Annotated in this window: 110 protein-coding genes, 17 pseudogenes, 1 riboswitch and 1 other annotated feature (2 of these 129 cut by a window edge); of the genes and pseudogenes, 106 read left to right on the top strand and 21 right to left on the bottom strand. The window is 38.1% G+C overall.

What is annotated here, in order from left to right; translation table 11 throughout:
- The 4 genes and pseudogenes from RGF10_RS06770 to RGF10_RS06785 form a co-directional block, all read left to right on the top strand.
- Nucleotides 1-121, top strand: a pseudogene (locus RGF10_RS06770) (nicotinate-nucleotide adenylyltransferase); it begins 561 nt to the left of the window's first position.
- A complete protein-coding gene (gene yqeK, locus RGF10_RS06775) occupies nt 39-566 on the top strand; it encodes a bis(5'-nucleosyl)-tetraphosphatase (symmetrical) YqeK (protein ID WP_412176716.1) in 528 nt (175 codons plus the stop codon). Before RGF10_RS06770 ends, yqeK begins: the two are co-directional and overlap by 83 nt.
- 4 nt (nt 567-570) lie before the next feature.
- Entirely contained in the window at nt 571-927 is a 357-nt protein-coding gene (rsfS, locus tag RGF10_RS06780) for a ribosome silencing factor (RefSeq protein ID WP_318508313.1), read from the top strand.
- Nucleotides 924-1,670, top strand: coding sequence for a class I SAM-dependent DNA methyltransferase (locus RGF10_RS06785; protein ID WP_318508315.1), 747 nt, complete (start codon nt 924-926; stop codon nt 1,668-1,670). The genes rsfS and RGF10_RS06785 overlap by 4 nt, the downstream gene beginning before the upstream one ends.
- Nucleotides 1,671-1,950: 280 nt before the next feature.
- On the opposite strand, the gene comER is transcribed toward RGF10_RS06785, so the two are convergent.
- A complete protein-coding gene (gene comER, locus RGF10_RS06790) occupies nt 1,951-2,772 on the bottom strand; it encodes a late competence protein ComER (protein WP_318508317.1) in 822 nt (273 codons plus the stop codon).
- A 286-nt stretch (nt 2,773-3,058) separates the two neighbouring features.
- On the opposite strand from comER, the gene RGF10_RS06795 reads away from it, so the two are divergent.
- The 6 genes and pseudogenes from RGF10_RS06795 to RGF10_RS06815 all read left to right on the top strand — a co-directional run bounded on the left by RGF10_RS06795 (nt 3,059) and on the right by RGF10_RS06815 (nt 6,660).
- Complete coding sequence (locus RGF10_RS06795; protein ID WP_318508320.1) at nt 3,059-3,484, top strand: helix-hairpin-helix domain-containing protein; 426 nt, start codon at nt 3,059-3,061, stop codon at nt 3,482-3,484.
- 86 nt (nt 3,485-3,570) lie between these two features.
- A complete protein-coding gene (locus tag RGF10_RS06800) occupies nt 3,571-4,131 on the top strand; it encodes a ComE operon protein 2 (protein WP_318508322.1) in 561 nt (186 codons plus the stop codon).
- Between the two features lie 216 nt (nt 4,132-4,347).
- On the top strand, nt 4,348-4,710 hold the full coding sequence (locus RGF10_RS06805) for a hypothetical protein (protein ID WP_318508324.1): 363 nt from the start codon (nt 4,348-4,350) through the stop codon (nt 4,708-4,710).
- Nucleotides 4,711-4,721: 11 nt separating this feature from the next.
- A pseudogene (locus RGF10_RS23780) lies at nt 4,722-4,841 on the top strand (DUF4131 domain-containing protein); the annotation flags it as partial.
- A gap of 93 nt (nt 4,842-4,934) precedes the next feature.
- Nucleotides 4,935-5,117, top strand: a complete 183-nt coding sequence (locus RGF10_RS06810; RefSeq protein ID WP_318508326.1) for a ComEC/Rec2 family competence protein — start codon at nt 4,935-4,937, stop codon at nt 5,115-5,117.
- A 10-nt stretch (nt 5,118-5,127) separates the two neighbouring features.
- A complete protein-coding gene (locus RGF10_RS06815; RefSeq protein WP_318508328.1) occupies nt 5,128-6,660 on the top strand; it encodes a DNA internalization-related competence protein ComEC/Rec2 in 1,533 nt (510 codons plus the stop codon).
- A gap of 110 nt (nt 6,661-6,770) precedes the next feature.
- On the opposite strand, the pseudogene RGF10_RS06820 reads toward RGF10_RS06815, so the two are convergent.
- A pseudogene (locus tag RGF10_RS06820) lies at nt 6,771-6,901 on the bottom strand (YqzM family protein).
- 315 nt (nt 6,902-7,216) lie between these two features.
- Between RGF10_RS06820 and holA the strand changes: the two are divergent.
- Entirely contained in the window at nt 7,217-8,233 is a 1,017-nt protein-coding gene (gene holA / locus RGF10_RS06825) for a DNA polymerase III subunit delta (protein ID WP_318508330.1), read from the top strand.
- A gap of 51 nt (nt 8,234-8,284) precedes the next feature.
- Here holA and rpsT read toward each other — a convergent pair whose 3' ends face one another.
- Entirely contained in the window at nt 8,285-8,548 is a 264-nt protein-coding gene (gene rpsT / locus RGF10_RS06830; protein ID WP_318508331.1) for a 30S ribosomal protein S20, read from the bottom strand.
- Between the two features lie 572 nt (nt 8,549-9,120).
- On the opposite strand from rpsT, the gene gpr reads away from it, so the two are divergent.
- The 13 genes and pseudogenes from gpr (at nt 9,121) to deoC (ending at nt 24,368) form a co-directional block, all read left to right on the top strand.
- On the top strand, nt 9,121-10,245 hold the full coding sequence (gene gpr, locus RGF10_RS06835; RefSeq protein WP_318508333.1) for a GPR endopeptidase: 1,125 nt from the start codon (nt 9,121-9,123) through the stop codon (nt 10,243-10,245).
- A gap of 96 nt (nt 10,246-10,341) precedes the next feature.
- On the top strand, nt 10,342-11,553 hold the full coding sequence (locus RGF10_RS06840; protein ID WP_318508335.1) for a stage II sporulation protein P: 1,212 nt from the start codon (nt 10,342-10,344) through the stop codon (nt 11,551-11,553).
- A gap of 17 nt (nt 11,554-11,570) precedes the next feature.
- Entirely contained in the window at nt 11,571-11,912 is a 342-nt protein-coding gene (locus RGF10_RS06845) for a YqxA family protein (protein ID WP_318508337.1), read from the top strand.
- Between the two features lie 167 nt (nt 11,913-12,079).
- Nucleotides 12,080-13,916, top strand: a pseudogene (lepA, locus tag RGF10_RS06850) (translation elongation factor 4).
- 85 nt (nt 13,917-14,001) lie between these two features.
- On the top strand, nt 14,002-15,144 hold the full coding sequence (gene hemW / locus RGF10_RS06855) for a radical SAM family heme chaperone HemW (RefSeq protein ID WP_318508339.1): 1,143 nt from the start codon (nt 14,002-14,004) through the stop codon (nt 15,142-15,144).
- An 85-nt stretch (nt 15,145-15,229) separates the two neighbouring features.
- Nucleotides 15,230-16,261: a heat-inducible transcriptional repressor HrcA gene (hrcA, locus tag RGF10_RS06860; RefSeq protein ID WP_318508341.1), complete on the top strand. Its 1,032-nt coding sequence runs from the start codon at nt 15,230-15,232 to the stop codon at nt 16,259-16,261.
- A 92-nt stretch (nt 16,262-16,353) separates the two neighbouring features.
- Nucleotides 16,354-16,956, top strand: a complete 603-nt coding sequence (gene grpE / locus RGF10_RS06865; protein WP_318508342.1) for a nucleotide exchange factor GrpE — start codon at nt 16,354-16,356, stop codon at nt 16,954-16,956.
- Nucleotides 16,957-17,006: 50 nt separating this feature from the next.
- The gene (gene dnaK, locus RGF10_RS06870) at nt 17,007-18,830 is read left to right on the top strand and encodes a molecular chaperone DnaK (protein ID WP_318508344.1); all 1,824 of its coding nucleotides are present in this window, start codon (nt 17,007-17,009) and stop codon (nt 18,828-18,830) included.
- 156 nt (nt 18,831-18,986) lie between these two features.
- Complete coding sequence (dnaJ, locus tag RGF10_RS06875; protein ID WP_318508346.1) at nt 18,987-20,117, top strand: molecular chaperone DnaJ; 1,131 nt, start codon at nt 18,987-18,989, stop codon at nt 20,115-20,117.
- A 25-nt stretch (nt 20,118-20,142) separates the two neighbouring features.
- Nucleotides 20,143-21,081, top strand: a complete 939-nt coding sequence (prmA, locus tag RGF10_RS06880) for a 50S ribosomal protein L11 methyltransferase (RefSeq protein ID WP_318508348.1) — start codon at nt 20,143-20,145, stop codon at nt 21,079-21,081.
- A gap of 100 nt (nt 21,082-21,181) precedes the next feature.
- Nucleotides 21,182-21,931 carry a 16S rRNA (uracil(1498)-N(3))-methyltransferase gene (locus RGF10_RS06885; RefSeq protein ID WP_318508350.1) on the top strand — a complete coding sequence of 250 codons (750 nt, stop codon included), beginning with the start codon at nt 21,182-21,184 and terminating at the stop codon, nt 21,929-21,931.
- Nucleotides 21,932-21,936: 5 nt separating this feature from the next.
- Nucleotides 21,937-23,292: a tRNA (N(6)-L-threonylcarbamoyladenosine(37)-C(2))-methylthiotransferase MtaB gene (gene mtaB / locus RGF10_RS06890; RefSeq protein WP_318508352.1), complete on the top strand. Its 1,356-nt coding sequence runs from the start codon at nt 21,937-21,939 to the stop codon at nt 23,290-23,292.
- 403 nt (nt 23,293-23,695) lie between these two features.
- Nucleotides 23,696-24,368: pseudogene (gene deoC, locus RGF10_RS06895) on the top strand (deoxyribose-phosphate aldolase).
- Between the two features lie 39 nt (nt 24,369-24,407).
- Here the strand turns inward: deoC and RGF10_RS06900 are convergent.
- Nucleotides 24,408-25,334 (bottom strand): Na/Pi symporter, encoded by a 927-nt coding sequence (locus tag RGF10_RS06900; RefSeq protein ID WP_318508354.1) that lies wholly within the window; start codon nt 25,332-25,334, stop codon nt 24,408-24,410.
- Nucleotides 25,335-25,574: 240 nt separating this feature from the next.
- Here RGF10_RS06900 and rpsU point away from each other — a divergent pair, with 240 nt between their 5' ends.
- The 24 genes and pseudogenes from rpsU (at nt 25,575) to RGF10_RS07020 (ending at nt 47,681) form a co-directional block, all read left to right on the top strand.
- Nucleotides 25,575-25,748, top strand: coding sequence for a 30S ribosomal protein S21 (gene rpsU / locus RGF10_RS06905; RefSeq protein ID WP_015595024.1), 174 nt, complete (start codon nt 25,575-25,577; stop codon nt 25,746-25,748).
- 14 nt (nt 25,749-25,762) lie between these two features.
- A complete protein-coding gene (locus RGF10_RS06910; protein ID WP_318508356.1) occupies nt 25,763-26,206 on the top strand; it encodes a GatB/YqeY domain-containing protein in 444 nt (147 codons plus the stop codon).
- 171 nt (nt 26,207-26,377) lie between these two features.
- Nucleotides 26,378-27,682 carry an NfeD family protein gene (locus RGF10_RS06915; RefSeq protein WP_318508358.1) on the top strand — a complete coding sequence of 435 codons (1,305 nt, stop codon included), beginning with the start codon at nt 26,378-26,380 and terminating at the stop codon, nt 27,680-27,682.
- 65 nt (nt 27,683-27,747) lie between these two features.
- A pseudogene (gene floA, locus RGF10_RS06920) lies at nt 27,748-28,744 on the top strand (flotillin-like protein FloA).
- 35 nt (nt 28,745-28,779) lie between these two features.
- Nucleotides 28,780-29,268, top strand: coding sequence for a hypothetical protein (locus tag RGF10_RS06925; RefSeq protein WP_318508360.1), 489 nt, complete (start codon nt 28,780-28,782; stop codon nt 29,266-29,268).
- Nucleotides 29,269-29,335: 67 nt separating this feature from the next.
- Complete coding sequence (yqfC, locus tag RGF10_RS06930; protein WP_318508362.1) at nt 29,336-29,620, top strand: sporulation protein YqfC; 285 nt, start codon at nt 29,336-29,338, stop codon at nt 29,618-29,620.
- A 15-nt stretch (nt 29,621-29,635) separates the two neighbouring features.
- Nucleotides 29,636-30,830, top strand: a pseudogene (gene yqfD, locus RGF10_RS06935) (sporulation protein YqfD).
- On the top strand, nt 30,827-31,798 hold the full coding sequence (locus tag RGF10_RS06940) for a PhoH family protein (RefSeq protein ID WP_318508363.1): 972 nt from the start codon (nt 30,827-30,829) through the stop codon (nt 31,796-31,798). Before yqfD ends, RGF10_RS06940 begins: the two are co-directional and overlap by 4 nt.
- A gap of 132 nt (nt 31,799-31,930) precedes the next feature.
- A pseudogene (locus RGF10_RS06945) lies at nt 31,931-34,086 on the top strand (HD family phosphohydrolase).
- The gene (gene ybeY / locus RGF10_RS06950) at nt 34,083-34,553 is read left to right on the top strand and encodes an rRNA maturation RNase YbeY (RefSeq protein WP_318508365.1); all 471 of its coding nucleotides are present in this window, start codon (nt 34,083-34,085) and stop codon (nt 34,551-34,553) included. The pseudogene RGF10_RS06945 and the gene ybeY overlap by 4 nt, the downstream one beginning before the upstream one ends.
- Nucleotides 34,531-34,914 (top strand): diacylglycerol kinase family protein, encoded by a 384-nt coding sequence (locus RGF10_RS06955; RefSeq protein WP_318508367.1) that lies wholly within the window; start codon nt 34,531-34,533, stop codon nt 34,912-34,914. Before ybeY ends, RGF10_RS06955 begins: the two co-directional genes overlap by 23 nt.
- Nucleotides 34,915-35,139: 225 nt before the next feature.
- Nucleotides 35,140-35,547: a cytidine deaminase gene (locus RGF10_RS06960; RefSeq protein ID WP_412176686.1), complete on the top strand. Its 408-nt coding sequence runs from the start codon at nt 35,140-35,142 to the stop codon at nt 35,545-35,547.
- Nucleotides 35,540-36,457, top strand: coding sequence for a GTPase Era (gene era, locus RGF10_RS06965; protein ID WP_318508370.1), 918 nt, complete (start codon nt 35,540-35,542; stop codon nt 36,455-36,457). Before RGF10_RS06960 ends, era begins: the two co-directional genes overlap by 8 nt.
- A gap of 272 nt (nt 36,458-36,729) precedes the next feature.
- The gene (locus RGF10_RS06970) at nt 36,730-36,873 is read left to right on the top strand and encodes a YqzL family protein (RefSeq protein WP_318508371.1); all 144 of its coding nucleotides are present in this window, start codon (nt 36,730-36,732) and stop codon (nt 36,871-36,873) included.
- Between the two features lie 32 nt (nt 36,874-36,905).
- A complete protein-coding gene (recO, locus tag RGF10_RS06975) occupies nt 36,906-37,664 on the top strand; it encodes a DNA repair protein RecO (protein WP_318508373.1) in 759 nt (252 codons plus the stop codon).
- Nucleotides 37,665-37,751: 87 nt separating this feature from the next.
- Nucleotides 37,752-37,921: a binding site (T-box leader), on the top strand.
- Between the two features lie 69 nt (nt 37,922-37,990).
- Nucleotides 37,991-39,373, top strand: coding sequence for a glycine--tRNA ligase (locus RGF10_RS06980; RefSeq protein ID WP_318509352.1), 1,383 nt, complete (start codon nt 37,991-37,993; stop codon nt 39,371-39,373).
- Nucleotides 39,374-39,613: 240 nt separating this feature from the next.
- Nucleotides 39,614-40,246, top strand: coding sequence for a transcriptional regulator CcpN (locus RGF10_RS06985; protein ID WP_318508375.1), 633 nt, complete (start codon nt 39,614-39,616; stop codon nt 40,244-40,246).
- 28 nt (nt 40,247-40,274) lie between these two features.
- On the top strand, nt 40,275-41,093 hold the full coding sequence (locus RGF10_RS06990; protein ID WP_318508376.1) for a pyruvate, water dikinase regulatory protein: 819 nt from the start codon (nt 40,275-40,277) through the stop codon (nt 41,091-41,093).
- A 353-nt stretch (nt 41,094-41,446) separates the two neighbouring features.
- Nucleotides 41,447-41,899: a YaiI/YqxD family protein gene (locus tag RGF10_RS06995; RefSeq protein ID WP_318509354.1), complete on the top strand. Its 453-nt coding sequence runs from the start codon at nt 41,447-41,449 to the stop codon at nt 41,897-41,899.
- A gap of 47 nt (nt 41,900-41,946) precedes the next feature.
- A pseudogene (gene dnaG, locus RGF10_RS07000) lies at nt 41,947-43,748 on the top strand (DNA primase).
- Between the two features lie 45 nt (nt 43,749-43,793).
- Nucleotides 43,794-44,921 carry an RNA polymerase sigma factor RpoD gene (rpoD, locus tag RGF10_RS07005; RefSeq protein ID WP_318508378.1) on the top strand — a complete coding sequence of 376 codons (1,128 nt, stop codon included), beginning with the start codon at nt 43,794-43,796 and terminating at the stop codon, nt 44,919-44,921.
- 482 nt (nt 44,922-45,403) lie between these two features.
- The gene (gene cccA / locus RGF10_RS07010; RefSeq protein WP_318508379.1) at nt 45,404-45,766 is read left to right on the top strand and encodes a cytochrome c550; all 363 of its coding nucleotides are present in this window, start codon (nt 45,404-45,406) and stop codon (nt 45,764-45,766) included.
- A 90-nt stretch (nt 45,767-45,856) separates the two neighbouring features.
- Nucleotides 45,857-46,579, top strand: a complete 723-nt coding sequence (locus tag RGF10_RS07015) for a tRNA (adenine(22)-N(1))-methyltransferase (protein WP_318508381.1) — start codon at nt 45,857-45,859, stop codon at nt 46,577-46,579.
- A complete protein-coding gene (locus tag RGF10_RS07020) occupies nt 46,566-47,681 on the top strand; it encodes a Nif3-like dinuclear metal center hexameric protein (RefSeq protein ID WP_318508383.1) in 1,116 nt (371 codons plus the stop codon). The genes RGF10_RS07015 and RGF10_RS07020 overlap by 14 nt, the downstream gene beginning before the upstream one ends.
- A 55-nt stretch (nt 47,682-47,736) precedes the next feature.
- On the opposite strand, the gene RGF10_RS07025 is transcribed toward RGF10_RS07020, so the two are convergent.
- From RGF10_RS07025 to RGF10_RS07035, 3 genes are all read right to left on the bottom strand, one after another.
- A complete protein-coding gene (locus RGF10_RS07025; RefSeq protein ID WP_318508385.1) occupies nt 47,737-48,675 on the bottom strand; it encodes a 4-hydroxy-3-methylbut-2-enyl diphosphate reductase in 939 nt (312 codons plus the stop codon).
- A 234-nt stretch (nt 48,676-48,909) separates the two neighbouring features.
- Nucleotides 48,910-49,356, bottom strand: a complete 447-nt coding sequence (vrrA, locus tag RGF10_RS07030; protein WP_318508387.1) for a VrrA/YqfQ family protein — start codon at nt 49,354-49,356, stop codon at nt 48,910-48,912.
- Nucleotides 49,308-49,592 carry a hypothetical protein gene (locus RGF10_RS07035; protein ID WP_318508388.1) on the bottom strand — a complete coding sequence of 95 codons (285 nt, stop codon included), beginning with the start codon at nt 49,590-49,592 and terminating at the stop codon, nt 49,308-49,310. Before RGF10_RS07035 ends, vrrA begins: the two co-directional genes overlap by 49 nt.
- A gap of 198 nt (nt 49,593-49,790) precedes the next feature.
- Between RGF10_RS07035 and RGF10_RS07040 the strand changes: the two genes are divergently transcribed.
- On the top strand, nt 49,791-51,107 hold the full coding sequence (locus tag RGF10_RS07040; protein WP_318508390.1) for a DEAD/DEAH box helicase: 1,317 nt from the start codon (nt 49,791-49,793) through the stop codon (nt 51,105-51,107).
- Nucleotides 51,108-51,135: 28 nt separating this feature from the next.
- Nucleotides 51,136-52,033 (top strand): annotated as a pseudogene (locus RGF10_RS07045) (deoxyribonuclease IV).
- Nucleotides 52,034-52,177: 144 nt separating this feature from the next.
- On the opposite strand, the gene RGF10_RS07050 reads toward RGF10_RS07045, so the two are convergent.
- Nucleotides 52,178-52,441: a DUF2624 domain-containing protein gene (locus tag RGF10_RS07050; RefSeq protein WP_318508391.1), complete on the bottom strand. Its 264-nt coding sequence runs from the start codon at nt 52,439-52,441 to the stop codon at nt 52,178-52,180.
- 164 nt (nt 52,442-52,605) lie between these two features.
- Between RGF10_RS07050 and RGF10_RS07055 the strand changes: the two genes are divergently transcribed.
- From RGF10_RS07055 to RGF10_RS07065, 3 genes and pseudogenes are all read left to right on the top strand, one after another.
- Nucleotides 52,606-53,391, top strand: coding sequence for a metal ABC transporter ATP-binding protein (locus tag RGF10_RS07055; protein ID WP_318508392.1), 786 nt, complete (start codon nt 52,606-52,608; stop codon nt 53,389-53,391).
- Nucleotides 53,388-54,232, top strand: a pseudogene (locus RGF10_RS07060) (metal ABC transporter permease). Before RGF10_RS07055 ends, RGF10_RS07060 begins: the two are co-directional and overlap by 4 nt.
- A 15-nt stretch (nt 54,233-54,247) precedes the next feature.
- Nucleotides 54,248-54,658: a Fur family transcriptional regulator gene (locus RGF10_RS07065; RefSeq protein ID WP_318508393.1), complete on the top strand. Its 411-nt coding sequence runs from the start codon at nt 54,248-54,250 to the stop codon at nt 54,656-54,658.
- Nucleotides 54,659-54,728: 70 nt separating this feature from the next.
- On the opposite strand, the gene RGF10_RS07070 is transcribed toward RGF10_RS07065, so the two are convergent.
- Nucleotides 54,729-55,301, bottom strand: coding sequence for a hypothetical protein (locus RGF10_RS07070; protein WP_318508394.1), 573 nt, complete (start codon nt 55,299-55,301; stop codon nt 54,729-54,731).
- Between the two features lie 208 nt (nt 55,302-55,509).
- Here RGF10_RS07070 and RGF10_RS07075 point away from each other — a divergent pair, with 208 nt between their 5' ends.
- The gene (locus RGF10_RS07075; protein ID WP_318508395.1) at nt 55,510-55,899 is read left to right on the top strand and encodes a DUF4190 domain-containing protein; all 390 of its coding nucleotides are present in this window, start codon (nt 55,510-55,512) and stop codon (nt 55,897-55,899) included.
- A gap of 74 nt (nt 55,900-55,973) precedes the next feature.
- Here RGF10_RS07075 and ispG read toward each other — a convergent pair.
- The 3 genes and pseudogenes from ispG to RGF10_RS07090 all read right to left on the bottom strand — a co-directional run bounded on the left by ispG (nt 55,974) and on the right by RGF10_RS07090 (nt 58,439).
- A pseudogene (gene ispG / locus RGF10_RS07080) lies at nt 55,974-57,084 on the bottom strand (flavodoxin-dependent (E)-4-hydroxy-3-methylbut-2-enyl-diphosphate synthase).
- A gap of 147 nt (nt 57,085-57,231) precedes the next feature.
- Nucleotides 57,232-57,567, bottom strand: a complete 336-nt coding sequence (locus RGF10_RS07085; RefSeq protein WP_318508396.1) for a LysM peptidoglycan-binding domain-containing protein — start codon at nt 57,565-57,567, stop codon at nt 57,232-57,234.
- A 95-nt stretch (nt 57,568-57,662) separates the two neighbouring features.
- Nucleotides 57,663-58,439, bottom strand: coding sequence for a DUF1189 domain-containing protein (locus RGF10_RS07090; RefSeq protein WP_318508397.1), 777 nt, complete (start codon nt 58,437-58,439; stop codon nt 57,663-57,665).
- A 222-nt stretch (nt 58,440-58,661) separates the two neighbouring features.
- Between RGF10_RS07090 and RGF10_RS07095 the strand changes: the two genes are divergently transcribed.
- The gene (locus RGF10_RS07095; RefSeq protein WP_318508398.1) at nt 58,662-59,144 is read left to right on the top strand and encodes a DUF456 domain-containing protein; all 483 of its coding nucleotides are present in this window, start codon (nt 58,662-58,664) and stop codon (nt 59,142-59,144) included.
- An 84-nt stretch (nt 59,145-59,228) separates the two neighbouring features.
- On the opposite strand, the gene RGF10_RS07100 is transcribed toward RGF10_RS07095, so the two are convergent.
- Entirely contained in the window at nt 59,229-59,924 is a 696-nt protein-coding gene (locus RGF10_RS07100) for a Crp/Fnr family transcriptional regulator (RefSeq protein WP_318508399.1), read from the bottom strand.
- A gap of 355 nt (nt 59,925-60,279) precedes the next feature.
- On the opposite strand from RGF10_RS07100, the gene RGF10_RS07105 reads away from it, so the two are divergent.
- The 22 genes and pseudogenes from RGF10_RS07105 (at nt 60,280) to RGF10_RS07210 (ending at nt 82,410) form a co-directional block, all read left to right on the top strand.
- Nucleotides 60,280-60,888 (top strand): superoxide dismutase, encoded by a 609-nt coding sequence (locus tag RGF10_RS07105; protein WP_318508400.1) that lies wholly within the window; start codon nt 60,280-60,282, stop codon nt 60,886-60,888.
- Nucleotides 60,889-61,019: 131 nt separating this feature from the next.
- A complete protein-coding gene (locus RGF10_RS07110) occupies nt 61,020-62,231 on the top strand; it encodes an MFS transporter (protein ID WP_318508401.1) in 1,212 nt (403 codons plus the stop codon).
- A 174-nt stretch (nt 62,232-62,405) separates the two neighbouring features.
- Nucleotides 62,406-64,515 (top strand): annotated as a pseudogene (locus tag RGF10_RS07115) (peptidoglycan D,D-transpeptidase FtsI family protein).
- A 228-nt stretch (nt 64,516-64,743) separates the two neighbouring features.
- On the top strand, nt 64,744-65,715 hold the full coding sequence (locus RGF10_RS07120) for a PstS family phosphate ABC transporter substrate-binding protein (RefSeq protein ID WP_318508402.1): 972 nt from the start codon (nt 64,744-64,746) through the stop codon (nt 65,713-65,715).
- A 165-nt stretch (nt 65,716-65,880) separates the two neighbouring features.
- Nucleotides 65,881-66,795: a phosphate ABC transporter permease subunit PstC gene (gene pstC / locus RGF10_RS07125; protein ID WP_412176717.1), complete on the top strand. Its 915-nt coding sequence runs from the start codon at nt 65,881-65,883 to the stop codon at nt 66,793-66,795.
- 2 nt (nt 66,796-66,797) lie between these two features.
- Nucleotides 66,798-67,682, top strand: a complete 885-nt coding sequence (gene pstA / locus RGF10_RS07130) for a phosphate ABC transporter permease PstA (protein ID WP_318508404.1) — start codon at nt 66,798-66,800, stop codon at nt 67,680-67,682.
- A 19-nt stretch (nt 67,683-67,701) separates the two neighbouring features.
- Nucleotides 67,702-68,535, top strand: coding sequence for a phosphate ABC transporter ATP-binding protein PstB (pstB, locus tag RGF10_RS07135; protein ID WP_318508405.1), 834 nt, complete (start codon nt 67,702-67,704; stop codon nt 68,533-68,535).
- Between the two features lie 57 nt (nt 68,536-68,592).
- The gene (gene phoU, locus RGF10_RS07140; RefSeq protein WP_318508406.1) at nt 68,593-69,252 is read left to right on the top strand and encodes a phosphate signaling complex protein PhoU; all 660 of its coding nucleotides are present in this window, start codon (nt 68,593-68,595) and stop codon (nt 69,250-69,252) included.
- 313 nt (nt 69,253-69,565) lie between these two features.
- Nucleotides 69,566-70,030, top strand: coding sequence for a DUF4912 domain-containing protein (locus RGF10_RS07145; protein WP_318508407.1), 465 nt, complete (start codon nt 69,566-69,568; stop codon nt 70,028-70,030).
- Entirely contained in the window at nt 70,027-71,292 is a 1,266-nt protein-coding gene (locus RGF10_RS07150; RefSeq protein WP_318508408.1) for a glycosyltransferase family 4 protein, read from the top strand. Before RGF10_RS07145 ends, RGF10_RS07150 begins: the two co-directional genes overlap by 4 nt.
- A 19-nt stretch (nt 71,293-71,311) precedes the next feature.
- The gene (locus tag RGF10_RS07155) at nt 71,312-71,959 is read left to right on the top strand and encodes a hypothetical protein (RefSeq protein WP_318508409.1); all 648 of its coding nucleotides are present in this window, start codon (nt 71,312-71,314) and stop codon (nt 71,957-71,959) included.
- A 54-nt stretch (nt 71,960-72,013) separates the two neighbouring features.
- Complete coding sequence (gene rpmG, locus RGF10_RS07160; protein ID WP_015594975.1) at nt 72,014-72,163, top strand: 50S ribosomal protein L33; 150 nt, start codon at nt 72,014-72,016, stop codon at nt 72,161-72,163.
- A 183-nt stretch (nt 72,164-72,346) separates the two neighbouring features.
- Entirely contained in the window at nt 72,347-72,910 is a 564-nt protein-coding gene (locus RGF10_RS07165; protein WP_318508410.1) for a 5-formyltetrahydrofolate cyclo-ligase, read from the top strand.
- A complete protein-coding gene (locus RGF10_RS07170; protein WP_318508411.1) occupies nt 72,903-73,679 on the top strand; it encodes a DUF92 domain-containing protein in 777 nt (258 codons plus the stop codon). Before RGF10_RS07165 ends, RGF10_RS07170 begins: the two co-directional genes overlap by 8 nt.
- Nucleotides 73,680-73,803: 124 nt before the next feature.
- Nucleotides 73,804-74,760 carry an L-lactate dehydrogenase gene (locus RGF10_RS07175; RefSeq protein ID WP_318508412.1) on the top strand — a complete coding sequence of 319 codons (957 nt, stop codon included), beginning with the start codon at nt 73,804-73,806 and terminating at the stop codon, nt 74,758-74,760.
- A 100-nt stretch (nt 74,761-74,860) separates the two neighbouring features.
- Nucleotides 74,861-75,055 carry a hypothetical protein gene (locus tag RGF10_RS07180; RefSeq protein ID WP_318508413.1) on the top strand — a complete coding sequence of 65 codons (195 nt, stop codon included), beginning with the start codon at nt 74,861-74,863 and terminating at the stop codon, nt 75,053-75,055.
- Nucleotides 75,056-75,579: 524 nt separating this feature from the next.
- Complete coding sequence (locus RGF10_RS07185; RefSeq protein WP_318508414.1) at nt 75,580-76,776, top strand: rhomboid family intramembrane serine protease; 1,197 nt, start codon at nt 75,580-75,582, stop codon at nt 76,774-76,776.
- Between the two features lie 167 nt (nt 76,777-76,943).
- On the top strand, nt 76,944-78,395 hold the full coding sequence (locus RGF10_RS07190) for a spore germination protein (RefSeq protein WP_318509355.1): 1,452 nt from the start codon (nt 76,944-76,946) through the stop codon (nt 78,393-78,395).
- Nucleotides 78,396-78,471: 76 nt separating this feature from the next.
- Entirely contained in the window at nt 78,472-78,684 is a 213-nt protein-coding gene (locus tag RGF10_RS07195; protein ID WP_318508415.1) for a YqgQ family protein, read from the top strand.
- 5 nt (nt 78,685-78,689) lie between these two features.
- Entirely contained in the window at nt 78,690-79,661 is a 972-nt protein-coding gene (locus tag RGF10_RS07200; RefSeq protein WP_318508416.1) for an ROK family glucokinase, read from the top strand.
- 204 nt (nt 79,662-79,865) lie between these two features.
- Entirely contained in the window at nt 79,866-81,053 is a 1,188-nt protein-coding gene (locus RGF10_RS07205; protein ID WP_318508417.1) for a M14 family metallopeptidase, read from the top strand.
- 214 nt (nt 81,054-81,267) lie between these two features.
- On the top strand, nt 81,268-82,410 hold the full coding sequence (locus RGF10_RS07210) for a YqgU-like beta propeller domain-containing protein (protein WP_318508418.1): 1,143 nt from the start codon (nt 81,268-81,270) through the stop codon (nt 82,408-82,410).
- Nucleotides 82,411-82,475: 65 nt separating this feature from the next.
- Here RGF10_RS07210 and RGF10_RS07215 read toward each other — a convergent pair whose 3' ends face one another.
- Nucleotides 82,476-82,649, bottom strand: coding sequence for a DUF2759 domain-containing protein (locus RGF10_RS07215; RefSeq protein WP_318508419.1), 174 nt, complete (start codon nt 82,647-82,649; stop codon nt 82,476-82,478).
- 265 nt (nt 82,650-82,914) lie between these two features.
- Here RGF10_RS07215 and RGF10_RS07220 point away from each other — a divergent pair, with 265 nt between their 5' ends.
- Nucleotides 82,915-83,547: an MBL fold metallo-hydrolase gene (locus RGF10_RS07220; protein WP_318508420.1), complete on the top strand. Its 633-nt coding sequence runs from the start codon at nt 82,915-82,917 to the stop codon at nt 83,545-83,547.
- Nucleotides 83,548-83,703: 156 nt separating this feature from the next.
- Complete coding sequence (locus RGF10_RS07225; protein WP_318508421.1) at nt 83,704-84,804, top strand: class I SAM-dependent methyltransferase; 1,101 nt, start codon at nt 83,704-83,706, stop codon at nt 84,802-84,804.
- A 68-nt stretch (nt 84,805-84,872) separates the two neighbouring features.
- Here RGF10_RS07225 and RGF10_RS07230 read toward each other — a convergent pair.
- Nucleotides 84,873-85,103 (bottom strand): annotated as a pseudogene (locus tag RGF10_RS07230) (DUF2626 domain-containing protein); the annotation flags it as partial.
- 215 nt (nt 85,104-85,318) lie between these two features.
- Nucleotides 85,319-86,020, bottom strand: a complete 702-nt coding sequence (locus RGF10_RS07235; RefSeq protein ID WP_318508422.1) for a helix-turn-helix transcriptional regulator — start codon at nt 86,018-86,020, stop codon at nt 85,319-85,321.
- Nucleotides 86,021-86,431: 411 nt separating this feature from the next.
- Between RGF10_RS07235 and comGA the strand changes: the two genes are divergently transcribed.
- The 9 genes from comGA to RGF10_RS07280 are packed head-to-tail and all read left to right on the top strand — an operon-like array spanning nt 86,432 to nt 91,162.
- Nucleotides 86,432-87,502: a competence type IV pilus ATPase ComGA gene (gene comGA / locus RGF10_RS07240; protein WP_318508423.1), complete on the top strand. Its 1,071-nt coding sequence runs from the start codon at nt 86,432-86,434 to the stop codon at nt 87,500-87,502.
- The gene (gene comGB, locus RGF10_RS07245) at nt 87,495-88,523 is read left to right on the top strand and encodes a competence type IV pilus assembly protein ComGB (protein WP_318508424.1); all 1,029 of its coding nucleotides are present in this window, start codon (nt 87,495-87,497) and stop codon (nt 88,521-88,523) included. Before comGA ends, comGB begins: the two co-directional genes overlap by 8 nt.
- 25 nt (nt 88,524-88,548) lie before the next feature.
- Nucleotides 88,549-88,863 carry a competence type IV pilus major pilin ComGC gene (gene comGC, locus RGF10_RS07250; protein WP_318509357.1) on the top strand — a complete coding sequence of 105 codons (315 nt, stop codon included), beginning with the start codon at nt 88,549-88,551 and terminating at the stop codon, nt 88,861-88,863.
- Entirely contained in the window at nt 88,863-89,303 is a 441-nt protein-coding gene (gene comGD, locus RGF10_RS07255; RefSeq protein ID WP_318508425.1) for a competence type IV pilus minor pilin ComGD, read from the top strand. Before comGC ends, comGD begins: the two co-directional genes overlap by 1 nt.
- Nucleotides 89,287-89,619 (top strand): hypothetical protein, encoded by a 333-nt coding sequence (locus tag RGF10_RS07260; RefSeq protein WP_318508426.1) that lies wholly within the window; start codon nt 89,287-89,289, stop codon nt 89,617-89,619. Before comGD ends, RGF10_RS07260 begins: the two co-directional genes overlap by 17 nt.
- Nucleotides 89,567-90,037: a competence type IV pilus minor pilin ComGF gene (gene comGF / locus RGF10_RS07265; protein WP_318508427.1), complete on the top strand. Its 471-nt coding sequence runs from the start codon at nt 89,567-89,569 to the stop codon at nt 90,035-90,037. The genes RGF10_RS07260 and comGF overlap by 53 nt, the downstream gene beginning before the upstream one ends.
- On the top strand, nt 90,038-90,418 hold the full coding sequence (gene comGG / locus RGF10_RS07270; RefSeq protein WP_318508428.1) for a competence type IV pilus minor pilin ComGG: 381 nt from the start codon (nt 90,038-90,040) through the stop codon (nt 90,416-90,418).
- Between the two features lie 15 nt (nt 90,419-90,433).
- Nucleotides 90,434-90,928: a shikimate kinase gene (locus RGF10_RS07275; RefSeq protein ID WP_318508429.1), complete on the top strand. Its 495-nt coding sequence runs from the start codon at nt 90,434-90,436 to the stop codon at nt 90,926-90,928.
- A 54-nt stretch (nt 90,929-90,982) separates the two neighbouring features.
- Entirely contained in the window at nt 90,983-91,162 is a 180-nt protein-coding gene (locus RGF10_RS07280) for a YqzE family protein (RefSeq protein ID WP_318508430.1), read from the top strand.
- Between the two features lie 243 nt (nt 91,163-91,405).
- Here the strand turns inward: RGF10_RS07280 and RGF10_RS07285 are convergent, their stop codons facing one another.
- A complete protein-coding gene (locus RGF10_RS07285) occupies nt 91,406-92,197 on the bottom strand; it encodes a YqhG family protein (RefSeq protein ID WP_318508431.1) in 792 nt (263 codons plus the stop codon).
- Nucleotides 92,175-93,863 carry a DEAD/DEAH box helicase gene (locus RGF10_RS07290; protein ID WP_318508432.1) on the bottom strand — a complete coding sequence of 563 codons (1,689 nt, stop codon included), beginning with the start codon at nt 93,861-93,863 and terminating at the stop codon, nt 92,175-92,177. Before RGF10_RS07290 ends, RGF10_RS07285 begins: the two co-directional genes overlap by 23 nt.
- A gap of 229 nt (nt 93,864-94,092) precedes the next feature.
- A riboswitch (glycine riboswitch) is annotated at nt 94,093-94,181 on the top strand.
- Nucleotides 94,182-94,541: 360 nt separating this feature from the next.
- Between RGF10_RS07290 and gcvT the strand changes: the two genes are divergently transcribed.
- The 3 genes and pseudogenes from gcvT to gcvPB all read left to right on the top strand — a co-directional run.
- Nucleotides 94,542-95,654: a glycine cleavage system aminomethyltransferase GcvT gene (gcvT, locus tag RGF10_RS07295; protein ID WP_318508433.1), complete on the top strand. Its 1,113-nt coding sequence runs from the start codon at nt 94,542-94,544 to the stop codon at nt 95,652-95,654.
- A 19-nt stretch (nt 95,655-95,673) separates the two neighbouring features.
- Entirely contained in the window at nt 95,674-97,020 is a 1,347-nt protein-coding gene (gene gcvPA, locus RGF10_RS07300) for an aminomethyl-transferring glycine dehydrogenase subunit GcvPA (protein ID WP_318508434.1), read from the top strand.
- Nucleotides 97,013-98,449 (top strand): annotated as a pseudogene (gene gcvPB, locus RGF10_RS07305) (aminomethyl-transferring glycine dehydrogenase subunit GcvPB); the annotation flags it as partial. The gene gcvPA and the pseudogene gcvPB, both read left to right, overlap by 8 nt.
- Nucleotides 98,450-98,540: 91 nt before the next feature.
- On the opposite strand, the gene RGF10_RS07310 reads toward gcvPB, so the two are convergent.
- A complete protein-coding gene (locus tag RGF10_RS07310) occupies nt 98,541-98,678 on the bottom strand; it encodes an FbpB family small basic protein (RefSeq protein WP_318508435.1) in 138 nt (45 codons plus the stop codon).
- Between the two features lie 181 nt (nt 98,679-98,859).
- Entirely contained in the window at nt 98,860-99,240 is a 381-nt protein-coding gene (locus RGF10_RS07315) for a rhodanese-like domain-containing protein (protein ID WP_318508436.1), read from the bottom strand.
- A 188-nt stretch (nt 99,241-99,428) separates the two neighbouring features.
- Here RGF10_RS07315 and RGF10_RS07320 point away from each other — a divergent pair, with 188 nt between their 5' ends.
- The 6 genes and pseudogenes from RGF10_RS07320 (at nt 99,429) to RGF10_RS07345 (ending at nt 106,916) form a co-directional block, all read left to right on the top strand.
- Nucleotides 99,429-100,265 carry a lipoate--protein ligase family protein gene (locus tag RGF10_RS07320; protein ID WP_318508437.1) on the top strand — a complete coding sequence of 279 codons (837 nt, stop codon included), beginning with the start codon at nt 99,429-99,431 and terminating at the stop codon, nt 100,263-100,265.
- A 342-nt stretch (nt 100,266-100,607) separates the two neighbouring features.
- Nucleotides 100,608-101,426: pseudogene (locus RGF10_RS07325) on the top strand (ribonucleotide reductase N-terminal alpha domain-containing protein); the annotation flags it as partial.
- A 77-nt stretch (nt 101,427-101,503) separates the two neighbouring features.
- The gene (locus RGF10_RS07330) at nt 101,504-102,286 is read left to right on the top strand and encodes an HNH endonuclease signature motif containing protein (RefSeq protein ID WP_318508438.1); all 783 of its coding nucleotides are present in this window, start codon (nt 101,504-101,506) and stop codon (nt 102,284-102,286) included.
- A 279-nt stretch (nt 102,287-102,565) separates the two neighbouring features.
- Nucleotides 102,566-104,311 (top strand): annotated as a pseudogene (locus tag RGF10_RS07335) (vitamin B12-dependent ribonucleotide reductase); the annotation flags it as partial.
- A 608-nt stretch (nt 104,312-104,919) separates the two neighbouring features.
- A complete protein-coding gene (splB, locus tag RGF10_RS07340) occupies nt 104,920-105,945 on the top strand; it encodes a spore photoproduct lyase (RefSeq protein WP_318508439.1) in 1,026 nt (341 codons plus the stop codon).
- Between the two features lie 74 nt (nt 105,946-106,019).
- Nucleotides 106,020-106,916, top strand: a complete 897-nt coding sequence (locus RGF10_RS07345; protein ID WP_318508440.1) for a patatin-like phospholipase family protein — start codon at nt 106,020-106,022, stop codon at nt 106,914-106,916.
- A gap of 108 nt (nt 106,917-107,024) precedes the next feature.
- On the opposite strand, the gene RGF10_RS07350 is transcribed toward RGF10_RS07345, so the two are convergent.
- Nucleotides 107,025-107,414: an SA1362 family protein gene (locus tag RGF10_RS07350; protein WP_318508441.1), complete on the bottom strand. Its 390-nt coding sequence runs from the start codon at nt 107,412-107,414 to the stop codon at nt 107,025-107,027.
- Nucleotides 107,415-107,900: 486 nt separating this feature from the next.
- Between RGF10_RS07350 and RGF10_RS07355 the strand changes: the two genes are divergently transcribed.
- The 9 genes from RGF10_RS07355 to RGF10_RS07395 all read left to right on the top strand — a co-directional run.
- The gene (locus RGF10_RS07355) at nt 107,901-108,404 is read left to right on the top strand and encodes a YqhR family membrane protein (protein ID WP_318508442.1); all 504 of its coding nucleotides are present in this window, start codon (nt 107,901-107,903) and stop codon (nt 108,402-108,404) included.
- A 195-nt stretch (nt 108,405-108,599) separates the two neighbouring features.
- Nucleotides 108,600-109,661, top strand: coding sequence for a M24 family metallopeptidase (locus RGF10_RS07360; protein WP_318508443.1), 1,062 nt, complete (start codon nt 108,600-108,602; stop codon nt 109,659-109,661).
- Nucleotides 109,662-109,686: 25 nt separating this feature from the next.
- Complete coding sequence (efp, locus tag RGF10_RS07365; protein WP_318508444.1) at nt 109,687-110,244, top strand: elongation factor P; 558 nt, start codon at nt 109,687-109,689, stop codon at nt 110,242-110,244.
- A gap of 189 nt (nt 110,245-110,433) precedes the next feature.
- Nucleotides 110,434-111,087: a c-type cytochrome gene (locus RGF10_RS07370; RefSeq protein WP_318508445.1), complete on the top strand. Its 654-nt coding sequence runs from the start codon at nt 110,434-110,436 to the stop codon at nt 111,085-111,087.
- 394 nt (nt 111,088-111,481) lie between these two features.
- A complete protein-coding gene (locus tag RGF10_RS07375; RefSeq protein WP_318508446.1) occupies nt 111,482-112,543 on the top strand; it encodes a hypothetical protein in 1,062 nt (353 codons plus the stop codon).
- 13 nt (nt 112,544-112,556) lie between these two features.
- A complete protein-coding gene (locus RGF10_RS07380) occupies nt 112,557-113,015 on the top strand; it encodes a cytochrome c maturation protein CcmE (RefSeq protein WP_318508447.1) in 459 nt (152 codons plus the stop codon).
- A gap of 26 nt (nt 113,016-113,041) precedes the next feature.
- Nucleotides 113,042-113,545, top strand: a complete 504-nt coding sequence (locus RGF10_RS07385) for a heme lyase CcmF/NrfE family subunit (RefSeq protein ID WP_318508448.1) — start codon at nt 113,042-113,044, stop codon at nt 113,543-113,545.
- Nucleotides 113,542-115,023, top strand: a complete 1,482-nt coding sequence (locus RGF10_RS07390) for a heme lyase CcmF/NrfE family subunit (protein WP_318508449.1) — start codon at nt 113,542-113,544, stop codon at nt 115,021-115,023. Before RGF10_RS07385 ends, RGF10_RS07390 begins: the two co-directional genes overlap by 4 nt.
- Nucleotide 115,024: 1 nt before the next feature.
- A protein-coding gene (locus RGF10_RS07395) for a cytochrome c-type biogenesis protein (RefSeq protein ID WP_318508450.1) crosses the window boundary here: on the top strand, nt 115,025-115,343 show its 5' portion. The gene runs 191 nt beyond the window's last position; only the first 319 of its 510 coding nucleotides appear in the window; it begins with the start codon at nt 115,025-115,027; its stop codon lies beyond the right edge, outside the window.

The raw sequence follows: 115,343 nt of genomic DNA on the forward strand, positions 1-115,343 counted from the left end.
TGGATCGTGAAAAAGCACTGAAAATCGTCAAGCCCCAGCTGACAGAGCATCGATATCAGCACACACTTGGGGTAATGGAAACGGCGATTATCCTGGCAAAGCAATATGGAGCAGATCCTAAAAAAGCGGAGCTTGCGGCGATTTTTCATGACTATGCAAAATTTCGCCCCAAGAATGAAATGAAGCAAATCATTGTGGAGCAAGGAATGAATCCATTATTATTGCAGTTCAATTCGGAATTATGGCATGCACCTGTTGGGGCATACTTAATTGAAAAGGAAGCAGGAATAACGGATCCAGGAGTATTAGATGCTGTTCGTTTCCACACATCTGGGCGTAAAGGAATGACGATTTTAGAGCAAGTTATTTACCTAGCAGATTATATTGAACCGGGAAGGCATTTTCCGGGTGTTGAAGATGTTAGAGAATTGGCTAAAATAAACTTAATAGATGCCTTAATTGCTTCCATTAAAAATACGATTATTTTTTTACTAAAAAAGAATCAACCTGTGTTTCCTGATACAATCGAAACATATAATCATCTCATCTTAAATAAGGAGAATTGAGTACATGACAGATAGAAGTTTATTACACGCTGTTGTTAAAGCAGCCGATGACAAAAGGGCAGAAGATATTCTCGTACTAAACATGCAAGGCATTTCATTAATTACAGATTACTTTGTCATTTGTCACGGTAATTCTGATAAGCAAGTTCAAGCAATCGTTCGTGAAATTAAAGAGAAAGCAGATGAATTACAGATTTCTGTAAAACGAATTGAAGGTTTTGATGAGGCAAAATGGGTCCTTGTTGATTTAGGTGATATCGTTGTCCATGTATTCCACCGTGACGAGCGGAGCTATTACAAGCTAGAACGTTTATGGGGAGACGCACCAATCGAGAATGTGTTAAGTGAGTTAAATCAATGACCTACAACCGGTTTGCCTATCTTTACGATGAATTAATGAGAGAGACACCATATGAACTATGGGTCGAACATGTTCTTCGACAAACCGAAAAATATCTAGTACAGACTAACAACATATTAGATGTGGCATGTGGAACAGGAGAATTATCAATTTATCTTGCCCAATCTGGCTTACGTGTAACAGGGGTAGACCTTTCTGAGGACATGCTAGCGGTTGCTCATGCTAAGGCGATGGAAAGTGGTCTTGCGATTGAATTCTTTCAACAAAATATGACGGAAATGGAAGGGTTCAATCCGTTTGATGTGATCACTATATTTTGTGATTCATTGAACTATCTACAAACGGAAGAAGAGGTCGAAAAAACCTTTAAGTGCGTTTATAACCTATTACAGCCAGATGGGTTGTTTATGTTCGATGTCCACTCCCTTTTTAAAATGAATCAAATTTTTATGAATGCCACCTTTGCTTTGAATGAAGAACGGATTGCTTATATTTGGCAATGCTATCCTGGTGAATGGCCGAATAGTGTTGAACATGATTTGAATTTTTTCGTTTTAGATGAGCAAACGGGACTGTACGAACGTTTCGATGAACTTCACCTGCAACGGACCTATTCCATTGAGCAATATTCGATGTGGCTTGAAAATGCTGGTTTTGAACTGCTGGAGGTAAGTGCTGATTTTTCAACTGAGGCTCCATCGAACGAATCGGAAAGAATATTTTTTACTGCCAAAAAGAAATAAAAATGAGGCTGACCCATCGGGAGTAATTCCCAAATGAGTCAACCTTATTTTTTTTAAAAAAACTTTGTTAGAGAAGGTTGTAAATGATGTGCAGTCTGTGATTGGAGCGGAAGGTGCTCGACTCCTGCGGGAGCAGCGGGACAGGTGGGACCCCGCAAGCGTAAAACGATGAGGAGGCTCACCGCCCGCCCCGCGGAAAGCGAGCACCTGGAGCGGAAATCAACAGTCAAAATAAAAAATTTAAAATGATCTCGCAGGAAATTTTACAAATATCGAGAATTTATAAAGGGTACTGCTTTTTTACCATCTCCAAATCTTCCTTAAATTTCGAATGAGTTGCCGCAAATACATGCTCAAATACCTCACCTAATTCTTCTTCCAAGACTTTAATACCTTCCCCTGTAATACCACCTTTTACACAAACTTTCTCTTGTAATGTAGGTAATGTATAATAACCATTTTTTAGTAATTCCCCTAAACCAATTAACATTTCACTGGCCAATACAATGGCTGTTTCCTTATCGATTTCTGTTTCTTTTACAGCTGCAGTAATAAATCTCTGTGTTAAATAGCTAAAAAATGCAGGACCGCAGCTTGAAATATCCGATGCAACTCTTGTGACCTTTTCATCAATTTCAATGGGCACAGATATTTTTTGGAATAATCGTTCCAACTTATTTCTCCACATTTTTGTGCACTCGTCCCCAAACGTGAGTAATGACACACCAGCTTTTGCTCGATTTGTAATACTTGGAATGACCCTTGCTACCGAGCATGGAACAACTGATTCTAATTGGGCAACACTGATTGGACTTGTAATGGATACAAGACACTTATCCTCCGATAAGTAGGGGGTAATATCTTGGATGACTCGGATGATATCGTGCGGCTTCAAGCAAATAAAGATTAAATCAGAATCAATAGCAACTTCTTTAGCTGTGGCAACTACTGATACATCTTTATATTTATTTTTAAGCTCAAGGGCTTTTTTCATTGTCCGATTGGCGATGGTTAAGTTGGATGGGGATATTGCCTCTTTTTCTAGCAGGGCCTCAGCTAAAATCCTCCCCATATTTCCAATACCAATGATTCCAGTTTTCATCGTTCTATCCCCCTTCGTGAGCCAGTTTCTCATATACAATATGAAAAAAATTACAAGAATATAACTATTGGAAGGAATGGTACAAGTTGAAAGAATGGTTCAGAATGTATAAGCATTATGTAATTGGCGTGGTTCTCTTGCTTGTAGTTTTAGGGTATTATTTTTTTGCTCCCAGCTCCTCTGAAAATCTCCAGATAGCAAAAACACCCAGTTTGAAACCGAAAATTCTACTGTTACAACGAACCAAACAAAAGAAACCATTAAGGAAGAACCCCCACAAAAGATCATGATCGATATGAAAGGAGCGATTCAAAAGCCAGGGGTTTATGAAGCAAAGAAAGGTGAAAGGGTGATTGATTTAATCGAAAGAGCAGGGGGCTTTTCCGACATGGCAGATCAATCGAAGGTTAATTTAGCCATGTACGTCGAGGATCAAATGGTCATCGCTATCCCTCAATTCGGTGATACTGAGACTGATTTCGTTGTTGGTACAAGTGTAGGTGATCAATCGCAGCCTGATAAAGTGAATATTAATAAAGCAGATGAGACTGAGCTTGAAACTCTCCCAGGTATTGGTCCTTCAAAATCTGCCGCTATTATTGAATATCGAACAACCACCTGTCCTTTTAAATCCATTGAAGAAATTCAATCAATTAGTGGAATTGGAGAAAAAACATTTGAAAAATTAAAGGATAAAATAACCATTGACTAAATGGCAATCCTTTTTTCAAATTGACGCGTTAAGACTCGGGCATTACACTAAAAAAGAGGCAACTGGATCTTGAGGGAGGAATAAGGTTGGAACGGATTTCATGGAATGAATATTTTATGGCCCAAAGCCATCTGCTAGCATTAAGAAGTACATGTACACGCTTGACCGTTGGGGCAACCATCGTAAGAGATAAACGAATTATTGCAGGGGGCTATAATGGTTCCATTACTGGTGGTGATCATTGTATTGATAAAGGCTGCTACGTAATCGATAATCATTGCGTTAGGACCATTCATGCTGAAATGAATGCCATCTTACAATGTGCAAAATTTGGAGTTCCTACAGCGGAAGCTGATATATATGTAACACATTTTCCGTGCTTACAATGCTGCAAAGCAATTATTCAAGCTGGGATTAAGACGGTGTATTACGCAGAGGATTATAAAAATCACCCATATGCATTGGAACTCTTCGATGCTGCGAATGTTCGGGTGGAGCAAGTAAATAGCCAGCTATCTTTTGATTGGAATCAGGCAGAAAAGTCGTTATTTGTATCCGATCTGTTAGCGGAACTTGAGAAAAACGGAGTGAACGAAAGCTCATTATCAAAGCTAACAGAGCAAGCGAAAAAGCTTTTTTCAGTTTAAATGAAAAGCGCCGGTATTGGCAGGCGTTTTTTAAAAGATAAGAAAGTATAAAATTTTGATGGGTGTCTAGCTCCAGGCGCCATCGGCTCGAGGTCACAAGCCAATCCGTCCAAAAGGTCAAAGAACAACCTTTCGGCCGGCTCGTCTTGTGCTTGTCGCCGATAGGCGGGCGCCTTGCGCTTTTCTTATCAATCCACATGGAAGGAGGCCTTTAACATGAAGGGAAAGGGGGTCTATATTGCAATTAGTGCACTTCTTGGCACGTTAACTGCATTGCTCCATTCATACTTAGCCCTTATCATTTTCTTTGGTTATGTTTGGCTCCTTTATCGCTATAAACCCTTTTCAAAGCCCCATTATTTCGTCATCGTGCTCACTTTTCCTCTTTATGTTATTGTTGCAATTACGACTGATATTAATAATAAAACTGATTTAAATGGAACAGAGGAGCGACTTGCTATCACCATTTTCGAATGGGAAACCGATGGCGACCTGCTTCAAATTACTGGGGAGGACCAGCAAACTAAAGAAAAGTTACTAATCCGCTATTATATCACCTCTATGAATGAAAAAATGTAATCGAAAGCCAAATGAGGTATGGGCTTCGTTGCAACCTTTCTGGTCAACTCCAAAAACCTCAAACAGCCAGGAATCCCAACTCCTTTGACTACCAACAATATTTAGCAACAAAAGGTGTCCATTGGATATTTGAGTCCAACCAAAACCCTCTTTCTAGCTGCTCGCAACCCAACCCTTCCTTTTTTTCATACATGGATAATATCCGGTCAAATGGAATTAATAAAGTGAAAGCTTATTTTCCCGAACCGATTCGTTCACTTGCCATAGCATTATTATTTGGTGAGCGTGCGGTGATGGATTCAGATCTTGTTCAAGCATACGAAAGGATTGGTATTGTCCATTTATTAGCGATTTCCAGGTCTTCAGGTCAGCTTTTTGACTGGGGTATTGTACTTTGTTGGAATTAGAATAGGTGTAATGAGAGAGACAATGGTCAATGTGCTGCTCATTTTTCTACCCTGTTATGCTTTGTTGACTGGTGCGACACCATCCGTGGTAAGAGCGGTAGTGATGATGCTTGTCATTCTATCCAGTATGAAACTAGGTCATCAGCGTCTATTGCCATTAGACGCCTTATCAGTAGCTTTTTTACTAGTGTTATTGTGTTCACCTTATCTTGTATTTGATGTTGGATTTCAACTTTCTTTTTGTGCAAGTGGTGCATTATTGCTTTCAACCTTTCTTTTAAAAGACAAATCGATGGTTGGGCAATTATTATTAACTTCTTATATTGCGCAACTGGCTACACTCCCCATTATTCTTTATAATTTTTATGAGTTTTCACTCCTTTCACTCATTGCGAATGTGATCTTTGTTCCTTTCTTTTCTGTTTTCCTCACGCCTTTTTTATTTTTTGTTTTTCTACTATATCCGCTTTTGGGTGTTATTTTTGAGCCACTGGTCTGGATTACGAATCAAGTCATCCTCCTCGTTAATTTCATAATTGAAGCATTTTCAACTCTTCCATTCCACATCCTTACACTTGGACGCCCTGTTTTTTTTATACTCTTATTTTATATAGGATTTATTTGTTTTATTTTTTTAAAACTCGAAGGGACGCCCAAAAAATTAGGTCAGACTTGTCTGTTCATTTTTCTACCTATTACACTGCAGTTAGGGATAAATATGTGGTCCCCCTATGGAGAAGTGACGTTTATTGATGTAGGACAAGGTGACGCTATTTTGATTAAATTACCAAATCACCAAGGAAACATTCTTATCGACACAGGTGGAAAAGTTGCGTTTTCGAAGGATAAATGGCAGGAGCGTCATTCAAGCTTTGAAGTAGGGGAGGATATCGTCTTGCCGTATTTAAAAAGTAAAGGTGTGTCGACGATTGATAAATTGATTTTGACTCACGGCGATTTTGATCATATAGGAGGAGCCCGAGCGATAATGGAGGGGCTATCTGTTAAAGAAATTGTTTTACCGAAGGTACCAAGCCAAGCATCGCTCGAATTGGATTTAATAAAAGAGGCTGAAGCGAACTCAATTCCTGTTACCTTTGTATCTGCAGGTGATTCTTTCGGTAAGAATGGGATTGTATTTCGTGTTTTAACACCACTTGTGGATGTCCAAGTTGCTGATAAGAATGACCATTCAATTGTCATGTATGCACAATTTGGGGGATTGAATTGGCTGTTTACCGGGGACCTTGAAAAAGAAGGGGAAAAGGAGCTTATTAAACGATACAAAAATATGGATGTTAATGTATTAAAGGTTGCCCATCATGGAAGCGATTCGTCGACGACTGAGGAGTTCCTAACAGCCTTTCAGCCAGAAATTGCAGTGATTTCCGTGGGTGAGAATAATCGTTACGGACATCCGCACAAGAAGGTTATTTCAAGGCTTAAGGCACGTCAAATTAAAATATTTAGGACAGACCAAAATGGAGCAATTTCTTATATTTTTAAAGGAAAACGAGGAACTTTTTCAGTAAGGATTCCATAGTATAATGTAAACCACAGCATCCCCTGTTGTATTTAGAAGTTCATTTGTTAGATAAAAAAGAAGACTGCATTAACATGCAGTCTAAAAAATGAAACTATGTAGCGGATTGATTAAGATCCAACAACTTTTATGACTGTTGCGATAATAAACAATGTTGCGAAAAATCCGAATGAAACGAAGAATCCCATCCGGAATCAAGTGCGTCATTGCGCTTATCGACTAATTTTTCAAATTCATTCATAGTTTGATCCCTCCCCCTATTTCAATTTTTAGTATAAGCTAAACATTTAAAAAAATCCACCACTCTCTTTCCTCTTCCTTTTATGACAAGAGTTGTCACAAATAGTTCAATGTGATTTGGCTCAAAATAAAATTACAATCGTGATACCGTTGTGAAGTAAGATCCTAGGCCTTATGTTCACAACGTTTAAATAAAAAGGAATGGGCGAACGAAAGGGTTCGTCCATTCTCTCTTAAGCACTTGTCAAATAGCCTTAGCTTCTTTACGATAAGATTAAGATGCATTAATTTTTCAGTGTGATCGGAGCGAAGGAAATTGGTTTTTGATATATGGAAACAAATTAAGAAAAAACAAATAGCACCAATTTATTTATTATATGGAACTGAAACATATTTCATAAATGAAACAAAGCAGTTACTGGCTCAGTATGTACTCGATTCGGACGAGTCTGATTTTAATTTTTCAAGCTATGATTTGGAGGAAACTCCAATTGAGGTTGTGCTTGAAGACGCTGAGACCTTACCGTTTCTAGGTGATAAACGGTTAATTCTTTTACATAACCCGGTGTTTCTTACTTCTGAAAAAACAAAAGAAAAAGTCGAACATAATCTGGCAAAGCTTGAGGCATACCTTAAGGAACCTGCACCATATTCCGTATTAGTCTTTATTGCACCGTATGAAAAGCTAGATGAGCGAAAAAAAATAACGAAAGAACTAAAACGGACGGCAGTAACGTTTGAATCAAAACGATTATCGCAGGCCGAACTGAAAAGTTGGCTATTGGACCGGACCCAATCACAACAAGTCAAAATGACGGATCAAGCTGCAGAACGAATGATTGAGCTTGTTGGGGCGAATTTATTTATGTTAACAAGTGAAATGGACAAGTTGGTTCTTTATGTAGAGGATTCAGCTTATATAGATGAAAAGATTGTTGAACTATTAGTGTCTAAATCACTTGAACAAAATATTTTTACCTTAATAGACAAAATTGTCAGTCGAAACGTAGAAGAGGCTCTGCGGATTTATTACGACCTTCTAAAGCAAAATGAGGAGCCGTTAAAAATTTTAGCGATCATTTCTGGTCAATTTAGGTTAATTTATCAAGTGAAGGAACTATCGAGAAGAGGCTATGGACAGCAGCAGATGGCAAGCTTTCTTAAGACCCATCCGTACCGTGTAAAGCTTGCAGCGGGGCATGCTAAACATTTTTCTGATGATGAATTGGCAGATTTAATTCGTTTATTAGCAGATGCTGATTATCAAATGAAAACAGGTGGAATGAATAAAAAAATGTTAATTGAAATGTTCTTGCTGAGATTGAAAAAATAAATAGAGCAAAAATAAAAAAACGACCTTTTTGAGGTCGTTTTTTATATAACATTAAGCGTTTAAAGAATTGATCTTCTTAGCTAAACGTGATTTCTTTCTTGCAGCAGCATTTTTGTGGATTAAGCCTTTTCCAGCAGCTTTGTCAAGCTTGCTTGCAGCTTCAGCAAAGTTTTGTGCTACAGCAGCATCATTCGTTACAACTGCTGCTTCAGCTTTTTTAATTGCTGTACGCATCGCAGATTTAACTTGAATGTTTTGAGCTTTTGCAGATTCGCTAGTTTTTACGCGTTTGATTGCAGATTTAATATTTGGCATTCAATTCACCTCCTAAAAAGATCGAGATTATATCAACTCGACTTACACTTTAACATTCATAACAATTATTAAGAACAAGTGATATTTTATCAAACGCCACTTCAGATTGCAATACTCTCCTGTTAATTTGCGTAATTGACGAATGTTTATTCTTCGAAAAGGAAAAGATAGGAATTGGAACCTTCAGTATATTTATTAATTGGTTGGGTTAAATTTGTCTGTTGATTTCCGCTCCAGGTACTCCCTTTCCGCGGGGGAGTCTGGGAGCCTGTCTAGCTGCAGCGGCTAGGGGCTCGGGTCATAAGCCAATCCGTCAAGAAGCTCAAAGAACGACCTTCATGCCGGCTCGCCTTATGCCTGTCGCCCCTGAGCAAGCCGCTTACGCTTTTCGTTCTCCTCGGCGCTTTAGCGCCTGTGGGGTCTCCCATGACACCTTCTCCCGCAGGAGTCTCGCACCTTCCGCTCCAATCAACAGGTTCTCAAAATTAGAACTTTCTTTAACTCAGATTATTAATAAATGATTAGCTGAATTATCACCTTTATCTTCCAAAATGAAAAATGGAGGGAATTTGATGTCTGAATCATTGGATTTAAGTAAATATGCTGTGCGAACGGATCTTGCTGTTGAGGCGAGGGAAATGGTGCTGGCGGAGCGTGCGAAAACGGTGCAAAGCGAAGAGAACCTCTCACAAATTGAGGGTGTGATTATAAAGGAAAAAGAAGAAGATGACATTAAAATTTCATTAGTTGAAATTACCCCACAGGCTGAAGAAGTTATTGGGAAGAAGCCAGGCCGATACTTAACCTTAGAGGTCGCTGGAATTAGGCAACAGGATAGTGAGCTTCAGCAAAAGGTGGAAAAGGTATTTGCGCGTGAATTTTCGCATTTCTTAAAGATGCTTGGGATACCAGATAATGCTTCTTGTCTTGTCGTGGGACTCGGCAACTGGAATGTCACGCCAGATGCACTCGGCCCGTCAGTATGTGAAAATTTACTCGTTACGAGACATCTGTTCCAATTACAGCCTGAAAATGTGGAACAGGGCTTTAGACCTGTCAGTGCCATTTCTCCAGGCGTTATGGGAATAACAGGAATTGAAACAAGCGATATTATTTTTGGAGTCGTCGAAAAATCCAAGCCTGATTTTGTCATTGCCATTGATGCCTTGGCTTCGAGATCCATTGAACGAGTCAATTCAACCATTCAGATTTCCGATACAGGAATTCACCCTGGCTCAGGTGTTGGCAATAAACGCAAGGAAATTAGTAAAGAAACGCTCGGGATTCCGGTCATTGCTCTGGGTGTACCGACTGTGGTAGATGCCGTTTCGATTACAAGTGATACGATCGATTTTATTCTTAAACATTTTGGTCGTGAACTAAAGGAAGGCGGACGACCATCGAGAGCCCTCACACCAGCTGGGATGACCTTTGGTGAGAAAAAGAAGCTAACAGAGGAGGATTTACCAGAAGAACAGCATCGGAAAACCTTCTTGGGGATGATTGGGGTCCTACCGGATGAAGAGAAGCGAAAATTAATTTATGAGGTTCTCTCACCGCTTGGGCACAATTTAATGGTAACACCAAAGGAAGTTGACGTGTTTATTGAAGATATGGCAAATCTTATCGCAAATGGACTAAATTCCGCACTGCACCAAAACATTAATCAAGAGAACACAGGATTCTATACTAGATAATAAATGAAATTTGGATTCCTTGTCATGATAAACAGGTTCTATCTTCTCTAGCAAATTCATAGTATTTACTAGAATCGCTTTATGAGAGGTGGAACCATGAAATTTAATAGGAGACAGGGTCTAATCGTAGCCGTACACGCGTCTAGTATAGTAAGAGCTGTGATCACATTTTTACTATTTTTATTCTTCGTATTCTCACTTAGCGGTTTAATGACTTCGCTAAAACCTGAATATCGGTTAACTTCCTCTTCGCTAAATAATGTGGCGATGAATATGACAGGGGAGTGGCTTTATCATTTAATGGGGTCAGAAAATCATTATTTTCTTGACTCATTACCGGAAAGTAGTCAGACGCCAAAGTTAACGAATATTGTGTTTAAAATGTCGACCAATATAAATTTGGATGACCCAAGAAGCTTATTGGGCCGTGAACTTCCGGGGTTTTCATTATTTGATGGAAAAATCCTTGTTGCTGGTGAGGGGACAAGATATACGAATATGCCAATCGAGTCAGCGCCCCCTGTTGAAGTGTTAAAGGCTGAACAGGAGGCTTCGCTTCAAAATACAGAGGGGATCGATGCTGGAAGTAAAAGTGAAGAAGAGAATGACAAAAAAAGTACTCCACCTTTAACAACCGGTGGTAGACAAGTCGTTTACGTCTATTTTTCACATAATCGTGAGTCCTATCTTCCGTACCTAAAAGGCGTAAATGATCCTGATAGTGCATATCATTCCGAATTAAATGTGATGAAAATTGGAGATAAATTAAAGGAACAGTTAGAAAGTCGTGGAGTTGGGACTTATGTAGAGAAAACGGATATTCAGGGGAATCTAAATAAAAAAGGGTGGACATACGCCCAATCGTATCAAGAATCAAGGCCGGTTGTTCAAGAAGCAATGGCAAGTAATCAAGATTTGCAATACTTTATTGATATTCATCGCGATAGTCATCGGAAGGATATGACGACAAAAGTTATCAATGGTCAATCTTATGCCAAACTGGCATTTATTATTGGTGGAAATCAAGCCAATTATGAGAAAAATTCAAAATTAGCAACGGAACTGCACGAGCTTCTTCAGAAAAAATACCCTGGGCTTAGTCGAGGTGTAATAGTCAAACATGAAGGGAATGGAAAATACAATCAGGATTTATCGGCAAATGCTATTCTAATCGAATTCGGTGGTGTCGATAATACTTTTGAAGAACTGTATCGATCATCTGATGCATTAGCAGACGTATTTAGTGAGCATTATTGGCAGGCAGAAAAAGTTAATCAGGATAACAGCCAGCCTGCAAATCCAAATTAGCGTGATAGGTGAGAACAATGAAATTATTTATGTTAAAAAGCTTTCTATTGGCATCGATCATGTTTATCTGTGTTTTGTTCGGTATGCAACAGGCAAACAATGGTATTCAGCGGATGAAGGGTTATGAAGATACAGATTTTGGTAATGCATTCACCCTGAATGAAAGGGACAATGGAAAAATTGAAGGAACCTTTTTAGGAAATGACGTCAGCAGTCATGATCTTCAAAAAAAGAAAGAAGAAATCGAGGAAATGAATTCTTTTAACTTTTTTTCATCCTTAGGGAAAAATATGTCAAAAGGGTTATCAGAAGCAACAGAAAATGCCATTAATATAATTGTAGAAAAAATAGGAAAGTAACGCAGGGGCTTATTGTCTCCTGTGTTTATTTTTTTCCAAAAAACGAAAATGAGTAGCTCCATTATTTTTCTTTTTTCACCAAATACTTCTTTTCGTTGAATGTTATTTTTTCTATTGGTATAATGAAAAATAGTGTATATGCGCGAGAATTGTAGGAGTGAACAAGAATGAACCGAGAAGAAAAGCTAAAACGACAATCAAAAATACGGAATTTCTCCATCATTGCTCATATCGATCATGGGAAATCAACATTAGCAGACCGCATTTTGGAAAAGACAAATGCGCTAACTTCACGTGAAATGAAGGATCAATTGCTTGATTCCATGGATCTAGAAAGAGAACGAGGAATAACGATTAAATTAAACTCTGTCCAATTGAAATATAAAGCAAAAGATGGCGAAGAATATACGTTTCATCTAATTGATACACCAGGACATGTCGACTTCACCTATGAGGTTTCCCGGAGTTTGGCAGCATGTGAAGGGGCAATTCTTGTTGTCGATGCTGCCCAAGGAATTGAAGCACAAACATTAGCTAACGTTTATCTAGCGTTAGATAATAACCTGGAAATTTTACCTGTTATTAATAAAATTGACTTGCCAAGTGCTGACCCAGAGCGAGTTCGAGGCGAAATTGAAGAGGTCATTGGGCTTGATGCGTCTGAAGCGGTATTAGCATCAGCAAAAGCCGGAAATTGGAATTGAAGATATCCTTGAGCAAATTGTTGAAAAGGTACCTGCACCTGTCGGTGATCCAGATGCTCCATTAAAGGCACTTATATTTGACTCTTTATTTGATGCCTATCGCGGTGTGGTGGCATATATTCGAGTGGTTGAGGGTACGGTTAAAGTTGGCGACAAAATCAAAATGATGGCAACGGGAAAAGAGTTTGAAGTTACAGAAGTGGGCGTATTTACGCCTAAATCGATGCCGCTTGATGAACTTTCTGTCGGAGATGTTGGTTTCTTAACAGCAGCAATTAAAAACGTAGGCGACACCAGAGTAGGTGATACCATTACGAATGCGAAAAATGGGGCGACTGAAGCGTTACCAGGCTATCGGAAAATGAACCCAATGGTATATTGCGGTTTGTATCCAATTGATTCTGCTAAATTTAACGATTTACGTGAGGCTTTAGAGAAGCTTCAATTAAACGATTCAGCTCTTCAATTTGAAGCGGAGACATCACAAGCGCTAGGCTTTGGTTTCCGTTGTGGATTCCTAGGTTTACTCCATATGGAAATAATCCAAGAGCGTATTGAACGCGAATTCAAAATAGACTTAATTACAACTGCACCAAGTGTTATTTATCATGTGGTAAAAACAGATGGTGAAGAGTTAAAAGTAGACAATCCTTCCAAAATGCCGGATCCACAGAAAATTGACCGGATTGAAGAACCATATGTAAAAGCAACGATGATGACACCAAATGATTATGTTGGGGCGATCATGGAGCTTTGCCAGGCAAAACGTGGAATTTTTATCGATATGCAATACTTAGATGAAAACCGTGTGAGCATTGTTTACGAAATTCCATTATCTGAGATTGTTTATGATTTCTTTGATCAATTAAAATCGAGCACAAAAGGCTATGCATCCTTTGATTATGAGCTTATTGGCTATAAGGAATCAAAGTTAGTTAAAATGGATATTCTGTTGAATGCGGAAAAAGTTGACGCTTTGAGCTTTATTGTTCATAAAGATTTTGCTTACGAACGTGGTAAAGTAATTGTTGAAAAGCTGAAGGAACTCATTCCAAGGCAACAATTTGAGGTTCCTGTTCAAGCAGCAATCGGTCAAAAAATTGTTGCCCGTTCAACGATTAAATCGATGGGGAAAAACGTACTTGCCAAATGTTACGGTGGGGACATTTCTCGTAAACGTAAGCTATTGGAGAAACAAAAAGAAGGTAAAAAGCGGATGAAGCAAGTAGGCTCTGTTGAAGTGCCACAGGAAGCGTTTATGGCTGTGCTTCGGATGGATGATAACAATACGAAAAAATAAGAGATGATGAGGGTAGACATGCTTGCTTGACAAGCCATGCTAGCCTCTTTTTCTTACTTATGATTAAGAAGGGGTTGCAACTAGTATGATTAATGCCGCCTATTTTCACATTCCATTTTGTGAGCATATTTGTCATTATTGTGATTTTAATAAAGTTTTTTTAAAAGGACAGCCGGTTCAAGAGTATTTGGATGCCATGGAACGGGAAATTCAGTTAACCTTTGCCGAAGCTGCACCTCCACCTAAATTCAACACAATTTTTGTCGGTGGTGGAACACCGACTGCCTTAACAGAACAGCAGCTCGATAGGCTTTGTGATATCATTCGAACAAACATTCCGAGTCATGAACAAACGGAATTTACGTTTGAAGCGAATCCTGGTGATTTATCGAAGCGGAAATTTCAAATACTAAAGGATGCAGGGGTCAATCGCATCAGCTTTGGCGTTCAAACCTTTAATAATGAATTATTAAAGAAAATTGGCCGTGTCCATCGGGCTGAGGATGTGTACCAATCGATTGAGCTTGCTCAGCAGACAGGATTTCAAAATATTAGTATCGACCTCATATACAGCTTGCCAGGGCAAACACTTGATGATTTTAAACAAACACTAGATCAGGCTCTCAAGCTACAACTTCCTCATTATTCGGGCTACTCCTTAATAATCGAACCGAAAACGGTATTTTATAATTTGTTTCGAAAAGGAAAGCTTCCGACAGTTGGCGAGGATATCGAAGCTGAAATGTATGAAATGCTTATGGAACAAATGGACAAACAGGGATACAAACAGTATGAAATTAGTAATTTTTCACTACCTGGGTATGAGAGTAAGCACAATCTTACCTATTGGAACAATGAAGAGTATTATGGATTTGGGGCTGGGGCTCACAGTTATGTAAATGGCTTTCGGAACTCTAATTTCGGACCACTGAAGAAATATTTAGACTCTATCGCAAGCAACCAGCTTCCCATTCTTGAAAAGCATAAAGTAATAAAAAGTGAAGCAATCGAGGAGGAAATGTTTTTAGGGTTAAGGAAAACAGCTGGCGTCTCTTTGTCGGATTTTCAGACAAAATATCAAAGTAATCTGACGGATTTATTTCATGATGAAATAAGCAAATTGAAAGAGCGGGGACTAATCGAATTGGCGGAGAATCATATTCGATTAACCAAACGTGGGAAACTACTTGGGAATGAAGTTTTCCAATCATTTCTTGGGGTTATCTAAACGTTGACACTCTGCTACTTATTTGATAATTTATTATTAGAATTAGCACTCGTTACTAAGGAGTGCTAACAGAGGTGATGTTCCGTTGTTAACAGATCGTCAATTGTTAATTTTCCAGGTAATTGTTGATGATTTTATTCGATCTGCACAACCAATCGGTTCAAGAAGCTTGTCAAAAAAAGATGAAATATCTTTCAGCTCTGCGACAATTCGTAATGAGATGGCTGACTTAGAAGAAATGGGTTTTATTGAAAAAACACATATTTCTTCAGGTAGAATTCCGTCTGAAAAAGGCTATCGTTATTACGTGGATCACTTGTTATCTCCCCAAAGCCTAGAGACAGGTGATGTGCTACAGGTAAGATCGATTTTTGAAGAGCGTATTTATGAACTTGAAAAAATTGTTCAAAAATCGGCAAAAATTTTATCCGATTTAACGAATTATACTTCGATTGTCTTAGGTCCGGCAGTTAACGAAAATAGGCTTAAAAAGATCCAAATTGTTCCTCTTAACAAAGAAACAGCAATCGCGATCATCGTTACTGATACTGGTCATGTTGAAAATCGAATGTTCCACTTACCTTCGTCGCTTGATGCCAATGATATTGAAAAGCTAGTCAACATTCTGAATGACCGATTAGTGAATGTGCCGATGGTTGATTTGAATGAAAAAATATACAAGGAAGTCGCGACTCTATTGCGACAACATATTCATCATTATGATTCAATGATCAATACGATAGCTGATACACTTAAGCTACCAACAACGAACAAATTGTTTTTTGGTGGAAAAACTAATATGTTACGGCAGCCAGAATTTCATGATCTTGAGAAAATTAGACTCCTGATGAATATGATTGAGCAAGAGGACAGCATCTATGACCTTCTTCAAAAAAATCCTGTTGGAATTCATGTCAAGATTGGCCGGGAAAATAACAATGAAGCAATGGAAAACTGCAGCTTAATAACAGCCACCTATTCTGTTGGAGCAGAAAAACTAGGCTCTATTGCAATACTTGGTCCGACTCGGATGGAATATTCAAGGGTAATAGGTTTATTGCAAGTGATTTCAAGTGATTTGTCTAAGGTTTTGTCTAAACTGTATCAAAATAACTGACAGAGGAAATATTGATTAGGGTGGAGCAACGGTTCCATCCCCTTTCTTTGTCAATCCTATACCGGAATACCTTAAGGGAGGTGAACGAATTAATGACACAGGAACAAAATGTAAAACAAGAAGAGGAAGTTGTTGCTGAACAGCAAACTGAAGAAACAGTGGAAGAAATCTTTGCTGAAACTGAGGAAACTGAATCAACAGAAGCTACTGAAGTACCATCAGAAGCTCCTGAGCTTGCTGAAGCAAAAGCAAAAATTGCTGAATTAGAAGGGCAATTAGAGTCTGCGGAAAACCGCTATCTTCGTCTTCAAGCAGATTTTGATAATTCCCGTCGTCGCGCAAGACTTGATCTTGAAGCGAACGAAAAATATAAAGCACAATCTTTGGTTACCGATCTATTACCAGCTCTTGATAATTTTGAGAGAGCACTTGCCATGACAGCTGACAATGAGCAAACGAAATCATTGCTACAGGGGATGGAAATGGTATATAAAAGTTTAGTTGAAGCTTTGAAAAAAGAAGGTGTTGAACCGATTGAAGCGGTGGGTCAAGAATTTGATCCCCATAAACACCAAGCAGTCATGCAGGTTGAAGATGAAAATTTCGGATCCAACATTGTAGTGGATGAGTTTCAAAAAGGTTACTTATTAAAGGATCGAGTGATTCGTCCATCAATGGTAAAAGTAAATCAATAAAATTAATAGAATGAGCACTTACATAGTAAGTATTTGGGAGGTAAAGAAACATGAGTAAAATCATTGGTATTGACTTAGGAACTACAAACTCTTGTGTTGCCGTACTAGAAGGCGGCGAGCCAAAAGTAATTCCAAATCCAGAAGGAAACCGTACAGCTCCATCTGTAGTAGCTTTCAAAAATGGTGAGCGTCAGGTTGGGGAAGTTGCAAAGCGTCAGGCTATTACAAACCCTAATACAATTATCTCAATCAAACGTCATATGGGAACCAATCATAAAGAAGTTATTGATGGAAAAGAATATACTCCACAAGAGATTTCGGCGATTATCCTTCAATATTTAAAATCTTATGCAGAAGATTATCTAGGCGAGCCTGTAACGAAAGCTGTTATTACAGTTCCAGCTTACTTTAACGACGCTGAGCGTCAAGCGACTAAGGATGCTGGTAAAATTGCAGGTCTTGAAGTAGAACGGATTATCAACGAGCCAACAGCTGCAGCACTTGCTTACGGCTTAGATAAAACGGACGAAGATCAAACGATCCTAGTGTTTGACCTTGGTGGTGGAACATTTGACGTGTCCATCCTTGAACTAGGTGATGGAGTATTTGAAGTAAAATCAACGGCTGGTGATAATCGTCTTGGTGGAGATGATTTTGACCAAGTAATCATCGATTATTTAGTCGATCAATTTAAAAAAGAGAATGGCATTGATTTATCTAAAGATAAAATGGCATTGCAACGCTTAAAGGATGCTGCTGAAAAAGCGAAAAAAGATTTGTCTGGTGTTACTTCTACACAAATCTCTTTACCGTTTATCACAGCTGGAGAAGCAGGTCCATTGCATCTTGAAGTAAACTTAACTAGAGCAAAATTTGATGAAATCTCTGCACATTTAGTTGAAAGAACAATGGGACCAACTCGTCAAGCATTGCGTGATGCTGGTCTTTCTACTTCTGAAATTGATAAGGTTATTCTAGTAGGTGGTTCAACTCGTATTCCTGCGGTTGTGGAAGCAATCAAAAAGGAAATCGGCAAAGACCCATCTAAAGGTGTTAACCCAGATGAAGTAGTAGCAATGGGTGCAGCAATCCAAGGTGGCGTTATTTCTGGGGATGTTAAGGATGTTGTATTACTTGACGTAACTCCACTTTCACTTGGTATTGAAACAATGGGTGGCGTGTTTACGAAATTAATCGACCGTAACACAACGATTCCAACTTCAAAATCACAAGTTTTCTCAACAGCGGCTGATAGCCAAACAGCGGTTGATATCCACGTCCTTCAAGGGGAACGCCCAATGGCATCAGATAACAAAACATTAGGTCGTTTCCAATTAACGGATATTCCACCAGCACCTCGTGGAATTCCACAAATTGAAGTTAGCTTTGACATTGATAAAAACGGTATCGTAAATGTTCGTGCAAAAGACCTTGGCACAAACAAAGAACAAACGATTACGATTAAATCTTCAACTGGATTATCTGATGAGGAAATCCAAAAAATGGTACGTGAAGCAGAAGAAAATGCTGATGCCGATAAGAAACGTAAGGATGAAGTGGAACTTCGTAACGAAGCAGACCAACTTGTATTCCAAACAGAGAAAACGATTAAAGAATTAGAAGATAAAGTTGATGCTGCAGATGTAGCTCAAGCTAACGAAGCAAAAGATGCTTTAAAAGCTGCGATTGAGAAAAATGACTTGGAAGAAATCAAAACGAAAAAGGATGCTCTCCAAGAAATCGTTCAAAATCTTAGCGTGAAACTCTATGAAGAAGCTGCTAAACAAGCACAAGCTGCACAAGGTCAAGAGGGAAAAGCAAAAGATGACAACGTAGTCGATGCAGAGTTCGAAGAAGTAAACGACGACAAATAAATTCATCTTTTAGAAAAAGTCAAAGTCAGGTCGTTCATGACTTTGGCTTTTTCATTATGATGGAATTGTCCATTTAGGGGTAGGTATTTCTAGTTGATTTTCACAAGATTACAATGATACAATAACCTTTATGTGAATGGATTCGGGAGGGTAAGTATGAGTAAACGGGATTACTATGAAGTCCTTGGGGTCGGTAAAAGTGCTACGAAGGATGAAATAAAAAAAGCATATCGGAAGCTTTCTAAACAATATCACCCAGATATTAATAAAGCGGAAGATGCGGCTGAGCAGTTTAAAGAAGTAAAAGAAGCTTATGAAGTATTAAGTGATGATCAAAAACGAGCTCACTATGACCAATTTGGCCACACAGATCCAAACCAGGGCTTTGGTGGTGGAGGAGATTTTGGCGGCGGCTTCGGTGGCTTTGAAGATATCTTTAACACCTTCTTTGGTGGCGGAGGTGGCGGCAGACGTCGTGATCCAAACGCACCAAGACAAGGGGCAGATTTACAATACACGATGACATTAACCTTTGAAGAGGCTGTATTTGGTAAAGAAACCGACATTCAAATTCCACGAGAAGAAGAATGTGAAACGTGCCACGGTTCCGGTGCAAAACCAGGAACAAAACCGGAGACATGTCCACATTGTCATGGTAGCGGTCAACTTAATGTTGAGCAAAATACACCATTTGGTCGAATCGTAAATCGTCGAACCTGCCATCATTGTAATGGGACAGGCAAAGAAATTAAGCATAAGTGCTCAACCTGCGGCGGTCAAGGGAAAGTGAAAAAACGTCGGAAAATTCATGTGAAAATTCCTGCAGGTATAGATGATGGTCAACAGCTACGCGTTACTGGTCAAGGAGAAGCTGGAATAAATGGTGGACCTCCAGGCGATCTATACGTAGTTTTCCATGTCAGAGACCATGAATTCTTTGAACGTGATGGGGAAGATATCTATTGTGAAATGCCAATCACATTTAGTCAGGCAGCCCTAGGTGACGATGTGGAAATTCCAACTTTGCATGGAAAAGTTAAATTAAAGGTTCCTGCAGGTACCCAAACAGGTACGAAGTTTAGACTGAAGGGTAAAGGGGTACCAAACGTAAGAGGGTATGGAATCGGTGATCAGCATGTCATTATCCGTGTCATTACTCCTACAAAGTTATCTGATAAACAAAAGCAATTACTCCGTGAATTTGCTGAAGTGAGCGGCAAGGTTCCAAACGGCGGACATGAAGATAGTTTCTTTTCAAAAGTAAAACGCGCCTTTAAAGGTGAATAATCAATAGAAAATGGAGTTGGTAGAGATGAAATGGTCAGAAATCAGCATTCATACAACAAATGAAGCGATTGAACCAATCTCAAATATTTTACACGAGGCTGGCGCTAGTGGCGTCGTAATTGAGGACCCTTTTGAGTTAAGTAAGGAAAGGGTGGATCGCTTCGGTGAAATATACCAACTCAATCCTGATGATTATCCTGAAGAGGGAGTTATCGTTAAAGCATATATTCCTATCAATAGTTTCCTCGGAGAAACAGTTGAGGAAATTAAAGATGCCATCAATAATTTAATATTATTTAATATAGACATTGGAAAAAACAATGTCACGATCAGTGAAGTAAATGAAGAAGAATGGGCAACTGCCTGGAAAAAATACTATAATCCCGTAAAAATTTCAGAACGGTTTACAATTGTTCCGACTTGGGAAGACTATACTCCTGTCTCAAGTGATGAATTAATTATAGAATTGGATCCAGGAATGGCATTTGGCACAGGCACCCATCCAACTACCGTTATGTGTGTACAGGCACTCGAGCGAACGGTGAAGGCTGGGGACAATTGTATCGATGTTGGTACGGGTACTGGAGTATTGAGTATCGCTGCGGCCATGTTAGGTGCACAAAAAGTAACTGCCCTCGATTTAGATGAAGTAGCTGTTCACTCGGCTATCCTGAATATTAAGCTTAATAAAGTACATGAGAATGTAACGGTGGCCCAAAACAATTTATTAGACGGTATTGAAGGACCTGCTGATATTGTTGTAGCCAATATTTTAGCTGAAGTAATTTTAAGATTTACTGATGATGTTGCAAAAGTGGTAAAACCAGACGGATACTTTATTGCTTCGGGCATAATTGGACAGAAGAAGCAACAGGTAAGAGAAGCAATTGAGAGTGTTGGCTTTACGATTCAAGAGACACTTGTCATGGAAGATTGGGTTGCGTTTATTGCAAAGAAAAATTAACAATTTCCTCTCTCAGCTATCTTAATTAGCGTTCAAAGGCTCGCCACTGGCGAGTTTCTTTTTGCTCTTTAATTACTATGTTAAAAGAAGGTGAATGGGAATGCAGCGATATTTTGTTAATGCCGGATCTGAAAACGATCGTTATTTGATACAAGGTGAGGATTTTCATCATATTACCCGGGTAATGAGAATGAAAGCCAGCGATCAAATTGTTTGCGTCACAAACGACGGAAAAAGTGCGGAATGTATAATTGAAGAAATTACCGATGAAAAAGTAGTCGCGAAAGTTGTAAAATGGGAAGAAGGGTCAACCGAGCTTCCTATTAAAGTTTCCATTGCGAGCGGATTGCCAAAAGGGGATAAGCTGGAATGGATTATTCAAAAAGGCACGGAGTTGGGTGCTACTGAGTTTGTCCCTTTTCTTGCAGCTCGCTCGATTGTCAAATGGGATGACAAAAAAGCTGAAAAAAAGGTAGATCGTTGGCAAAAGATTGCGAAAGAGGCAGCGGAACAATCCTATCGAAATATGGTCCCTAATGTTATCTCTCCGCTTGACTTAAAAACATTGCTTCAGAAGGCCGATGATTATGATGTAAAGTTAATCGCCTATGAAGAGGAAGCAAAACTTGGTGAAGGTGCAGTTTTGGCCAAAACACTACATGAACTCAGATTAGGACAGTCGTTATTGGTCGTATTTGGACCTGAAGGCGGCTTAGATACGAAAGAAATCGCTATTTTGAAAGAGCATGGCTTTATAGCGTGTGGCCTAGGACCACGAATCTTAAGAACAGAAACAGCACCGCTTTATTTATTATCAGCAGTGTCTTATCATTTAGAATTATTGAGGTGATCATTATGCCGACAGTTGCGTTTCATACACTAGGCTGTAAAGTTAACCATTATGAGACAGAAGCAATCTGGCAATTATTTAAAGAGCAAGGTTACGATCGAGTTGAATTTGAATCAACTTCAGATGTATATATAATCAACACATGTACTGTCACGAATACGGGCGATAAAAAAAGCCGTCAGGTGATTAGGCGTGCTGTTCGTAAAAATCCAGATGCGGTTATTTGTGTAACGGGTTGTTATGCCCAAACCTCACCAGCCGAAATTTTAGCCATTCCTGGTGTAGATGTAGTGGTTGGGACACAAGACCGTGTAAAAATGCTTGAATACATCGAGCAATATAAACAAGAACGACAGCCTATCAACGGTGTAAAAAACATCATGAAAAGCCGTGTCTATGAGGAATTAGATGTACCGGCCTTTACTGATCGTACCCGGGCTTCTTTAAAAATTCAAGAAGGTTGTAACAATTTTTGTACCTTCTGTATCATTCCTTGGGCTCGTGGTTTAATGCGTTCCCGTGATCCAAAAGAGGTCATTCGTCAGGCACAACAGCTTGTTGATGCTGGTTATAAAGAAATTGTTCTAACGGGAATTCATACAGGTGGCTATGGTGAAGATATGAAAGATTATAATTTGGCGATGCTACTTCAGGATCTCGAAAAAGAAGTACGTGGACTGAAGCGTCTTCGTATCTCTTCGATTGAGGCAAGCCAAATAACTGACGAAGTGATCGATGCAATCAAGCACTCTAATATTATTGTCCGACATCTTCATATTCCACTTCAATCTGGTTCAGATACGGTTTTAAAAAGAATGCGTCGCAAGTATACGATGGAATTCTTTGCAGAACGTTTGGACCGTTTAAAAGAGGTGCTTCCAGGTCTTGCTGTAACGAGCGATGTGATTGTCGGATTCCCTGGTGAAACAGAAGAAGAATATATGGAAACATATAATTTTATTAAAAAATATCAGTTTTCCGAGCTTCACGTATTCCCATATTCTAAGCGAACTGGTACACCTGCAGCCAGGATGGAAGATCAAGTTGATGAGGAAGTAAAAAATGAGCGCGTCCATCGTCTCATTTCTTTATCCGATCAATTGGCAAAAGAGTATGCATCCCAATTTGATGGTGAAGTATTAGAGGTTATTCCTGAAGAAAGATTTCAGGATGATCATGATCAACCACTTTATGTAGGCTACACTGATAACTATCTAAAGATTGTTTTCGCTGGAACAGAAGCGATGATCGGAAAAATTGTTAAAGTCAAAATAACAAAGGCTGGTTATCCATACAACGAAGGTGAGTTCATTCGAGTTTTAACCGATGACGTTTTTGCTGAAGAAGAAACAGCTATATAAACAAAAAACTGTCGAGCATGAGGCTCGGCAGTTTTTTTGAGTAGTACGTAGGATTTATTACGTATTGTTTGAAAGGAGTTATATCGTGCTCGAGTGCCCCGAAAAATTGAGTGAAAGGTAACGATAGAAGGTTTATCGTGCCCGAGCGCCCCGAAAAAACGAGTGAAAGGTAACAGTAGAAGGCTTATCGTGCCCGAGCACAATGAAAAATCGAGCAAGAAGTAACGATAGCCCGGCTTATCTTACCCAAACTCCTTATTATAGAGTATAAACGGTGCTCTTTCTCTTAAAACTAAACAGAGCAATCAGAAAAACAACAATTCTTCTCGAAATTTCGAACATCGAATGTTATCATGTAAGAGGTACGGACAACTATCCAGCACTCTGAAAGGAGAATAAACGTATGCCACAAAATGTTGCAGCAATGATTGATCATACTTTATTAAAAGCCGATGCGAAAAAGGAACAAATTGAGGTGCTATGTAAGGAAGCGAAGGAGTATTCTTTTGCTTCAGTATGTGTAAATCCTACTTGGGTAAAATACGCAAGTCAATTACTGAACGGTAGCACTGTTAAAGTGTGTACGGTTATTGGTTTCCCGCTAGGGGCAAATACCACTGAAACAAAAGCATTCGAAACAAAAAATGCGATTGAAAATGGCGCAACAGAGGTTGACATGGTCATCAATATTGGGGCCTTAAAAGATGGAAACGATTCATTAGTAGAACAAGATATTCGTGCTGTAGTTGATGCAGCACAAGGAAAAGCTTTGACAAAAGTTATTATTGAGACAAGTCTTTTGTCAAATGAAGAAAAGGTACGCGCATGTCAATTAGCCGTTAAAGCTGGGGCAAATTTTGTTAAAACCTCAACTGGTTTCTCAACTGGTGGGGCAACAGTGGAAGACATTGCTCTAATGCGCAAAACAGTAGGTCCTGGAAATTGGCGTAAAAGCATCTGGCGGCGTGAGAAGTGCTAATGATGCGAAGAGCCTAATTGAAGCAGGAGCAACGCGAATTGGCGCAAGCTCTGGCGTTGCTATCGTAAACGGGTTATCAAGTACATCTGATTATTAAGATCAAAAAGAGACTATTTTACTTTTATAGTCTCTTTTTTTATGCCTTTTTTCCATGAACAAATTGAATCCATCTTCCAAACGGCTCAGCAAATGGAAGGACAATGAGGGACGTTATGACATTAAACAGTAAACTGGAGTGGGCTAACTGAATGTCAGGGCTTTCTGCTGCTATTGGAGCTAGAGAAGCGAGCCAATCAATGAAGGGAATGAATAGCAAAACACCTGCGACGTTTAACCATATATGAGCATAGGCACATAATTTTGATTCTTGCCCTGAGCCAATCGCTGCTATAAATGCAGTAATACATGTTCCAATATTCGAACCAAGCATAATGGCAATTCCTGAATCGAGCTTTAGGACATCACCAGATAAAAAACCCATTGTTATCCCGGTCATTGCCGTACTCGATTGAATTAATGCGGTAACAATCATTCCGAAAAACACGCTTAATACATGACTATTATTTAACATGGCTAAAATCGATTCGACCGATGATAATTCAGTCAAAGGAGTTGCCAAATACTCGAATCCTTGAATGGCAATAAATACGGCAGACATTCCGAATAGGATGGACCCGGAACTTCTGATTTTAACATGGGTGAAGAGCATCAGAAGGGCACCAATAATCGCCATCGGAACTAAATATTGATTGATGTTAAATGTGATAAATTCTGTTGTAAAGGTCGTCCCGATATTAGTTCCCAAAATAATTCCGATTGATTTAGGAAAAGATAGCATGCCAGCTGAGATTAATCCGATTGTGATGACCATGACCGCTGAGCTGCTATGGAGAATAGCAGTCACAAATATACTTGTAAACATTGCTTTTAATGGTGAGCTTGTAACTCGTTCGAGCATTCTTTTAAAGGTTTCTCCGGAAAGTTTAAATAGCCCGGTTCTTAAGATCGTCATTCCCATAATAAAAACCGTAATGAGCGATATAAAAAGTAAAATTGATAACATGTCCATTCACTCCCCATTGCTCTTATATATGCTTACGGGTTCTCAAATAGACATACGCTTGATGAATATTAATTGAATATGTTACACAAAATAATCGTCGAAAAAGAACAATTTTTCACGAATCATAGGAACAAGCTCAAATTGAGTTGACCTTATATCTTCATTATATTATAATTGTCAAAGTACATGGTCTCCATGTCCTCGATGTTAGTGTGTTGTGTTCGGAGGGAGGGAAAGAGAATGTCTAAAACCGTCGTTCGTAAAAACGAATCGCTTGAAGATGCTCTTCGTCGCTTTAAACGTACTGTATCTAAATCAGGTACTATACAAGAAGCTAGAAAGCGCGAATTCTACGAAAAGCCTAGTGTAAAGCGTAAAAAGAAGTCTGAAGCTGCAAGAAAACGTAAGTTCTAAAAGAGGGTGTATTCATGAGTCTTCTTGAGCGTTTAAATAATGATATGAAGCAAGCGATGAAGAATAAGGAAAAAGACAAACTCTCCGTGATTCGGATGATCAAGTCTTCATTGCAAAATGAAGCGATCAAGCTTGGTAATGAGTTATCCGAAGATCAAGAGCTAACCGTCCTTTCTCGCGAAATGAAACAACGTAAGGACTCCCTCAACGAATTTGAAAAAGCCGGTCGTGAAGATCTGGTTGAAAAATTGCGTACAGAATTGACATTTGTCGAGGTGTACATGCCGAAACAGCTATCTGAAGAAGAAGTGGCTGAGATTGTAAAACAAGCAATTTCAGAAGTAGGTGCAACATCAAAAGCTGAGATGGGAAAAGTAATGTCTGCAGTTATGCCGAAGGTAAAGGGTAAGGCAGACGGAACACTCGTAAATAAACTTGTTCAACAACACCTTTCATAATTAAAACATCAATGACCGCAGAGAGTAATCTCTGCGGTTTTTCGTATTCCTAAAGAATGATTTGCTCTATCCAATAATAGAATAATTAACCATCAATTCACGAGAAGTTGAAACTATTCCCTTGTTATAACGTACATACTAATATGAAGGTTTTGAAAGGGGGGAAGATACATGCGGAAATGGATTTATGCAATCATGCTCTTATTTGCTTTTAGTATTCTTTCATTACCAGAATCAGCCTCAAGTAATCAAAAAATTGTATATATAGTACCAATTGAAGCTACCGTTGAAAAAGGATTATCTGCCTTCTTAAAAAGAGCGGTTTCCACAGCGGAGAAGGATCATGCTGAGGCAATTATTTTTGTGGTGAATACTCCAGGGGGTGCAGTGGATGCAGCAAGTGAAATTGGGAGAATTCTAACTACAACAAGTGTAAAAACGATTTCTTTTATTAATAAACAAGCATTATCGGCTGGTGCATATATTTCATTAAATACCGATGAAATCTACATGGTTCCAGGCGCTACGATTGGATCAGCAGCAATTATTGATAGTGAAGGGAATACGGCAGGTAAGAAAGCTGAGTCATACTGGATTGCTGCGATGAAATCCGCCGCAAACCAAGCAGGCCGAAATCCCATTTATGCCCAAGCTATGGCAGATGAATATGTTGACCTTCCAGAGTATGGGGCAGGTAAAGGCAAATTATTAACTTTAACTTCAGAACAAGCAGTTGAAGTTGGTTATTCTGAAGGTACGGTAAAGGATTTAGATGCATTATTAACAAAACTTGGGTTTGAAAATGCCGAGATTCGTAATCTTGATGAAAGCTTTGCTGAAAAGATTGCAAGATTTCTAACAAATCCCGTAGTTGTCCCCATTTTATTAACGATTGGAAGTTTAGGTTTAGTGCTTGAATTATTTTCTCCTGGATTTGGTGTTGCAGGATTTATGGGATTATCCTCTTTATTATTATTTTTTTACGGACATTTAGTTGCCGGTTTAGCGGGCTTTGAAACACTTGTTTTATTTGTTGTCGGAATCGCCCTTGTGATTCTTGAAATTTTTCTCCCTGGGGGAATTGTTGGAGCGATAGGGGGAATTTCGATATTGGGGAGCTTGTTTTTGGCAACAGACGATGTAGTTCATATGGGGATTTCGATCCTCATCGCGATTGGCGTATCTATTATTGGATCCATTATTATGATAAGGGTGTTTGGTAAAAAAATGAGCCTGTTTAAAAAAATTATCTTAACCGATTCCACAAATACTGAGAGTGGGTATGTTTCAAATCGTAATCGGACAGAGCTTTTAGGACTAGAGGGAATCACGTTAACACCTCTTAGACCAGCGGGTACAATGCTGATTGAAAATGAGCGTCTTGATGTTGTAAGTGAAGGGGAATTTATTCCAAAGGATCGATCAGTTATAGTCATCAAGGTTGAAGGTGTACGAATTGTAGTTAGAAGCAAATAACCTATTTAAAGGATTTAAGTTTGTTCAATAAAGAAATATAACATTGTTTTATAGGAGGAATAAATATGGCCGCTGGTACTGCTTTTATCATTATTGCAGTTGTCCTAGGACTAATATTGTTAGGTATTTTGTTTACATTTGTTCCAGGTAATGCTCTGGGTTTCTGCACTTGCCGCTGGAGTAAGAGTCAGTATTTTTACGTTGATCGGGATGAGACTTCGTCGGGTTATTCCAAGTAGGGTAATAAATCCATTGATCAAGGCCCATAAAGCTGGGCTTAATGTAACGACCAATCAACTTGAAAGTCATTATTTAGCGGGTGGGAATGTGGATCGTGTCGTAAACGCACTCATTGCGGCGCACCGTGCCAATATTGAATTAAGCTTTGAAAGATGTGCTGCAATTGATTTAGCAGGCCGTGACGTGTTAGAAGCTGTGCAAATGAGTGTTAATCCAAAGGTAATTGAAACTCCATTCATTGCTGGGGTAGCGATGGATGGAATTGAAGTAAAGGCTAAAGCACGGATTACAGTTCGAGCGAATATTGAGCGCCTTGTAGGTGGTGCTGGGGAAGAAACAGTAGTAGCTCGTGTTGGTGAGGGTATTGTTTCTACAATCGGCTCAAGTAGTAACCATAAGAAGGTTTTAGAGAATCCCGATATGATTTCTCAAACCGTTCTTTCAAAAGGGTTAGATGCAGGTACGGCCTTTGAGATTCTTTCGATTGATATTGCGGATGTAGATATCGGTAAAAACATTGGGGCTGAATTGCAAACCGAACAAGCTGAGGCTGATAAAAAAATCGCCCAAGCAAAAGCAGAGGAACGTCGGGCTATGGCAGTAGCACAAGAACAGGAAATGAAGGCAAAGGTTCAAGAAATGCGTGCGAAGGTAGTGGAGGCTGAAGCGACGGTTCCATTAGCTATGGCCGAGGCACTTCGAGAAGGCAATATTGGTGTAATGGATTATTTCAACTTCCAAAATATTAATGCAGATACAGACATGAGAGACTCGATTGGAAAAATGAGCGGTGAACGCAAGCCTACTGATAGAAATGATTAAATCGCAAAACAGCAAATTGAATAGGAGGATAACTGATGAAATTTCTGTTAGATAATCCTTTCATTTTGGTGATCTTAATCGGTATTTTATCATCCTTTTATAAGCAGATCAAAGGCACTAATTCCGATGATAATAAGAGGAAAGGTGCGATACCGAAACAGAAGCCTGCTACAACGGTTGGACAAAACAATCCAATGAGAGGACCTGTTAAATCGCATAAACCGGTAAGAGCCCAAGGTAGTCAAATTCCGAATAGGCAACAGCGGAAGGATATCGAACCACCAGTAAAGCTTGAAGATTTATATAGCGATGCCAAAAATACAAATCAACAAAACAGCCATTTTAATCAAGAGCCAATCAATAGAGTCTCAGCATCGACTGTCAATCAATTAAATGAATTAGAACTTAATAACAAGAAGTCATTCACCATCAATCAGGAAAGACTACTAGATGGATTAATTTGGTCTGAAGTGCTTGGTCCACCACGAGCAAAACGACCACATCGGGCTGGCAGAAAGGTGTAGAGAAACAAAAATATGTGCTAGAACCCCCTTTTCATTCATAGGATGAAATGAAAGGGGGTTCTTTTTTATGGCAAAAAAATGGGGCCAGCTTGTTCGTAACTGGGTTACTAAAAACATGGAGCTTCCTCAGGATGTCATGATGGATTTGCCCCGAATCACTATGGTTGGACAAATTCACATCTATATTGAGAACCACCGCGGCTTATTAGCGTTTTCAGATCGGGAGATTCGTTTGTTATTAAAACAAGGGCAGCTTCTTGTGAAGGGTAAGGCATTTGTCATTAGGACGATTTTACCCGAGGAGATTTTGCTTGAAGGTAAAATAGATCAAGTCATTTTTCTAAACGAATGATTCAGGAGGAGAGCTATGAAGAACCAATGGATCGAGTTTTTTCAGGTATCGTATCCGTTAAAGTAGCTGGCAGGGGTATTGAAAGATTCATTAATCAACTAATTAAAAGTGGAATATCTGTCTGGAATGTTAAAAGGTATGGTGCGGACCACGTTATTTTTAACATGAAATTGACTGATATAAAGAAAATGCGCATCGTTGCAAGAGGAAGTGAGTGCAAAATTTCCTTTCAGAATAGGATGGGGTTCCCATTTCTTCTAAGACAAGCATTAAGGAACAGCGGTCTATTGGTCGGGGCCTTCCTCTTTCTATTTGTTATCTTAGTCTTGTCAAACATGGTTTGGCGAGTAGAAGTGAATGGTGCAGACCCTGCTACGGAACATCAAATTCATAAACAATTAGATAAAATGGGAATAAAGCCAGGAAAGCTTCAATTTTTTGTAGAGGATGTTGAATCCATTCAAAGGAATTTAACGAATACCATTCAGGTGATTACATGGGTGGGTGTGGAATTGAGAGGGACAACCTTTCATCTCCAGGTTGTCGAAAAAAAGAGCCAGAAAAACCTGAGGAATTTGGGCCCCGCCATCTTATTGCTAAAAAAGAAGCTGTCATTACAAAAATATATGTTGAAAAAGGGCAAAAACAGGTCGAACTCCATCAACATGTTCAAGCAGGACAGTTACTAGTTTCCGGAATTATCGGTAAAGAAGGAGGACAAACAGAGATTGTCTCAGCAAAGGGTGAAGTGTTGGGGGAAACTTGGTTTAAATCGAACGTAGAGCTTCCAATTAAAAGCACCTTCCAGGTGTTTAATGGAAATGAAAAAAGGAAATACTCCATCAAAGTGGGTCAGATAGATATCCCTGTTTGGGGCTTTGGAAAACCAAAATTTAAACACTATGAAACGGATGAAACTGAGCATAAAATTAAATTTCTTAAATGGGAACTTCCTGTTTCCTTTATTTCGACATCCTTAAAAGAAAAAGAAACCGTCACGCGGATTTATTCTAATGAAGAAGCGATTGAGGTAGCAAAGGATATTGCACGAAAAGATATAAAAAGTAAACTAACTGAAGATGCTAAGATTAAAGGGGAAAATGTTTTACATCAAGCTGTAGAGAATGGTAAAGTTACATTATCAATACACTTCCAAATTATAGAGAATATTGCTGAGGGACAACCAATAATTCAAGGAGACGACGAATGACAGAAGAGCGAAAAACAATTGATGTAATCATAAATAATCAAGATGAAGCGGTTACCTTGTTTGGGAATGCGGATAGCAACTTAAAGATCATTGAGCAAGAGCTTCAAGTCATGATTACCACTCGTGGTGAATCATTGATCATCACAGGTCATCCAGTGCAGCTTGAATATGCAGGAAAAGTGATTGACAAATTACTTGAAGTAATTAAAAAAGGAATTGCTATTAGTCAAAGAGATGTTAGCTATGCCGTTAAGTTGGCTAAAAAAGGTACAATCGATTATTTTGGTGAATTATATGAAGAAGAAATCGGCAAGACTGCAAAGGGTAAATCGATTCGAGTAAAGACATTTGGTCAACGTCATTACGTATCAGCCATTAAACAAAATGATTTGGTATTTGGGATCGGCCCTGCTGGTACGGGGAAAACCTACTTGGCTGTGGTCATGGCAGTGAATGCTTTAAAAAATGGTCAGGTCAAACGAATTATACTCACTCGACCTGCAGTGGAAGCAGGGGAAAGTCTAGGCTTTTTACCTGGAGATTTAAAGGAAAAAGTCGATCCTTATTTACGACCTCTCTATGATGCTTTGCATGATGTACTTGGGATGGAGCATACGATAAGGCAAATCGAACGAGGAACGATAGAAATTGCTCCTTTAGCCTATATGCGAGGCAGAACATTGGATGATGCCTTTGTTATATTAGATGAAGCCCAAAATACGACGCACGCTCAAATGAAAATGTTTTTGACTCGTCTAGGATTTGGCTCAAAGATGGTCATTACAGGTGACCGAACACAGGTTGACCTGCCTAAAGGGGTTAAATCCGGTTTAACAGAAGCGGAAACGATTTTGAAAAATATAAAAGGAATGGCGTTTGTCTATCTCGAATCGTCTGATGTAGTTCGGCATCCATTAGTCGCTAAAATAATCACTGCATATGATCAAACTGAAAATCAAAAAAGCTGACCCCTTATGGCGTCGGCTTTTTAGCTTAACGAACTTTTTGGAAATTAAGATGAAACTTTAATCGAAAACTGATATTATGTTACATAACATAATTAAGGCTATCTGGCTGTGCCATGATAGGAGGGATTAACTTTGGAAAAAATTCAGCTTCATATTGCGAAAATAAAAAATTTTCTCGGTGAAACCTTATTTCAAATTCTCCTGTTTTTAATATTAGGGGTCATCCTCTTTACTGCTATGTATAGTAATGTTAAGCCTGAAAAGCTTGATCTTACTCTTTTTCAGTTGCAGATCAGACGATACGTTCCCCGATTACGGTTGAAGATAAAGAAAGTACAGAGAGAAAACGCAAGGAAGCATTGAATCTTGTTCAAGATGTCTATATCTTAAAAAAGGAATATACTCAAAATCGAGTTGATCTTATTACATCAATCTTTGATTCTGTTAAGGAAGTTAAGGATGATATTTCTGAAGGTCAAGCAAAAGAAGAAAATAAAGATACCGCCGAACCATCAATGGATGACCAACTAGCAAAATTGAAGGAGAAATTAACGGAAAATGAACCAAAAGAGCTTTCAGATCAAGTATTTATCGCTCTTTTAGAGGCTTCTCCGGATGAATTATCGATTGCTAGAGATTTAACGGTTACGGCAATCAATTATGTGATGAGTTCACGAATACCTCAAGACGATGTTGAGAATGCCAAGAAGCGCGTGGAAGAAGAATTAAAGTATACGAGCTTAAATAGTACTTTAAAAAATGCAGCGATCGAACTAGGACGTTATGCCATTATTCAAAATGAATTTTATGATCCGAATGCAACCGAGGAGATGCGGCAACAGGCTAGAGAAAGTATAGAACCGGTACGAATTCTTGAAGGACAAATTTTGGTAGAAGAGGGTCAACTAATAAGCCGGGATATCTATCGCCAATTGGAGCTCGCAGGAATTTTAGAAAATGAGAACTCAGTAAAGCCGTTTATTGGTGAAGGTCTTCTAATTTTAATTTTACTCGGTGGATTGTATTTCTTTCTTCACTATTTAGATGTTACTCATGATATGAAGCATATGTACTTGTTAATCGTATCAATTATTTTAGTCATTTCAGTTGCTTCCATGAAAATATTAAGCTTGTTTCTGCAGTTAAACTATTCGGAGATTGCTTATATATTTCCAGTGGCTATGGGAGTCATGCTCATTAAGTTGTTAACCCATGAAAAATTGGCACTTGCATTTTCTCTTATTATCTCAATTTGTGGTGGGATTATTTTTAATGAGGGAATTACGGCAACTATGCAGGTTACGGTAATGATTTATATGTTGCTTAGTGGTATGGCGAGTATCCTGTTTTTAAGCAATCAAAATAATCGTTCAAAAATTCTGCAGGCAGGATTGTTAGTTGCAGGTGTTAATATGATCGTTATTTTTTCATTACTCTTTTTAAGAAATGGTCAGTATTCCGGAATGGAGTATGGGTATTACTTTATTGGTGCTTTATTATCGGGAATAGGGTCAGCTGTATTGACGATTGGACTAATGCCATTTTTTGAAGCAGGATTTGGGATTTTATCAACATTGAAATTAATCGAATTGTCTAATCCTAATCATCCGCTGCTTAAGAAAATATTAACGGAGGCACCTGGTACCTACCATCATAGTGTTATGGTGGCAAATCTCGCGGAAACTGCTTGTGAGGCAATCGGAGCCAATGGGTTGTTGGCAAGAGTAGGCTGCTATTATCACGATATTGGAAAAACGAAGCGTCCACAATTTTTTATCGAAAATCAAATGAACATCCAAAATCCACATGACAGAATTCCGCCGCAAACTAGTAAGAATATTATTATTGCCCATGCAATTGATGGTGCGGAAATGCTTAGGAAGCACAAAATGCCTAAAGAAATTATTGACATTGCTGAGCAACACCATGGAACGACTCTATTGAAATTTTTTTACCATAAAGCAAAGCAGGATGGATTAGAGGTAAATGAATGTGATTATCGCTATCCCGGACCGAAAGCAAAAACGAAAGAATCGGCTGTGATTGGGATTGCGGATAGTGTTGAGGCTGCAGTCCGTTCAATGGGACATCCAACCCATGAACAAATAGAGTCAGTTGTACGGAAAATCATTGCTGAAAGGTTACAAGATGATCAGTTCTGTGATTGTGACCTGACATTAAAGGAACTAGAAATTGTGTCAAACACTTTACTAGAGACACTAAAAGGGATTTTCCATTCTAGAATTGAATATCCAGAAACTATGAAGCAGAAGGTGAGTCAAGCATGAGTTTAAATATTGATTTTATTGATGAATCAAATCAATTGAAGGAACAGGATATTACTACTGTCATTGAATTGTTAAATTTAGCCGCCAAACATGAAGAAGTTGAGCCTGGGAGCGAGGTCTCGGTTACCTTTGTATCGAACGATAAAATTCAAAAAATAAATCGCGAGTATCGCGGCAAGGATCAACCAACTGATGTTATTTCATTTGCAATGGAAGAATTAGGAGAAGGGGAAATCGAGCTATCTGGTTTAGATATGCCCCGTATATTAGGGGATATAATTATCTCAGTACAAAGAACAGAAGAGCAGGCAAAGGAGTACGGTCATTCCTTCCATCGAGAACTTGGGTTTTTGGCTGTGCATGGTTTCTTGCATTTATTAGGCTATGATCATGTAACAGAAGAATTAGAGAAAGTTATGTTCGCAAAACAAAAGGAAATTCTAGATGAGTATGGATTGGAGCGCTAAAGCTAAAAAGGTTGTGAAGTCCTTTTCTTATGCACTTCAAGGGATAGGCTATGCGGCGAGATTAGAAAGGAACCTTAAGATTCATTTGACTATCACCCTAATTGTGGTAATTCTTGGGTTCTTATTCTCTCTATCAAAAATAGAATGGCTTTTCGTTCTCGTTGCAATTGCTGGAGTTATAACACTTGAACTAGTTAATACCGCGATTGAACGTGTCGTTGATCTTGTCACGGAGGATGAACATCCACTCGCAAAACAAGCGAAAGACACAGCTGCAGGTGCGGTGTTAGTGTTTGCGATTATTGCAGTCATTATGGGGGTTGTGATTTTTGGCCCCAAAATATGGAGGCTCATTTTTTAGAGGCTAATCAAAGTATTAGTCTCTTTTTATTTTGTCCTTCTGTTCAGTCCGATTTGAAAACGCTTGTGAATTTAGATAAAATAACAGAGCGTACTGTTGCATAAAATAAAACAGGAAAATATTTAGAAAATTCAATATTTTTAGCGGAAATTTTGCAACAGGCGATGAAAAGATCGCACAAATAAGTTAAAATAATAAAACAGCGATCTTCTTAATGAAAGGAAGATGGTTTGTGTGGATCAAAAACAATTAATTGAAGAAGCAAAGGTAGCAAGAGAGAAAGCCTATGTTCCATATTCTAAATTTAAAGTAGGAGCGGCTCTAATTACTGTCGATGGGAAAGTTTACCACGGGTGCAATATTGAAAACGCTGCATACAGCGTAACGAATTGCGCAGAGCGAACGGCACTTTTTAAAGCATACTCAGAAGGGGATACAGAATTTGCAAAGCTCGTTGTGATAGCTGATACTGAACGACCTGTCTCTCCGTGTGGGGCTTGCCGTCAAGTCATTTCAGAGCTATGCCCTAAGGATATGAAGGTTGTTCTAACAAATTTAAAAGGGCTCGTCCAAGAGATTACAGTAGAAGACTTGCTTCCAGGAGCTTTTTCATCGGAGGATTTAAATGAGTAGAGAAGAAACGAAAGTATTCAAATCAGGGTTTGTTTCCATTATCGGCAGACCTAATGTGGGAAAATCAACATTCTTAAATCATGTGATCGGTCAAAAAATTGCGATCATGAGCGATAAGCCTCAAACAACGAGAAACAAAGTTCAAGGCGTATTGACAAGTGATGATTCCCAGTTAATTTTCATTGATACGCCTGGTATTCATAAGCCGAAACATAAACTAGGCGACTTTATGATGAAAGTGGCGATTAACACATTAAAAGAAGTTGATTTAATTCTTTTCATGGTGAATGCCGAGGAAGGCTTTGGTCGTGGTGAGGAATTTATTTTAGAGAAATTTCAGGGGGTCAAAACACCGATTTTTCTTGTCATTAACAAAATCGATTTAATCCATCCTGACAAGCTTTTAGAAGTGATCCAATCGTACAATGAAAAGTTTCAATTTGCTGAAATCATTCCAATTTCTGCATTAGCTGGAAACAATATTGAACGAGTTCTAGAACAAATTAAACGCTATGTACCAGAAGGACCTCAATATTATCCGGCCGATCAGGTTACCGATCACCCAGAACGATTTATTATTACGGAATTAATTAGGGAAAAAGCATTGCATTTAACACATGAGGAAGTTCCTCATTCACTGGCGGTCGTAATGGAAAAACTTGATCGTCCAGAAAACAAAGATCTCATCCATGTGATGGCAACGATTATTGTTGAGCGTGATTCCCAAAAAGGAATTATTATTGGAAAACAAGGGAAAATGCTGAAGGAAATTGGTAAGCGTGCTCGTCGTGATATCGAAAATCTTTTAGGATCAAAGGTATACCTTGAACTTTGGGTTAAAGTCCAAAAGGATTGGCGTAACAAACTAGGACAGCTTCGCGACTATGGTTTCCGCGATGATGAATATTAACCAATGTCTAGCTCCAGCGGCTAGGGGCTCTCAGCTCTAAGTCAATCCCTTCCGGAAATCAGGATTTCCTGCAGGTCTCGCCTAGCCTTGCGCCCCTGAGCAAGCCGCTTCCGCTTTTCGCTCTAATTAAATTATTAGCAACGAACAAAATTTATGCATTGTACCGATTTACAATTTTTTCGTATCATGATTTTCAGATGACAGGCTATGATAATTGTAAAGGAACTGGGAGTAAGGAGTGCTAGTTTAAAATTTGAAAGGTGGGGTTTTCGATGTTGGATTTTACCTGGAAATTATTTTCGAGCACAGGTAATATTGACACATATCTTCTTTTCAAGGAACTTGAGAAGGAAAACCAAGAAATACCTGGAGATCAGGATGACGAGCTAGCAGAATTTGATTTTCCCATTTCATAGGTTTATGTCGTTGCAATGGATGGTGACCATACATGCTTCAAAAATGTGAAGGCATCGTCATTAGAACAACGGATTATGGTGAAACCAATAAAGTTGTTACTCTATATACTCGTGAATGGGGAAAAGTCGGCGTGATGGCAAGAGGGGCAAAAAAACCAAATAGCAGACTTTCTGCTATCACCCAGCTTTTTACATATGGATACTTCTTAATCCAAAGAGGAAGTGGATTAGGAAGTCTCCAGCAAGGTGAAATGATTTCTTCTTTACGCTCCATTCGCGAAGATATTTTTTTAACTGCCTATGCAAGCTATATTGTTGATTTAACTGACAAAGCAACGGCCGATGAAAATAAACCTAATCCTTTTCTATTTGAATTGCTAAATCAAACTTTAACTTTAATCAATGAAGGTTATGACTTAGAGGTGCTAACTAACATCTATGAAATGAAAATGTTAGATCTTTTCGGTTTACATCCTTGTTTAAATCAGTGCGCAGTTTGTGGAAACACAAATGGTCAATTTTCTTTTTCCGTCAGAGAGGGAGGGTTTATTTGCCATCAATGCGTCGTCCAGGATCCTTATGCGATTAAAATTTCTCCATCGACTGTAAAGCTGCTGAGGATTTTTTATTACTTTGATTTAGCAAGGCTAGGAAATATTGATGTAAAGCCGGAAACAAAAGCGCAGCTAAAGAAAGTTATTTCCGCATATTATGATGAATATTCAGGTTTACATCTAAAAACAAAAAAATTCCTAAATCAAATGGATAAAATGAGAGATATGTTAACTTGACTTGTGCTTTTCGGGCTTGTAAGAGTCGCGTTTGCATTTGTTGCTTGACAATACATATTCTTTCGATTAACATCTAAATTAAATTTAATAGTTGCCGTGAAGGAGAGTAGTACTTAATTTCCTTTAATAAAAGCGAGTCTAGGGTGGTGGGAGCTAGATATTAAGCGTTAAGGAAGGCGTTCTGGAGCAACATTTTTATTGAGTAGGCTGCCATTGCAGCAATTAGGGTGGAACCGCGGGTAACTCTCGTCCCTATGCCAATCGTGCATAGAGACGGGAGTTTTTTATTTGCCAAAATATTGAGATTTAGAAAGGAAGTATGAATGATGAGCGTTAGTATGGAACAAGTTGTTTCTCATGCAAAACACAGAGGTTTTATCTTTCCAGGATCAGAAATTTATGGAGGCTTAGCAAACACTTGGGACTACGGCCCACTTGGAGTAGAGCTAAAGAATAATATTAAACAAGCATGGTGGAAGAAATTTGTTCATCAATCAAGCTACAATGTTGGTCTTGATGCAGCCATCTTAATGAATCCAAGAACTTGGGAAGCATCTGGTCACATTGGAAACTTCAATGACCCGATGATAGACTGTAAAAAGTGTAAAGCAAGACATCGTGCTGATAAATTAATTGAAAATGCATTAGACGAAAAAGGTATTGAATTGATTGTTGATGGCCTCCCGTTTGAAAAAATGGAAGAACTTATAGCTGAACACAATATTGCTTGTCCTGATTGCGGTAGCAAAGAGTTTACTGGTATCCGTCAATTTAATCTTATGTTTAAGACTTTCCAAGGTGTAACTGAATCTAGTGCGAATGAGATTTTCCTACGTCCTGAAACAGCGCAAGGGATTTTTGTGAACTTTAAAAACGTTCAACGGACGATGCGTAAGAAATTACCGTTTGGGATCGCACAAATTGGTAAAAGCTTCCGAAATGAAATTACTCCAGGTAATTTCACCTTCAGAACAAGAGAATTTGAACAAATGGAATTAGAATTTTTCTGTAAGCCTGGTGAAGAGCTTAAGTGGTTCGATTATTGGAAGCAGTATGCTGAACAATGGTTGCTCACTTTAGGAATTAACCCAGAAAAGCTTCGTCTACGTGACCATAATGAAGATGAACTGTCACACTATAGTAATGCTACAACGGATTTTGAGTATAAATTTCCGTTTGGCTGGGGTGAACTTTGGGGTGTAGCTTCAAGAACGGATTATGATTTAAAACAGCATATGGACTTTTCAGGTGAAGATTTCCATTATCTTGATCAAGATACAAATGAAAAGTTTATCCCATATTGTATCGAACCATCATTAGGTGCTGATCGTGTGACACTTGCCTTCTTAATTGATGCTTATGATGAGGAGCAATTAGAGGATGGAACGTCGAGAACAGTTATGCATCTACATCCTGCGCTGGCACCATTTAAAGCGGCGATATTGCCGTTGTCAAAGAAATTATCAGATGATGCAAGAGTTGTATATGACCAATTAGCTCAGCACTTCTTAGTGGATTATGATGAGTCTGGTTCAATCGGAAAACGTTATCGTCGTCACGATGAAATTGGTACTCCTTTCTGTATCACATACGATTTTGACTCGAAGGAAGATAATATGGTAACCGTCCGTGATCGTGATACAATGGAGCAAACTCGAATTCCAATTGCGGAATTAGTGGAATTTATTCAAAGCAAAGTTGCTTTTTAATTACTAATTCAAATTTTTATAATGTGAAAAGTGCGGAGTTGTCGTTCCGCACTTTTTTCATTTTTTGTTAAGGTTTGGATATAAATTCCTTTTGAATGTAAAGGTTTGTTAACTGTTCTTATAATTTTTCGATTTTCCCTTTTTCTACCCTTCTCTTGCAAGAAAATTAGTATATAATAATTTACATTAGTATAACCTGATATCATTGTAGGTATATATTTATGGTTTAATTACAGGGTGGTGAGGACAATCGAACTGAATAATCGTCAAGAGCAAATACTCCAGATTGTAAAAGAGAATGGGCCGATAACAGGTGAAAATATTGCAGATCGGCTAAATTTAACACGTGCTACACTAAGACCTGATTTAGCCATTTTGACCATGGCAGGTTATTTAGATGCTAGGCCACGGGTAGGTTATTTTTACACTGGTAAATCTGGTGTCCAGCTGCTTACCGAAAATCTAAAAAATATATATGTGAAGGATTATCAATCAATTCCCGTCGTTATAAATGAAAGTGTCTCTGTATACGATGCAATTGTGACGATGTTTTTAGAGGATGTAGGAACTCTTTTTGTAGTGGATCAACATTCGATTTTAGTAGGGGTTCTATCAAGAAAGGACTTGCTCAGGGCAAGTCTTGGAAAACAGGAACTTGCAGCTTTACCTGTGAATATTATTATGACGAGAATGCCAAATATAACGGTATGTCAAAGAGATGATTTATTAATTGATATCGCGGTGAAATTAATAGAAAAACAAATTGATGCTTTACCTGTTGTAAAGGAAACTGAAAAAGGTTTCGAAGTGATCGGGCGCGTGACGAAAACAAATGTCACAAAAGCCTTTGTCGCACTTGCTTCTGGTGAATAAGTCAAACCCTAGGAGATGGTATAAAGGAATGAATAGGCTACCAATAGTATATGTCGTATCCGATTCGGTCGGTGAAACGGCCGAGCTAGTTACAAAAGCAGCAATTAGCCAGTTCAATGGGACGAGTGTGGCTATTAAACGATTCCCTTATGTTGAAGATCTTGCTCATATAGATGAAGTGTTATCCTTAGTTAAGCTTGACCGAGGCATGATTGCTTATACATTAGTTAAACCTGAAATGCGGAATTATATGAGAGAGTTATCGCAAAAGGAAGGAATTCCAGCTTGCGATTTAATCGGTCCGTTAATGGATCAAATTGAGAACCTATGTGGAAAAACTCCGTTGAATGAACCAGGCCTTGTTAGAAAGCTGGATGAAGATTATTTTAAAAAAGTCGAAGCAATCGAGTTTGCAGTTAAATATGATGATGGACGCGATCCGCGTGGTATTATTAAAGCAGATATCGTGTTATTAGGGGTGTCGCGTACGTCAAAAACACCACTTTCTCAATATTTAGCACATAAACGCCTAAAGGTAGCGAACGTTCCAATTGTTCCTGAGGTCGATCCACCTGAAGAACTATTTTTGTCTGCTCCTAACAAATGCTATGCCTTAAAAATAAGCCCAGATAAGCTTAATCAAATTAGGAGAGAGCGGTTACTTTCGCTTGGTTTAAATGATCAAGCAAGCTACGCAAACATTGAACGGATTAAAGAAGAGCTAGCTTTTTTTGAAAAGGTTGTTTCAAAAATTGGCTGTCCTGTAATTGATGTGACAAACAAAGCAGTTGAAGAAACAGCAAATGTCATTTTGAATCTGTATCAGAAGAAGGTACATGGGGCATAAATGGAGAATATTTAAGGACTGACAATAAGGAAGTGTCGGTCCTTTTTAGTGGAAAAATACTATTAGATTTAGTTATTCTAGAAAATGTGTCGATTATCAAAATTCTTTAATTGAAAAGGTTTTAATCCGAATTATTTTTTGAAAAGTTATAGAAAAACGGAACCTAATATACTATAATAAAAAATTGTGATAAAAATAATCAGAAATAGGTTTAGACTTGATTGTGAACGAATAAACTATTTATTGTGAGATGTCAAGGGAACCCCTCTGAAAAAAATCGACATGTTTCTCTATTGAAAAGTTAGGACTAAAAGAAGGAATATGTGGAGTGATGTAGAATATTTAGTAATAAAATTAACAAACAGACTATTTTTGTCGATGCGGACTCGTGTCCTGTGAAGCTAGAAATAGTCCAAATTGGTAAGGATTCCATGATTGAGGTTGTGTTTGTTGCATCCTATGCACATATGTCTACACATCCACCAGAGGAACGATGGGTTTATGTTGACAATGAAAAGGAGGCAGCTGACCTTTACATTCAAAATCATGTGAGTGCGGGAGACATTGTGGTAACACAGGATATCGGCTTAGCTTCGATGCTGTTGCCGAAAAATGTAAATGTTCTCTCACCAAAAGGAATGCTGTATAAAGAAGAGGATATGGATACTGCACTAGATTTGAGATTTCTTTCAGCAAAGGCTCGCCGTCAAGGGAACTATGGAAAAGGTCCAAAACCGTTTTCCAGAGAAGATCGGCTCAAGTTTATCAATACGTTGACAGCTCTTTTGTCGAAATATGAAAAATAATCTTGTTGTTTTTTGTCCATTTTCACTTTTGTGATGGAGTTGTTTTCATGGCAGAACTAATTGCCGAAGAAAAAATTAATCAAATTCGTCAGTCAGTGGATATTGTCGATGTCATTGGTGAATATATTCAACTGAAGAAACAAGGACGAAACTATTTTGGCTTATGTCCATTCCACGGTGAAAACAGTCCTTCTTTTTCTGTATCACCTGATAAGCAAATTTTCCATTGCTTTGGTTGTGGTGCAGGTGGCAATGTATTTTCTTTTTTAATGGAAAAAGATGGTTTAACCTTTGTGGAAGCTGCGGCAAAGTTAGCTGCTAAGGCCAAGATTGACCTTGATATCCAAACGAATACTCAAGCGAAATCTGTTCCTAAGGAATTCCAACAAATGTTGGAAGCACATGACTTATTACGTAAATTCTACCATCATTTGTTAGTAAACACAAAGGATGGTCAAGATGCTCTCGAATATTTATTGGGGAGAGGCTTTACAAAGGAATCAATTGAAAAATTTCAAATCGGCTACTCACTTCCTTCATGGGATTATACAGTAAAGCTATTGACCAAAAAAGGTTTTTCAATGGAACTGTTAGAACAGTCGGGGTTAATAGTAAAAAGGGAGCGAGATGGAGCTACTTTTGACCGGTTTCGAAATCGAATTATGTTTCCTATTCTTGACCGAAATGGAAATACGATTGCTTTTTCAGGGAGATCTCTAGGGGGCGAGGACCCCAAATATCTGAATAGTCCCGAAACAGCAATCTTTAATAAAAGTAAAACTTTATATAATTATCATTTAGCAAGATCTCAAATACGAAAACATCAGCATGCCGTTCTTTTTGAAGGCTTTGCAGATGTCATTGCGGCTGATCGTTCCGGGGTAGTTAACGGCGTTGCCACGATGGGTACTTCTTTAACTGATGATCATATTGATATGTTGCGTCGGAATAGCCAAACAGTGACGATTTGCTATGATTCCGACAATGCAGGTATTGAAGCAGCATTTCGAGCAGGGACCATGCTAGCTAATGCCGGGAGCAATGTATTAGTTTCATTAATGCCGGATGGACTCGACCCTGATGACTACATTAAAAAATATGGTGAGGAAAAATTCTCCAAAGATGTAATAGGGGCAAGTATCACTTTTATGGCCTTTAAACTTCTTTATTTCCGACGTGGAAAAAATCTTCAGCATGAAGGAGAAGACTCCTTTATATCGAAGAAGTATTAAAGGAAATTAGCAAACTGGAAAAGGCTGTAGAACGAGATCTTTATTTGCGACAAATCGCTACGGAATTTTCGCTTTCTCTAGATGCATTAATACAACAACTTCAGGAAGACAGAAAGGGAACTCGAGAACCAGAAGCGAAAAAGCCAAAAACAGCTCAACAGCCAGTGGTTATAAATAAACCAAAAGACCAATTAAAGCCAGCTTTTCATAATGCTGAAAGGCATTTAATTGCTCATATGCTTAAAAGCAGCGAGGTCGCCTTTAAAGTCCAAGGGCTCCTCAAAACAAACACATTTAACATTGATGAACACCAAGCCATTTTTACTTATTTATTAGGATTTTACGAAGAAGGTCATCCAGCAAATTCAAGTATGTTTATTAATTTTTTAAAAGATGATCGGCTCCGTAGAATTGTTACAGATATCGAAATGATGCTAATTCATGATGAATTATCTGAAAAGGAATTATCTGATTATATTAAGCAGGTGTTGAATTATCAAAAAATGTTAATGATAAGGGAAAAAGAGGCGGAAAGAGCAGAAGCTGAGCGTCAAAATGATATTCTTAAGGCAGCCGCTATCGCTATGGAAATAATCCAATTGCGTAAGTCGCTATAGATCATTTATTTGTTAGATTTTTGATTTTTGGAAGGAGGGGGACATATGGCTGAAAAACCAGCCCGTTCAAAAGAGGTCGACTCAGATATGACCCTAGATCAGATGAAGGACCAGTTAACTGAAACTGGCAAAAAGATTGGTGTCCTAAATTACGATGATATAGCTGAAAAGTTGGCACAATTCGAATTGGATTCTCATCAAATGGATGAGTTTTACGAATTCTTAGGTGACCAAGGAATAGAATTAGTCGGAGATAGTGAAGATGAAGATCCAAGTCTTCCTGACTTGTCTAAAGAGGACGAAGAAGAGTTCGATTTAAACGACCTTAGTGTACCTCCAGGTGTGAAAATAAACGATCCAGTTCGTATGTACTTAAAAGAAATTGGTCGGGTGGATCTTTTATCTGCTGAAGAAGAAATCAATCTTGCAACTCGGATTGAAGATGGCGATGAAGAAGCAAAAAGACGTCTTGCAGAGGCCAACTTGCGCCTAGTAGTAAGTATTGCTAAACGTTATGTTGGACGTGGTATGCTTTTCCTTGATTTAATCCAAGAAGGTAATATGGGGCTAATTAAGGCTGTTGAAAAGTTCGATTACCGTAAAGGATTTAAATTTAGTACGTATGCAACCTGGTGGATTCGTCAGGCAATTACCCGTGCGATAGCTGACCAAGCGAGAACCATTCGTATCCCGGTTCATATGGTTGAAACGATTAATAAATTAATCCGTGTACAAAGACAATTACTTCAAGACCTTGGTCGCGAACCAACACCTGAAGAAATTGCAGAGGATATGGATTTAACACCTGATAAGGTCCGTGAAATACTTAAAATTGCTCAAGAGCCTGTATCTTTAGAAACGCCAATTGGTGAAGAAGATGATTCCCATCTAGGTGATTTCATTGAAGACCAGGATGCTACATCCCCATCTGAGCATGCTGCATATGAGCTGCTAAAAGAACAGCTTGAAGATGTATTAGATACGTTAACTGATCGTGAAGAAAACGTTCTTCGTCTACGCTTTGGGTTAGATGATGGACGAACCCGAACTCTTGAAGAGGTTGGGAAGGTCTTTGGTGTAACACGTGAACGGATCAGACAAATTGAAGCAAAAGCACTTCGTAAGCTTAGACATCCAAGCCGAAGCAAGCGACTTAAGGATTTTCTTGAATAGATTACTTGAAATAGTTTACTCCTGACTTGGAGTAAGCTATTTTTTCTGAGAAGCCGCTTTCGCTTTTTTCATAATCTAGCTGCAGCGGCTAGCCCCTCGAGGTCACAAGCCAATCCGCCCAAAAGGTAAAAAGCACCTTTAGGTCGGCTCGTCTTGTGCTTGTCGGGGCTGAGCGAGCCGCTTTCGCTTTTTTCACTATTTTACTGAATTAACTTTTTGTTTGCAAATGGGTTTGTGAAGAAAGTGAACAAAGAAATTTAAGTTTTTTGAATTTTTAAATAATAATTAATTTTATTATACCTTCTTATGAAAGCGTATTCAATATCGAAGATTGCTGAATTAATCAGATTATTTTTAATTTATTTGTCAATTATTGTGATAAAGTTTACTTTAGGGCTTTTACAATTTTGAATTTTCAAGTAAAATAATAATTGTTTGTAATACTTATTTCTTGATCGTTATTACATAGGAGGTAATTTTTTATGAATCGTAATCCGATCATCCCGTTCGTGGTCATTATGGTTTTCGGTATTGGCCTAATGTTTTTACTTTCATTCAAAGGGTTAGGGGACGCGGAAGAACTAGCAAAAGAAGCAAAAGGTGGCGGAGAAAAGACAGAACAAGCTGCTGCCAATCCAGAAGATATCTACCAGAAAAGCTGTGTAGGTTGTCATGGGGCCGATTATAATGGGGGTGTAGGTCCTAAGTTAAAAGGTGTTGGCGACAGATTGTCACAGGATCAAATCGTTCAGGTTGTGACAAAAGGTAGAGGTAATATGCCTCCTGGACTTGTTCCAGAAGACAAAGCTGAAGATATGGCCAAATGGCTAGCTAAGCTTAAATAGGTTTGAGAAAGTCCTTTGCATATGCAAGGGACTTTTTTTATACTAAGGAGAGCATAAAACTAAAGTTTAAATGAATGGTGGGAACAACCAATGAATACAGAAACATTATCACTACGTTTGCAAACCGTAGTAAAACATATACCCGATGGATTTAGGATTGGGGATATAGGCTCTGATCATGCCTATCTTCCCTGTCATGTTGTTCACAAAGGAATCGTGCCTTTTGCTGTTGCTGGTGAAGTCGTAGAAGGTCCTTTTCAATCCGCATTAAAACAGGTAAAAGCAGAAGGACTACAAGCGAAAATATCTGTTCGGATGGGGAATGGCCTCGAAGTTATAAATCCAGGAGATGTAGATTGTATTACGATTTGTGGGATGGGTGGTACATTGATCGCCTCTATTTTAGAGCGTGGTAAAGATAAATTGGTGTCAATTAAACGGTTGATTCTTCAGCCAAATGTTGGGGCTAAGGCCATTAGAGTTTGGCTGATCGAAAATGGCTGGAAGCTTGTTGCTGAAGAAATTATGGCAGAGGATGGGAAAATATACGAGGTGCTTGTGGCTGAACAGGGCAATCCTATGGCGCCGTATGATAGCCAAGTGGACGCAGGTTTACTTATGGGGCCATATTTAGTGAAAGCCCAAAATGAAGCATTTAGGCTAAAATGGCTTGGAGAAATGGCCAATTGGCATAGAATCGTTGCACAGCTGGAGTTAGCTGACGATAATCTTCAAAATGATCAAAAAAAGAAAGAGCTGCTTCATAAAATAAAGATGGTGGAGGAGGCAATCCAGAGCAATGAAAAAAGTTAATGGACATCAAATCATAGAACTGTTTGAACAATTTTCTCCAAAAGGTTATGCGATGGAAGGAGATAAAGTAGGTTTACAAATAGGACGTTTAAATAAGCCAATTCAAAATGTGATGGTTACCTTAGATGTTCTGGAGAATGTGGTCGACGAAGCAATTGATAAAAATGTTGACTTAATTATTGCTCATCATCCGCCGATTTTTCGACCTTTACAAAAGTTAGTAACGGATACTCCTCAAGGTAGAATGTTTGAGAAATTGATAAAGCATGATATTGCTGTATATGCTGCCCATACAAATCTAGACGTAGCACCAGGAGGCGTAAATGATTTACTTGCAGAGGCACTGGGGCTACAAAATATAGAACTTTTAGCACCTACATATGAAGAAAAACTAAAAAAATTAGTGGTTTATGTACCGAAAAAACAGAGCGAACAAGTAAAAAATGCGCTTGGCAGTGCTGGTGCTGGTGCAATTGGCAACTATAGCTATTGCTCGTTTACTAGTGAGGGAACAGGGAATTTTTTACCTGGTGAAAATACAAACCCATTTATCGGCCATAGCGGTGAATTAGAATCCGTTCAAGAAGGCCGGATTGAAACTATTTTTCCGGCTTCACTTGAGAAGCGCGTTCTTTCCGCGATGTTAAAGGCTCATCCTTATGAAGAAGTGGCTTACGACATTTTTCCATTAGCTAACAAGGGCCCTGAGCTTGGTCTCGGAAGAGTGGGATCGATTGAAGAAATGACGTTAAAAGATTTTGCTAACCACGTGAAGCAAGTATTTGGACTAAGTGGGGTTCGTGTTGTCGGTGATTTGCAGTCAAAAGTAAAGAAGGTAGCCGTGCTAGGGGGAGACGGAAATAAGTATTGGAGTCAAGCTAAATTCAAAGGGGCAGATGTATATGTAACTGGAGATTTATACTATCATGTGGCTCATGATGCAATGCTTGCTGGCTTAAACATCATTGATCCTGGTCACCATGTCGAAATGGTTATGAAGCAGGGAGTAACCAATATTTTAACGAAAAAGTGTACCGAAAAAGGCTACAGTGTTCATATTTTTCCTTCTGAACTAAGCACTGATCCATTTCAGTTTTTATAAGGTTTATTATTACAAACAAGAGGCTGCCTTAGTGGCAGCCTCTTGTATCGTAAAACTACTTTTTTATTTTTGGCAAAATCTTGTTCAACGGAACCTTCTTTTCCTTTGCCCATGTGTTTTCATCCGTTGGATCGAATTGCTCAATAAACGTAATAACTTCCTTTGTAATCGGTGTTGGTGTTGATGCACCAGAGGTAACCGCGACGGACTTTGCGTCCTTAATCCAATTAATATCTAACTCTGTAATGTCAGCTATTCTGTACGATTTCGTTCCAGCAATTTCCTCAGAAACCTGGGCTAATCGGTTCGAATTATTGCTCTTAGGATCCCCAACAACAATTAATACATCTGCATCGCCTGCTTGTTGGGCAACAGCTTCTTGACGCACCTGTGTTGCCATACAAATTTCATTGTGAATTTCGACATGAGGATATTTTTCCTTGACCTTATCCATAATGTGTTTAACATCCCATTGGCTCATCGTTGTTTGATTCGTGACAATAATTTTGTCAGCATTAATCTCGAGTGCTTCAACATCCGCTTCAGTCTCGACCAAATGCACCACATGTGGGGCGACCCCCACGGCTCCTTCAGGCTCAGGATGGCCCTTTTTGCCTATATAAATGATATGGAATCCTTCTTTTTCCTTCTCTAAAATAAGTGAATGGGTTTTTGTAACATCAGGGCAAGTAGCATCAATGGTAACCAATCCCTTTTGCTTTGCTAGCTCTCTAACTTCTGGTGAAATACCATGTGCAGTAAAGATGACGGTGCCTTTATCAACCTGTTCGAGAATTTCGAGTCGATTTTTCCCATCTAATGTAATGATTCCTTCTTCTTCAAAGGCATCGGTAACATGTTTGTTGTGGACAATCATTCCCAGTATATAAATAGGTCGGGGCAAAGATTTATCTAAAGCAGCATTACGTGCAACGACCATTGCATCGACAACACCGTAGCAATAACCACGTGGTGAGATTTTGATGACCTTCATTAATTTAGTTCCCCCTAAAAATTACGGAATGTATCTTTTTTATGTATTTATTATAAAGGACTTGGAAACAGAATTCAAAAGACGCATTTTGTCAAATTTGATTTTTATTAAAACAAGAAGCTACCCATCGTATTTACCAACTTTGAGTAGCTTAATGTATCGTTACATATTAATTATCAAAAAATTCAAATATAAATTCTCGGAAAAGAACGACGCTCTTGAAAATGATGAACTCTAGGCTGTTCTTCCAGGTTTATCCCAGTCATCTTCATCACTTTCTGTATCTTCATCATTAGAATTAACCGTTACACTGCGGTGATTTTGATTTTTTGACTGTTTTCTTCTTTTGGTTTGCTCTTCCCCTGTTAAGAAACTACTTCTTCTTTCCGTTGTTAGTACTTCTTCTTTTTCAACGCTTTCCTCCTCAAGCTCAATCGATTCCATTTCCGTTTGCTCTGAATTTGTTTCCTCAGTTGCATCCTTTAATCCACGGTAAAGCTTCCACATCGTCGGGATATTCTTGATGATTGGCCCGTATTGTGATACGAGTGGGGTAATTTGTTGAAAGGCACTTAGAACCTGTTGTGTGTTATTTAAGAAACCTGAAATGGCAGTCGGATTTGTTAAATTCTTTAAAAAAGATCCACCCGAAGCAGCTGCAGTACCTGGTGAAGAGAACAACCCGGAACTCCTCCACCCATAGATGGATTTGTTCTTCCTAATAATTTCGCAAGTAGTCCGCCACCGGACCTGTTTTGCGAAAAGCCCATCGATCCCATTTGTCTCATTTGGCGCATGGAACCCATCGGCCCCATTTGTCGATTCATCATTGTCGGATGATACATTTGACGTTGATACGGCCCCATTTGACTGCGTTGATTGCCCCAGTTAAATGGCATTTGTTGTCTTTGCGGCATGAATAAACCCCCTTTCAAGCATACTCTCTCTTCTTTACTGTATGCGGTAAACCGATTTTGGTTAGGTTTAAAATGAGGGATATTCATAATTAGGTAGATCTGATTAGAGTCAATTTTGCATAATTAATAGAAAAGTGGAGTTTTATTCTAAACTTTATTATAATAACATGATGGATGTTTAAGCGAAGGAGTAAAAAAATGAAAAAATCAAAATTTGATCGATATGAATTTAAACCGTTCATAATAGATGCAATACAGAAATTAGGCTTTCAAGAGCCCACTGAAATTCAAGAAAGAATCATTCCGTTAATATTAAAGGAAGAAAGCACGATCGGCCAGTCTCAAACTGGGACTGGAAAAACCCATTCTTATATCTTACCGATATTACAAAAAATTAATCCTGCAAAAAAAGAAGTACAAGCTGTGATTACAGCTCCAACACGTGAGTTAGCAGATCAAATTTACCGTGAAATTGTAAAAATAACCTCACATTGCCATCCTGATGAAGAAATCACCGCACGGGTGTTTATGGGTGGGACGGATAAGCAAAGAACGATTGATAAATTAAAGGTTCAACCACAAATTGTTGTAGGAACACCAGGAAGAATAAATGATCTTATTAAAGACCAAGCATTAGTTGTTTATACAGCTGATACTCTTGTTGTGGATGAAGCGGACTTAGTACTGGATATGGGATTCATTGAAGATGTTGATATGATCGCTTCGCGAATGGCGGAACGCCTGAAAATGTTTGTATTTTCTGCCACGATTCCTGAAAAGCTGAAGCCGTTCCTAAAGAAATACATGGAGAATCCAAAATTTGTGCAAATTGCACCGAAGCATATTGCTGCTGAAAATATAGAGCATTTAATCATTCCATCTCGTCATCGTAATAAGGTTACTCTGACGTATGAAGCATTAAAACTATTGAATCCATATATGGCGATCGTTTTTACAAATACGAAAAAAACAGCGGATGAAGTAGCGGATGCCCTGATCCAAAAAGGCTTAAAGGTTGGAAGAATCCATGGGGACTTGACTCCTCGGGAGCGTAAAAAAGTAATGAAGCAGGTTAAGGACCTAGAGTTCCAATACCTTGTGGCAACTGACCTAGCAGCACGTGGAATCGATATTTCAGGTGTTAGTCACGTCATTAATTATGAACTACCAGAGGACCTTGACTTTTATGTACACCGTGTCGGAAGAACAGCACGTGCAGGGCATTCTGGTGTTGCCCTGACTATTTATGATCTTTCAGATGATGACGCCTTAAATAAACTCGAAAAGATAGGTATTGTTCTCAAAAACGTGGATATTCAAAAGGGTGAATGGGTCACAATTGGTGAGCGGAATAAGCGGAAAAATCGCCAAAAACAAAGTGATGAAATTAAAGAAAAAGCAAAAACCTTTGTCCGCAAGCCGAATAAAGTGAAACCTGGCTATAAAAAAAGAATGAAGGCAGAAGTAGAAAAAATCGAAAAACGCCAACGACGAGTTAATCGCGGAAAAAAATAAATATAGATTGAGGGAGAGACGAGCTATAATGTTGAAAATAGGTTCACATGTTTCGATGAGCGGGAAAAATATGCTATTAGCGGCAAGTGCAGAGGCCGTTTCTTATGGTGCCAATACATTTATGATTTATACAGGCGCTCCGCAAAATACGAGACGGAAAAAAATCGAAGACTTAAATATTGAAGAAGGCCAACGTCATATGGAGCTAAATGGAATTAGTGAAATTATTGTCCATGCTCCATATATCATCAATATTGGCAATACGACTAATCCCGCTACCTTTGAATTGGGAGTAAACTTTTTGCGCACAGAAATAGAGCGTACGGAAGCGATTGGTGCAAAACAAATTGTTCTTCACCCAGGTGCTCATGTTGGCGCCAGGTACTGAGCTTGGGATCAAAAAAATTGTTGAAGGACTAAATGAAGTGTTGACCGGACACGAAAAGCTGCAAATTGCACTTGAAACAATGGCTGGTAAAGGTTCGGAATGCGGCAAGAATTTTGAGGAGTTGGCCATGATTTTCGATGGAGTAAACTATAGTGACCGACTATCCGTTTGCTTCGATACTTGCCATACACATGATGCGGGGTATAACCTTGTAGAAGATTTTGATGGAGTGCTAAATGAATTTGATAAAATTATTGGCCTTGACCGCTTAAAGGTGCTTCATATAAATGATAGTAAAAATGAGCGTGGAATGGCCAAAGACCGCCATGAAAATATCGGCTTTGGGAAAATTGGCTTTGAGGCACTGAGCTACATTGTCCATCATCCACAGCTAATGGATATTCCTAAAATCCTCGAAACACCATTTGTTGGTGATGATAAAAATAATAAAAAAGCACCGTATAAACATGAAATCGCCATGCTAAAAAGCAAAGAATTCAATCAAAACTTATTAGATGAAATCATGCTTCAAGGATAATGCAAGACAAGAAAAAAGCTGTGAGATCAATTCACAGCTTTTTCTTATTTATTTTTGAGGCTATGTTAAAGAAAATTGTTGTTTTTTGAGCACTCTGTTGATTGGAGCACCTGGAACGGAAATCAACAGACATGTTTAAAAAAACTATTTCATAAAGGTAGTAAACAGCTTGTTTATTTCTCTTGCTGTGTCAGGACTAGCAATCCGCGCAATATCTTTTATCATTTGCGCTCGTTCGTTATCTTTAAACATATTTAAGCTAGAACTTCTTAAGTATTTTGCAATGTTATCTGCTTCCGTTTTCGAAAGTTTCATATTAAATTGATTGGCGTACTTTAATAATTCATCACGAGTAATTGTCTTTAACTTATAGTTAATAATGTTTTCAAAAATTTTCACCTTTATCATCACTCCTTCATACTAACCTATGAGGAAAAGGTGATAACCGTGCCTAAAAATCGATGCAATGTAAAAATAAAAGTACTTCCAAGATAAAATGGTTTACAAGGCTGATACGGTATTGTATACTACAACAAGTTAAATCGGAATGATTCTGATATAGGGTGATAAAAATGAATCAACAAGAAACCATTGTACAATTAGAACATGTTTCCTATCGCTATGAAAAAGAAAATGTCCTTGAGGACATTAATTTGTCAATCCATAAAGGGGATTTCCTAGGTATTGTTGGTCCGAATGGATCCGGTAAATCAACGCTTTTAAAGCAGATTTTAGGTTTACTAAAGCCTCAGTTTGGATCAATTCAACTCTTTGGGCAGGATATCGCCCGATTTAAAGATTGGCAAAAAATAGGATATGTTTCACAAAAGGCTAATTCTTTTAACACAGGATTTCCAGCAACTATATTTGAGGTCGTAGCCAGCGGTCTCACAAAAAAACTTGGTTTATTTCGTAAATTAACGAAAGCGGATCGTCTACATGTCGAGAAAGCCATCCAACTAGTTGGAATGGAAGCCTACTTACACCAAAATATTGGGGAATTATCTGGTGGACAGCAACAGCGAGTCTTTATCGCAAGAGCGTTAGTCAGTGAACCTGAGTTATTGATACTCGATGAACCGACAGTAGGCGTCGATGCAAAAAACGTTGCTTCCTTTTATGAGTTACTTCATGAATTAAATAAAAATCACGGTATCACGTTGTTGTTGGTAACACATGATATTGGAACCATTTCAGATAAGGTAACCCATGTTGCCTGCTTGAATAATCATCTTCACTTTCATGGAGAAACACATGAATTTGAGGAGCTTAAGTTAGGTGAGATGACGGAATTTTATGGTCATGATATTCAGGTCTTAACGCATAATCACTTGCATGCTGGGGGAACGAATAGATGATATCAGGGATACTACAATATGAATTTCTCCAAAATGCTTTTCTTACAGGGATTATTATCGGTATAATTGCACCGCTACTCGGAGTTTTTATCGTCGTAAGACGTCTGTCCCTTATTGCTGATGCTTTAAGTCATGTTACATTAGCTGGGATTGCAGCGAGTCTTTTATTGCAAAAGCAGTTCGCAATGTTTGTAAACTTAAATCCATTATATTTGGGGATTGTTTTTTCAGTTACCGGCTCCATTTTCATCGAAAAATTGCGAAGTGTTTATAAACACTATCAGGAACTAGCGATTCCGATTATTTTGTCCAGGAGGAATCGGTCTTGGAGTCATTTTTATTTCATTAGCGGATGGGTTTAATACAGACTTATACAGTTATTTGTTTGGGAGTGTCAGTGCTGTTAGTCGCACGGACCTATGGACGATTCTGTTTATCAGTATCTGTGTGGTTGCTGTTGTGTATTTTCTTTACAAAGAATTATTTTTACTTTCGTTTGATGAAGAATACGCAAAAGCATCAGGAATCGCAGCAAAGAGTGTCCACTTCATTTTTATCGTGATGGTGGCGTTAGTGATTGCTGCATCAATGAGAATCGTTGGAATTCTGCTTGTATCCTCATTGATGACCTTACCAGGTTGCGGCCAGTATTCGAATTGCAAAAGGATTCAAGCAAACGATTATTTTTTCGGTACTATTCGGCGAGACATCAGTGCTCGGTGGACTGATTAGCTCTTATTATTTAGATTTAGCGCCAGGTGGAACGATTGTTGTGATCGCTGTTGTGATTTTAATTTTAACGATTATGATAAAAAAATTAACCAATTTGCGACCTGTATAATTTGGGGTGAAAAAGATGAATGTTACAGATGCTCTAGATATATTAAAGAATCAAGGGTTTAAGCATACAGGTAAAAGACAAGAAATGCTGCAGTTATTTGCAGACCACAATAAATATTTAACCGCAAAAGATGTACTTGATCATATGAAGGATCAATATCCAGGCTTGAGCTTTGATACGATTTATCGTAATTTATCTTTGTTTGTGGATTTAGGTATATTTGAAATGACGGAATTATCTGGAGAAAAACATTTTCGACTATCTTGTTCACATGATCACCATCATCATCACTTTATTTGTATGGTTTGCGGTAAAACGAAAGAAATTGCTGCCTGCCCAATGGTCGGTTTAATGGAAGATTTAAAGGAATATGACGTATCTGGTCATAAGTTTGAAATATATGGACGCTGTCCGGATTGCATTTAATTGGTTGTATAAAAAAAGCACATGACTTTTTGCGATTGAAAAGGTCATGTGCTTTTTTTGTTTGTGTTATCTAAACGGATCTTTTTAACCAGTTTTCAACCCATGCATAGGCTTCATTCCAATGGTTCACGCGGATGACTCCATCCAGAATGGGATCACGATTATATGGGGTATCAAACAAAATCACTGGAATATTACATTCTTCATGAATCATCACTGCATTATCATGTTTATCCTCGAAAAATAAGTCTACTTGGTAATTTTTGGCCGCTTTTATTTTATCATGTGAACCAATTAACTCGATATGATCAAATTTTAAGCCTTTATCGATAAACCAATTTTTCGTGATATTTAATAAATGAGTATTTCGTGCACTTATAAAATATAATTCATGACTTTCTTCCCAACGAGTAAGGATTTCTTTTGCACCTTGTGCAAGCGGAGAATTTGCATAAATCTCAGGCTCTGTTTCCAAAAACCATTTGGCTAATTCTTCGCCTGATACGTTGACAAAGGGTGTCAAATCATATTGTGTAATATCATTCAGCGTTAAATTTAGCTTGAATGAATCATTTAAGTAAGGCAATAAAGCAGTTGGACATGTTACGGTACCGTCAATATCAATTCCAAAACGCTTTCTCATGCTGAATCTCCTTTTATTAGGCTTTATAGAAGCTCATTGTTGGTATTAGCTCAATGTTGATTGGAGCGGAAATCAACATTCTAATTTACCAAGCCTTTTTTAAAATAACATAAATCCTACAAAAACAGTTAAACATTAACATAGTGAAATGGGTGTGTTTCGTTAACAATAATAGTGCTCCATTAATGAAAGCGAGGGATAAATCAATATGGCAGAAGAACTTTACAGAACTTCTACAAGTGGGTTACAAGAAGACAAAACTGTTGATATTCAGCATCGTCTACCTGCACCTAATTATATTGAAGAAACCTCAGCAGAAATTGCAGCACCCGTTTCATTTACAGGGAATACCTTATCAAGAAGAGACACTGATTTAAACAATCGTGACAAAACAGCAACGGAAGGTAAAGGTGTTGGCTTTGCTGCCTTAGCCTTATCAATCATTTCGTTGTTTGTTTTACCCATTCTCTTTGGTGCCGCTGGGATTATTTTAGGGTTTGTTGCACGTCGAAGGGGAGCAAACAGTTTAGGCAACTGGGCGATTGGCATAGGGGCCATTTCCATCATTGTCGGTATGTTTATACTCCCATTCTTTTAAAATTTCTTCATTGTGGAGCATTAAAAAACGCTTGGCACAAATGCCAGGCGTTTTTCTATTCAAGCGGTGGAAAGTTATTCTTTCGCCGCTAATTCAGCTTCCTTTTTTGCAAAATACTCAGCTGCTACTTGATCAATTTCTTTTTTTAATTCTTCGACCATAACGGTTTCTGGAACTTTGCGAACAATTTTTCCTTTGCGGAAGAGCAGGCCTTCCCCTCTTGCTCCAGGCAATACCAATATCAGCTTCTCTTGCTTCGCCAGGACCATTAACGGCACAGCCAAGTACGGCAACTTTTATCGGTGCTTTGATTTTCTGGATATATTCTTCGACTTCATTTGCAATACTTATGAGGTCGATTTCAATCCTCCCACATGTAGGGCAAGAAATTAGAGTTGCGGCATTGGAGGATAGACCAAATACCTTTAAAAGCTCACGAGCAACCTTTACCTCTTCGACTGGATCGGCACTTAATGAAATTCTCAATGTATTACCGATTCCCTTGCTTAATATGGCACCTAAACCTGCAGCGCTTTTTACGGTACCCGCAAATAAAGTTCCTGATTCGGTAATACCTAAGTGAAGCGGGTAATCAAAAGCTTGTGCTGCTTTTTCATATGCTTCAATCGCAAGCGGTACATCCGAAGCTTTCATCGAAACGATGATATCATGAAAATCTAAATCCTCAAGGATTTTAATATGATGGAGGGCGCTTTCGACCATGCCATCGGCAGTTGGATACCCGTATTTATCTAAGATTCTCTTTTCTAATGACCCGGCATTTACACCAATTCGAATTGGAATGCCGCGTTCTTTAGCAGCTTTAACAACGGCTTCAACCTTTTCGCGTTTGCCGATGTTTCCTGGATTGATTCGAATTTTATCCGCTCCGCCTTCAATCGCCTTTAATGCCAATTTGTAATCAAAATGAATATCGACTACTAATGGGATATTGATTCGTTTCTTAATCTCGGCAATAGCATTAGCGGCTCTTTCATCAGGGCATGCCACTCGGACAATTTGGCACCCAGCTTCTTCAAGGCGCAAAATTTCGGCAACAGTTGCATCAACGTCATGGGTTTTGGTTGTTGTCATACTTTGAATGACAAGCTCATTATTCCCGCCAATTGTTAAGTTTCCAACCTTGATTGGACGAGTTTTGGTACGATGTATTATTTCACTCAATGGTGGTTCGCTCCTTTAATTATAGAATGCAGTAAGAGTACATTCAGTAAAGTTCACTTAGTTATTGTATCAATGAATGCTTGCTGTTGACAAGATTCTTGCCGTGACTTCCGATATTTCACGGGTGTGGGATAGTAGAACGAAAAATTAATCCTGCTTTTCGTATGTTGGAAATTTATATTGATTGCCTATTTGAATGTCGACTGGATTTGTCCCATCATTAAGCTTCTGGAAGTCGGAAATGACCTTTGAAATTGAAACAGGCAGAGGGTTGTCTGATTTTTTTTCGACAATTGATATTACGGTGTCACCCGGCTTTACGACATGTTCGGAAAAAGGAATGCTATTAGTTGAAGTGCTCGATACTGGAAGAGCTTGTTCTTCCAATCTTTCTTCAGGTATGACAATCGAGCCTTCGGTAAGATCGTAGTAGATGACGTATAGGACGAGTACTGTGATTAATGCAACAGTTAACCGTTTCAATTAGGACACCTCACCATAATGGAAGTTTGTCCATGTTTATTCATACGATTGGAAAAATAGAACAGGAAAATAAAAAAAGCGCCGATATCGACGCTTTAACTATCTGATTTTTTTGCTTGTGGTATTTCTTTTACAGCTAGAAATAACACGAAGTAGGAAACCATCCAATTGAGTAAAAAGTCTCCAGGAACAGAGGTCTTTAGTGCTGCCATGACCGTAAAGAAGATAGTGGTTAAGGTGACGCTATAGGCAGACATTCTCCAAAGCTGCCCATAATTTAATTTTCTCAATGTGATGTTTTTAATAATTAACCCGAGCGCAGCAAGGATAGAAATCTCAATAAATTTCACACCCAACGACAATATGTAGTTGGCTAGAATTAAGATAGGAAGGAAAATCACTAGTGATGAATCAATACTATCAATTAAGTTTACAAGATCTTTTTTGTTTAAGGTTAAATCCTCCAGCATCGAGTAGGAATAGGATTGCGTATCACCGTTTGCAACAAACACCATTTCATTCTTTAGTAATGCCACACCATTTTCAACTTGATCAAGGTCACTTGCTTTTGCTTCGCCACTTGAATCGAACACCATCACAAAGCCATTTTCTGTAATGGTTAAGGGCTTATTTGAGTCAGATTCTAGCTTTCCGTTATTTATCTCGAAGTCAGGCAATTTGCTCGCAACGGTTTCCTTAGCTGAATGAACCCCTTCAGTAATGGCGGTGCTTAAAAAATACATAGAAGGAATAATGGAAATTAAGGTAAGGAGGAAAACATATAATATTGTTTTTCCAATACCTTGAAATCGAAATATGGATATATCCTTAGGAGAATAAATACTTTTTACTAATTGTTTAAAGATATTCATCGTATCACACCTCTTTCAAATTCACTTTATTTTATCGCAGATTAACGGGCAGTAAAACCCCCTACAGATGGAAGTTTCACTTTATCGAGCGATAACGGTTTTTTTTCAAGCAAACATACAGGGAAGAATGATAATAAACTGGCCTACAGGATTGAACCTTTTTCTCCAATAACAAACGGTGGTAAAATAGGGAAAGTACAATTTTTATAAAGGGGAGATTTAGTGGATATACTGTTTTGGTGTGTCATAACGGCTTTATTTGTCATTGCCTTTATCGGCTTGATTTATCCGATCATTCCAAGCGTGTTATTTATTTTGGCAGGTTTCATCATTTATGGCTTTTCCTTCTCCTTTGACCATTTTGGTTGGTTCTTTTGGCTCATTCAAGGCTTGTTTATTGTGCTGTTGTTTGGAGCGGATTATTTTGCAAATCTAGTCAGCGTTAAAAAATTTGGGGGCTCAAAGGCGGGAATATGGGGAAGTACAATCGGCTTATTAATTGGTCCATTTGTGATTCCAGCATTAGGGATACTGATTGGCCCTTTTTTAGGTGCAATCATTGCTGAATTACTGGTTCATAAAACAGGTTTAAAAGAAGCTGTTAAGATTGGATTTGGCTCGGTTGTTGGCTTTGTTAGTTCAGTCATTACAAAAGGAATTATTCAAGTGGTAATGATATTGTATTTTTTCTTACTTGTAATGTAAAAGAGATTGTACCCAAACAGTGGGCACAATCTCGTCTTTTTTCATCCAGTCTAACTAATCACTTTGACCCCTCAGATTTACTATTTAGTTCACACCGCAAATCTCGTAAGGGCAGTTTTGACAATCAACATGATTTTTTAGATAGGAAATATCCTTGACAATAAATTTTTGTTGACGGTAAACGAGAATATCATTTTCTCTTAGCTCTTTCAGCAATCTTTGAATCACTTCACGAGTTCCGTATGTTAAATTGGCTAATTCCTGATGTGTTAATGGAAGGTCAATAAGAATCCCTTCATCTGTCATAACCCCATAAGAATTGCAGAGTCGAATTAGGATCGAGTAAAGTCCGCCTTTTTTACCATTCATAATAAGGTCTTGGCATTTCATTTGGGCTTTTAAATACTTCATGCTCATCCAATGACCAAAGGCTTGAAGCGCATACACATTTTCTTCAAGGAATTTTTCAAATTCATCTTTTTTGATCATGAGCATTTCACAGTCGGTAATCGTTTTTGCACTATAGTGATAACGTGGTGCAGAATCAAATACTTGGTACTCAACCAATAACTCTTCTCCGTTTAAAATTTTTAAAATAAATTCTTTTCCCTTAAAATGAACTCTTCCAACCGCAATGATTCCCTTTAACATGATATATACATGTTGGACAGAATCTTTTTCCTGGAACAGCATGGTGCCAGCTTTAACTTTTTGAACGGTTTCTTTATTACTAAAATTTCTAATCATAACTTGATATAAACTATAACTTGTTTTAATCATATAATCACCTCGATGAATGCCTTCATATTGATTTAAAAGAAAAGTAAACATCATGTCAATAATGGTTTGGAAGTATTTGGAATATACTGACTGTGATTTTTACCATAAGCGATAAAAATCATAGTCAAATCAAGGGGTTATGAATTCATGACAAATTTCCGAAACATTAAGAATGGTTGCGTATACATTGCATAAAGAAGGGAGAAGATATTTGAGGTTAATGAGCATTATATTTGATTGAAGTTTCCAACTTTGGTAAATTGTAAATGTAATGCTTTAGAAATATTCTTATTTGATAATCCATTGGGAATATTTTGAGAGTAATTTTAATTGTTACATAAGGAGGATTTTTATAATGGCTTTTGAATTACCGCAATTACCTTATGCTTATGATGCATTAGAACCACACATTGACAAAGAAACAATGAACATCCATCACACAAAACACCACAACACATATGTGACGAACTTAAATAACGCATTAGAAGGAAACGAAGAGCTTCTAAGCAAATCAGTTGAAGAAGTGATCGCAAATCTTGATGCCGTACCGGAAGCAATTCGTACTGCAGTTCGTAATAATGGTGGCGGACATGCTAACCATTCTTTATTCTGGCAGCTTCTTTCTCCAAATGGCGGTGGTGCGCCAGCGGGTGAATTAGCGGATGCAATCAATTCAAAGTTTGGAAGCTTAGAAAACTTCAAGGCTGAATTCACTAAAGCTGCAACAACTCGTTTTGGTTCTGGTTGGGCTTGGCTTTCAGTTAGCAACGGTGAATTAGAAGTGTCTAGCACAGCTAACCAAGATTCTCCATTAATGGAAGGCAAAACGCCAATCCTTGGTTTAGATGTATGGGAGCATGCTTACTATTTACACTACCAAAATCGCCGTCCAGATTATATCGGTGCATTTTGGAATGTTGTAAATTGGGATGAAGTAGCAAAACGTTATAGCGCAGCAAAATAATATCTCAAATAAGAAATGGTAGATCCTAAGGGTCTACCATTTTTGCTGTTATTGAGATTCAAAACTACTTTTTGTTGAATAACTCATTAGTGTTTGTAAAAAACTACCCTTAATTGAAGGGGAGTTTTTTTATGTTAAAGAGATTTTTAGGTGATGTAACACTGACGAAAGACTTTAAATTTTTATTGCTTATTGGTGGATTATATTCCATTAGTACCGCGCTTTCGAATACCTTCGTCAATATTTATTTATGGAAACAGTCTGGAGAATTTTCTGATTTAGGCTTGTATAATCTCTCGGTCGTCGTTCTCCAGCCGATCACCTTTATTTTGGCAGGAAGATGGGCAAAGAAAATAGATCGAGTGATTGTGTTAAGAATTGGTGTGTCCTTTTTAGCTCTTTTTTATATGGCGGTTTTGTTTGCTGGATCAAATGCATCAAAATATTTAATCCTTCTAGGAGCATTGCTTGGAATGGGGTACGGCTTTTATTGGCTTGCCTATAATGTTCTTACGTTTGAAATTACGGAACCGGATACAAGGGATTTTTTTAATGGGTTATTGGGTGTGCTCACTTCCATTGGAGGGATCATCGGTCCGATAGCAGCGGGGTATATTATTTCGCGTTTGGAAAATTTTACTGGTTACACGATTGTGTTTGGGCTTTCACTCGGTTTATTCTCATTAGCTGTTTTCTTAAGCTTTTTTCTCAAAAGACGCCCAGCACACGGTAAATATTGGTTTCAACGAATTTTGAAGGAAAGAAACCATGATTTCAACTGGCGGATGATTACAAACGCACATTTTTTTCAAGGCTTTCGCGAGGGAACATTCGTCTTTATTATTTCGGTTTTTGTATTCTTATCTACAGGAAGCGAGCTTTCATTAGGGACCTTCGGGCTCATTAATTCAGGTGTTTCTTTTATTGCTTACTTTTTTGTATCGAAGATGATTAAAAAACAGCATCGGAAGAAAGCCATTCTCTTAGGGGGATGTATCCTCTATGGGGCTATCTTTTTGATTGTTTTTGACATTACATATACAAAGCTATTGATGTACGCAGCGACTATTGCGATTGCGTATCCGCTGTTGCTCGTTCCTTATATGTCAATGACCTATGATGTAATTGGTAGAGGTTGGAATGCAGCGGAAATGAGAATTGAATATATTGTCGTCCGCGAGATTTTCTTGAATTTAGGACGATTTGTATCGATTATTTTGTTCTTAATTGCGGTAACGATGTTTGATGAACAGAAGAGTATCCCGATTTTATTATTGATTGTTGGCACGGGTCATACCCTTATATATTTCTTTATTAGAAAAATTCACCTAACATTTCCATAATAACCTAAAAATAAATAGAGGGAATCGAGATATGAGGATAGATAAATTCGATCTTTTCTTTTAAAATGGAATCTAGACTAATAAAATGATCAGTTAGGTTTCTATATAAAAGGAAGTGTGGAATGCGTGAATAAATCAAAAAAGAAAAAAACACATGTCCCTTTTCGCTTAAACATGTTGTTTTTTGCTGTGTTTCTATTGTTTTCAGCTCTGATCCTGCGGCTTGGGGTTGTCCAAATTGTATATGGTGATGATTTTAAGAGGGAAATCGAGCGAACTGAAGATGTAACCGTCAATAATCCTGTGCCGCGTGGGAAAATGTATGATCGTAGTGGAAATGTAATTGTCGATAATATCCCACTAAACGCAATTACGTACACGAAATATCAGGGCACTGATTCAAAGGAAATGTTGGAGACTGCCGAAAAACTAGCAAAACTTATTGAAAAGGATACATCAAAGATCCAAGAACGTGATAAGAAGGATTTTTGGATTATGAAGCATCCAACCCTTGCCAAGAAGAAAATTTCTAAAAAAGAATGGGACAAGTTTGAAGCTGAAAAGCTAGATGACAAGGATATTTATAAGCTTCAGTTAGAACGTATTACGGATAAGGAGATTAACAGCTTTACGAACGATGAGTTGGAAGTATTGGCGATTTTTAGAGAATTTAATAGTGGCTATGCGCTTACACCACAAATCATTAAAAATGAAGGTGTTACTCCAGAAGAATTTGCAGCCGTTAGTGAAAACCTTGAATCCTTGCCAGGAGTTGATACGACAACCGATTGGAAGCGTAATTATGCTTTCGAAAACACATTAAAGTCTGTTTTGGGAAATGTTACATCTTCAGATGAAGGTTTGCCTTCAGAGCAATTAGAATATTACTTATCGAGAGATTATAATCGTAATGATCGTGTTGGGAAAAGCTATCTCGAAATGCAATATGAAGACGTTCTAACAGGTCAAAAAGCAAAAGTTAAAAATAAAACAGATAAAAGCCGGGAATGTATTAAGTACGGAAATGGTAACAGAAGGTCAAAGAGGGAAGGATCTTGTCTTATCAATTGACATGGAGCTTCAGCGTTCAGTCGAACAAATTATTGAAACGAATCTATTGGCTACAAAGAAAATGGCGGGAACAGGATTTCTTGACCGTGCGTATGTCGTGTTAATGGACCCTAATACTGGAGAAATTCTAACAATGGCTGGGAAACGGCTTGTCAAAAATTCAGAAACAGGTCAGACTGAATTACAGGATGATGCACTTGGAACCTTTACTACATCTTACAATGTGGGATCTGCTGTTAAAGGTGCAACAGTTTTAACAGGATATCAACAAGGTGCAATATCACCAAACTCTTCTTGGGTAGATACTCCTTTAAAAATTAAAGGAACACCAGTAAAAAAATCGTGGACGACAATGGGAAGAATAACTGATTTAAAAGCATTGGAACGTTCCTCGAATGTGTATATGTTTATGACTGCGATTGCGATTGGGAAAGGACGTTATGTGCCAAATGGGCCATTGTCTCTCGATCCAGCAGCTTTTGATACGATTCGGGATTCATTCAGTCAATTTGGATTAGGGGTAAGAACTGGAATTGATTTGCCGAATGAAACGGCAGGATTTAAAGGTGCAGATAAGAAGCCAGGTTTCTTACTTGACTTAGCCATAGGGCAGTATGATACCTATTCCGCAATGCAGCTCGCTCAATATGTTTCAACGATTGCTAATAATGGCTATCGCGTTCAGCCACATATCGTGAAGGAAATTCGTGAGCCTGTTTTGGATAAAAATGAAATTGGACCGATTACCCAATCGATTACTCCAACGATATTAAACCGAGTTGATATGAAGGAAGAATGGGTGAAACGTGTACAATCAGGGTTCCGCCTGGTTATGTCAGGGTCTCAAGGGACCGCAACCAGATTTTTTGGTAGTAAACCATATAATCCAGCTGGTAAAACAGGAACCGCTCAAGCGTTTTATGATGGGCCAGATCGAAAAAAATATGGAAAAGAACCACCTGAAGTGATGAATTTAAGCTTAGTTGGGTATGCGCCTTACGAAAGTCCAGAGGTTTCGATGGCGGTGCTAGTGCCTTGGGCGTACACTCCTAGTGCAACTGATACCAGAACCAATCTATTAATTGGTAGTCAAGTTATGGATAAATTTTTCGAACTAAAAGCAGCACGACAAAACCAAGCACAACAAAATGGTACACCGAATAGTAATACAAATGAAAATGCTGCTGATCAAGGTCAAACTGTACAGCAATAGGGAAAAAGTGGAACTGTCTTTAATGAGGCAGTTCTTTTTTTATGGGTAAATTATTATTAATCCCGTTTCATAAAGAAATAATGTGTTACCGACAAATTTACACAAAATTCGTCCAAATTTACAAAAGCTTTACAAAAGGTTAAAACCCAATTAACAGTCAAGCTATATAGTTGAACATGTAAGGAAAACAAAACAAAATAAAACAAATTCTCTAGGGGGAACAAAGAAATGAAAAGCTTTAAAAAGGTAAGCCTTCTTCTGTTACTAGCAGCATTGATGGTATTTACAGCTGCATGTGGGGGAGCAGAAGAATCTAAAAGTGATGAAAACAACAAAGATGCAAAAGCTGAATTAGAAGGTAGCGTTGTAATCGATGGTTCGGGTACGGTTTACCCTTTTATGGCCAAAATGGCTGAAAACTACATGACAAACGAGCAAGAAGGAGTTTCAGTTGAAGTAAGCCGTGCTGGTACTTCTGCAGGCTTCAAGAAGTTTTTAGTTGAGAATGGAACTGATTTTAATGATGCTTCTCGTACGATTAAAGATGAAGAGAAAGCAGAAGCTGAAAAATTAGGCATTGATGTTCAAGAATTAAAAGTTGCACTTGACGGTATTACAATCGTTATTAATAAAGACAATGATTGGGCTAAGGAATTATCGAAAGAAGAGATTGTTGATATCTTCCTTGCAAGCAAAGGAAAGAAAAAATGGTCTGATGTTCGTCCTGACTTCCCGAATGCACCAATTAAAACATATGGTCCAAACGAAAACCACGGTACGTATGAATTCTTCTATGAAACCATTCTTGGAGAACAGGATTTAGTGGAAGGTATTAATTTACAACAAGATTACTCAACATTAGTTGACTTAGTATCAAAAGACAAAAATGCGATTGGTTTCTTCGGATATGGTTACTATGCAAGCAATAAAGATAAAATAGCAGCAGTTAAAGTTGATTTTGGTAATGGTCCAGTTGAACCTACTCTTGACACAATTGCTGAAGACGGAGATTATGCACCATTCACTCGTCCAGTATTCACTTACTTAAATGTGGATCATGCGAAAGATAAGCCTGAAGTATTAGATTACGCAATCTATACAATGGAAAACGCACAAGACGTAGCAAAAGAAACAGGCTTTGCCCCATTAGCGGATGAGGATGTTCAAACGGCATTAGATGCACTTAAGAAATTAAAATAATCGAATCAACAGGTGAGGACGCCTAAGAAGATGAGAAGATAATTCTTCTCATCTTCTGCCTGTTTTAAATAATGTAATAAATGTTCTTCCTTAGATGATACTAGGGAGAAGGGGGTTTTCAATTTGGAAAAGTCTGTGCCAGAGGCTAAATACAAAAAACTAAATATCCAACAACTAATAGCAGAAAAAAAGGGATCTTCCAATATCAGTAACTCGACTGAAAAAATGATTCCTGGCTTATTATTTTGCATTTCGGCTATTTCTGTCTTAACAACAATAGGTATTCTTTTTACACTTTTGACTGAAACGGTTATATTCTTTCAAAAGGTCCCTTTCCTTGACTTTTTTACTGGAACAAAGCTAAAGCCACTAGGGGATGATGCTGTATTTGGCGTTTTACCTTTATTAACGGGAACATTGTTATCAACGATAATAGCCATGCTTGTTGCGATTCCGATTGGATTAATGACAGCTATTTTCTTAAGTGAGTATGCTTCCGAAAAAACTAGAAAATTATTAAAACCAATGCTCGAAATACTAGCTGGTATTCCGACAATTGTCTATGGATTTTTTGCGTTTACCTTTGTTACCCCTTTATTAAGATCTTTTATACCCGGCCTAGAACCAACAAATATTCTCAGCCCAGGACTTGTTATGGGCATCATGATTATTCCGTTAGTTGCATCCCTATCAGAGGATGCGATGAGTTCTGTACCTAATGCAATGAGAGAAGGTGCTTTGGCACTTGGAGCAACCAAGCTTGAAGTGACCTGGAAAGTGGTCGTACCAGCAGCAATATCTGGAATTATTGCATCCTTTGTATTAGGTATTTCCCGCGCAATTGGTGAGACAATGATCGTTGCAATCGCGAGTGGAAGCTCGAAAAACTTTACCTTTGATATCACGCAATCGATGCAAACAATGACCGCCTATATCGTAGAAGTAACAGGCGGCGAAGCAGCTGCCGGAACAACCTTGTATTACAGCTTGTATGCTGTTGCTATGACATTGTTTGTGTTTACACTAGTAATGAATCTGATTGCTCAATATATATCCCGTAAATTCAGGGAGGAATATTAATTATGAAGTATTTTGACGTAGCACAGGTCAAAAAAAGAATGGGATCTCGTTTATTCACGAACAATTTGGCAAAATCCCTTTTTTTATTAGCAACATTATTTGGACTTATTATACTTGTCATCCTCATTTATCGAGTTATTGTACAAAGCGCAGGCTGGATTGATCTAGATTTTTTAACGAATAAATTATCGACTGACCCAGAAAAAGCAGGGATACTGGGGGCTATTCTAGGAACATTATGGTTAATGGTGGTCGTTGCACCTGTGACCATGATCTTAGGCGTAGGTACAGCTATTTACTTAGAGGAGTATGCCAAAAAAGGGCGACTTCAATCCTTTATTCAAACAAATATTTCAAATCTTGCGGGGGTACCATCTGTTGTGTTTGGTATCTTGGGGTTAACTGTTTTTGCTAGGGCTATGGAATTAGGCTCAGTCGTATTAGCAGGTGGATTAACGATGGCTCTGCTCGTTCTTCCTGTCGTAGTGGTTTCAAGTCAAGAAGCAATCCGTGCTGTTCCTCAATTCTTGAGAGAAGCTTCATATGGAATGGGAGCTACAAAGTGGCAAACGATTAAAAATGTTGTGCTACCAGCGTCTATCCCAGGAATCTTAACCGGTGTTATTTTAGCTCTTTCTCGTGCAATTGGTGAGACAGCACCGCTTGTTGTGATTGGGATTCCAGCACTCCTTATCCCGCTTCCAGATGGGATTTTTGATCGGTTTACGATTTTACCGGTTCAAATCTATTATTGGACTACAGACTCTGCGCTTGTTGCTGAGTATGCTAACTTAGCTGCAGCAACAATTGTCATACTATTGGTTGTGTTATTTGCGATGAATTCCATTGCTATCATTATCCGCAATAAATTTCAAAAGAGATATTAAGTTAAGGAAGGTGTAAAATATGGACGTAGTATTAGAAAAAGAAAAAAATTCGCAGGCAGCGAAGTTCTCAAAAGTCGTGGATAATGTGAATAGTAATCAAAGCATTGTTTATGATACAAAAGATCTCAATTTATGGTATGGCGAGGGTCATGCATTAAAAAACATCAATCTTTCCATTTATGAAAATGAAGTAACAGCTATAATCGGACCTTCCGGTTGTGGTAAATCGACCTATATTAAAACATTGAATCGGATGGTTGAACTGGTTCCTTCAGTGAAAATTTCTGGGGAAATATTATACCGTGAAAAGAATATTTTGGATAAAAATTTCAAAGTTGAAGATTTGCGTACTCGAGTAGGGATGGTATTTCAAAAACCAAACCCATTCCCGAAATCAATTTATGAAAACATCGCCTACGGACCAAAAATACATGGAATAAAAAACAAAAAAATTCTTGATGAAATTGTCGAGCAAAGTCTTCGCGGGGCTGCTATTTGGGATGAAGTCAAGGATCGCCTACATCAAAATGCTTATGGATTATCAGGTGGTCAGCAGCAACGGATTTGTATAGCTCGCTGCTTGGCAATCGAACCAGATGTTATTCTAATGGATGAACCAACATCGGCACTTGATCCAATCTCTACGTTAAAGGTAGAGGAGCTAGTTCAGGAGCTTAAAAAGAATTTTAGTATCATTATTGTAACTCACAATATGCAGCAAGCTGCGCGTATTTCAGATAAAACCGCCTTTTTCCTTAATGGCGAAGTGATTGAATATGCCAACACGGATAAAATCTTCTCAACCCCTACGGATAAAAGAACAGAAGATTATATCACTGGTCGTTTTGGGTAATGAGGTCGAAGCGAGCTTGTTAGAAATAGCAAAGTAGAAATTAAGGGGGTCAACATTTTGGTAGTTCGGGAACGATTCAATGAGGATTTGAAGGAATTACAGAATAAATTAATACAGATTGGGCATTTTGCAATCGATGCACTCGGTAAATCGATTGAGGCATTGGAAACGGCAAACGTGGAATTGGCATTAAAGATTATGGAAGATGACACCGATGCAGATTTAATGGAAGAAGAGATTAATGATTTTGCAATTTTGCTTATTGCCAAGCAACAGCCAGTAGCAATTGACTTGCGTAGAATTATTGTGGCAATTAAAATTGCCAATGATATTGAGAGAATCGCGGATTTTGCCACAAATATTGCAAAATCTGCGATTCGAATTGGAAATGAACCGCTTATTAAGCCGCTGGAGCATATTAAGCAAATGCATGAAATTACCTCAAAGATGCTGTTGCTTTCATTAGAAGCATTCAATGAGGAAGATGTAAACAAAGCAAAACAAGTTGCTGAAATGGATGATCAGGTTGATGATTTATATTCTCAAGCAATTAGAGACCTACTAGAAATTAACCAAAAGAAGCCAGAACATATGGCTCAGGTTAACAATCTATCATTTGTATGTCGCTTTTTAGAACGTGCCGCAGACCATGTGACCAATATTGGAGAGCATGTTTTTTACTTAGTAAAAGGGCGACGGTATGATTTAAATAAATAACTAGATTGAGCAAAAAGGCTGACTAAATAGTTGGTCTTTTTTCTTTGTTATAATAAGTGTGAATCAAAAATAATGTCGGATGAGTAATGTTACACCATATAATACTGTCGAATACATAAAGTATTACGGAGGATAAAGGGTCCTGAAAACTTTTTTCTAGCTTGAACCTCAATGACGATAATGGGATGCAAAATCCGACAAAAAGCGTTTATTGAGTCACGTTAGCAACAATGATAACATTAAAATAATAGAAAATATTAATAATTATAAAAATAATTCATACAGTAGTAGTTTAGGAAATGAGGAAGTAAAAATGAGTGGATCAACATTAAACGGATCATTTGTTTCACCTGATAAAATTTATGCATCGTGGGATGTTTCACAACAGAGGAAACAATTTGTTCAGTGCTATTTTGAAAAACCTTACTCGGATTTTCGAAAAGCCCTTCGTCTATACGATGTTACCCACCTGCTATTTAATGGAAATAACGCTCATGATATGTTTGAATTTTTGATACCAGATACCCTAGATCATTGGCGTATAAAAGGAATTCAAAAAAAGCGAATTTATTGTCTTGAATTCGGAATTCTCCTAACAGATACGGAATTTTTCCCTCTGCTTCGTTCTAAAAATATTTACCACAGTGATCATGTAGAAGTGATTAGTAATATGAATGAGAATATGGCGTCCACTAAGCAATCAAACCCAAAGTGGAGTGAGTACGTAAGCACGTACAGCTATTACCAAACATCAGCATATAAGGGGGATGGGAAATGACGGAAAATACAAGCATATTAAATGATGCGGAGCTAGACTTCATTCCTCGCTCTGATGCGGAAGTTAAAAATCATAAAAATCCTCCGGTGCTGTTATTAACATGGGAATTTCCACCTAATATTGTTGGTGGACTTGCACGACATTGCTACGGTCTTGCCAAAAGTCTTGTTAAACAAAATTGCCAGGTACATGTTATTACGACTAAGCTACACAATACTTCAAGTTTTGAATTAGTAGATGGTATAAATGTCCACCGAATTACGCCATTCCATGAGCAAGAATCGAATTTTCTTACTTGGGTTGCTGGCTTAAACCTTGCAATGATCGATAAAGTAAAGGAGCTTTCAAAGCACCATCAATTTTCACTAATACACGCCCATGATTGGCTTGTCGGAACTAGCGGACTAATCCTTAGCAAAGAACTTAATATACCGTTAATCGCGACCATTCATTCTTCTGAGCATGGCCGTAATAATGGAATCTACACAGACACCCAGACATTTATTGATAAAAAAGAACGCGAATTAATTAATGGCGCAGATCAATTAATTGTATGTAGTGAATATATGCGAGAAGAATTGCAGCAGGTTTTTACAATCGATCAGAAAGAAATGGCGGTCATTGCGAATGGCATTGATCTAGACTCCACAAAAATGAGTTATATAGATAAAAATAAAGATTTACCACTTGACTCTAACAAACGTCTTATTTTTTCAATTGGAAGGTTAGTAAGGGAAAAAGGCTTTGATACGATCATTGATGCTGCCCCAACGTTACTTGAAAAATATCCAGATATCTATTTTGTCATAGCCGGAAAGGGACCGATGTACTCAGAGCTTGAACAAAAAATAAAAGAATATGGTCTTGAAAAATCAGTTTTTCTAGTCGGCTATGTTGATGATGAGGCACGGAACCTATTATTTAGAAGTTGTGAACTTTCGGTGTTCCCAAGTCTATATGAACCATTTGGCATCGTATCTCTGGAATCAATGATATTAGGAAAACCAACGATTGTCTCAAAGACTGGTGGTTTAAAAGGAATTGTTGATCATATGAAAGCCGGTTTATTTATGACCCCAGGGGATAAAGAAAGTCTTATTGAACAGGTTCAATTTTTATTAGAGCATAAAGTTCAGGCAAATAAATTAGGTGAAAAAGGAAAGGAAGCTTGTGAACGGCTTTTCAGTTGGCAAAGAATTGGTCTGGAAACGAAAAGAGTATACGAGGAGACTTTATATCGTTTTAAGAAGGTTATGCCTTAAAATAAGGAAGGGGAACGTTATGAGACCGAAAATAAAAACGATAAGTAACTTTCGACTTAAAAGGAAATCTGTAAATTATTCTCGGCTCCAAACAATCTTAAAAAGTAAAATTGGGATTTGGATTGATGGGAAAATCTTTTGGATGAAAAATGGGTCAGAGAAGCTCCTACCTGAACAAGCGCTTTCGATTAAAGTCATTCAAAGAGAGATTCATTCAAAAATAAAGCTACTCGAAATATTTGTGACGAATCACAATGAAAAAATGAGGGAGATCAAGGTTATTGTGTTGCACAGCTTTGAAAAATTTGCTCATGATGATTTAACCTTCTTTTCACCAAAGGAAAGAGTCTTTTATCATTTAGCTAAGCGGTCTATGTACTTGGTCAATGGTTTAATCAATGATTCCTTTATGCATCAATATACCGTTCAACCAATTTGGAATGTACATGCAGATAAATTTTGGGAATGTAAAAGTTTAGGTACGCTAAAATATCAACCAATGTCACATGGTCCATCAAACAGTTTATTCACCCTTAATATGAAGCTATCAGGTTCAAAAACGAATCGGGCTCAAACTTGGATGATTTCGGGGAATTCAAAAGAAGAGTTACTTAACCTCAATCATGCGGTTTTAAAAAACACACTAGCTTTTCAATTTGAAAAATGATATTATAGAAAAGTCGTATGAACGAACTAGTATTATGGTTTGGAGGGAAATTCTATGCGCGTGAATATTACGTTAGCTTGCACAGAGTGTGGAGATCGTAACTATATTTCAACAAAAAATAAACGTAACAATCCTGATCGTCTTGAGCTTAAAAAATATTGCCCAAGAGAAAAACGTACAACTGCACATCGTGAAACAAAATAAGCAGTGGGGGCTTCCTACTGCTTTTTTTGTTGTCTTAAAATAATTGATTTGCTTATTATTAGGCTTGTTCTATGATGGCGTTGATTTTTTGAGCACTCTGTTGATTGGAGCGGAAATCAACTGACAAATTTAAATAGCTAATTTTTAAAACTATATAGGTACTTATGAGACGGAGGGTAGAAGATGAATAAGAAACAGCTTCGTCAAGAGATGAAAGAACAGTTAGCCTTCTTAACAAAGCCACTATATGAAGAAAAATCCTATTCAATTGCAAAAAAACTATATCAAGACCCAAAATGGATTCTTGCTGATACAGTCGGAATGACCATTTCAAATCCACCTGAAGTAGATACATACCAAATCATAAGAAAAGCCTGGGAGCTCGGGAAAAAAGTTGTGGTACCGAAATGTGACCCGGAAACTAAACAGCTTCATTTTCGGAAATTGGATCGCTTTTCCCAACTAGAATCTGTTTTTTTTGGCCTTTACGAGCCAAATCCATTGCAGACAATCGAGGTGAAATCTGATGAGATTGACCTTTTAATTGTCCAGGGTCTAGCCTTTACAAGAGAAGGGTATCGATTAGGATTTGGTGGTGGCTATTATGATCGGTTTTTAATGGATTATCATCGTGAAACCTATTCACTTGCGTTTACTATGCAGATTGTCGATTATCTACCGATTGAACGTCATGATTTACCGGTAGATAAAATCTTTACTGATGAGGTAGTTGACATTGATGACTAAACTACTGATATGTTTCATTCTTTTGATTTCAGTGATATACGGCTATTTTAAGCGGTATTTAACCTTTTCAGGAGCAGTTGCTGCCTTTTTTGTTGGTGGGGCAGTTGTTCTCGCTTTCGGTTTTCGAGGATTAATTGTATTAGGAGTATTTTTTGCTACCTCTAGTCAATGGTCGAAATATAAACAGGTATATAAGCAGCAAGTCGAACAAAAGCTAGAAAAGGGATCACGCCGTGACTGGCAGCAGGTTGTTGCGAATGGCGGTGTAGCTGCTGTGGCAGCCATTTTTTTCTATTTTGATCAGCAAGAGTTTTGGATTTATATGTTTTGTATTTCAATTGCAAGTGCAAATTCAGATACATGGGCTTCAGAAATTGGTACGTTAAGCAAACGTCCCCCCTTATTTATACGAACCTTAAAGATTGTAGAAAAAGGGACCTCTGGCGCTGTTAGCTGGTTAGGAACAAGCGCAGCGCTTGCAGGCTCTTTACTCATTGCTCTTGTTAGCATGCTCCTTTTTCATCTTAGTACAAATGAATTTTTATTTGTTTTTATTTTGGGTTTTCTTGGAAATGTCTTTGATACACTGTTCGGAGCTTTTCTGCAAGTTACGTATGTTTGTCAACACTGCGGTGCTGAAACGGAAAAAAAGCTGCACTGTGCCCAACCGACTGTTAAGGTTCGTGGATTAAAGATGATGAACAATGAGGCAGTAAATTTTATATCCGGATTTTTAGCCTCCTGTGCAGGGATATGGTTATTGAAATAAGAGGTTATAATAAAAAAACAAAACAACTCTAAAAAAAATACCTTTTTGTAAGTTTAAAGGATCATAAATGATTTTTTGATAGCTGGTTATAATGATAAAGAGATCCCTTTTGGAGGTATATTACATGAGAAATCAAGTAAACAGAGTAGCCTTAATTGGTACTGGATTTGTAGGCTCAAGCTATGCATTTGCGATGCTTAATCAAGGTGTTTGTGAAGAATTTGTGATGATTGATTTAAACAAAGAGAAGTCTGAAGGCGACGCAATGGACTTAAATCATGGATTGGCCTTTGCGCCTTCACCAACAAAAATCTGGTTTGGTGATTATTCAGATTGTAAGGACGCAGATTTAGTTGTAATATGCGCTGGAGCGAACCAGAAACCGGGTGAAACAAGGCTTGATCTCGTTGAAAAAAACACGGCGATTTTTAAAGGTATCGTTGAACAGGTAATGGCTAGTGGATTTGATGGAATATTCTTAGTTGCCACGAATCCAGTAGATATTCTAACTTATGTGACCTGGAAGTTTTCAGGTTTACCAAAGGAACGAGTGATTGGTTCTGGAACCATTTTAGACACTGCACGCTTTAGGTTCTTATTGGGTGATTACTTTAATGTGGATACACGAAATGTTCATGCCTATATCATTGGTGAACATGGTGATACAGAGCTTCCTGTATGGAGCCATGCTGATATTGCGGGACGAACTATTTCTGATTGGGCAAAGAATAAACCAGATTTTAAGCAGGAGGACCTTGATCAGCTATTTATTAATGTTCGGGATGCAGCTTATCAAATTATCCAGCGTAAAGGGGCAACATTTTATGGAATTGCGATGGGACTCGTCAGGGTAACAAAAGCGATTTTGCAAAATGAAAATTCAGTTCTAACTGTATCAGCCTATTTAAACAATCAATATGGGCAAAATGATGTGTTTATTGGTGTACCTGCTGTTGTGAACAGAAATGGAATTCGAGAGGTTGTAGAAATCTCGTTAAGTCAAGTAGAGCAGGAACAGTTTAATCATTCTGCAGAGGTTCTGACGAAAATAATAAAAACAATCTCTAATTTACCCAAATAAATGGTTAAGAAGACTGCCGAATGTGCAGTCTTCTTTTCTGGTAAAGAACTTAAATGGATAATTTTATATCGAATCACTCAAAATAATTAAAGGAGGGATTATGATGAAAACATACACACCAATATTAATGATTGTGATAGCGGGTTTATTGGCAATCAAGAACCGATACAAGCTCATAGGTTTCATTTTTAGGAGTAGTTTTACACGACGTTTTTTAGTTAGTACTTTACTAAGTATGCCAGCAGTTCGAAACAAAATGATGCAAATGGTTTTTTCAAAGCCAGTACAATCGTAAAAAGACCTTTCAGGGTCTTTTTTTTATGATGGGAAAACGCCTAAAATTTATTGCATCGTTTTTGTTTTGTAACATCCTTTTAGGAGAAGAACTGAATTTAGTTTATAATATGAGTATCAAAAATCGATTGGTGAAGAACAACTTAATCTTTTTATTGGATAGAAAGTAGGGGAAGAGTTGAATTCCAAAGAGAATTATATATTTTGGAGGTTAGCCGAGTTTTTTATATCCAAACAGGACTATCGCCTGATACAGATGAAGGCAAATGATCAAGAGCTCTGGTTAGAAAACCTAGCTAGTAAGAGAAGCCAAATAATCCGATTAGTGCGTCATGATTTAGACTGGAGCAACTGGATGCAGAGAGATATTGAAACAACAGCAGTCCTTGGCGAAAGGTTTCGGAAGCGGTATGTTAAAGGGGAATTGCAAATTATTAACTTGTATATCACGCCTTTTCCCCAGTAGATGACTATCAATATCGAATTGAAAAAGCATTTCGGATTCCTGGAAACGAAAAAACACACGTGACCACTATTCTAATCGTATCAGACCAGCTTGAGCAATCACTTGGGCAGTTAAATGATAGGATTGAAGGCTCAATCGAATTAACCTTGCAACAAGAATTTGATGAAATGGATATTCAAAAGTTGAAACAATCTTTGTTGGAACAAACCGCGAAGAGGGTCAAAAAAGAAAGAGAAATGTTTGAAAACGGAAAACCCGTATTTACATATATATTATTAGCTATTCAAATCCTTGTATTTCTTTTAATGGAAGTGAAGGGCAGTAGTACGAGTTCGGCTACGCTCATTCAATTTGGAGCAAAAATTAATCCTTTAATTCTAGATGGAGAATGGTGGCGCTTTTTAACCCCTGTATTTCTTCATATTGGAACGCTTCATCTATTGATGAACTCAATTGCATTATTTTATGTCGCTCCACTTGTGGAACGAATATTTGGAAATGGTCGTTTTTTATTCATTTATCTTTTTGCAGGCTTTCTCGGTTCATTAGCAAGTTTTGTTACCAATCCAAATTTATCAGCAGGTGCAAGTGGGGCGATTTTTGGCTGCTTTGGCGCATTGCTTTACTTTGGTACGGTATACCCTAAATTATTTTTTCGTACAATGGGGATGAACCTGTTAATTGTCATTGGATTGAATATTATTTTCGGTTTTTCTGTTCAAGGAATTGATAATGCGGGGCATATCGGTGGGCTTTTAGGTGGATTTCTTGCTGCCGGAATCGTGCATTTCCCTAAAACCAAAAAATTGCTGTTCCAATTGCTATTCTTTGTGGTAAGTGCAGCCATCGTGGCGGGGGGGCTTTTCTATGGTTTTGGTGAAACAACTAGAGCGGTTGATGTGAACTCAAGTTTAGTATTGGCTGATATGTACGTAGACAATGGGGAATATGATCGAGCCTACAAAATCCTTACTGAAGCTGTTGCATTAGATGAGAAAACACCGGAATTATTATTCCAGTTGTCTTATGTTGAAATAAAAAAAGGGATGACTGATCAAGCAAAGAGACACCTACAGAGTGCCATCAAAAAGGATCCAAGCTTTCATGAAGCCCTTTATAACTTGGCATTGATTTATTTAAGTGAACAGAAATTGGAAAAAGCAAAAGAATTAGCCCAGGAAGCGTTAAAAATAGAACCTGATAAGTCTCAATATAAAGATCTCGTCGAGGAAATTAACAAATACTTAGCGCAGTAAAAAAGATGGAGCGATAATTGCTCCATCTTTTTTGCGGTTTGACTTATTTAGCAATAGCTTTGCCCTTGATAGATAGTAGTATTTTTTCCCCATTTTTGTCCATGATGGATTTGTATGTGTGGAAATTTAATCCATGTATTTATCAGGGTAAGGGGGCTTGGGTGAAGATGATAAAAAATCCTGTAAAGAAAAATTTTGAAGATAACATCTCTTACTTGCGTACTGAACTAGGAGTCGGAAAAAGCTTTGATGTCATTCATCTCGATTTAGAATATGCTGAGCGGAGAATGGCACTATTTTTAATAGACGGTTTAGTGAAGGATGATCTCCTCCATCTGCTAATGAAATTTTTAGCAAAGGTCGAAAAGGACCAGCTTGAACCTGATGTTTTGAATAAATTGATGAAAACAAGTCTTCCTTATGTTGAAATTAGCAAAGAGGAGGATATGGACATCGTTGTCGATACCGTGTTGGCGGGTCCGTCAGCATTAGTGATCGAGGGTGTCGACCAAATCATTCTCATTGACGCGAGAACCTATCCGGTTAGAGGACCGCAAGAGCCTGACATTGAAAGAGTTGTTCGTGGCGCTCGTGACGGGTTTGTAGAAACCATTGTCTTTAATACAGCTTTGACGAGAAGAAGAGTTCGTGACCGAACGTTAAGAATGGAATATATGCAAGTGGGAAGACGCTCGAAAACAGATATTGTCGTATGCTATATCGATGACATAGCTAATCCTGATTTAGTGAAGCAAATCAAGGATTCTATTTCAAAAATTGATACTGATGGCTTGCCAATGGCTGAAAAAACAATAGAAGAATACATATCGGGAAGGCACTTTAACCCCTATCCAGTTGTCCGCTATACAGAGCGACCGGATACTGCTGCTACCCATTTGTATGAAGGACACGTCATCATTATTGTAGATGGTTCACCTAGTGTGATGATTACCCCAACAACTTTCTGGCATCATTTGCAGCATGCCGAAGAATATCGAAACAAACCAGTGGTTGGTGCTTATTTACGGTTAATTCGTCATTTTGCTGTTTGGGCTTCTATTTTTTTACTGCCACTTTGGTATTTATTTGCGATTGATCCGGAGCTCGTACCACAACAAATGTCTTTTATCGGACCGAATGATCCAGGGAAAGTCCCTTTATTGCTTCAATTTTTGTTAGCAGAAGTGGGAATGGATATTTTGCGGATGGCAGCAATCCACACGCCTTCATCACTTGCTACGGCACTTGGGCTCGTTGCCGCATTAATGATTGGGCAAGTAGCAGTTGAAGTAGGGTTGTTTACGAATGAAGTGATTTTATATTTGGCGATTGCAGGAATTGGAACATTTGCAACTCCAAGCTATGAAATGAGTTTGGCTAATCGATTAGTTCGAATCGGATTGTTGATAACGACAGCTGTGTTTCATGTATATGGATTTGTGATTGGAATCGTGTTATTTATTATTATGCTCGCAAGGATGAATTCGTTTGGGGTTCCATATTTGTGGCCGTTTATCCCTTTTAATTTTCGAGCATTTCGAGACGTAGTGCTTCGGTCTCCGATGCCACTCAAAAATCGTCGTCCACGTATTTTACATCCGAAGGATCCAGATCGTTAAATCTGCATGCTTTTTATTGCTAGCCTGTCCACGATTCTTTATAATTTGTAATGTAAAAGGAATGTGGGGTTAAGCTATGAAAACAATATTTGATATTCAACAATTGTTAAAGCGATTTGGAACTATCATTTATGTAGGCGATCGTCTAGCCACGCTTGAGTTAATGGAGGATGAAATAAAGGAGCTCTATTTTTCTAAATTAATTGATAAGAATGATCTCCAAACTGCTCTACAAGTACTGAGACATGAGATTGTACTGGAAAAAGAAAAAGCAGAAAGAAAAAGGTGAGCAATTTGGGAGAAAAGTGGATCATTGGTGTTGATTTAGGCGGAACAACAACGAAGCTTGCATTTGTAACAACGTTTGGTGAAATCGTTGATAAATGGGAGATTCCAACAGATGTATCAAATGAAGGAATCAAGATCATCTCGAATATTGCTAGTGCTATTAATCATAAACTTGCCGAGATTGGTAAGTCAAAGGATGATATTCTCGGAATCGGCATGGGTGCACCAGGTCCTGTTAATCTGGAGACAGGAATCATTTATGGTGCGGTAAACCTTGGCTGGAAAACGGAATACCCTCTTAAGCAAATTTTGGAACGAGAGACGCAACTGCCGGCAGTCATTGATAATGACGCAAATTGTGCTGCATTAGGGGAAATGTGGAAGGGTGCCGGAAACGGTGCACGAGACGTTGTTTGTATAACGCTAGGTACAGGTGTTGGTGGTGGAGTTATTACAAACGGTGATATTGTGCAGGGCATAAATGGTGCAGCTGGAGAAATAGGTCATATTAGTTCCATACCAGAGGGCGGAGCGGCTTGCAATTGCGGAAAAACGGGTTGTCTTGAAACCATTGCTTCAGCTACAGGTATTGTAAGAATCACGAAAGACAAGCTATTAAATGAGCAATTATCAGAAGGTGAGCTTGTTAAGTTATATAAAAAAACAGGTATGGTTACGGCAAAGGATGTTTTTGATGCAGCTCGGCAGGGAGATGCTATAGCGCAACAAGTCATAGATGAAGTATCGTATTATCTTGGGCTTGCCCTTGCTAATGTTGCCAATACGCTTAATCCAGAAAAAATTGTGCTTGGTGGAGGCGTATCAAAGGCCAGGGATATTTTGCTGAATCCAGTGAAAGAGTATTTCCAGAAATATTCCTTCCCTCGGGTAGCACAATCAACACGTCTTGTTTTGGCTACACTTGGTAATGATGCAGGAGTAATAGGAGCCTCTTGGCACGTACTCAATAAAAATTAAGGAAACGTCTACTCGCTAAAACTAGCGAGTTTTTTTATTGGAAAAAAGTAAGATTCAATGGAATGAAAGTAAATACACCATATTCTCGTCTAATAAAGCTAGGGTCTTAGTAGATCGCTTTAGGAAGCGGTTTTCTCTCTTCCCTCACAGGTTATTTTTCGTGTTCATATTCATAAAGTATTAGAGAAGGAAGGAGGGAAATGTGTGAAGCTAAGGGTTAGGTCAGGAGATAGTTTATGGTATTATTGTCAGCTGTTTTTGCTGCCGTTAGACTTGGTCCTTGATTCGAATCCTGATGTTGATCCAAATAATCTTTCGGTTGGAACAGAAATTTCGATTCCTGGGTTTAATACTTTTGGTTATAAAATAACCAAAGGAGATACAATTTGGAAGCTTGCACAATCCTATCATCTGAATCCAGAAGCAATTCTTATCCTAAACCAAACCGTAAATTTGAACAGGTTAAGGATTGGTGATGTCATTAATATACCATTTAGAATAACGAGACCAATCGTTAATGTTGGATTGAAATATGATGATGCAGTTTTGAATAAACATCTTTGCGAATTACAAAGATTCTATCCATTTATAAAGACGCGGACAATTGGTAAGTCCGTGTTGGGCAAACCGCTACAGGAAATTCTCATAGGAACCGGTCAGAAAAAAATAAACATTAATGCTGCCTTTCATGCAAATGAGTGGATTACAACTCCTATCCTAATGACTTTTTTAAATGATTATCTTTTGGCATTAACGAATACTCAAAACCTGTGTGGTATTGTTATGAATCCGTTTTATCGAAGTGTTCAGCTTTCTGTTGTGCCGATGGTCAATCCTGATGGGGTAAGTCTTGTCCTAAAAGGACCAACTGAAGAAGTCCGTGATTCAGTAGTAGGCATTAATAATGAAAGTGAAAACTTTACTGCTTGGAAAGCAAATATTCGTGGCGTAGATTTAAATAATCAGTTTCCGGCTAAATGGGAGATTGAGAAGGAGCGAAAGGAGCCAAAAGGACCAGCTCCTCGTGATTATCCTGGTGATGCACCGTTAACAGAACCAGAAGCTATTGCTATGGCAAATTTGGTAAAGGAATCGAGGTTTGATCGTCTTATAGCTCTTCACACACAAGGAGAGGAGTTCTATTGGGGTTATGAGGGTTTTGAGCCAGAAGAAGCGTCAATCATTGCTAAAGAATTTGCAAGAGTTAGTGGCTATAAGGAAGTTCAATATATTGATTCACATGCCGGTTTCAAGGATTGGTTTATCCAAGAATTTCGTAAACCTGGCTTTACTCTTGAGTTAGGAAAAGGAATTAATCCATTACCACTATCACAGTTTTATGATATTTACCGGAAGACACTGCCGATTTTTATAGCCGCTTTATACACTTAGAAAAATCAAATTTCAGAATTGAAATATCTTGTATTTTGTATAGAAAATCTTTACAATTAAATTCATTGTAAAGCGATTCGAAAATCGATTGAAGCCGATTTATCGGCTTTTTTTCGCGTTAATACTGCTGAAAAAGAGAAAACGCTAATTTTAGTGAAACATTTTTTTGTAATTTTCGTACTGATATATATATGAATGAAATGGGGGCGATGGAATGAAAGATTCTGATAAAAAAAGCTTATTGCTCAGTTTATATTTACTGATTATAACCATCGCCCTTTTATCTGGTTGTACAGAAGATAATGTAAATGGTAATGGATTACAGCAAGATGATAAAGATAAATCCAAGCAAATGACCAAAAAAGTGAATGTTATCCAAGCCCCAATAAAAAATTCCACTGGTGAAATTGGACAAGTTGTTGGCTGGTTAAGTAATGATACCGTTGTTTATTTGGTTCAAACACAGGATGGCTCGACTGTTTATACATATCATTTAGATACAGGTAAATCTGTAGAGTTATTTAAGAGCCAGGATCCGATTATTTCAGTATATATCAGCCATTCAGGTGAAAAACTTTTAATCCAATCCTCTTCATCTAATGCTGAAGCAGTGATCACGGTCATTAATAAGCAAGGAAAACAGCTTGTCACGAAAGAAATTAATTCTACCGAATTAGCGATTGAGTGGAATCCTTTTAATGAAAACTTAGTACTGGTTACTGCTTTTAATGATCAATGGGACTATAATGTATCCATTTTAGATATCGAAAATAAGGACATGACGGATGCCAAATTAACGACGCAACCATTTGCGCATTGGTTAACAAGAAATGAATTTGTCTATCTTGACTGGGATATAGATAATCCAGCCTTGTTTGCTCCAGTTGTTATGCAAAGAATCGATAAAGCTCAGGTAGAACAGCTTGATCTTTCAAATGTTTTTCAACTATTTATGTTTCAAGATGTTCTTCTAACGGTTTCAATCGATATTGCCCACGAAGAACAGGCAATTTATACATTTCAAACCAATCGATTAAAATCGCTTTTTACTTTTACGATGCCTCATTTGACTGAGTTTTCGGATTGGCTAGTGCCTTATCATGATTACAATGCTAGCCAAAAGAAATTTATTACATTCCGACCTGTTTCTAGTGGTTCGATCGATACCTATCAGTCAGGGTTTGAATTAGTACAATATCATTTAAACGGAGATAAGGAAGAAGTCATTCTAGAAGGATTAGAAAATAAGCCGCTTAGTTATTCACCTGATGGAAAGTATTGTTTGTATGGCTATCAATTTGAAAAGCTTATTAATTTTGAAACCAAGGAAATGGTGTCACTTGTTGAAGGGCTTTAATAGAATAAAAAAACGGACTGCGATAGCAGCCCGTTTTTTTTATGAAGAATAAGTTCTGAAAAAAATTAATGCCCTGCAGGGTAACCGGAGTTAAGTAAAGTCATCACTGCAAACCATCCGAATACTAAAAAGCTACCACCAGCAAACACTAAGCCTAGCATATTTTTGTTTTTAAGTGAAGTAAATGATCCGTAAGCAGCTAGAATTGCAACTAATGAAAAAATAATGACTAATCCCATAAAACATTGCCCCCTTTTCAAATGTTTGAGGAACGCTCATAGATTATGAGCTACCTCATAGTCCCACTTTGTATGTAATATCCAAAATATTCACATTCGTTTATATTTTATAGTTTTTTTTTTCAAAAGTAAAGATGGTATAAAAGTTTGAACGGTACTAGCACTTGCTTTATTTTTCGTTGTATAAACAGTATAGGCTTCTTTTACTCTATTTACAAATATTGTAGAATAGATAATGATATGGATGATTTTTGGAGGTGTTTTGATGGAATGGCAGCAAATACCGCTTGGACCCTTACAAACGAATTGCTATCTTTTAACGAAAAATGATGCTTGTTTGGTCGTTGATCCAGGTGAAGAAGGAGATAAATTAATTCAAATTATTGATTCCCAAAACGCTAAGCCACAGGCGATTATTTTGACACATGCTCATTTTGATCATATTGGAGCGGTTGATAAAATAAGGGATTATTATGATATTCCTGTATATGTTCATGAGAAAGAAGCAAAATGGTTGTTGGATCCAGCGCTAAATGGATCTCAATTTTTTAGTATTGGACATTTAATCCGAATTCGTCCAGCTGACTATTTTTTAACAGAAGAAAAGGTTCATACTATTGGTGATTTTACGTTTGAAATGTTTGAGACACCTGGTCATTCACCTGGGAGTGTTTCGTATTATTTTAAAGAGGAAGGCCTTGTTTTTGCAGGTGATGCTTTATTTAACGGCAGTATCGGGAGAACAGATTTACCTGGTGGAAATCTTGAAGTGTTATTAAGAAGTATTCATGAGAAATTACTTTCATTGCCAGAAGAGACAACGGTATTGTCAGGTCATGGGCCGATCACAACAATTAGAGACGAAATGGACGGAAATCCATTTTTAAATGGTTTCTAAAACAAAAATTGAAAAACCCTTCTCAAAGAGAAGGGTTTTTCTGGGGGATGTTCTATACATTATGGGAGGGGATAAAGTTAAGCTATCTTTAGCTTAAAACAAAGTTAACACTATGTCAATAGTGTTAAATAATAAATTTCAAAAGGGGAGTAAATATTGGAAGAAATCATAAAAAAACAAATTCTAAATTCTCCACTGGGAATGTTAACATATGCAGAGTTTATTGAAGCGGTTCTCTACCATCCGGAACATGGCTATTACATGAATGGTGAAGAGAAGATTGGAAGAGATGGTGATTTTTACACAACAAGCAATATCTCTGATCTTTACGGAACGATGATCGCAAAATGGTATGGCCAAATCGTGTTAAAGTATGGACTTCCGGCGGTGGTTTGTGAGATTGGAGCAGGTACTGGAGCATTTGCTCAATCGTTTATCAGTGAATGGAACAAAACGATGTCGATTCCATTAACGTATACGTTAGTGGAAGCTAGCCCATATCATCGCAGGCTGCAACAGGAAAGAATTCAACTGAATCAACATATTCGCCAGCTAGAGAGTCTTGAACAGGTTAAACCTTATGAGGGGCTGCTTTTCTCAAACGAGTTATTTGACGCACTACCCGTCCATGTGATTCAACAGAAAAATCATGAGCTTTACGAAATGATGATTACCGTTGAGGAGAATCAAATTATTGAAAAACTAGTGCCCTTGCAGGATAAAAGAATTCTTAATTTTTTACATACGGAAGGATTGGAATTGAATGAAGGACAAAGAATAGAGATTCCACTTTCGATGGTAAGACTTATTCATTCTCTTTCAACTGTACTGGTAAAAGGTATTGCACTAACGGTTGATTACGGTTATACGAACGAAGAGTGGATGGATCCTGCCCATAAAAATGGGAGCTTAAGAGGATATCGGAAGCACAAAATGATAGAGGACGTATTAATAGAACCGGGAAAAATGGATATAACAAGTCATATCCATTTTGATGCACTAATCAGAATCGGTGAAAGTGCAGGTCTTTCGTACATAGAAAAATTAAGGCAGGATGAATTTTTCCTTGCAATTGGGATTTTAAAAGAATTGCAGGAAAATTACGATCCGAACCCTTTTTCAGAGTTAAGCAAACGAAATCGGGCGATTCGAAGCTTGATTATGCCATCTGGAATTAGTCCTTCCTTTCACGTTGTACTTCAGCATAAAGGGATGGAGACATTTGCTTGTGATTGGCATAAAAGAAATACGAAATAAAAAAAGCGATAGAGTAATCCATCGCTTTTTTTATAGCTTAAGCCTCGGTTAAATTTTAGTGTGTTGCGCCCAGGTACCATCATGAAAGTAGACCAGTATGTAAAGCCAACAAAGAAAACAGTTAAATATGCACCGAAGATGTAAATATACATGCGTTCGGACAATTTTAAGTAACTTAAAAGAATAAAAAATCCTGTCTGACCGAAGAAAATTAAAGACGTGGTAAACATATCCCCTAAATAAAACATAACTGCAAAAATACCAGTCCAGAATCCTAAAACCCTGTACATACGTTCCATCGGTATCCCTCCTTTTGCCCCTATTGTCCATCACTTCAATATTATAAATCAAATGTCGAAAAAATCAAACAAAATTTCACCGATAATTGGCAAAAGACCCCATCTGGATGTGAATCTTAGATGGGGTCTGGCGCAATACGTATTTTTGAAAAATAGAAAAGGTTCTCATTGTCGATTTGTGTATGAAGTCACATTATTATTTAATACAGGACCCTTTACACTGTCACTAATGCTTGATAGCTACAGGCATTACAGCCATTTATTAGATTTTCTTTTTCAACTAATTCAATTGATGTAAAGAGTGATTCAAACATGCCTTTAAGGAATTGATAGTGCATATTGCAGACAGTTTCTTTGTGGTCGATGGCAACTTCCTTAAATGGACAGTTGAAAATTTCGAAATAAATCTTAGAATGATCTTCGTTTGCTTCGAAATCAGGATAGAAGCCTGCCATTGTTGCAGCGCTTTTAATAATATTTAACTTTTGCTCAAACGTTAATTCATCACTTATTTGATGCTGTGATGCAATTTCTTGTTCGATTAATTCTGCACCGAAGCGTTTTCCAGTAAGATATAACGCTTTTTTACCTTCTTCCCCTAATGAAAACATCGTTTGCATGGCAATGTTTGCTAATAATTGGTAATCACGGAACGGGAAGTTTAATTGAATGACATCATCTGACAAACGATAAAGTCTACTCGGTCTTCCGCCTTTACCTGTTTTCTTCGTTTCAGAAATAAGCATGTTCACATCTTCTAGTTTCGATAAATGTAAACGTGCAACGTTTGGATGAATATTAAAACTATCAGCAATTTCCTGAACCGTTACTTCTTGATGACGTTTCGTAATGTATTGATAGATATAATAGCGGGTTGGATCTGATAGCACATTCGTTATTTTTAATGTTTGCTCCATCAATGTTCACCTCAGAACTACATAAGTTTATTTTTATTATAATATAGCAACTGGAAGATGGGAATGAGGTTTCCAACGTTAACACTATATGTTTATAAAAAGTTCACAAGAAAATGTCGAATTATTGAACAGAAGTGAACTGTTATATAAAAGAAATAGTACTATAGTGATGGGATTTCTTGCAATTTAGTGTGTGTCTGTTATAATTTTGAATCCAAAGTATTTTAATGTATAAATATGGAATAAATGGAAGTTGTGTCGTTTTAAACTAGAAATTTTGTCTTTTCGTATATTTTTTAATGAAGAAAAATGTTCAAATTTTATCCATATTTATCGTCAGATCCTAGAAGGTATCGCAAACAAAAAACACGAATTTTACCTACATCATAAAAAAGGTGGTGAAAATAAATTTTGAACTCGATCGAGCAATTAGCCGAAAGAGTCCTTACTGATGCAGTTCGCAACAATGCAACCGACATCCACTTCCTCCCTCGCAAACATGACACCCTTGTACAGCTCAGAATCGGAAATAAATTGATCCCAAAAATTTCTATCCCAAAACATGAATGTGATCGACTGATTTCCCACTTTAAATTTACAGCATCTATGGATATTGGGGAGCGTAGACGACCTCAAAATGGAGCATTTTCCTACGAGGTTGATGAAAAATCAATAGGTCTCCGTTTATCAACGTTACCAGCAAGTAACAGCGAAAGCCTAGTCATCCGACTACTGCCACAGCAACAACAAATTCCTTTCGAACAGCTGTCTTTATTTCCAAAAATGACAAGAAAATTAATTGCTCTCCTCAAGCATTCGCACGGTCTTATTATTTTTACAGGGCCAACAGGATCTGGCAAAACGACCACACTGTATTCACTTCTTAACGAAACCTCTCATTTATTCCAAAGAAATGTTATTACTTTAGAAGATCCCATCGAAAAAGAATATGATCAGGTTCTTCAAGTTCAAGTGAACGAGAAGGCTGGTGTGTCTTACACAACAGGACTAAAAGCAATCCTTAGGCATGATCCTGATATTATTATGGTCGGAGAAATTCGTGACGCAGAGACAGCCAAAATTGCAGTGAGAGCGGCTCTAACTGGACATTTAGTGTTAAGTACTTTGCATACGAGGAATGCAAAAGGGGCGATTTATCGGTTAAATGAATTCGGTGTGAACTGGCAAGAAATAGAACAGACAGTCGTAGCTGTTACGGCACAAAGATTAGTAGAGTTAACTTGTCCGTATTGTGATGGGGATTGCTCACCATACTGTTTTTCTTATGGAAAGTCAAAAAGAGCAAATGTTATGGAACTGTTAAACGGGAGAGCATTGACGACGGTGTTGCAGGAAGTACGAGGGGAAAAGGTACAGCTACGATATCCTTATCAAACGTTAAAGGATTATATCAAGAAGGGGATTGCACTAGGCTATATTAAAGAAAATGAATATGATCGCTGGGTGTATCAAGATGAATAAGAAATGGAGCCAAGAGCAGCAAGCTTTATTTTTACAAAGAACAGGTGAGTTACTAGCTCGTGGCTACTCTCTATCGGAAGCAATAGAGAGCTTGATCTATTATTTTCCCGATGCCAAAAAAGCTTCGATTGAACATTGCTTGTTTCAATTAAAAGAAGGCTATCCATTGCATCAAATATTGACGAACCTGAAGTTTAATAAAAGTTTGGTTGGGTATGTCTATTTCGCTGAACAGCATGGAGGTTTGGCAGAGGCCATCCAGGAAGGAAGCACGTTCTTCTTGAGGCAAAATGAGGATATGAAACGAATCGTTAAGATGTTACATTATCCTATCGTGTTAATGTTCATTACGGCAATTTTGTTCTATTTTGTAGAACACATATTGCTCCCTAGGTTTAACTCAATATTTGAATCGATGAATTTAGAACCGAATGTTTTTACCCGCATTATCTTTCTTTTCGGTAAACTCATGCCAGTCGGATTAGGAATTTTATTTGGCGTGTTGTTTGTTCTCTTACTCTACTACTTTGCGAAATTTCAGCATTATTCCCCCACACAAAAGTATCATCATCTCGTAAAAACTCCTGTCATTGGTCCATTCTATAAACTGTGGTGTACCCAATATTTTTCGATACAACTGAGCTATTTATTATCAGGAGGTTTATCGGTATTGGAGGCGTTAACGATGTTTGAGAATAATAGGCAACAGCTTTTTTATGGTGAGCTTTGTCGGGAGATTAAGGGGAAATTGTCAAAAGGAGATCGTCTTGAAACGATTATTTCGGAATTTAGTTATTTTGAAAGAGAGCTTGCCTATATTGTAAAACATGGTCAGGAGAGCGGAAAACTAGCACAAGAGCTTTCATTCTATAGTAAGCATTGTGTAAGGCTGCTAGAAGAGAAAACTCAACGCTGGTTAAAAATCATTCAACCAATCGTGTATATGGGTATTGGTCTTTCTGTGGTTTCAATGTATTTAGCGATTCTGCTACCAATGTTTCATATGTTAGATGGATTATAAAAACTACTTTATGAGGTGAATGATGATGAAGAATGAAAAGGGATTTACTTTAATTGAAATGATGATTGTTCTATTAATTATTTCAGTTTTGTTAATTATTACAATACCGAATATTGCAAAACATAATGCCAGCATTAATAGCAAGGGATGTGAGGCTTATGTGAAGATGGTTGAAGCTCAAGTTCAGGCTTACAAAATGGATCATAATCAATACCCAGCTAATATAGAGGAGTTAATCTCCGAGGGTTATTTAAAAAGTGGTAAAACAGCTTGTTCAGAAGGAACTACAATTGTCATTGGTGCAAATGGGGAGGTCACAAAGACTGAAAGCGGATCCTAATGTGGAAGAATCAAAATGGTTTTACGTTAACTGAAACACTAGTTGTTTTCTCCATATTTCTACTAATCTCCTCCATAACTCTTATCATCTTAAAACCGCAAACAAACATACTGGAGAAAAGTCTGTTTTTTTCACAATTTAAATCCGATCTTCTATTTGCTCAGCAGTATGCGATTTCTCATCAAACCATTATTACAGTCAATATAATGTCTGAGAAAAATTACTACTATATCCGTGAGAATCTATCAGGTCCAATCATTATGCAAAGACATTATTCTAAGGAGATTCAAATAACTGAGGGGACGCTGCCGCTCTATTTTCAGTACTTACCTGATGGGAATATTTCGAAGTTTGGCTCCTTTTATATTAGGATTGGTGGAGGAATTTATCGCATGACCTTCCAGATAGGGAAAGGGCGGTTTTATGTTACAAAGGAATAATGGTTATTTTTTAGCAGAATTGCTTTTGTCGTTGGCGACATGGCTGCTTTTGACAGGATTCATGCTCCCGATGGTGATGTTAGTATGGGGACAATCTGCACAGCTACAACTAGAGAATACTGCAACTCATCTTCTTTACGATGCATTAGAAAGGCATGTAGTTGAAGGAGTATCCACAGAAGGCCAGCTTGTTCATCTTAATGGAACGGTTTATGAGATTCGCTGGAGTGGAGAAACTTCAGACATAAAGGTGTGTGTAGAATATGATTATGGCCAATCAGTCCCTAAACAAATTTGTAAAAAACCAGAACGATAGAGGCTTTACACTTGTAGAGATGTTATTTGCTTTTTCAATCTTTAGTATGATTGTTATCCTGCTACCCTTAATGGTACAGCTGCTCATTCAGGATCAACCGCTTGAGAAGAGAATACAACACTTTGAATGGGAAGTCTTCATTAGTCAAATGAAAAAAGAATTGAGAATGAGTCAAAAAATAACGGTGGTCAATCAAAGAATTCAGCTTGAAAAAGATGGTCAGATTATAATCTATGAGAAGTACGGAACCACTTTGCGCAGACGAGTAGATGGAAAGGGGCATGAAATTATCCTGCAACAGGTGGCTGCTTTTCAATTTACGCGGCTTCCAAACGGTGTGTTCGTTTCAGTCGAGGATTACTTTGGTAATAAGTATCAGGAGGAAATCCGGGTTTTATTAAGGGATGTGGTTTTGTGAATGGTAAAGAATGAAAAGGGTTTTACCTATCCCCTCTCGCTTTGTATGCTCCTGTTATTGTCCACATTTGTGATTGTCCATTCCCAGCTTTTTTTAAATGAGAAAAGGCTGAAACAAGAAACCGATACGATATTGGCACAAGAATACTATTATTTATTTTGTGTTCGGAAAGTAGAAACCCAGCTCCAAAATGGTGAGTTGCTCCAAAATCCAAGTACTATTTTACTTAGTGATGGGAAGATGGATATTACAATCGAGGATACAGGAAGCTTATTAAAATTAACCTTTAATTTAACCCTTTCGTCAGGTGAAAAGGCAATTGGATTCGCATATTATAACAAATTACAGAAAAAAATGGTAAAATGGGTGGAAAAGAATTGAACAGGGGATAGAGAAGTGCAAGCAATTTATTTAACCGGGTTAATGGGAGCTGGGAAAACAACGGTTGGCAAGGAATTAGCCTCAAAATTAGGGCTTATAGTGATGGATACGGATGAGCAAATTGTGAAACAAGAAGGAAAAAGTATAAATGAGATTTTTGCCCTACACGGAGAAAGCTATTTTCGAGAGCTAGAATCGAAAATGTTAGCTGGATTGCCCACCGAGAACATAGTAATTACAACGGGGGGCGGAATCATCCTCGCCGAAGAAAATAGAAAGTTTATGAAAGAACGGGGAACAGTCGTTTATTTGGATGCAAATCCTGAGGAAATACTGGTGAGATTACAACACGATCAATCAAGACCGTTGTTAGCCAAGGATAAACAGAATGTTATTTTTCTGCTTTATAAAGATCGGCTCCCGCTGTATGAGGAAAGCTGTCATTTGAAGATAACGACAACGGGAAAAGACATTGAAGCGATTGTAAATGAGATTATTGCGTGTTTTTAAGTTGCTAATCTTTGGGCATACTGTTAACTGAAGCAGTCTGCGGAGGTATGTCTAATGAAGACAAATGATTATGTTAAATACATTACGCAAACATTTGTAAAATATATTGATCAACCCAAGGATGTACGCATTAAGCACAAGCATGATCGGAAGGAAACAAAGGAACCCTTTTTATATCACTGGTTTGGAGTTATTCCTTACGTGTTGATTTCAATGTTTAGGCGTAAACGATAGAAGGGTGGAGGCTGATATTATGATCAGCCTCTTTTTTCTTAAGGCTCTGTTAAATTTGTCTGTTGATTTCCGCTCCAGGTGCTCCCTTTCCGCGGGGAGTCCGGGAGCCTCCTCGGCGCCTTAGCGCCTGTGGGGTCTCCCGTGCCACCTTCTCCCGCAGGAGTCTCGCACCTTCCGCTCCAATCAACAGGTTGCTTAAAAATCAACATCTTTCTTTAACGCAGCCTTCTTAAAAAAGAGCGCTTAAATGGCTTTATCATTTAAATAAAATATTCCACCATTCACGATTGAGATGTTGATTTTGGGCTCATATTGCTCTTGTAATGCAGCTTTTTCTGTTTCAAATGCTTCTTTTATTTCAGAATCCTCATAAAAGTGATGCAGCAAATCTAAATCCTTCTGCCACCGCATTCTTGCTTCGTCTGCCCAAGTATGGTCTTCCTGCTCAAGTGTATTTCTAAAATATTGCTCAATTCTCACCAGTCCACTTTTTGGCATAATCAGCGGGGATAGAGTAAAAGCGTAGTCTGGGATTTTAGGTGTTAAAGGGACTTCCAATAGTCTTCTATGAAAATCTTCAACCATCATTCCATTGATAAGCTGCAATCCGATTGATTTGAATACATCTCGTTTACGGTCACATTGATAGGATATTTTTACATTGAGACCGATCCATGGGTATAAAGGTGTTTGCTTGCTATGATGATGTTTTATCTTTTGATAAAGGCGGATATAGCCTGCAAGACTTTTTGTTGAATTGAAAATCTGGTGCAGACGCGGTGAACCAAAATGAATGGTTTCGCCCTTCACATGATCTGGGGCAAGCTGTGTATTTGTAATAAAGGTAATTTTCATTGGATTAGGTGTCCCGCCGGTTTTTTCTAAATAATGCCAATAAAAGGGTCTATTCATTAATTCCTTATCCAGCTCATTGGTCAGTTGGACGACCATATATCCCTTATCATTCTCTGTGATTTCACAATGGTTTGCATGAAAATACCGTTCTAAAAAATTATGAATTTCCTGCTGCTGCATTCGATTCACCTACTTTCATTTCTTCTGCAAATTGAATCATCGAGGTTAAATTCTCCATTTTAATCCTCATTTCGCCCTCGGATGAGGAGTGACCAAATATATCTTCCAAATGATCTTCAAAATTTCCAAATTCTAATTTTGTTAAAATATCGTCAAGTTCACCAATGACTTTTTCAAATAGATTAATTTTTTCGTAAAGGAGTTTTAATATATGTTCCTCAACGGTTCCTTTCGTAGCAAAATTATAGATCATAACATCCTGTTCCTGACCAAGTCGATGGATCCGGCCAATCCTTTGCTCGAGACGCATTGGATTCCAAGGTAAATCAAAATTGATGATATGATGGCAAAATTGGAGGTTAATCCCTTCTCCACCAGCTTCTGTGGCAATTAAAACTTGGACGTGTTTTTGAAAAAGCTCTCGCATCCAATCTTTTTTACCGCGTTTAAAACCACCACGGAACGGTACGGACGTGATGCCATGTTGCTTTAGGAACCACTGTAAATACATTTGGGTGGCCCGATATTCGGTGAAAATGATCACCTTATCGTTAATTGATTGAATTAATTCAAGTGCCTTTTTTGCTTTTGAGTTTTGCTGGACTGCTTCAACCTTTGAAATCAACGACTGAATCGTTTCTTTAAACATGGTTGATGGTGTTTCCTGCTTTGTCAGCATGTTTTTTAAGGTGAAATAAACTGCTTCACGACTGCTGCAAGCTTCTCGTTGTAAAGTCATAAATGAAAACTGGCTTGATGCGAGCCAATCGCCGCCTGAGCGGAGGTAGGATATCGAATCATACAGATTGCGTTCTTCTTTTGAAAATTCAATTGGAATCGTTTCAACGTGACGTTTCGTCCATTCGATTCCAGTGTCGGCACGACGATTGCGAATCATCACCTTATTGACCAGCTCTTTGAGGTGTTGATCGTCGCTGATGGAGCGACTGTCACGTTTATATTTTTCATAAAAAGCCGTTTCATTTCCTAAATGACCGGGCTTTAATAGTGAAACTAGGTTAAAGACTTCTTCAATTCGGTTTTGAATCGGTGTTGCTGTTAGTAGTAAACAAAATTTCTTTTTTAAGCTTTGCACAAATTCATAGTTTTTTGTTTTGTTGTTTTTAAGTTTATGAGCCTCATCTATAATCACTAAATCATAATTTTGTTCATAGATAATCTCACGATGGGGACTGCGTTTTGCTGTGTCAATCGAGGAAACAACAACGTCATATTGCTCCCATACATAGCTTTTTCGCTGACCAATCGCCGGAATGTAGAATTTCGAGTTAAGCTCCATAACCCATTGGCTAACTAATGAGGCTGGCACGAGAATTAATACTTTCTTAACGAGCCCACGGATCATGTATTCTTTTAAAATTAATCCCGCTTCAATTGTTTTTCCGAGTCCGACCTCATCAGCTAATATCGCTTTTCCATGCATGTTTTCAACGACCTGTTTTGCTACTTCGAGCTGGTGGGGTAGTGGTGTCAAATCAGATAAATGCTTCGGTGCCTGAAGTCCTTCGAAATCTTGAATGACTGTGTGCTCTTCCACATCAATCGCTAATTTATATAGCTCCCAATTCCCCCAAGGACCATCGTTGGTCATTCTTTGCAAAAATTCATCCTGCCAGGAAGAATCGAAATTGATTTGGACAGACATTGTTTCCAGCTCCTTTATCATATTAAGAATATAAAAGCATAAAATGTTCGAAACGATATAATTTAGCGTCTTATATTTATGAATAAAGATATTGCTTAAGATTACGTTTCGATGGTAGGATGATAATAATAGTAAATGTTTTGAAATTTCCCACAGTTGTTAATTGGGGAAGTAATTTTTATGTATTTGGGTATTATCCTACCCAATATCAAAAAAAATATAGATGCGAATGACAATAAGGGGAGAGACTACTCCATGTGGCGCCGAAGGAGCAAGCGTAAAAGCGAATCTCTCAGGCAAAAGAACTCTTATTCGACGCAGCTCTGGAGAGAGCTCCGAAATATTGGAGCCACCAAAGGGGACAGCCGTTTTCGGTAAACTTTCAGGTGCCAGGACAGAGACCACTCGTAAGAACAACGGGAGGTCTCTGTCTTTTTTTATTTAGCTGTGTAAAAAACGTTGTTGATTTTTGGGCAACCTGTTGTTTGGAGCGGAAGGTGCGAGACTCCTGCGGGAGAAGGTGTCTTGGGAGACCCCACAGGCGCTAAAGCGCCGAGGAGGCTCCCAGACTCCCCGCGGAAAGGGAGTACCTGGAGCGGAAAGCAACAGACAAACTTAACAGTATATTGGCACACCTGAAGCTCAAGATTTGTCTACTAATTTTTTAGGGGGAAGACGATGACGAAGTTGAAACGAACTCCTTTATTCGATGTATACAAGCAATTTGGTGCAAAAACAATTGATTTCGGTGGTTGGGAGCTACCGGTACAATTTTCTGGCATAAAAAATGAACATGAAGCCGTCAGAACGAAAGCCGGCTTGTTTGATGTTTCTCATATGGGTGAAATTGAAGTAATGGGAGCTGACAGTCTTCAATACCTTCAAAAGATGATGACAAATGATGTATCAAAATTAATGATTGGTCAGGCTCAGTATTCGGCAATGTGCTTCGAGAATGGTGGTACAGTAGACGATTTGCTCATTTATAAAAGAGCAAACGATCACTATTTGCTTGTCGTCAATGCATCCAATATTGATAAGGACTACCAATGGCTCGATAACCATTTACAAGGGGACGTACAGCTTGTTAATTTATCAGAGCAAACAGCGCAACTTGCGTTACAAGGTCCTGCTTCCGAAAAAATTCTGCAAAAACTTTGCGCTGACATACAGTTAGTGGATATGGGATTTTTTCAATTTCAACAAGATGTAACGATTCAGGGATCGAAGGCATTAGTGTCTAGAACAGGTTATACCGGCGAGAATGGGTTTGAAATTTATTGTGAGGCAAAGGATGCAATTCAAATTTGGAATGCAATTTTAGCTGCTGGAAGCGATGAAGGTGTAATCCCTTGTGGGTTAGGAGCAAGAGACACTTTGCGATTTGAGGCAATGCTTGCACTATACGGTCAAGAACTAAGCCCTGACATCACTCCGATTGAGGCGGGAATAGGCTTTGCAGTAAAGATTAATAAGGAGACAGATTTTATTGGAAAAGCGGTGTTAAAAGAGCAGCGTGAAAAAGGAGCTCCGAGGAAGCTCGTCGGAATTGAAATGATTGATCGTGGGATACCAAGACATGGTTATCCAGTATATAAGGGTGAAGAATTAATTGGAGAAATCACAACGGGGACTCAATCGCCTACCTTAAAAAGAAATATTGGTTTAGCGCTATTAAAGACTGAGCAGTCATCTATTGATAATGAAGTGGAAGTAGAAATACGTGGGAAACGTTTAAAGGCAAAAATCGTGAAGACGCCTTTCTATAAAAAAACAACAACCAGTTTATAAATGATGGAGGAGAGAACGAATGAAGCATCGTTATTTACCAATGACCGAAAATGATAAGAATGAGATGCTCGCGACCATTGGTGTCGAAACGGTTGATGAGCTTTTTAGTGATATTCCTGAGAGAGTAAGATTTAAAGGAGAGTACCAAATAAAACCAGCAAAATCAGAGTCTGGGCTACTAAAAGAACTTGGTGTGCTTGCAGGAAAAAATGCTGATTTAAAAACGTATTCATCATTTCTCGGTGCCGGGGTATATGATCATTACATACCAACGATTGTCGATCATGTAATTTCACGATCTGAATTTTATACAGCGTATACACCGTATCAGCCTGAGATTTCTCAGGGGGAGCTTCAAGCCATATTTGAATTTCAAACCATGATCTGTGAGCTGACTGGAATGGATGTGGCAAACTCCTCGATGTATGATGGTGGAACGGCACTGGCTGAAGCAGCGATGCTTAGTGCAGGTCAAACCCGACGAAAAAAAGTGCTCGTTTCTAGTGGTGTTCACCCAGAGTCGAAAGAAGTATTAAAAACATATGCAAAAGGGCAATACATTGACGTAATCGAACTCCCTTATGCTGATGGTATTGCGAATTTGGCAAAACTTGCTGAGATGATGACTGATGAAGTTGCGGCAGTCATTGTCCAATACCCAAACTTCTTCGGTCGAATTGAACCGCTAAAAGAAATTGAAGAGATTGTTCATGCACATAAATCAATGTTCGTGGTTTCAAGTAACCCGCTCGCACTGGGTGCATTAACTCCTCCGGGACACTTTGGTGCAGATATTGTCGTTGGTGATGTCCAGCCCTTTGGAATACCAACCGCATTTGGGGGACCACATTGTGGCTATTTTGCTGTGACAAATAAATTAATGCGTAAGGTACCGGGGCGGTTGGTCGGGCAGACAGTTGATGAGAATGGAAAACGTGGCTACGTTCTGACCCTCCAAGCGCGTGAGCAGCATATTCGTCGTGATAAAGCGACTTCCAATATTTGCTCGAATCAAGCGCTCAATGCTCTTGCAGCATCGGTGGCGATGACAGCTTTAGGGAAGCAGGGTGTCAAAGAAATGGCGCTCGCCAATATTCAGAAGGCTCATTATGCTAAAAAATCCTTAGTGGAAGCCGGTATGACTGTTGTTTTTAACGGCCCCTCCTTTAATGAGTTTGTAATTAAATTAGAAAAGCCTGTCAAGGAAGTGAATCGTCTCCTACTTTCGAAAGGCATGATTGGCGGTTATGATCTAGGGCGCGACTTTCCTGAATTAAAGCACCATATGCTAGTCGCTGTTACGGAACTGCGCACGAAAGAAGAGATTGATGAATTTGTGAGAGAAGTGGGGGATCACCATGCTTAAACAGGATCAAGCGCTCATTTTTGAATGTAGTACTAAGGGGCGAATTGGCTATAGTTTGCCAGAAATGGATATCCAAGAGGTTGAACTAGAAAGCATAATCCCTTCAGAATATTTGCGCGAGGATGCACCGAACCTTCCTGAGGTTTCAGAGCTTGATATAATCCGACATTACACAGCATTGTCGAAGCGGAATCATGGACTCGATTCCGGCTTTTATCCACTAGGTTCATGTACAATGAAATACAATCCGAAAATAAATGAATCAGTCGCGCGTTTTAACGGCTTTGCCCACCTTCATCCACTTCAGGATGAGAGCTCTGTTCAAGGAGCTCTTGAGCTTATGTATGACCTGCAGCAGCACCTTAAAGAAATTACAGGGATGGATGAGGTTACCTTGCAGCCAGCGGCCGGAGCCCATGGGGAATGGACTGGACTAATGCTGATTCGTGCCCTGCATGAGGCGAATGGAGATGTGAAGCGGACTAAAGTCATTGTTCCCGATTCTGCGCATGGAACGAATCCTGCATCCGCAACAGTTGCTGGCCTCGAGACCGTCACCGTTAAATCAAATGAAGTCGGTTTGGTCGATCTTGATGATTTACGACGAGTTGTGGGGGAGGATACAGCAGCGTTAATGCTAACCAACCCGAACACACTTGGTCTGTTTGAGGAAAATATCGTGGAGATGGCCGAGATTGTTCATCGTGCTGGCGGAAAGCTTTATTATGATGGTGCGAATCTTAATGCAGTATTATCAAAAGCAAGGCCAGGAGACATGGGCTTTGATGTCGTACATTTAAATTTGCATAAAACCTTTACCGGGCCACATGGTGGTGGCGGTCCTGGTTCAGGGCCAGTCGGCGTAAAAGCAGAGCTGATTCCGTTTTTTCCTAAACCAGTAGTTACGAAAAATAGAGATGAATATGTCTTAGATTATGATCGGCCGCTATCGATTGGCCGTGTGAAACCGTATTATGGTAATTTCGGTATTAATGTACGGGCTTATACGTATATCCGTTCAATGGGGCCAGATGGATTGAAGGCAGTAACGGAAAATGCAGTACTAAACGCAAATTATATGATGAGACGCCTTTCAGCTTATTATGATTTACCATTTGATAAGCATTGTAAGCATGAATTTGTCCTGAGTGGTAAACGTCAGAAGAAGCTTGGGGTTCGGACACTTGATATTGCTAAGCGATTGCTTGATTTTGGCTATCATCCACCAACCATCTACTTCCCGCTAAATGTCGAAGAGTGCATGATGATTGAACCGACTGAAACGGAGTCAAAGGAAACGCTTGATGCCTTTATTGATGTTATGATTCGGATTGCAAAAGAGGTAGAGGAAACACCAGAAATCGTTCAGGATGCTCCGCATACGACCGTAGTTAGTAGACTTGATGAAGCTTTAGCAGCACGAAAGCCAGGTGCTGCGCTATCAAAAGTAGGCAAAAATAAAATAAGCACTTCCGCTTTTAACTGGTGGAAGTGCTTATCGTTTATTTTGAAATTGTGAATCAACGAGATACATGAGGTCTTGAATGCTTTTCGTCTATCTTTTTTTCTATTCGTTCCATTTCATAAGGATTGTTTTTGATTTCGAGCCGATTCTGAATAATGAGTTGTTGAAAGTTCTTACGGAATTTTCTTTTCATAGTTGTCTCCTCCTTTGATATAAACATTATATCAATAGTATTAACTATATGAATAACTCAAATATTACAAAAAATCGAACAATATCAAAAAAACACATACTTTGACAGATGGAAAGTGTTTTTTTTGTAAATAGAGTTTAAATTGATAAAGGCCGATCATCGTTGATCGGCCTTTTGCTTATTATTTACTTTTAATCTTGCCAGTCCACTTTTTAAAGCCGCCTTGAAGATGCGAGAGGTCCTTATAACCTTTTTTATATAATAGTTGGGCTGCACGACCACTTCGCGCCCCACTTTGGCAATAAAGGTAAACAGGTTTATCTGGGCGAATTTCCTTTATGCGCATTTTTAATTGTGAAAGAGGAATGTTTCTTGCACCAATAACATGACCTGCTTCGAATTCATTTGGTTCGCGAACATCAATTAATTGCGCTTTTCGATAACCGGCACGAAACTCTTCTTCTGTCAGAGTTTTAACGATTTTACGTTGGTAGAACCATGTGATGACAGTGTAAATAAGGAAGGCTCCCAACATTATCAGTAAGATGTAAAGTGTATCCAATGTTCCTTGCTCCTTTCAAGCTATCATAAGCCATATTTAATTATATAAGGGCAACTACCATAGAGTAAAGAAAATACCCAAAAAACTTTTTGATTGCAATTGGTGCAATGCGTATAGTTTTGTTTTCAGTATGCAGTTTGTTAGACTTTATAAATGTATGAACATTATAAAGTTGAGGTTGATGGGATATGGAAAAAGAAGTATGGCGTTTCATTGATTCGGGAGATTGTTCGCCAGCTTTTAACATGGCGCTGGATGAAGCATTGTTAGATTGGCATAGCGTGGGGAAAATTCCACCGACGATCCGCTTTTATGGCTGGAGTCCTTCAACGCTTTCCATCGGTTATTTTCAAAAGGTAGAAAAAGAAATAGATATGGATGCTGTCAAAAGACATGGTTTAGGTTTTGTGCGTAGACCTACAGGGGGGCGCGGTGTTTTGCATGAACACGAGCTCACATATAGCGTTATTGTTTCAGAAGACCACCCAGAAATGCCGAAAACTGTAACAGAAGCCTATCGCGTTATTTCTGAAGGAATTTTGAAAGGATTTCAATATTTAGGGCTCGAAGCGTATTTTGCGGTTCCACGCTCGGAAGAAGAGAAGGAATCATTAAAAAATCCTCGATCTGCTGTTTGCTTTGATGCCCCAAGCTGGTATGAGCTAGTTGTGGAAGGTAGAAAGGTGGCAGGGAGTGCTCAGACTAGACAAAAAGGGGTCATCCTCCAGCACGGTTCGATTCTTTTAGACTTGGATGAGGATAAGTTGTTTAGTTTATTTAAATATCCTAATGAGCGAGTGAAAGAGCGAATGCAAAAGGCTTTTAAAAATAAAGCTGTAGCGATTAATGAAATTAGCAGCCGAAAAATTACCCTATCAGAAGCGAAAGATGCGTTTTGGAAGGGATTTTCAGAGGGCTTAAATATTGATTTAGTGCCATACGAATTAAACGAAGAGGAACTAGAATTTGTCCACAAGCTGGCCAAAGAGCGCTACGAAAATGATGGATGGAATTATAAGCGGTAAAAAATAAAAAGCGATGATTCGCTTTTTATTTTTTATGATTATTTTCTGAAAAAAAGAAGTGCAAGGTTTAAATTATGTTGAAATTTCTCTTTTTATGATGAATTTCCGCGATTTTCTCTTTATTTCTCTTAATTATAGATATTTTTAAGTTTGACAAAATAATGGTTTTTTGAATTGAACACAATATATAGTGGTGTCGAAAATATTGCGAACACAATATATTGAATTAAGCCGATGGATGTGATAACTTTATGATTATTAAAGAACAGCTAGATTTACAAATGGTTCTATCAAATGTCAAATGAGGACTTAGTAGAACAATTTTTTGAAGGAGATGTGATCATGTCTGTTGTGCTACCAAAAAAAATGAATATGAACATTGAGAGACTGAACGAGGATATCCGATTATTTCCACAGGTGCATCCGATAACCCCTGATATGAATCTTACTCATAAAGGTGTATCAAGGCTTGTTATGCTAGATCGGTATACGTTTAAAGATACGGAAAAAATTACGCTAACATCTGGAGATTTCGTCGTTCTTACGATTAAAGAGGATCCAAAATTCCCAGCACGCGGACTTGGTTTTATTGTAGATATTGATTGGGAAAACAAGATGGCAACCGTTCTAGTTGATGAGGAATTCCGCGGAGTGTTAGATGATCCGCAGGAAGCGACGACTGGTGTAATCAGACGTCCTCTTGATGTGATTGAGAAGCCTCTTGAGGTTTACTATGAGCAAATTGCCAAGCGTAATGCCACAGGTCTTTCTTCAGTCGAAAAAACGGAAGAGAAGCGGAAGGAATGGTTCGATAAGTTCTATCAAGAACTTGTGAACTTAAACTTTATACCGGCAGGTCGCGTATTATACGGTGCTGGAGCAGGCACAGAGGTAACGTTCTTTAACTGTTACGTTATGCCGTTTGTCCCGGATTCTCGTGAGGGGATTTCTGAGCACCGAAAGCAGGTCATGGAAATCATGAGCCGTGGCGGTGGAGTTGGAACGAATGGTTCAACGCTTCGTCCACGAAACACGCTGGCAAAAGGTGTAAATGGAAAATCATCCGGTTCAGTTTCCTGGTTGGATGATATTGCGAAGCTAACACATCTTGTTGAGCAAGGTGGGTCAAGACGTGGAGCTCAGATGATCATGCAAGCGGATTAACAAAAATGACAAATTGCAGAAAAAATTATATAATTCCCTTATAGAACGTACGTTCCTTTCGGAAGGTGGTCTAGGTGGAATTAAATAAAGAATTTTTGTATCGTAGGTATGTTTTAGAAAATCAAACTATAACTCAGATAGCGAATGAATTAGGGGTAACAATTCACATTGTAAAATCACGTTTAAGGCGTTTTGGTATTAGGAAAAAACCATTTAAGTTTGGTGATAAAATTTATGACAATAAAGAATGGTTATTTCATCAATACGTAACTTTAAAAAAGGGTTATTCAGTGATTGCAAATGAACTAGGGGTAAGTTATACAACAATTTTAGACCGAATTATTGCATTTGGCTGGGATATAAGAGGTCATAATGAAATTGATAAAGCTGCTGCTAGAAGGGGATTAAAACATTCAATAGAATCACTGGAAAAAATAAAATTATCTAGAGTGAAAAATCGTGTTAAGGAAAATTGTCATTACTGTAATAAAGGTTTTGAAAGAAGGTTTTCTTTATCAACTAGATCTAAGAAATCATTTTGTAGTAACGACTGTTTCCGACTTTATCTCAAGGCAAATAGAGTCGTGCCAAACAAAGTAGTCTATTCCGCGGAGTATAAGGAATGGAGGAATCTTGTTTATAGAAGAGACGGTTATAGGTGCAAAATGCCTGGATGTGATTCAAGCTCTAGAAATATTGCAGCCCATCATATTTACCCTAAAAGAAATTATCCTGAGAAACAGTTTGATCTAAAAAATGGTATAACTTTATGTAAAAAATGCCATGAAAAAACCTACGGTAGAGAAGAGCAATTTATTGAGATACTAGTCCGCGTCGTTCAGAAAATGAACGACTAGAAAATCGGGTGAATTGCAGGGAAATCCTTAGAGACATGTAAGCCACAACGTGATTGGAAACGATGAGCGTGATGGCTCTAAAAATTACATGTATTGGACAATCTGCAGCCAAGCGTCATAGGGCAAAGGTTATGGCGAAGGTTCAACGACTAGAGAGTGAGTCCCAACAATAAACTCTCATAAGCGCCCGGCCCCAAACAGATTATGCTGTGGGTGATGATATAGTCTAGGCCGACTACCCAGTGTAGTGGAAATATCCTGAAAGGGACGGTATAAACGTGGCATCCTGATATTGTTGAATTTATTATTTCAAAAATGCAGAACCCAAGAATTTTGCGTTTCTTGATTGAAAATACACAAGATGAAACAATTAAAAAAATAGCAAAAGATAAGTTGAAATTCACTCCACTTACAGAACAAGAAAAAGCAATGTACCAAGGGATCATCAATTACAAAAATATCCCTGGTTATGGTGGCTTTGACCTTCAGATTATTGCTGACGCTGAGGAAAAGTTAAGCGAGGGTGGAAATTACAGCGTTCATAATTCTGAATTCTTAACAGGTGCAAACATTTCTGTTTGCTTAACAAAAGAATTCATGGAAGCTGTTGAAAACGATGGCGATTATGAGCTCCGTTTCCCAGACGTTGAAAGCTATGATGCTGAGGGAATGAAAATCTACAACGAAGAATGGCACAAGGTTGGGGATGTACGCGAGTGGGAAAAACTTGGTTACAAGGTTCGTACTTATAAGAAAATCAAAGCAAAAGAGCTTTGGAATCTTATCAACATTTGCGCAACATACTCTGCAGAACCTGGTATCTTCTTTATCGATAATGCAAACGACATGACTAACGCTCAAGCTTATGGTCAAAAAGTTGTTGCAACAAATCCGTGTGGGGAACAACCCCTTGCACCATATTCAGTCTGTAACCTTGCTGCTGTAAACTTAGCTGAAATGGCAGACAAAGAAACAAAAACAGTTAACTATGAAAAATTAAAGCGTACTGTTGAAGTTGGCGTACGCATGCAGGATAACGTTATTGAAGCTACTCCATACTTCTTAGAAGATAATAAAACACAAGCCCTCAGCGAGCGCCGTGTTGGACTAGGTGTAATGGGCTTACATGACTTACTCATTTATTGTGAAACTGAATATGGCTCTGACAAAGGAAATGAGCTAGTCAACAAAGTGTTTGAAACAATCGCAACGACTGCTTACCGTACTTCTGTTGAACTGGCAAAAGAAAAGGGAAGCTTCCCATTCTTAGTAGGGAACACAGAAGAAGAAACAAATCGTCTTCGTGAAGCATTTATCAATACTGGTTTCATGAAAAAAATGCCTGAAGATGTGCGCGAATCAATCTTAGAAAACGGAATTCGCAATTCACACTTATTGACTGTTGCTCCCACAGGATCCACTGGGACGATGGTTGGGGTCTCAACAGGCCTAGAACCATATTTCTCCTTTTCTTATTACCGTAGCGGTCGTCTAGGTAAATTTATTGAAGTAAAGGCAGATATCGTCCAAGAATATTTGGATAAACACCCTGAAGCAGATCCAAGTAACCTACCAAATTGGTTTGTTACAGCAATGGAGTTGGCACCTGAAGCACATGCAGATGTACAGTGCATTATCCAACGCTGGATTGACAGCTCGATTAGTAAAACTGTTAATGCTCCTAAAGGTTACAGCGTTGAGCAGGTTGAAAAGGTTTATGAACGTCTTTACAAGGGTGGAGCTAAAGGCGGTACTGTTTACGTTGACGGATCACGTGACAGCCAGGTTTTAACCTTAAAAGCTGAAGAAAATAGCTTTGAAGAATCAAAAGAAATGTTAAAAGAAAAAGCGAAGAATCAACATGTTGTACTTGTTGATACGGTTATCGAACTTCGCAAAACAAATGTGACAATTGGATCTGAAGTCGGCAACACTTGTCCGGTTTGCCGTAAAGGAACAGTTGAAGAAATGGGCGGCTGCAACACTTGCACAAACTGTGGTGCACAATTAAAATGCGGTTTATAAAATAGGAACGAGAAAGAGGATGGGGCAAAGTCCCCATCCTCTGTTTTTTTTATTGATTAATGGTAAAGATCACCAACGAAATGTTTATCAAAAAATAGCAATATTTATATCTCTTGAGAATTTTCAAATTATTTTCTGCAATTTTTTCTTTGAAATTTGACATTTTGAGTGAATTTCGATAATTAAGGACTTTCTTTTAACAAAATAGCGATTTTTTGGCAAAATATATGAACGTCTGAAACTGTATATGCACGTTTTGGAACATATATGATAAAACTTAAAAAATATATGATACAACTTTTCTATTTTATGATACAACTTTTTAAATTTTTGCACGACTATCTCCTGATATGCTCATTAAAGTCAGGATATGCACACAAAAACCCCTAAATGCACGTCTACGTTAATCGTCCAATCAAGTAATTCTTAATCTCTGCCACAACCGCTGTCTACTAAAGACTCAACCGCTCAATCAAACATCCCCAACCTTGAACGACACTTTCTCATCGCCACCCTTACTGTCCCAATGGAAATATTTTTCCACGCCTCGTTTCTTCAAAATGTCCATACTAAAAACAGGTAATCTAAGAAAGAAAAGAGGGCAAACAATGGAACCATTCACTCCCCAACTTGTGTTTATCGAACCTCAGGCACTAGAATATCCGCTCGGCCGTGAATTGAAACAAAAATTCACCGATATGGGGTTGGAAATAAGGGAAACAACCTCCCATAATCAGATTCGTGGGATCCCTGGCGATAACGAACTACAGCAATACAGAAATGCAAAATCTACACTAGTAGTTGGTGTTAGAAGAACACTTAAATTCGATACATCCAAACCATCGGCGGAATATGCGATTCCGCTTGCTACAGGCTGCATGGGCCATTGTCATTACTGCTACTTACAAACAACTCTTGGAAGTAAGCCATACATTCGTACGTACGTCAATTTGGACGAAATTTTCGCTCAAGCCCAAAAGTACATGGATGAACGAAAGCCTGAAATAACCCGGTTTGAGGCTGCCTGTACATCCGATATCGTCGGGCTCGATCATCTCACTCATTCGCTCAAGAAAACAATAGAATTCATAGGCCAAACTGAGCACGGTCTCCTTCGGTTTGTAACGAAGTATCATCATGTCGACCATCTTCTCGATGCTAAGCATAATGGGAAAACCCGATTTCGCTTTAGTGTCAATTCAAGGTATGTGATTAAGAATTTTGAGCCTGGTACATCATCCTTTGATGAACGATTAGAAGGGGCCAGAAAGGTCGCTAATGCCGGTTATCCGCTTGGCTTTATCATTGCCCCTATCTACAAGCATGAAGGCTGGGAGGAAGGCTATCATGAACTGTTTGAACGCCTAAGCGATTCATTACAAGGAATTGATACAACAGGGTTAACGTTTGAAATGATTCAGCACCGTTTTACAAAGCCTGCAAAGCGAGTAATTGAAAAAAGATATCCAAAGACGAAGCTCGAAATGGATGAAGAAAAACGAAAATATAAATGGGGTCGTTATGGGATTGGCAAGTATGTGTATCCTACCGACGAAGCACAAAACCTTGAGCAAACATTAAGAAACTATATTGGGACGTTTTTTCCTGAGGCTAAGATAGAATATTTTACTTAAATACATGTACACCGTACTATTTTCATTTGCACCCGATTAAAGTGTATCGAGGAGTCTCGATAGGGGTGACATGGATGATTATAGACGGTGTTTTCTCTGGAGGAGGGATTAAAGGCTTCGCGATTGCCAGTGCAATTGGGGAAGTGGAGAAGAATGGCTTCACCTTTGGTCGAGTAGCGGGAACCAGTGCAGGCTCCATTGTTGCTGCGATGGTGGCAGCGGGATATTCGAGTATGGAAATAGTTCATTTGCTAGAACAATTAGATGTTAATATCTTTAAGGATGAACGAAAAAGTGTGATTTTCCCAACATTTGCAAGATGGCTGTTTATTTATTGGCGGATGGGGTTATATCGAGGAAATAAACTTGAAAATTGGATTAGTGAAATTTTATCCGCAAAGGGAATTCATACATTCTCTGACCTTCCCCCACACGCATTGAGGGTAGTTGCCTCAGATTTAACAAATGGCCGGATGCTCGTCTTGCCGGATGACCTTCAAAGTTATGGAATTTCGCCTGATGCTTTTCCCGTTGCTAAAGCGATTCGCATGAGCTGTAGTATCCCTTACTTTTTTGAACCCGTAAAAATAAAAACGTTTGATCGTTCAGATATTGTTGTAGATGGAGGAGTATTAAGCAATTTTCCGATGTGGCTTTTTGATAAAGAACATGTGGATAAAACAAGGCCCGTCCTAGGAATTAAATTAACCAGTAAAACTCCAGAACTTCAAAAGAATAATGTAAACAATGCGATCAAGCTTCTTGAGGCATTATTTGAAACGATGATGAGTGCCCATGATTCACGTTATATTTCTAGAAAACACGAAAAGGATATTATCTTTATTCCTACTGAGGGGATTTCTGGAATCCATTTCGACATTACAGCAGATGAGCGGAAATACCTGATGGATGTTGGAAGGGAAAGTGCCGCACGATTTTTAAAAACATGGAGTTTCAATCATCAAGGATAAAAGACTGGGCAAACGGAGCCAAAGTAAATGTAATCCAAACAGTTTAGGTCTTGAATAAGGAAAATGACCTAAAAGTATAGGCTCCGCACTTGTGCAAAAAAAATCGAGTCAAAAAGAGGCTCGATTTTTCTTTTTCCCTTTTTTTCCATCGATAACAGTTAAATGTGCAGTCGAACTTTTCTTCGTTTTAATATTTTTCTTCATTGTCGTAATCGCTGAAGCTGTACGGCGCGGATGAACCGTTGCTTCTTTTTGATGCATCCGTTTCTTTGACTTTTTTGCAGCTTTAATAAATGCTCGCTGCTCTCGTTTATCCGGGTTGGAAAGCAAGAACCGTTTCACAATAAAATAAACGACCACACCTGCGATCAACATGACAGCTATACTTTTGATAAATCCGGTTGGATTGTCAATGTAACTACCTGCAACCCCAATAGCTGCCAATAGGACAAGACCCAATACAATAATAAATGAAGTTTGATTTTTCAAGAAAGCCACCTCCCTAAGAGCATAATAAGCATAATTTACCAATTTTAAACTATGATGTCTTACACTTTATACGTTTTCTTTGGAAATACCCTTTACTTCAGTTACTTTCTTTCTCTAAACAACATATATGCATAACTCTAAACCAAAACGTAAGTATGAAGGAAGCTACGATGAATGTAATCAGAATAGCAGAATGGAAAGTGAAAGGTATTCATTACTTTATGCTTTGGACAGAGATAGGGAAACACCTTTTTAACGAATAAGTTAACCAATATATGGAGGAATTGATAAGTAAGTATCAAAACGTTATAAAAGAAAATCATCCATTTCGAAAAATTTTTTACTATTTATTTTATTCTACTAAAAAACTGATAAAACCTCTAGGCTGAAGGAATTTCTTTTGTTAGGAATCAAATATTTATTCATATACTAAATTTTATTGGATTGCAATGTATTAAATGCAGGTGGACATAATAGAAAATGGAGGTGTATAAAATGGCGGAAGATCAAGCGAAATTGGAGCAATCACAACGTGAAAAGCCATTATCTTTTCTTGCGATGGTAATGACAATTGGATTTGTAGGAGGTCTGCTATGGAGTTCGTTAGCATATTTAGCGTATGTGTTTCATTTCACAGAAATCAGGCCAAATGTAATTATTGAACCATGGACAATTGGTGCATGGAAGGAAGAATGGTTAGGAACAGTTATTTCGATTATTTTAATCGGAATTATTTCGATAGGCGCAGCAATTCTTTACTACATTTCATTAAGAAAATTTAACAACATGTATGTCGGAATAGGATATGGAGTGGTGTTGTTTTTACTTGTATTCTTTGTCTTAAATCCGATCTTTCCTGGAATTAATCCTTTTATTGAATTAAAAAGAATGACGATTATGACCTCGGTCTGTATATATATCTTATATGGAGTTTTTGTTGGTTATTCCATATCTTATGAGGAAAATGAAATTCGAAAACTTGAGAATGAACATGGGTAATTAGTAATTTAGGTGCATGTAATAGTGAACAAAAAAATTTTTATGTTAGAATGAATTTATTGAAATGGGGACTTTGCTCTAAGGAAAGGGAGAGGGGATTTTAATTTAAATTTCATACATAGCTACAACTTGTTTCGCTGAAAAAAATGAAGGATTTGATTCCATTGTTAAGGCAAAAGGAGAGGGGATAGTCTCATGGATAAAATTGAAAAATTGCGGTCCCAGTTTGAAAATCTCGGGATAGACGGAGTACTCATTACAAGTCCTTATAATCGCCGCTATATGACGAACTTTACAGGTAGCGCTGGTGTCGTTCTTATTACAGGCAACCGGGCATTGTTTATTACAGATTTTCGTTATATTGAACAGGCAACCAAACAATGTGAGGGCTATACAATTGTTAAACACGGACCTTCAATCATTTCGGAAATTGCTGCTCAAGCTGAAAAAATAGGAATAAAGAAGCTTGGGTTTGAGCAAGATTTTGTTTCATTTTCGTCCTATAAAGCCTATCAGGATGCTGTTAAAGCGGAATTAGTTCCAATTTCCGGTATAATTGAAAAGTTGCGCTTGATTAAGACGGATTCAGAGATTAAGATATTAAAGGAAGCTGCCGATATCGCTGATGCGGCATTTAAACACATATTAGATTACATACGCCCTGGGCTTACTGAGCTAGAGGTGTCAAATGAACTTGAGTTCTTTATGAGAAAAGCAGGTGCAACAGCATCTTCCTTTGATACAATTGTGGCTTCTGGATATCGTTCAGCCCTTCCACATGGTGTTGCCAGTGATAAAGTAATTGAAAAGGGTGATTTAATCACGCTTGATTACGGTGCCTATTACAAAGGCTATGTTTCCGATATCACTCGAACTGTTTCTGTAGGTAAACCTGACCCAAAACTAAAAGAAATATATGAGGTTGTTCTTGAAGCGCAACTTCGTGGGGTGGAAGGCATTAAGCCAGGCATGACCGGAAAAGAAGCAGACGCTTTAACGAGAAACTATATTACTGAAAAAGGGTACGGGGAATATTTTGGTCATTCAACGGGGCACGGAATTGGACTAGAAGTTCATGAAGGTCCAGCCCTTTCCATTAAATCTGATCTTAAATTAGAACCGGGAATGGTCGTAACGATTGAGCCTGGGATCTATATTCCTGGACTTGGTGGCGTACGGATTGAAGATGACACTTTAATTACAGAGGAACACAATGAACTGTTGACACACTCAACAAAAGAATTAATGGTTCTTTAACTGAAAATTTAGGAGGATATTTTTCATGATTTCTGTAAACGATTTTCGTACTGGATTAACAATCGAGGTAGACGGCTCAATTTGGCGCGTCATGGATTTCCAACACGTAAAACCTGGGAAAGGAGCAGCGTTCGTACGTTCAAAGCTTCGTAACCTACGTAATGGTGCTATTCAAGAAAAAACTTTCCGTGCTGGTGAAAAAGTAGCTAAGGCTCAAATTGATAACCGCAGAATGCAATATTTATATGCAAGTGGGGATCAGCATGTTTTTATGGACAACGAATCATATGAACAAATTGAATTGCCAGCAAATTCGATTGAATATGAATTGAAATATCTAAAAGAAAACATGGAAGTATCGATTATGATGTATCATGGTGAAACACTTGGTGTAGAACTTCCAAATACGGTTGAACTAGAAGTAACTGAAACTGAGCCAGGAATTAAAGGTGATACAGCTTCAGGTGGTACAAAGCCAGCGACAGTTGAAACAGGTCTTATTGTGCAAGTACCATTCTTCGTAAATCAAGGGGATCGCTTAATTGTCAACACAACTGACGGTAGCTACGTATCTCGTGCTTAATAGTTAATAATGCAAACCTTCATTCGTTATAGCAACGGATGGAGGTTTTTTCTTTAGGTCATATAATATTGGCGTATATTTCTTCACTAAATAGTAATAATTAAAATGTTATGAGTAGGAATTCTGTTGTTAAAATATTCATGTAATCTGTTCATTCATCATCAACAACACCTAAGTAAGGGGAATGTTATGAAGAAAATACTCATTGGCATTTATATTTTAGTAACAATAGGTATTATTATCGTAATTAGCAATAGCAGTTTATTAACTCCAAAGAACCAAAAAGCGATTGAAGCTGGTGAAAGGATTTATCAACAGCAATGCTCTGCTTGTCACGGAGATAATGGAAAAGGCCAAGGTGCGAAAGAAGGCACTGCACTCAATAACCAGCATTTCCTAAACACTTATACAGACAAAGATCTATTTAATCAAGTAAAATACGGCAGAGAAGGTTCTGTTATGCCAGCTTATGGTGCAAATCTTAGTGAAGAGGATATAAATAATGTCGTCGCTTATATGAGAAACTGGCAGAAAAAATCGATTGAGATGGATGTTCCAGAAAAAATAAGTGGAGATCCAGAGAGCGGGAAGAAGCATTATGATTTGTTCTGTGCAAGCTGTCACGGAATTGACGGAGCAGGTAAGAAAAAGATGGGGACAGTTTTAGTGAGCCCACAAAAATTGCAATATACAACAAATGAACAACTTTGGATGAGCACAGCATATGGTCGCGAAGAAACAAGAATGGGACCATCGTTAAAAGGTTTAGAGGGTGTAAGACAATTAAGCAAACAAGATATTAATGATATTGTCATGTACATTCGATACATGCAAGGTAAATAAAATTTGAACTGACACTTTTATTTAAGTGTCAGTTTTTTCGTATCTGTTAGGAGGCTTTAGTAGAAGACCTTCTTGAATTTATATTTGCTGATTATTCCAATAACTTTTTGTTATAAAAAATTCAAATATCACATAGGTGTGTAAGCGTTAATTATATTAATATTCCTTTTGTAATCCTTTGCTTAAAATGGCTCTTTACTAAAAAATGGTGGAAAAATAAGTTATCAAGCTCGCAAATGTGAATATTTTTTGATTTTTATATGGCAAAAAACTAACGATTTAAGCATTTAACAAAATGTTCACCGGTACTGCGGTGCAAGACACCCATAAAGGATTATAGTTTTTCTAAGGGGATTATAGTAAAAACAGATTTGTTTTCACGAGGAGGAGTAAAATGCTTACTAGATTAGCATCATTTGTTATCACAATATTATTTTTTCTGAATTTAGCGATTCCAAGCGCAGATGCTGCGGGAAGCTTTCCAACAGACAATTTTCCGTATAAAGAAATGCAAATTCAAGTAATGCCTGAATTTGACTACCCAGAAAAATGGCCAGAAGATCAACCATCTTTATTGGTAGGGTATTATGGAACATTTACGAATAAAACAGGCAAGGATTATACTGGGGAAATTGAATTTCCAGCTCCAGTAAACGATAAAAACTTTGAAGTGTATTTAGTTGCTGAGTTTCCGAATGAAACGGACCCAGAGGTTCAAAGACCTTTTGAAATCGATAAAGATAAGGGTGTTATTACCTGGAAACCACAAGGTGCAATCAAAAAAGATAAAACTTATAGTTTCGTAGTAGAGTACTATACAAACCCATTCGAAGTAAAAGACAATAAAACATTTAGCTTTAATTATGCGAACCCTGCAGATACAGAAAAATTAGATATTATTCTTTATGCTCCATTAAAATCAAAGGATTTTAAAGCGGAGCCTGCTGCAACAAGTACATCGGAAAGTGATTATGGTGAAAAGCTCAATATTTACCAATATACGAATAAGAAAAAGGGCGAAGCGGTAAATATTACAGCTTCTTATGTGAAAAAAGATAACAAATCTACATTGTCCGTGATAAGTGAACAATCACCACCAGATGATGAAAATCATAGTGGGACTACTGCAACTGAGCAAGTGACAAACAATTCTAAGGACAGTAAAGCATCATCTGATCAACCGATTATTGGTATGGGTGGAGCGATTGTTATTGGACTTTCCATTATCATTTTTGGTGTATTTGTGTTTCTTGGCTTAAGAGGGAATACACGTAGTTCTAAACAAACAGGAACGAAAGCAAAAAAAGTTTCTACTAAAAAATCAAGCCTTGATAAGCAACCACAAAAGGGAGCGAAAAAGGACTCAACTGATCATAAAAAGAAGCTAAGATCGATGTTAATCAATGGGGAAATTGATGAAGAAACGTATGAAAAAGAACTAGAAAAATTGGGGTAAAGGGGAAACGGACATGAAAAAAAATACGATTGTCATGCTGGGCGGTTTTATCATTGCTGGTGCGATTATTTTCCTTCTAATGGCTGCTACACCTGGTTCAAGTGGAGTCGAACTAAAGATGGATGAATTGTTAAAAAATCAGGAAAAATATCGTGATGGATATTTTGTTACCGTGGAAGGCTTGCTTATTGAAGATACCATCAAATGGGACGCAGATAAAATTGAATTGAAATTTGATGTAAAAGACAATAACGGTAATATCATGCATGTTATCCATAATGGAGTAAAACCAGATAACTTCGCTGAAGGTGTTATTTGTATCCTTCAAGGTGCCCCTACTGAAAAGGACACTTTTGTAGCGGAAACTGTAAAGACACGCTGTCCATCAAAGTACGAAGGTCAGGACATGAAAAACTATGATCCAGAAACTCACAAGGACAAGCTTGGCAAAAAGCCTTCCAACGAAGAATAACAGGCCAAAGAAAAGAAGGTGACGTAATGTATTTATTTGCTAATGCAACGATTTATATCGGTTTTGCACTTGCAATTTATTCATTGCTGATTATGACATTAGGAATCAGCACAAAAAATCAAAAATATATTAACAGCGGTAAAGGTGGCGTCATTGCCCTTCTTGTTACATCATCTTTTGCAATGATAACCCTACTTTATTTCCTTGGAACATCCGCATTTGAGTACAAGTATGTAAGTGATTATACAAGTAGTGACCTGCCGTTAATTTATAAATTGACAGCATTATGGGCTGGAAATTCCGGCTCACTACTCTTGTGGACATTTTTCTTAACTCTTTATACAACAATGGTAACTTTCTCACGAAAGATGAAAGGGAACCCAATGGTTCCTTATATTGCATCCATCCTATTAGCAAATGGAGTTTTCTTCTTCTTTATCCTTGGTTTTGTTGCCAGACCTTTTGAAGTGTTAGCAACGATTCCAACAGAAGGAAGAGGTTTAAATCCGATGCTGCAAAATCCGGGATGATTATTCACCCGGTAACGTTATATCTTGGATACGTTGGGTTAGCTGTACCATTTGCCTTCGCAATGGCAGCTCTAATCTTGAAAAACACAGATGATTTCTGGATTAAAATGACGAGACGCTGGACAATTATCGCTTGGTTATTCCTAAGTTTAGGGAATATATTCGGTGGTCAATGGGCGTACGTAGAGCTTGGTTGGGGCGGATACTGGGCATGGGATCCTGTTGAAAATGCATCATTCATGCCTTGGTTAACAGCGACGGCCTTCCTACATTCCGTGATGATTCAAGAGCGTAAAAACATGCTCAAAGTGTGGAATATTTGCTTAATTGTCGTGTCCTATGCATTGACACTTTTTGGTACATTCCTAGTAAGAAGTGGTGTGTTAACCTCTGTTCATGCTTTTGCAGATTCTAATTTAGGTCTGTACTTCTTAATCTTTATGGGAGTAGCCGTTATTTTAGCTATGTATGTGCTGATGAGCCGCTACAACTTAATTAAGCGGAGTGCAGGACAATTTACTTCCTATGTTTCAAAGGAAAGTAGCTTCTTAATCAACAACTTATTATTAGTTGGTTCGGCATTCGCGGTATTCTGGGGCACGATTTTTCCACTAGTGTCTGAAGCCGTTCGTGGAACAAAAGTAACAGTGGGGATTCCATTCTTTAACACTGTACAAGCACCAATTCTTTTATCCATGATGTTCGTAATGGCTGTATGTCCACTGCTTGCATGGCAAAGATCAACGATTAAGAATTTAAAGAAAAATTTCTTAATTCCAGCTATTGTCAGCATCGTTGGGATGACGCTAATGGTTGTACTAGGCATGCAAAAAGCCTGGGCAGTAATTGGCTACGGTGTAATTGTTCTCTTGTTTGTAACTCATTACTTTGAATTCTACCGTGGTGTGAAAGCACGAAGAAAAATGACTGGCGAAAATCCGGCAGTTGCCTTGTATCGCTTAATGACAAAAAATCGCCGTCGTTACGGTGGTTATCTAGTTCACTTCGGTATTGCCTTTATCACGATGGGAATTATCGGTTCACAAAACTATGATTTAGAGACAATGAAAACAATAGCAATTGGTGAGTCAATTGAAATAAAAGATTACAAGCTTGTATACGATAACCTAGATCAACGTAGTGAAGGTGTTAATGATATTGTCTATGCTGATTTAACTGTATTTAAAAATGGCGAAAGAATTGGTAGCTTTGAGCCTGAAAAGGTCTTCTACGGTAACTGGGAACAACCATCAACAGAACCGGCAATCAGCAGCACCGTCATGGAAGATTTATATATTGTCTTAAGTGCATGGGAAGACGATGGTCGTGCAACCTTTATTGTTAAGGTAAATCCAATGATGAATTGGCTATGGGCTGGTTCTTTCTTAATCGTAATTGGTTCATTGTTTGCAGTTTGGACAGGAAAGCACGGAAATATTACCCCAAGGTATACCGGTGTAATGAAAGAGGTGTCTTAAGGTGAACAAAAAGTTTTCTATAGGAATCCTCATCATTCTGTTTATTTTTCAAGGCGCATTTGCGGTTTTTGGGGCAGAAAATAAATCAATTGATATTAAATCAAAAGAATTTAAAGCAGTGGCTTCTCAATTTATCTGTACGTGTGGATGTGGCCAAGATCATTATTCATGTGATATGGCAGGCTGTAAGAACACGGAAGCGTTCAAAGCTGAGCTAGTTGACATGATGGAAAAAGGCATGGACAAGGATGAAATCCGTGAATACTATGTCAAGGCATTAGGCGAAGAAATACTAACTGCACCTGTGAAGAGTGGCTTTA

Source organism: Bacillus sp. T3 (assembly GCF_033449965.1).
In the GTDB taxonomy this organism is placed as follows: domain Bacteria; phylum Bacillota; class Bacilli; order Bacillales; family Cytobacillaceae; genus Bacillus_BU.

Excerpts from the sequence above, each read along its gene's own strand:
- rsfS (WP_318508313.1), top strand. The coding sequence starts at position 571 with ATGACAGATAGAAGTTTATTACACGCTGTTGTTAAAGCAGCCGATGAC.
- RGF10_RS06785 (WP_318508315.1), top strand. The coding sequence starts at position 924 with ATGACCTACAACCGGTTTGCCTATCTTTACGATGAATTAATGAGAGAG.
- comER (WP_318508317.1), bottom strand. The coding sequence starts at position 2,772 with ATGAAAACTGGAATCATTGGTATTGGAAATATGGGGAGGATTTTAGCT.
- RGF10_RS06795 (WP_318508320.1), top strand. The coding sequence starts at position 3,059 with ATGATCGATATGAAAGGAGCGATTCAAAAGCCAGGGGTTTATGAAGCA.
- RGF10_RS06805 (WP_318508324.1), top strand. The coding sequence starts at position 4,348 with ATGAAGGGAAAGGGGGTCTATATTGCAATTAGTGCACTTCTTGGCACG.
- RGF10_RS06815 (WP_318508328.1), top strand. The coding sequence starts at position 5,128 with ATGAGAGAGACAATGGTCAATGTGCTGCTCATTTTTCTACCCTGTTAT.
- rpsT (WP_318508331.1), bottom strand. The coding sequence starts at position 8,548 with ATGCCAAATATTAAATCTGCAATCAAACGCGTAAAAACTAGCGAATCT.
- gpr (WP_318508333.1), top strand. The coding sequence starts at position 9,121 with ATGTCTGAATCATTGGATTTAAGTAAATATGCTGTGCGAACGGATCTT.
- RGF10_RS06840 (WP_318508335.1), top strand. The coding sequence starts at position 10,342 with ATGAAATTTAATAGGAGACAGGGTCTAATCGTAGCCGTACACGCGTCT.
- RGF10_RS06845 (WP_318508337.1), top strand. The coding sequence starts at position 11,571 with ATGAAATTATTTATGTTAAAAAGCTTTCTATTGGCATCGATCATGTTT.
- hemW (WP_318508339.1), top strand. The coding sequence starts at position 14,002 with ATGATTAATGCCGCCTATTTTCACATTCCATTTTGTGAGCATATTTGT.
- grpE (WP_318508342.1), top strand. The coding sequence starts at position 16,354 with ATGACACAGGAACAAAATGTAAAACAAGAAGAGGAAGTTGTTGCTGAA.
- dnaK (WP_318508344.1), top strand. The coding sequence starts at position 17,007 with ATGAGTAAAATCATTGGTATTGACTTAGGAACTACAAACTCTTGTGTT.
- dnaJ (WP_318508346.1), top strand. The coding sequence starts at position 18,987 with ATGAGTAAACGGGATTACTATGAAGTCCTTGGGGTCGGTAAAAGTGCT.
- prmA (WP_318508348.1), top strand. The coding sequence starts at position 20,143 with ATGAAATGGTCAGAAATCAGCATTCATACAACAAATGAAGCGATTGAA.
- RGF10_RS06885 (WP_318508350.1), top strand. The coding sequence starts at position 21,182 with ATGCAGCGATATTTTGTTAATGCCGGATCTGAAAACGATCGTTATTTG.
- mtaB (WP_318508352.1), top strand. The coding sequence starts at position 21,937 with ATGCCGACAGTTGCGTTTCATACACTAGGCTGTAAAGTTAACCATTAT.
- RGF10_RS06900 (WP_318508354.1), bottom strand. The coding sequence starts at position 25,334 with ATGTTATCAATTTTACTTTTTATATCGCTCATTACGGTTTTTATTATG.
- rpsU (WP_015595024.1), top strand. The coding sequence starts at position 25,575 with ATGTCTAAAACCGTCGTTCGTAAAAACGAATCGCTTGAAGATGCTCTT.
- RGF10_RS06910 (WP_318508356.1), top strand. The coding sequence starts at position 25,763 with ATGAGTCTTCTTGAGCGTTTAAATAATGATATGAAGCAAGCGATGAAG.
- RGF10_RS06915 (WP_318508358.1), top strand. The coding sequence starts at position 26,378 with ATGCGGAAATGGATTTATGCAATCATGCTCTTATTTGCTTTTAGTATT.
- RGF10_RS06925 (WP_318508360.1), top strand. The coding sequence starts at position 28,780 with ATGAAATTTCTGTTAGATAATCCTTTCATTTTGGTGATCTTAATCGGT.
- yqfC (WP_318508362.1), top strand. The coding sequence starts at position 29,336 with ATGGCAAAAAAATGGGGCCAGCTTGTTCGTAACTGGGTTACTAAAAAC.
- RGF10_RS06940 (WP_318508363.1), top strand. The coding sequence starts at position 30,827 with ATGACAGAAGAGCGAAAAACAATTGATGTAATCATAAATAATCAAGAT.
- ybeY (WP_318508365.1), top strand. The coding sequence starts at position 34,083 with ATGAGTTTAAATATTGATTTTATTGATGAATCAAATCAATTGAAGGAA.
- RGF10_RS06955 (WP_318508367.1), top strand. The coding sequence starts at position 34,531 with ATGAGTATGGATTGGAGCGCTAAAGCTAAAAAGGTTGTGAAGTCCTTT.
- RGF10_RS06960 (WP_412176686.1), top strand. The coding sequence starts at position 35,140 with ATGGTTTGTGTGGATCAAAAACAATTAATTGAAGAAGCAAAGGTAGCA.
- era (WP_318508370.1), top strand. The coding sequence starts at position 35,540 with ATGAGTAGAGAAGAAACGAAAGTATTCAAATCAGGGTTTGTTTCCATT.
- RGF10_RS06970 (WP_318508371.1), top strand. The coding sequence starts at position 36,730 with ATGTTGGATTTTACCTGGAAATTATTTTCGAGCACAGGTAATATTGAC.
- recO (WP_318508373.1), top strand. The coding sequence starts at position 36,906 with ATGCTTCAAAAATGTGAAGGCATCGTCATTAGAACAACGGATTATGGT.
- RGF10_RS06980 (WP_318509352.1), top strand. The coding sequence starts at position 37,991 with ATGAGCGTTAGTATGGAACAAGTTGTTTCTCATGCAAAACACAGAGGT.
- RGF10_RS06990 (WP_318508376.1), top strand. The coding sequence starts at position 40,275 with ATGAATAGGCTACCAATAGTATATGTCGTATCCGATTCGGTCGGTGAA.
- rpoD (WP_318508378.1), top strand. The coding sequence starts at position 43,794 with ATGGCTGAAAAACCAGCCCGTTCAAAAGAGGTCGACTCAGATATGACC.
- cccA (WP_318508379.1), top strand. The coding sequence starts at position 45,404 with ATGAATCGTAATCCGATCATCCCGTTCGTGGTCATTATGGTTTTCGGT.
- RGF10_RS07015 (WP_318508381.1), top strand. The coding sequence starts at position 45,857 with ATGAATACAGAAACATTATCACTACGTTTGCAAACCGTAGTAAAACAT.
- RGF10_RS07020 (WP_318508383.1), top strand. The coding sequence starts at position 46,566 with ATGAAAAAAGTTAATGGACATCAAATCATAGAACTGTTTGAACAATTT.
- RGF10_RS07025 (WP_318508385.1), bottom strand. The coding sequence starts at position 48,675 with ATGAAGGTCATCAAAATCTCACCACGTGGTTATTGCTACGGTGTTGTC.
- RGF10_RS07035 (WP_318508388.1), bottom strand. The coding sequence starts at position 49,592 with ATGCCGCAAAGACAACAAATGCCATTTAACTGGGGCAATCAACGCAGT.
- RGF10_RS07040 (WP_318508390.1), top strand. The coding sequence starts at position 49,791 with ATGAAAAAATCAAAATTTGATCGATATGAATTTAAACCGTTCATAATA.
- RGF10_RS07050 (WP_318508391.1), bottom strand. The coding sequence starts at position 52,441 with ATGATAAAGGTGAAAATTTTTGAAAACATTATTAACTATAAGTTAAAG.
- RGF10_RS07055 (WP_318508392.1), top strand. The coding sequence starts at position 52,606 with ATGAATCAACAAGAAACCATTGTACAATTAGAACATGTTTCCTATCGC.
- RGF10_RS07065 (WP_318508393.1), top strand. The coding sequence starts at position 54,248 with ATGAATGTTACAGATGCTCTAGATATATTAAAGAATCAAGGGTTTAAG.
- RGF10_RS07070 (WP_318508394.1), bottom strand. The coding sequence starts at position 55,301 with ATGAGAAAGCGTTTTGGAATTGATATTGACGGTACCGTAACATGTCCA.
- RGF10_RS07075 (WP_318508395.1), top strand. The coding sequence starts at position 55,510 with ATGGCAGAAGAACTTTACAGAACTTCTACAAGTGGGTTACAAGAAGAC.
- RGF10_RS07090 (WP_318508397.1), bottom strand. The coding sequence starts at position 58,439 with ATGAATATCTTTAAACAATTAGTAAAAAGTATTTATTCTCCTAAGGAT.
- RGF10_RS07100 (WP_318508399.1), bottom strand. The coding sequence starts at position 59,924 with ATGATTAAAACAAGTTATAGTTTATATCAAGTTATGATTAGAAATTTT.
- RGF10_RS07105 (WP_318508400.1), top strand. The coding sequence starts at position 60,280 with ATGGCTTTTGAATTACCGCAATTACCTTATGCTTATGATGCATTAGAA.
- RGF10_RS07110 (WP_318508401.1), top strand. The coding sequence starts at position 61,020 with ATGTTAAAGAGATTTTTAGGTGATGTAACACTGACGAAAGACTTTAAA.
- RGF10_RS07120 (WP_318508402.1), top strand. The coding sequence starts at position 64,744 with ATGAAAAGCTTTAAAAAGGTAAGCCTTCTTCTGTTACTAGCAGCATTG.
- pstA (WP_318508404.1), top strand. The coding sequence starts at position 66,798 with ATGAAGTATTTTGACGTAGCACAGGTCAAAAAAAGAATGGGATCTCGT.
- pstB (WP_318508405.1), top strand. The coding sequence starts at position 67,702 with ATGGACGTAGTATTAGAAAAAGAAAAAAATTCGCAGGCAGCGAAGTTC.
- RGF10_RS07145 (WP_318508407.1), top strand. The coding sequence starts at position 69,566 with ATGAGTGGATCAACATTAAACGGATCATTTGTTTCACCTGATAAAATT.
- RGF10_RS07150 (WP_318508408.1), top strand. The coding sequence starts at position 70,027 with ATGACGGAAAATACAAGCATATTAAATGATGCGGAGCTAGACTTCATT.
- RGF10_RS07155 (WP_318508409.1), top strand. The coding sequence starts at position 71,312 with ATGAGACCGAAAATAAAAACGATAAGTAACTTTCGACTTAAAAGGAAA.
- rpmG (WP_015594975.1), top strand. The coding sequence starts at position 72,014 with ATGCGCGTGAATATTACGTTAGCTTGCACAGAGTGTGGAGATCGTAAC.
- RGF10_RS07165 (WP_318508410.1), top strand. The coding sequence starts at position 72,347 with ATGAATAAGAAACAGCTTCGTCAAGAGATGAAAGAACAGTTAGCCTTC.
- RGF10_RS07170 (WP_318508411.1), top strand. The coding sequence starts at position 72,903 with ATGACTAAACTACTGATATGTTTCATTCTTTTGATTTCAGTGATATAC.
- RGF10_RS07175 (WP_318508412.1), top strand. The coding sequence starts at position 73,804 with ATGAGAAATCAAGTAAACAGAGTAGCCTTAATTGGTACTGGATTTGTA.
- RGF10_RS07180 (WP_318508413.1), top strand. The coding sequence starts at position 74,861 with ATGATGAAAACATACACACCAATATTAATGATTGTGATAGCGGGTTTA.
- RGF10_RS07190 (WP_318509355.1), top strand. The coding sequence starts at position 76,944 with ATGATAAAAAATCCTGTAAAGAAAAATTTTGAAGATAACATCTCTTAC.
- RGF10_RS07195 (WP_318508415.1), top strand. The coding sequence starts at position 78,472 with ATGAAAACAATATTTGATATTCAACAATTGTTAAAGCGATTTGGAACT.
- RGF10_RS07210 (WP_318508418.1), top strand. The coding sequence starts at position 81,268 with ATGAAAGATTCTGATAAAAAAAGCTTATTGCTCAGTTTATATTTACTG.
- RGF10_RS07215 (WP_318508419.1), bottom strand. The coding sequence starts at position 82,649 with ATGGGATTAGTCATTATTTTTTCATTAGTTGCAATTCTAGCTGCTTAC.
- RGF10_RS07220 (WP_318508420.1), top strand. The coding sequence starts at position 82,915 with ATGGAATGGCAGCAAATACCGCTTGGACCCTTACAAACGAATTGCTAT.
- RGF10_RS07235 (WP_318508422.1), bottom strand. The coding sequence starts at position 86,020 with ATGGAGCAAACATTAAAAATAACGAATGTGCTATCAGATCCAACCCGC.
- comGB (WP_318508424.1), top strand. The coding sequence starts at position 87,495 with ATGAATAAGAAATGGAGCCAAGAGCAGCAAGCTTTATTTTTACAAAGA.
- comGC (WP_318509357.1), top strand. The coding sequence starts at position 88,549 with ATGAAGAATGAAAAGGGATTTACTTTAATTGAAATGATGATTGTTCTA.
- comGD (WP_318508425.1), top strand. The coding sequence starts at position 88,863 with ATGTGGAAGAATCAAAATGGTTTTACGTTAACTGAAACACTAGTTGTT.
- RGF10_RS07260 (WP_318508426.1), top strand. The coding sequence starts at position 89,287 with ATGTTACAAAGGAATAATGGTTATTTTTTAGCAGAATTGCTTTTGTCG.
- comGF (WP_318508427.1), top strand. The coding sequence starts at position 89,567 with ATGATTATGGCCAATCAGTCCCTAAACAAATTTGTAAAAAACCAGAAC.
- comGG (WP_318508428.1), top strand. The coding sequence starts at position 90,038 with ATGGTAAAGAATGAAAAGGGTTTTACCTATCCCCTCTCGCTTTGTATG.
- RGF10_RS07280 (WP_318508430.1), top strand. The coding sequence starts at position 90,983 with ATGAAGACAAATGATTATGTTAAATACATTACGCAAACATTTGTAAAA.
- RGF10_RS07285 (WP_318508431.1), bottom strand. The coding sequence starts at position 92,197 with ATGCAGCAGCAGGAAATTCATAATTTTTTAGAACGGTATTTTCATGCA.
- RGF10_RS07290 (WP_318508432.1), bottom strand. The coding sequence starts at position 93,863 with ATGTCTGTCCAAATCAATTTCGATTCTTCCTGGCAGGATGAATTTTTG.
- gcvT (WP_318508433.1), top strand. The coding sequence starts at position 94,542 with ATGACGAAGTTGAAACGAACTCCTTTATTCGATGTATACAAGCAATTT.
- gcvPA (WP_318508434.1), top strand. The coding sequence starts at position 95,674 with ATGAAGCATCGTTATTTACCAATGACCGAAAATGATAAGAATGAGATG.
- RGF10_RS07310 (WP_318508435.1), bottom strand. The coding sequence starts at position 98,678 with ATGAAAAGAAAATTCCGTAAGAACTTTCAACAACTCATTATTCAGAAT.
- RGF10_RS07320 (WP_318508437.1), top strand. The coding sequence starts at position 99,429 with ATGGAAAAAGAAGTATGGCGTTTCATTGATTCGGGAGATTGTTCGCCA.
- splB (WP_318508439.1), top strand. The coding sequence starts at position 104,920 with ATGGAACCATTCACTCCCCAACTTGTGTTTATCGAACCTCAGGCACTA.
- RGF10_RS07345 (WP_318508440.1), top strand. The coding sequence starts at position 106,020 with ATGATTATAGACGGTGTTTTCTCTGGAGGAGGGATTAAAGGCTTCGCG.
- RGF10_RS07355 (WP_318508442.1), top strand. The coding sequence starts at position 107,901 with ATGGCGGAAGATCAAGCGAAATTGGAGCAATCACAACGTGAAAAGCCA.
- RGF10_RS07360 (WP_318508443.1), top strand. The coding sequence starts at position 108,600 with ATGGATAAAATTGAAAAATTGCGGTCCCAGTTTGAAAATCTCGGGATA.
- efp (WP_318508444.1), top strand. The coding sequence starts at position 109,687 with ATGATTTCTGTAAACGATTTTCGTACTGGATTAACAATCGAGGTAGAC.
- RGF10_RS07370 (WP_318508445.1), top strand. The coding sequence starts at position 110,434 with ATGAAGAAAATACTCATTGGCATTTATATTTTAGTAACAATAGGTATT.
- RGF10_RS07375 (WP_318508446.1), top strand. The coding sequence starts at position 111,482 with ATGCTTACTAGATTAGCATCATTTGTTATCACAATATTATTTTTTCTG.
- RGF10_RS07380 (WP_318508447.1), top strand. The coding sequence starts at position 112,557 with ATGAAAAAAAATACGATTGTCATGCTGGGCGGTTTTATCATTGCTGGT.
- RGF10_RS07385 (WP_318508448.1), top strand. The coding sequence starts at position 113,042 with ATGTATTTATTTGCTAATGCAACGATTTATATCGGTTTTGCACTTGCA.
- RGF10_RS07390 (WP_318508449.1), top strand. The coding sequence starts at position 113,542 with ATGATTATTCACCCGGTAACGTTATATCTTGGATACGTTGGGTTAGCT.